Here is a 115,343-nt window from a genome sequence, read left to right as displayed (position 1 = left end):
CAATAAGAAAACGGCGATTAGCCATCGCGTAAATGTAAGTTGGATCGGGGAAAGTTCGGTCACTACGTATTTTCCGAAAATGTAATTACCGGCCCAAAACAAATTTGCCAAGATAAGAAATAAAATAACAATAGATTTTTTCATTCAGACTGCCTCTTCCTTAATTGATGGAATATTCACTAAATATAACAAAACAGAAGTACCTAAGCAATATAGAGCCTAGCAGTCAATTTTTGTACATGGATGAACCACTGAGCAGATAAAAAGGCCGTTCAACTTGAGCTGAACAGCCTTTTCACACATCTATATTAAGCGAAAATGGCACTGATTTCGGCGATTTCATCCATGGTTAGATCGACATCCAATGCTTGTAGGTTGCGTGTGACCTGTTCTGGCTTTTTCGCCCCGGGAATCAGTACATCTATCGAGTGCCTAGTTAAATACCAAGCTAGTACGACATCGGCGACATCGGTATGCTTCCTGTTGGCGATCGCCCGTACTTCTTCCACTTTTTGCAGGTTGCTTACAAAGGCTTGTCCTTGGAAAAGCGGACTTTTATCCCGGCCGTCATTGAATGTTGATTCCTGGTTATATTTGCCGCCGAGCAAACCGGAAGCAAGGGGGAAATAAGGAATGAAGGAAATATTATTTTCGGCTGTATATGGCAGCAGGTCTTGTTCTGCCTCCCGCTTGAATAGATTGTACTCGGATTGCAGGACATCGACATAGCCGTCTTTATTCGCTTCCTTCAATTGTTCGAACGAAAAGTTCGAGACGCCGATTGACTTTATTTTGCCTGCATCCTTCAATTCCTTTAAGGCACCTACTGCTTCATCTTTAGGGGTATCACCATCAGGGAAATGGATATAGAATAAGTCGATGTAGTCTGTTTGGAGCCTTTTTAGACTCGAGTCCACGGCATTTTTAAGAAAAGCGGGAGAGTTATCAAAGACGATGTTGCCATCGACAAATTTGTGTGCCCCTTTAGTGGCAAGGACAATGTCCTCGCGTTTGCGACTCTCTTTAAGGATTTCACCGATAAGTTCTTCTGAGCGTTCAGGACCGTAAATGTAAGCTGTATCCCAAAAATTGATTCCTTCTTCCAATGCCGTTCTCAAAACATCCCTTCCTGTATCCTCACTTAGATTAGGGAAAAGGTTATGTCCGCCAATTGCATTCGTGCCAAGGCCAATCGGATTTACATACAGATCTGTTTTACCAATACGGGTTTGCTTAGACATATTACTTATTATCTCCTTTGACCCCATCATAACAAAAAGTGGATGTCGATTTCCAAAATAAAGCAATGTAGGTGTGTACAAAATAAGCAGGCGATCCGTAAAATCACCTGCTTACTTCATTATTATAGTGTTTCGATTTCCAACTCCTCAGCTGGAGAGGATTCTCCGATTTGACTGAGCAGAAGGCCAAGGGCTGTACCGACGAGAGCAGGGATGATCCACTCCATGCCGTAAGCGGAAAGGGGAAGGACATCAGTCAACTTTTGCACGGGTCCTAATTGTAGGCCGAATGCATTCAGTCCGTCCATCAAGGCGAAAACTCCTGTGAAAGTCATTGCACCGCGATAAACCTTCTTCGGGTTTTTGAAATGACGGCTGAAGAATGTCAGGACAATCAGGACAATCGTTAGCGGATAAGCCATCACAAGGAATGGTACCGATACTTTCAGAATTTGATTCAGACCCATATTTGAAAGGATGAAACCGACAATCGTTACAATCAGAATGACGGTTTTGTAGTTCAGCTTGGGGAAAAGTTTTGAGAAATACTGTCCACAAGCAGTCGTCAACCCGACGACGGTGGTGAAGCATGCCAAAGTGAAAATGATGCCAAGAAGGACCTTCCCGCCGGTTCCTAGTAAAAGGGTGGATGCGACAGTGAGGATATCCGTTCCGTTTTCAAATGACCCATCGGCTGCCATGCGTGCTCCCATTACACCTAAGGAGATATAAACTAAAGAAAGCAAAACTCCAGCGATGAGACCCGCTTTTACTGTATATCTCGTCAATTGTTTTCGTTCGGAAATCCCCCTTTGCTGGATTGAATTAAGGATGACGATCCCAAAAGCCAGGGAAGCTAGAGCATCCATCGTGTTGTAGCCTTCAATGAACCCTTTCGAAAATGCTCCTGCAGCATATGCTTCGGTTGGAGGTTGGAATGGAGCATCAAGCTTCACGAACCCAACGACACAGAGAATGACCATGGACAAAAGAAGAACGGGTGTAATCCAGCGTCCCATGAAGGTTTCCATTTTTGCTGGATTCAATGAAATGGCATAAACGACGATGAAAAATATGGTTGTGAACATGAATAGAAATAGTGATTGATCCATTGAGTCGCCAAGATATGGCTTGAAGCCCATTTCATACGCAACATTCGCATTCCGTGGAATGGCCAGAAACGGCCCGATGCTTAAATAGATGACCACCATGAACAACGTGCTGAATAGAGGATGTACTCGGGCACCGATGGTTTGTGCCCCGCCTTTAACAAGTGAGACAGCAAGAAGCACCAGAATTGGCAGTCCGACTCCGGTGGCGACAAAACCGGCAATGGCTGGCCAGAAGGAAGTTCCTGATGATGCTCCTAAAAATGGAGGGAATATGAGATTCCCCGCTCCGAAAAACATTGAGAAAAGCATAAGGCCAATAAATAATGTGTCTGTTTTTTTCATGTTGATTTCTCCTTTTTTTAAAATGATAACTCCCGCCGACTGGCCTGAAAAAGGCTAATTAAAGTGTTTTGTGCAAATAAAAAACTCGCCCCTGAAAAATCAGGGACGAGTTTGTGCTCGCGTTACCACCCATATTCCGCACTTCAAAGAAGCTGCGGCACTCAGTCAACGTACGAATTCATACGTGATCCATTGTAACGGCGGAAACCCGTCAAAGCCTACTGTATTTTCAGCTTTGCATCTCAGAGATGATTTTCGGATAGGCCTTGGACATCGACTTCCACCATATGTCGACTCTCTGTGGAACAGGGTTCTCATCTTACTCTTTCTCTTCATAGATTTTATAATATAAAGACAATTTAGCAAATTCTGATTATGAAGTCAACATAATTTATCATTAATCCTTTAAAAGGAGCAGGAAATTAGTCCCTCGTTGGCGAAACTTCCTTTATCCAGAGGATTTTTTAAAGAAGAATAGGCTATTACTCCCTATTATCTTTCTAATCGCAACTATATTATAATAGAAGCAGTACACAAAAGGAGACAACAGTATGTCTGAAAATAAAAAATTAAGCCTGGCGGATGCAGTCAAACAAAAACTGGCTCAAAAGCAAGCAGGATCAAGTAAAGATAAACTGGAAACAGGCGTTGTGAAGAAAACGAAACAACTTAAAAGCCAGTTGACCAAAAAGCCGAATAACCAACGTAAGCGTACAGGGGTATAATCCTAATTTGTCAAAGGACAACGACTGTTCGGAGCTTATCAATGAGCAGTTACCTTTTATGAATGAGGGTACTGCTTTTTTTATATGAATACAAAAATGGGGATTAAGTAATGGGACGGGGCAGAGTGATTTTGTTCTTTTACCGTTTATAGGTAAGTTGAAGGGTTGGGCTTCTGGTAATTTAGAGCTAAAAAGAATGGTTCGCTCACTTCTGGCTGATATTTGGTAAAACTAGAAAAACATATTTTTTTCGAATATGGAAATGACATCTTTGTATCGGTTTATTAAAAACATTACAGTTCCATTTGTTTCTGTTTTAAAATTGTAAGAGTGGTGACATGTTGTTACCATATTGTTTTGCTAAAATAATATTTTAAGGTTTTGTAAATGATTTTTTAACTAAAGGAACCTATAAATTGAATGTTAGTTCTACTAGAAGGCTTATAGGACCAGTGATTATCCTTTAATTGAAAATATGAAATATATCGGGGGAATAAAGATGGACGAACGGCTGATCGGAAAAAAATATTATGAAACGATGCTTGAGGATACAAGGAAGCACCCCATTCAAGCTTTGGGTGAAATGTTCCTTGTGGAACAAAAAAAGGAAAGAGCCGATTTAACCGCAATTAGATTTGCTCAAGGTGAGGTATATTTTCAGCACAATGACTATGAAGCAGCCATTTTTAAATGGGAAAACATAGAAGGGGAACTTGGTTCATGGGCGAAGAAAAACATCGCTGATGCTTATTTTGAATTGGAAATGTATTCAACCGCAGAGGATATTTATAAATCCGTCGATACGAATGAATCGGTCTTGAAAACAGAAGTTCTTTTGCAACTGTTTTCCCTGTACATAGTGGAATCGAGAAATGATTTGGCTTCCAAAGTAGTGAAAGAAGCAGTCGAGTTTCAACCTGACTACCCGAATGTCACGGAAATCGCACGCGCCTTTTTTGAAGAACAAAAGGATTGGAACAGTGCGGTGGTATTAGCGGCGAATGAAAGTATCCGTACAGAATCAATGGGTTGGTTCGATGTGCTGAAAACGTATATTCAGCAGGGTGTTGCCCAATCGATGGAGCCGGATTATTTTTCAACTGTCCTTGGTTCGCTATACACACTAGACCAGGAGCGTTTCGAGAAAATGACGGTTGCCCTTTGGAAAAATTATAAATATACGGATTCTTATTTCGAATGGTTAAGAGTGATTAATAACTTGATAGATACCATCGAATTGAACCATGCGGATGTATGGGATGAGCTTTCCATCTATTACAGGGATGCATATGCAGGTCTGTTAGAAGGAACGCACCTAATCAAAGAATTAAGTCCAGTCGTGCCAAGGTTGCTGGAAAACTGGCTCAAAATCGCAGACGGGGAGCTCTCGCTGTTTGCGGCGGCATCCGCGTTGTCCTGGAATGAAATTTTCCCGGATACGATCAATGCGCTGGTCATTCAGGATGCAGAGAGTCTATTGGCGAAATCGCCTAAATTGGGAGGCGGACTGGAAGCGGGAGAGAAACTGTTCAATTCCATTATCCAGTGGGCTGAAGATAATGATTTAAGGGTTGGCAATAAGCTTAAATGGATGGTGGATGGGCTTAAGGATACCAGGAATTTCAATCTGCTTCTTGCAGGAAGTGCAGGGAATGGCAAGACATCCTTTATTCAGTCAATCGTTGGCGAGAGCATTGCCGCTGAAGATCATTCGTCCCTAGTCAGTGTCAAAGACGGGGATGACTTGGAAATCCTTGAAATTACCGATACAGATAGCAAAGTTGTCGAGGAGCTAACTGATTTGGATGAAACACGCCGTCAGCGCGGGACTATTGTCGATGTGACGATCATCAGTGACTATTTAAGAAATAATCAGCTGCGATTATTGGATACACCGGGTTTCAATGGGGAAAAAAGCGTGGAATCCGATTTCCAAGGTTATTTACATGGCAGTGATGGCCTGATGTTCGTTCTTGACGCCCGGGCGCCTTTCACCGGCAGCGAACGGGATCTGTTATTGGAAATTCAAATGATGGCTCCGAAACTGCCGATTCATTTCCTATTAAATAAAATGGATACGATATATAGTGATCAGGTCGCAGTCCGGATGGAAGACGAAACATGGGATAAAGTGAATGCATATTTCCCGAATGCGAAAGTATTCGCTTTCTCCAAACATTATGACAGCAGGCAGCAATTGAAGGACCTTTCAGCCTTCCTTCAATCGAATTATCAAGATGATAATTGGAAGGAAAGAAGATCTGAAAAAATCCTGGCATTCATTCGTAAAACTTTATCTTATCTATTAGAAAAACGGGCAGCCAATGAGCGGAAATGTGAGCATTCCATCTCTTGGAATGAACAGATGGAAGTCAAACTGAATGGAGCGGTCAATCAACTGGCTGATCTGGAAAAAGAAAAAAGCGAAAATATCATACGGTCGTATCGTTCGCTTAAGGACGAAGTGAAAAATCAGCTTTATTCAAAAATTCCTGAATTACTGAGGGATTGCTCGAAATCGTTAACGGAAAGCAGTGATTTCAGTCAGGTCCATGTACAGTTAAACGAGGAAATGAATGAGCGGATTCAAACCTTCATATCTGACAAGATCATGCCTCAATATTACCGTTCTCTTCAAGACTGGATTGCCAGTTCCCAACTGGAGTTCTCACAAAGCCAGCAGTTTATGGATGAGATGAGTTCCGGATTCAATGAATTATATAAAGAAGAACGGATAACACTGGCAGGTGACTTCAGGGTATTGGATGACTGGCGCCGTGATGCCGACCGGATGACAAGCAGTATCCGTATCGACAACGTTAATATCCTTTTGCGCAGGACTCCATCACAATTGCTGCTTAAAGGAGCAGGGAAGCTGTTTGGGGCAATACCGCAAAATAAAGCCAATATGTACAATCGTTATAAGAAATACCTGGAAAGTGAAGATTACTTGGATGTTGCCGAAATGATTACGGAACGTTTCCTCACCCAATTTGGATTGTTTGAGAAATCATTAGATCGGGACATCTCACTTTTCTATCGCAGTTCATTTGCCTTACTTCAAAAAACGATAGAGCAGACACAGACTGAAATAAAAGACTACCAGGCTGCATTGGAGCATATGAAAGAAAATCCGGAAGTTTACCGTGATCCGATCACTTTGTTCGAAGTGAAATTAAGGCAGTTGGAGAGGCTTGAAAAAATCGAGAAAAAGCGTCTAGCCCAGCTTCAAAGAAAATAAAAATAACGGGGAAGATTTCAAATATTCAAAAATCTATTGACTTTACGACTATATCCCTATAAAGTGATAATTACGAAAACGTAACACAATATATCTCTTATCAAGAGTGGCGGAGGGACTGGCCCTAAGATGCCCAGCAACCGTTCCATTAGGAATTGGTGCTAAATCCTGCAAAACAGAAATGTTTTGACAGATAAGAGAGGGACAAGTCTGCAAAACAGCCGATTAAACCTCTCTGTATTAGAGAGGTTTTTATTTTGGGATTTACACCGACTTAACTGATAAGACTAATAAGAAAACATGGAGGGAAACAAGATGAGAAGGTCTATTAAAGGGATATTCATTTCTGCCATCGCTTCGGCTTTGCTTTTAACGGGTTGCTCTACAGGGCAGAGTTCCACGGAATCGAAGAAAGAAGAAAAAGTATCATTTGAAAATGTCCCGGAAAGATTTGCTGACGGGGATGGAGCCAAGATCAAAGTGATCCGTAAAATTGGCGGTGATGATCATACTGCCCAATACTTGGCGGGGGCGAAAGAAGAAGGAGAAGCGCTGGGGTTTCAAGTGGATACGTACACGGCCAATGGTGACACGGCTAAATTCCATGATGCGATAGCGCAGGCTTTGGAGGAAGATTATGACGGCTATATCATTTCACATGGTGATGATGCCGCAACTGTAAATGACGTTCAAAAGTTGGTTGATGCAGGTAAAAGCGTTGTCACATTCGATTCAATAAGCGATCTATCTAAAATAGAGGGCGTGACGTTAACTTCACAAGATGATGAAGCGTTGGCAACACTGGCTTTTGATAAACTGATAAAGGAACAGAAAGGTGAAGCTGCAATTGCCTATCTTTGGGTGGACGGTTTTCCTCCGATGGTAAGAAGAAATGCAGTCTATCAGGAAAAATTAAAAGAAAATCCTGGGATTAAAGAAGTCGAAAGATTCGGAGTGGCATCTGCTGATACTTCGGTCCAGACACAAAATGCTGTGGCCGCAATGCTGAATAAATACCCTAAAGGTAAATTGGATGCCATTTTCGCAACATGGGATGCCTTTGCTATCGGTGCAGCCCGGGCGATTAAAGAAGCGGGCCGCGATGAAGTGAAGATATATGGAATTGATGTTTCGAATGCAGATCTCCAGGAAATCCAATCGGCTGATAGCTCATGGTCCTACACGGCAGCAGTCGATCCCAAGTTGATCGGTGCAGTGAATATGAGGATATTAGCTAAAAAATTAGCGGGCGAAGAAACGCCGCAAACATATGATTTGGAGGCTTCACTTATTTCACAAAAGCAAATCCAAGCTTCAAAAGAAGCGGTAAACATGGCAAACCTGTCTGATATTGTCGATGGTTGGGGTGTATCCACGGAATTTGAAGAAGATTGGATGAAGATTTTGAAAGATCATTACAAAAAATAAAAAGAGACACTCTCTTTCCGGTGAAGGGAGTGTCTGTTCTATAAGGGGGAATGGACATGGGCACTCAACTAGAGATGAAGAAGATTTCGATTGAATTTCCGGGAGTGAAGGCGCTGAGTGAAGTTGATTTTTCAGTACAATCAGGGACAGCCCATGCATTGGTCGGTGCAAACGGAGCAGGGAAATCGACGTTAATGAAAGTTTTATCGGGAGCCCATGTTCATTATTCAGGTGACATTTTTATTGATGGGATGAAGCAGGATATTCGCTCGCCAAAAGCTGCTCAGGAACAAGGCATTCAAATTGTTTATCAGGAAGTGGATACCGCGCTCATCCCATATTTAACAGTTGGGGAAAATGTAATGTTGAATGATATGGTCCAAAACATGGGGAAAAAACAGAGGGTCCAATGGAAAGAGCTGCACAACAAAGCCACTTCTATTCTTGAAGGTATGAAAATTCGTGTCCCTTCGAAAAAGCTGGTTAGAGACCTTACCTTGGCTGAAAAACAGATGGTCCTGATAGCAAGAGCCGTTTCGACAGAATGCAAATTCCTGATTCTCGACGAGCCAACTGCACCGTTAAGTCATACGGAGACGACAGAACTTTTTCGAATTGTAAATGAATTAAAGCAAAAAGGCGTGGCGATCGTTTTCATTTCACATCGTCTGCCTGAGATTTTTAATATCTGTGAGGAAATTACAATCATGAGGAATGGGGAGCGTGTCACTTGTCGAAAAAGCGAGGACATAACCCGTACCGAAGTGGTAGAGAACATGCTCGGGAAAACCATGGATGAACAGTTTCCTGAAGTGAAAGCTTTAATTGGAGACGTAATTCTGGAAGTGAACGGTTTGTCAGATGCAGAGAAAGTCAAGAATGTCAGTCTGAATATTAAAGCAGGTGAGATAATCGGCTTGGCAGGGTTGGTCGGGGCTGGGAAAACGGAGCTGTGTAAAACCCTTTTCGGTCATGCGTCCATCACAGCCGGTGAAGTCATCGTGAATGGTCGAAAGCTTTCTTTGAAATCACCGCATGAAGCAGTAAAAAGCGGGCTGGCACTCGTACCTGAAGAACGCAGGAAAGAAGGGGTCCTTGTAAAGGAATCAGTCTCGGCCAACTTGACTGCAGCCAGTCTCGGCAAATTCTGCAAAACATTCAGTTTCGTGGATCGTAAGGCGGAAAAGGAAAAGGCGAAGGAAATGATCGCAAGTCTCGGCATTAAAACTCCTTCAGGAGAAGTGAAGGTCGAAAACCTTTCCGGTGGTAACCAGCAAAAAATTGCCATTGGAAAGTGGCTTATGGCAGATGCGGATGTATACATATTCGATGAACCAACGAAAGGGGTCGATGTTGGAGCCAAGAAGGATATATTCGAATTGATTGCAAAGCTTGCAAGGAATGGAAAAGCGATCATTTATGCATCATCCGAGCTTTCCGAAATCATTGGCATTACCAACCGGACATATGTGTTATATGACGGGAGCACTGTCATCGAATTAGAAACAAGCAAAACGAATGAAGAAGAACTACTATTCTATTCAACAGGAGGTAAATAGGATGAGCATACCCATTCCTGTTACACAGACAGCGAAAGCGAAGAAAAAGGTGGAACTATTCGACTTTTTCTATAAATACGGCACAATATTGACGATTATCATTCTGATTGGAATTTTCGCCGTGTCCAATCCATCTTTCATTCAGACTTCTAATCTGATAAACATCCTGCGTTCCATTTCAATCGTGACCATCATTGCGATCGGCATTACGATATCACTGACCGTGGATGGCTTCGACCTTTCCGTCGGCTCCGTAGCATCATTGGCCAATGCCATCGTCATATCAATGTTTGTCTGGTTTTCCCAGGATACATTTATCGCCATATTAGCTGCAATCGGTGCCTCACTTTTCGTAGGGGCTTTGAATTCATTCATGATCGTTAAATTGAGAATTCCCGACATGCTGATGACATTGGCTACCATGTTCATTATTCAGGGAATTGCCCTTACTTATACGAAAGGGGCCACGGTTTCGCAAAATATGGTCATGCCCGACGGGACATTCGCAACAGGACTGATCAGCCCGTTTTTCGCCAAAATTGGCCAGGTACCATGGATAATCCTGATCATGGCCGTCATTGTGATAGCGACCCATATCTTTTTGACTTATACGAAGCACGGTCGTTATATGTACATTATTGGGGGAAATAAGGAAGCGGCGAGACTTTCCGGGATATCGGTTAATAAATACAAAATCCTTGCCTATCTGCTTTCAGCTCTATTTGCTGCAATCGGGGGGATAGTCCTTGCTTCAAGGGTCATGACATCGGAAATCAATTCAGGGTCCCCCTATTTAATGGATGCCGTTGCAGCAGCCTTCATTGGTTCCTCCGTTTTAGGAGCGGGAAAACCGAATGCCTTTGGAACCTTCGTCGGTGCAGTCCTGATCGGAATCCTTCAAAATGGACTGATCATGATGTCCGTTCCGTATTATGCGATGGATATCGTCAAAGGAACAGTGCTGGCCCTTGCGCTCGCGGTAACCTATTACAAACAAAAACACTAAAATGAATCCGTTACGTTACTCTACAGAAATCCAAAATCATGAAAAAAATCCTGTTGGATACAACAGGATTTTTCCTTTTTTAAAAAGGGAGGGTTATGGATATTAATTTCTGCAACTTCATCATGTTGTTTAATAATGAAATCTTCTTACTTACGAAAGTGGGGATAGGAGGACTATAGGGGCCTTATTTACCTTTCAATAAGATTGATAATGATCTATTGTAAAGTATGAACATTCATATCCTATACTTATCTAAAGGAGAGTGTAAACTTATGAGTGAAACCTGTGTTCCGACTGGCGTGAAACCAAATGATACTGGCTTTGGTTATACGTTATCCTTAATAGGCGGCAAATATAAAATGATCATAATGTATTGGCTGTCCGAAAATAAGGTTATGCGGCATAATCAACTGAAGCGAAGTATCGGTACCATTTCCTTTAAAACGCTAAGCATCATGTTAAAAGAGTTGGAGGCAGACGGTCTTATCATACGCAAGGAATTTCCCCAAATACCTCCGAAAGTAGAATATTCATTATCTGAACGTGGTCTATCTCTCATTCCATTGTTAAATATGATGTGCGAGTGGGGAGAGAAAAACAGTTTACCAGCTCAGGAGACTGTACAGCCGTAGGTGTAGCTATTTTGATTAAATCAAAAGAAAGAAGTATTTCCCTGACAAGGAAATACTTCTTTAATGAAACTGCCTATTAAAGGTTATCGACAAAATTTAAAAAATCTTGTGCGCTTTTTGCTAATTCGCTTGAGGACGGCTCATTTTCAGCACCATAAAACGCAAAGAATGAACGATAGTCTGCATTGCAGTATAGAAAGGTAGTTTCAAAAGGAGATAATAAATGTTCAAGTGGATAGCGATATCTTCCTTTTTCACTATAATCCTCTTTGTTAATTCCAGCAGATACAGCTAAAGCAGCCTTGCGATTCTTTAATTTATCGCCTCCATTTGAACCATATGCCCAACCATAAGTAAAAACATCGTCAAGCCATTTTTTTAGGAGGGGCGGGCAATTGAACCAATAAAAAGGGAACTGTAAAACAAGATTACTATGCGCTTCAATTAATTGCTGTTCTTTTTCCACATTAATGTTTCCGTCAGGATAAACTGTATTCAATTCGTGTACTGTATACTTTTCCGGATATTTCCTTAGTTCTTCCACCCATCGCTTATTTATGACGGATGTTTCAAGACTTGGGTGTGATACGATAACAAGAGTTTTCAAAGATTTCTCCTCCTGGATTATTATTTATCTTAAGTATAAAGTGCACCCTGCAAGAACGTAAGTATGCACTTTTAGTATAGGTACTTACCTAAAGGAGAGTGTAAAGCAGGCATGAAATATTTTTATGTGTGATACTATACACCACGATTTAATCTTTCCCATTCAAAACATCCAAGATAAGGTCCAGTTGTTGAAATATTTAATCATAGGCCAGATCCGTTAGGTGAGAAACGGGTGACACCAAATAATTCGTAACCCAGCGTTCATAGCCGAAAGTGGGGAAAATAGCTAAAACAAGTTTTCTTTTGAACTTGCTTAAAACAGACCCGGTAGGTTCAATCCCTTAGTGAATTGTGCCATCGTTTGAAAATACCCCTGATGATATCGTTTTTTTTCGTCAGTAAGCACTTTTTGATTATCCCGATGGTAAGGCATTTATTTTTTCGGGGATGCCTTCTGGAATTCCCCGACCATTATCAACAATGGTTTTGGTCATACCATTTCCTCCTTGTTTGACAAACCTTTCGTTGATACTATAATCTATCAATTATGGGAAGGGGTGTAAAAAAATGTAAGAAAAAAGATTGATGGTTGGAACTTTTTATGATTTGCCATTTGTGAAAGCAGTTGCAGCTGCTGCTCATGTTTTACTTCGTGTTAAAAAAGGTATATTCCTCCAGAATATTTACTAATGGTGGGTTGGAGTGGATAACAGTGTTTATAACGGTTTGGATAAGATTTTTTGAATCAACGTAGCTTTATGATTCAAATGTTATTTGTCCTTATTATGACATCCAGCTTATCGGCATTTGGTAAAAGCCCTGACCAATTTACATATTGAAACTATTACTCTTAAAAGAGAACAGGGTCAGTATATACAACTATTTTATGGTATAAATTCTTTTAAAGTTTTAAAGGAATTAAGACCCTTGTAGAGAATTTCAAGTGTTCTTTAATAAAAAAAGTAATAGATGGGGAATTGTTAAAAGTACAGAAAATGAATTTCATCTGAACAATAGGATGCTTGGAGTCTTCAACATAAACGTACAGAAAAAGGTTGCGAGACCATCTGGATTATTGGAGAAAAGGAAATATATCCGAATATCAATTGGAGGTAGAAGAATGGCAAAAATTACTGTAGGAACAGAAAATCAAACACCTATTGAACTATATTATGAGGATCATGGCACTGGGAAGCCAGTTGTATTAATTCACGGTTGGCCATTAAGTGGTCGATCTTGGGAATACCAAGTTCCTGCTCTCGTTGAGGCTGGATACAGAGTCATAACTTATGACCGCCGGGGGTTTGGGAACTCTTCTCAGCCATGGAACGGTTACGATTATGATACATTCGCTACTGATTTACATCTGTTACTAGAGCATTTGGATCTCCAAAATGTGACACTGGTCGGATTTTCAATGGGGGGTGGAGAAGTAGCTCGCTATATCGGAACCTACGAAACAAATAGAGTAGAGAAGGCTGTATTTGCAGGAGCTGTACCACCATTTCTTTATAAGTCAGGATATCATTCTGAGGGAGTATTAGATGATGCAGCAATTCAAGGATTTGAAAATGGAGTAAAAAATGATCGCCTAGCATTTCTTAATGAGTTTACTAGAGGATTTTTTGCTGCTGGAGATCGAACTGACTTAGTCAGTGAACCATTCCGACTTTACAATATAGATATTGCAGCGGGGGCATCGCCCAAAGGGACATTAGATTGTATCGCTGCTTTCAGCAAAACGGATTTCAGGGGAGACTTAGCGAAGATTAATATACCTACCCTTGTTATTCATGGTGATTCAGATGTAATTGTTCCATTTGAAAATAGTGGGAAGCTAACACATGAAGCAATTCCTAATTCTAAAGTAGCTTTAATAAAGGGTGGTCCGCATGGGTTCAATGCAACACATGCCAAAGAATTTAATGAAGCGCTGCTATCATTTTTAAAGGGCTGATTCGGGCATTATTTTACTTTCGCTATACAAGACTGAAATAAAGCATAATTTGTTCTTTCTTTTTTCCTCATAATTAACGTGTCTATGTATTTCTTAATGAACGAACAGAAGAGTTCGTATTATAAGGTTGACCAGTAAAAATTACTGGGTGACCTTTTTTTTAATTTTAATGAAAGGTTTTTCTATATGGCCATCCGATAATGAGTGTGAACCTTTCAAATACTAAATAAGGAGACGTGATTAGGCAGAAAAACTGGAAGTGACGAGTGATACCACAAGAGACGAATATGGAGATAATTCAATTAAAACACATCAGTGCAAAACAATCGAAGTGATTAAAAATGAAAACAACCAGGATGAGTATGTTTTAACAGGATGTTCTGGCTACGATATCCCTTTCCATTAGGAGCAAAATCTTCTTAATACTATCAGTCGCGATCGTTCTTTGACGTTCAGCTCTTTTTCTTACGGGTTTAAAGGTAACGGTTAGTTGCATAAGATTTTTTTTGCTTTATAATTAGTACCAGGTGTTAATATCAAGTTATAAAAATGATGCAATTCATACACACGAGGTGGCTATTCTATGTTCAAATCCAAAGCACGTATTACTGCGATAGGTTCGTATGTTCCTGAAAAAAGGTTAACAAATAAAGACTTAGAAAAAATGGTTGAAACCAATGATGAATGGATTGTTAAACGTACTGGTATTAAAGAACGAAGAATTGCACATGAAGAGGAGTTTACTAGTGATATAGGTTATAAAGCTGTAAAGGATTTAATGGAAAGGTATGATAAATCTGTCGAAGATGTTGATATGATCATTGTTTGTACCTTTACACCTGATTTCAACACTCCAAGTGTAGCATCTTTAGTCCAAGCAAAGCTAGGTATTAAGAATACTGGAGCTATTGATTTAAACGCTGCCTGTGCAGGATTTACTTATGGGTTGCATGTTGCTAATGGATTAGTAACATCTGGGTTAAATAAGAAAATCCTAGTTATTGGAGCTGATACTTTATCGAAACTTATGGACTATGAGGATCGAGCCACTTGTATTTTATTTGGAGATGGCGGAGGAGCAGTTCTTGTAGAATATGATGAAAAACAGCCAAGTTTTATTTCTTCACATTTATATTCGGAGGGTGAAGGCGGTAAACATTTATATAGTACAAACCTTTCGACATGTATAAATGGTGAAGACTTAAATAATAGTGGCAACCTTGTACAGAATGGGCGTGAGGTTTATAAATGGGCTGTCACGACCGTTCCAAAAGGAATGCAAACTGTGATGAAAAATGCTGAATATCAATTGAATGATGTTGATTGGTTCGTACCGCATAGTGCAAATTTAAGAATGATTGAGTCAATATGTGAAAGAAGCGGCTTTCCAATTGAGCGAACTTTATATAGCTTAGTGGAGTATGGAAATACTTCTTCAGCAACAATTCCATTATCTTTAGAAATAGGAATAAAAGAAGGGAAGCTCAGTGGTGGTGAGAAGGTTTTATTATATGGTTTCGGCGGTGGATTAGCTCAAGCTGGATTGCTTATCAATTGGACCTTATAAAGCTATTTTCCACAACTAATAACTGAGTTTGCCCAAGGAAGGAAGCCTTAAGGCATGAACCCGGTAATCTACCGGGCTCATGCCTTTTTATCGTATATTTGGTCAAAAAAACTGCACCTCCAATTTGGGTGCAGTTCATTTTACGGTCCTCTTTTATCTTACTTAACATTCTTCTCTGAAACGGTTGTTTTCTCTAACGAACCAATCTCTTGGTTGTTTATTGCATTTTCAGAGATATTCAACTTTTTTCTCATTGGGAAGTAATACAAAACAGCTGGGACAACTAACCCAATAATCCAAGCGATATCTGCTCCTTCAAAGGCCTTGGCTATCGGTCCAACATAAAATGATGTGTTTATAAAAGGGATTTCCGCCAAGATTGATACAAGAAATGCCATACAAGTAATGCACTTGCTTTGATGAGGCTTGGCAGACAGTCGGCGGAAAGGGAGCGGATTTCTGAACTCAACTGGGACTTTTTGTTTTTTTACTTCTGCAGCAGTTCCATAAAAATTAAAATGATACTCTTGATATATCAAGGTTTTTTTCGGTGTCACTCATAAGTTGCATAGTAATGCGCTTATTACTATCTTTACTTTGCACAATTCATCTCACAATACTAGGAGTAGGAAAGGCGATGAACTCATTATGATTTTTAGCGAACGATTAAAAAAAGAACGGGAAAAAAGAAAATGGTCACAAAATGATCTTGCAGAGAAGATTCATGTGAGTCGCCAATCTGTGTCCAAATGGGAAACGGGAAAAAATTACCCAAGTATTGAAGTACTCATTAATTTAAGTGATTTATTTCAAATTACGGTGGATGAATTATTAAGGAGTGATGAGGAATTGAAAGAAAAAATAATACGGAAAAGTAAGCAGTTAGCATTTCCAAAAAGGAAAATGTTTTTGATATCTTGTTATTGATAGGAGCATTTTTGTTAGTGTCTAAATTAATCATTTTTGGTCTTAATAAATTTGCAGGCACCGAAATTACAATTTTAAAAAGTATGCCAGTTGTATCTAATTTTTTACCATTACCTTTGATGGTTATTGGCGGTATTGGTTCAGATTATTTGAAAGATAAATATGTAGATTGAAAAAACTCTGCCTATAAAACTGTATAGTGAATCACAAAGGGGAATCTTTTTTATTTGGGGCATGATAACCTTTTGGTGAAACTTGATCATAAATGAACAGAACCTTTGAACTTCAGGTTCTGTTCCTATTTCTTATTTGAACTTTTGCACTTCTTCTTGTCCTTCGAATTTGTTATCTTTCAATATGCCAATTTCTTCAATATGATTTCGTGCCGTTTCATCCCCTAATTTATAAATTAGGGCATAAAGCCTTTTCATGGCTGCATCGTATTTATCATTTGCCCGGTCATGATGATAGAGAAGGTAAGGCACATGTGATCGGGCATATGCCTCCAGGTCATCTGTCCGGTGTTCCTCCAAGCATTGTTTCAATTCTGCAAGTTCCTCATCAGTTGCGTGTACAGTGAAGCTCGGATTCTCTTCAAGTTTTTGCCCGAGTACGTCGCCGCTTACCAAATCGACATGATAGGTCTGTTTTTCCTGCATCATTCTGCACATCACCCTTTCAAGTGTTTGTCTATTCAGTACCACTATTTGTAAAAAGTTAATCATGAAAGTAAACATTTCCTTAATGAAAAAGATAGGAAATAGAGGTATCGGATTCCTTATTAAATGGTTTAAGATGGATTTACAGAATAATATGTAAAATTGAGGAGTGATATAGTGAAGAGGTCAATCATGGTCATTTTTTTTGTGTTGATTGCTTCAGGCTGCGTAACAAGGAATTATGATTCCAATATGGATTTAGGGAAAAGTCAGTTGAATGAGGAAAATTATTTAGAAGCCCACGAGGCTTTTCAATTAGCTTATAAAGAAGCAAAAACACCCGAATCAAGGGAATTAATGGATCTTTCAGGTTTGCTGGCGAGTGGAATGAAGAAATACGATGAACAGGATTTTGATTCGGCCAAAAGAGATTTTGAAGAAGCAGCCGCATATAAAGCAAAATACCGGGAAGGTAAACAAATGGTTTCAAAGGCGGTGGAAATGCATCCGGTAACAGACTCCGCCACGATAGAAGCAGTAGTGGGAAATGATGATGTGAAACCGGCGGAGGAAACAACTGAAGACGGATCCAAAGCAGAAGAGGGGGCGGCAACGGATACAAAAAGTAAAGAAGTAAGCAAGGATTCGGATAGTACATTAAGTAAATCTCAGGCGGAGAAGCTTGTGAAGGATTACGTGGATATGGAAAACTTTTCGCATTTGCAAATCGAATATGATCATGATGCCGAAAAGGGAGATTATATTTTTCATGTTTTCGAGGTAGATGAACCTAGTCAGAAAAGCGGCCACAAAACCACTTGGGGCTGGTATGGCGTGAATAAGGAGACCAAAGAAGTTTATGAAGTCATGTAAGGATAACTGAATGGTCGAATTGAAGGCCCCGGTTGTGGCCTTTTTATTTTGTTGCGCGACAAAATGCAGGATTCGATAAAAATTTATAATTTTTTTAAAAAGGTAGCCTATTTCTTTATTTCTTAAGAATTTTTTAATATTTCCTGTTTATGATTGAGCCAAGTAAAGGACAAACATAGGAGGGATAAAGATGGAGAATTATAATGGTGAGGAGCAAGTCAGAGTCAATGCAGAACGGAAAAAGGGTAAGTCTCTTTGGTTAACTAGCCTTGTTTCCGGAACGGTTGCTTCTATGGTTACATCGTCTGTATTTCTATTTGGCGGAGACTTTATAGATCAAGGGAAAAGTTCAGTGAATGAGTCAACCGAAACGGCAGGTGTACAGCAAACGGACAGTGTTGAAAAGGATAAAAGTGTCACGGCGGAAAAGTTATCGACAAGTACGGATTCAAATGATAGGGCAGAGATGGTCGAATCAGCATCCAAATCGATTGTAGGGGTCGTGAATTTACAGGAGATGCAAAACCAGTACCCGTACCAGCGGCAAAGCACGGAGAGCGAAACGGTTGAGAGCGGAACCGGCTCAGGGGTCATTTATAAAAAGGCTGATGGAAAAGCCTATATCATCACGAACAATCATGTTATTGAAGGAGCTAAGGAAGTCGAAATTTCATTGTATGATGGACAAAAGGCAACGGCAGCTGTTGTCGGGGCTGATGCTTTGACGGATTTAGCGGTTTTGACAATTGATGCCTCGAAAGCACCGGAAGGAATTAAATTCGGGAATTCTGATAGCATGCGTCCAGGTGAAGAAGTATTGGCAATTGGCAACCCACTTGGACTTGATTTTTCACGATCGGTTACACAAGGAATCGTCAGTGCGACCGGACGCACCATTTCAGTCGATACCTCGGATGGGGAGTGGGCACTTGATGTCCTTCAAACAGATGCAGCGATCAACCCTGGAAATAGCGGTGGTGCATTGATCAACACCGCTGGGGAAGTGATCGGCATAAACAGTCTGAAGATTTCCGAAAACGGTGTGGAAGGCTTGGGGTTTGCCATACCAAGTAATGATGTGATTCCGATTGTTACGGAACTGATTGAAAATGGAAAGATCGCGCGCCCGTATTTAGGAGTAAGTTTGGCCAGTATAGAAGAACTGCCGCAATATTACATTCAAAATGTTCCAGAAGCTGCAGAATCCGGCGTAATGGTGACGAGTATAGAAGCGGGCTCGGCTGCGGCGAACGGAGGGCTTAAGCAACAGGATATCATTGTTGAGATTGATGGAACGAAAATAAATACTGCCGCGGCATTAAGGAAATACTTATATACTGATAAGAAAATCGGCGATAAAGTAAAAATTAAAGTATATCGAGGTACTGAAGAGAAAACGGTAACGATAACCTTACAAAAACCATGAAAAATGGTAGGCCCCTGATTATTCATCAGGGGCCTAAGTTTGTGGACAAAAAAGGGTTCTATCTAAATTCAAAGTTGATTGAACGGAGGGTACGAGAGTCCTGCGGGAATAGCGAGTGCCTGGAGTGAAAAACAACGCTCAAATTGTACAACCCCCTATTTAATAGTATACAAAAGGGTTACTAGCGGAAAAATAGATAGTGTATTTGCACTGTTCTACAAATTATTCATATAGTCTTGAATACCTAAAAGTGAATGGTGGCGCCTTCTATTTGTCAAGGTTTTCATCGTGGATATGTTAAAAAATAGAAAAGATTTGACAAATTTGTGAAATGTCATAAAATAGAAAGAAAGGGGATGAAATTATGGAAGCTAATCAGAAGATGTTAGATGCAGTGAAATGGGTATCGGGCACAGGTTGTGTAATCGGAATTATTATTTTTGCTTTAAGCTTTTTTGTAAGCGATTACAATAAGGATTATATATTTACCGTTGTTGGAATCGCCATCACACTAAGCGCAGCTGCCATTTTTCTAGTTGGTATATTTTTTGTCCTGACAGAAGAAATGGTAATGAATACACATAAAGGTGAAAGAATTGAACCGGAAACGACTAAAATCATAAAAATGAAATCAAAGACTAAAACTCATACAAAAAGAAGTACGGAATTCAGTAACTAAAACCAGGAATATAGCGTAATAAACTGGCTTACTATCATCAGATTCACCAACATGTTTGAACAAAACCAGCTGTTTTGTTTATCAGGGAGCCAATTTGATTCCAAACATTGAATGCGCTTTCATATCATTTGTATCGATAAATTTTAATTCAATACAATACACGGCACTCGTTATGTATCAAAAAATATTTCAAGCAACCCTTTGTATTAATCGGAATACATAAGATGTGCTTGGATATTCAAACCAAACTGCCCGAATGCAGAAATACCTTTACATTTCGATAACCACGAGAAAAGGACATTTTTAAAAAGTCCTTTTTTTGTGGTTTTTTTATTGCACTTTTACTTGAAGATACAAAAGGGAAGATTTTGGGCTCCAATGGCGGGGTTGATTGAACCACCAAATGTAAGAAACCAATTACACACCCGGTGTTTCCTTATATATATATAATATTTGACCAATGTTGGATCATAAGAGTATTAAAACATGAATACAACATCGTTTCCAATGCGGCTACCAATTATCAACTTCCATGGACAAGTATGAAAAAACCGTTTTAAATCATGTTTTCCAACGATAAATACATACTTGACAGGATAGGTAATATAATTCATATTCTTGAGGGGGGTTGAGGCAATATACACGGTGAATATAATGTGAAATTTTTATTTCATTATATTAGAGTAATATTAAACGGATAGTGGATCGGTAAAAAATACAATCATGTACTGATAAGTGAATTTCCATAGGTATGTTATTAAACAATTATTATATTTCATTTGCTGAAGATTTTCGAACATTTCAGTTCATTTACCATCTTCTTACTGCTCTTTAATGAACTTTATGTGACAGATGTCACTTTGTATTGTCTTTTTTTTGACTTGGGATTAATATTGGTATGTCGGGGTTTGTGAACATGGTAACACTTTGTCCGAATAATTACCAATTGGAATTTTATTATGTAAGAAAGGGGTAGTACTATGAAAATAAAATGGGCTCTATTAACTATACTTTTTACTATTGCCACTGTGCTAACCGGTTGCGATAACCCATTAATGGTCTTGGACCCTAAAGGGCCAGTAGCTGCAACACAAGCAGATGTTATTATGATTTCGATATGGACAATGGCCTTTGTCGTCCTTGTCGTTATGGTACTGTATATCTTCATGATAATGAAATATCGTGCTTCCAAACAACGTGATGATTATGAACCGCCTCATATTGAAGGAAGTAAAGTTCTTGAAATAATTTGGGTTGCGATCCCAATTTTAATCGTCGCTTTCCTATCCGTTGTTACTGTTAAAACTACAAATGAAGTTGAGGCAACACCTAAAGGATACGGAGATCAAGAACCTTTAATCATTTACGCTTCATCTTCCAACTGGAAGTGGCATTTTAGTTATCCGGAAGAAGATATCGAAACAGTCAACTATCTGTTTTTACCTACTAACCGACCAATTGAATTTAAACTTTACTCATTCGGTCCAATCTCAAGTTTCTGGATTCCGCAACTTGGAGGACAAAAATACGCGATGTCGGACATGGTTAATACGTTGCACTTAGCAGCTGATGTACCAGGAGAGTATATGGGTCGAAATTCAAACTTCAGTGGTTCAGGTTTTGCTCAGCAAACGTTCAACGTTAATGTACTGTCTCCAGAAGATTACGATAAGTGGGTAGATGAAATTAAAGCTACTGCTAAACCGATTACTGAGGAAAAATTCAATGAATTATTAAAACCTGGTCATGTGGGACAATCCACTTACACTGGAACTCACTTAGAGTTTTCACCAGCTCCTGAAGGGGAAAATGCTGGTCATGACCACGGATCTTCTGATACTGAAGAAAATGATTCCAAGGATTCACACGAGGAACATTCAGAACACAGCAACATGAATCATGATCACTAAGAATTAATTTCGTTCGATAAAACAACTAGGTTTACAAGATAAGGAATATTTTCCTGAAAGGAGTCACAAAAGTATGGATTACTTTGATCGATTTGCCGTACCTCATCCAAGTCCTGCGATTTATGCATCCATGGTTGCCATTGGTTTAACCATGATCGCGGTTGTTGCCGGAATTACCTATTTTAAAAAATGGGGTTACTTATGGCGTGAGTGGTTAACAACGGTTGACCATAAACGTATTGGTATCATGTACATCTTGGCAGCACTGCTTATGCTCTTCCGTGGTGGCGTCGATGCACTTATGATGCGTGCTCAAACGGCTATTCCAGATAACGGTCTTTTGGATGGACAGCATTATAATGAGGTATTTACAACACACGGGGTCGTCATGATCCTATTCATGGCTATGCCATTCATCATTGGGTTAATGAACATTGTTACACCATTACAAATTGGAGCGCGTGACGTAGCATTCCCACGTCTGAACGCAGTAAGCTTCTGGTTATTCTTCATGGGGGCAATGCTATTTAACATCTCTTTCGTAGTCGGTGGTTCTCCTGATGCAGGTTGGACATCTTACTTCCCGCTGGCAAGTAACGATTTCAGTGAATCAGTAGGTTCGAACTATTACGCGATTGCTATTCAAATAGCTGGTATCGGTACATTACTGACTGGTATCAACTTTATCGTAACAATCTTGAAAATGAGAGCACCTGGCATGAACTTAATGAAAATGCCAATGTTCACATGGTCTATTTTGATCACAAACTTCATCATCGTTTTCGCTTTCCCTGTATTGACAGTGGCACTTGCGTTGATGACAATGGATCGTCTATTCGGAACTCAATTCTTTACGATGGCCAATGGCGGTAGCGATATGCTTTGGGCGAACTTGTTCTGGGTTTGGGGACATCCTGAAGTTTATATAGTAATTCTTCCAGCTTTCGGTATTTACAGTGAAATCATTTCGACATTTGCACGTCGTAACCTGTACGGGTATAATTCGATGGTTATCTCCATGGTAGCTATTTCTACTCTATCTTTCATTGTATGGGCTCACCATTTCTATACAATGGGTCACGGTGCAATGGTTAATGGTATCTTCTCGATTACCACGATGGCAATTGCCGTCCCAACTGGTGTTAAGATTTTCAACTGGTTGTTCACACTTTGGAAAGGTAAAATCGTATTTACCGTTCCAATGCTATACTCTTTAGCTTTCATTCCGATTTTCACGCTCGGTGGGGTAACAGGGGTAATGCTTGCAATGGCAAGTGCTGACTACCAATACCATAATACAATGTTCTTAGTAGCTCACTTCCACTACGTTTTAATCCCTGGTACTGTATTTGCCGTACTTGCTGGTTTCACGTACTGGTGGCCAAAAATGTTCGGTTTCATGTTGAGCGAAAAAATTGGGAAATGGTCGTTCTGGTTCATTACAATCGGCTTTAATGTAACATTCTTCCCGATGTTCATCACTGGTTTAGATGGGCAGGCACGTCGTATGTATACGTACTCTGAATCAACAGGGTATGGTCCATTGAATATGCTCTCTTTCGTTGGAGCGATTGGCTTGGCAATAGGTTTTGCACTTATTGTGTACAATATCTATTGGAGCACACGTTATGCGTCAAGAAATATTTCAAACGATCCATGGGATGCGCGTTCTCTAGAGTGGGCTACACATACACCAATCCCTGAATATAACTTTGCAATTGTGCCAACAGTTGATTCTACAGAAGCATTCTGGGATGCAAAGAAAAAAGGCTTTAAATTATTTGGCGGTAAAGTAGAAAAGATCCATATGCCAAATAACAGTGGTGTGCCGTTTATCATGAGCTGTATCTTCTTCGTTTGGGGCTTTGCGATGGTATTCAGCATGTGGATCATTGCAATCATTGCAACGATCGGTATCTTTGCTTGTATGATTCACCGTTCATTCGAAAAAGATCACGGACGTTATATCTCTGTTGAAGAGATCGAAGAAACTGAAAATAAATTGCGAGGTGCTAAGTAATGAAAATAGATAACTCGCTGCCACTAGAATATAGCACGGAAGAAAATCGCTTAAAGATTTTTGGATTCTGGATTTTCCTAGGAGCAGAAATAGCTCTTTTCGCTACACTGTTCGCAACTTACTTTGTATTAGTTGATGGAACTGGAAATGGTCCAACAGGGGAACATCTTTTTAAACTCCCAACCCTGATGTTTCAAACAATCTTTCTTTTAACCAGTAGTTTTACCATTGGTCTTGGAATCAATGCAATGAGACTTGGAAGGCAGAAAGCAACGATTGGTTTCTTCATCATTACCCTTATTCTTGGTTTAGGCTTCTTGGGAGTCGAAATTTATGAATTCGTGGAGTATGTACATGAAGGGGCAACCATTCAAACAAGTGCTTTCTTATCTAGTTTGTTTACATTACTAGGTACGCATGGAGCTCACGTTACACTTGGTTTATTCTGGGGAACCTTCATCATCATGCAGATCAAAAAGCGCGGTATGACTCCAGAAACAACAAACAAGGCTTTCATCTTTTCACTTTACTGGCATTTCTTAGACGTTGTCTGGATCTTCATCTTCAGTTTCGTCTACCTGAAAGGAATGATGTAATATGAAAGAATTATTCCCACGGGGCCAAGTTATGGGATTTGCCTTTTCACTAGTCCTGACTTTGGTCGCACTATCAGTTATTATGTTTGATCTCTCACTGAAAATGGCTATGATCATCCTTCTTGTTACAGCTTTCATGCAAGCTGCACTTCAATTAGTAATGTTCATGCACGCAGGTGAGTCTGAAGATAAAGCATCGATTTATACAAACGTTTATTACGGATTGTTCGTTGCATTGGTTACAATTTTCGGTACAATGCTAACAATGATTTGGGGATATCAATAATCGATTCCGGAAAAGCTGGGCGTCTTGATGACGCCCAGTTTTTTTGTATTTTAATTCTTATACCGGTCTATCCATTTCATTCATGGAAGTTTGTTAAGTAGGATGTGGCTGAAATCATATTGTTTAGTATAACCATTTCATGAAATTATATTTATAATCGGGAAATTCTCACTTTAGAAGCGTGCCCGTGCATTTAAGTGCAATGTTCTACTAAAGTCTAAACGTTAATAGAACGGACACATCTCTAAGAAAAACTGTCAGCCCTTTTGATATAATGAGCCATGTAAGAATTAATTTATAAATGTAGCGGAGATGATGAATTAACATTGCCGGTTTTGATTTTGACAATTATCTTAAGTTTGTTAAAAATATTGGTTTCCTGTCTTCCAACAGATGCAGTTAATTGGATTATCAGCAAATTTAAAATACACTCAGAAATTATTGATGGGAATGCAATCGTAACCTTTGACGGGAAACATTTGGAAGGTGAAGAAAAAATTCAAGTTATTAATTATTTTAATAACGCTAGATTTTTGAAGAAAAATCATATATTCCCAGGGAACGAGCAATTGTTTTTACATCCAGAGAACAGTGGGACTCCATTAGTCATTGATACTAAAAGAGGCAAAAAGGATGTTAGGTTATTAATTTTTATTTACAACGATCGCGTGGATGTAGTTAAACTGTACAAGAAGAAGGTCATTTCTTATAGTCTGTTTTCCGATAGCCTCCAAGAACGTTCCATGCCATTAATAAGAAATTTAGTTTAAAAGAACATTAAAGAGACGGTCCTTAAAAAGACCGTCTTTTTTTATAAGTCTTTTAATATATAATCCCATTTCAATTAGATATTTTTTTCATTATAAAAATTCTAGTATACAAACTGACATCTTAATTTTAGTGTCTTTTGAAAAAAACAATTAAAAGTGTTTTTTAAGTAGGAGGGAATTGCTGCAAGAGGGTTTTTAATAGTGCATATGAAAAGTATTTTGGATAGTATTTAAGGTAATAAAAAAGCAGGTATCTATTGCGATGCCTGCTTTTTTATGCTTTCCATTGTTTTTCAACTTGATGAAGGGCTTGTTGTAAAATTACTTCATGATCAGTACCCGGTTTAGTAAGGACGTTAGTTTGATAAGATTTTCCTTGGAAATCAACTGTTACTGTAACTTTTACCATTATGCATCTTTCCTTTCCTAATTCAGAATTAAATGAGGGGTTGTACCTATTTCTTTTATACCCATGGCAGAAGGATAATCAAACATTTCAAAAGCAGTAAAATTTGAAAGAATTAATATTCAAAATTATCTGATATTTTTAGGGTGGTGTCAACACTTTTTTTTGACCTACCCTATTTTCCGGTTAAACCAAAAACGACCTGGCTTGTATACTGACAGCCAGGTTGTTTTATTAAACGAACTATATAATCATATTTTAGTTAAAATAATACCGATTAATGCTGCAAGGACACCGGCAATTTGATAGGTTTTTAGTTTTTCCTTGAATATATAACATCCAGCGAATACGACAACCAAACAGTTCAGGCTGACGACAGGGAAAATGATGCTTGCGATCCCGGTGTTCAACGCAAAGAAATAACATCCATAGCCTATCATGCTTAAAAACCCTACTAAGGAACCGATTTTGACTTCCGTTAGCTTTATTTTTTCTTTTTTAAAGGCTAGAGCCGAAAGAAGATAAAGCATTCCGCCTCCATACATTGATACAAGGATATCAAGGGAGTTTAAATGAAGACGTGTTGATGTCGTCATAAGAATGCCGAGCACACCAAAAGATAAGATGGAGAGTAATGTGTGCATCATCCAAGGGGCATATTGATGATTACCTTTTGCGTTAGGTGTATATTGGATGACTAATGTAGCGATAAACATGCAGACGATTCCACTCCACTGCAAGGAAGAAATATGTTCGTGAAAAATTAAAGCTGCACAGAGAATGGGGAATATTGCATTCGCTGCGATTAATGGAGATGTCAAGCTTGCCGGCCCTTTTTCAAAGGCGCTTGCCATCTGGATGTTACCATTAGCGTTCAGTACCCCAATAGCTGCACCAAGCATGATGGATAGCCAGTTCAGCTGCAAACCGTCCGTGAATACTCCATAAAAAATGGACAAAATAAAAGCTGAAAAATAAAAGAAAAATTGGATATGTATCTTGGAATAGCCTTTTCCGCTGCTCCATTTAAAAATGCTGTTATTGATTCCGAAACATAAACTCGTGATGAGTGCTGCAAAAATCCACATTGACTTAATCTCTTCCTTCATGTAGGATAAACTTCTTCTACATTTTAAGCTGAATGCCTTCAGGAATCAAACCAAATTTAAAATGTATGATTGACAGATTAGATTTTTTTTTCTATATTAACTATGACAATTTTAAAATATTTCCCGATAAACGGGAGAGGTTCATAGCATCACCCTCTTAAAAAAACTATGGCTTTGATATTTTTCGCGAATCAACCATATCTTTGAGGAGATATGGTTTTTGTTATATAGAGGCCCATTTTATGAATCTCCCTGAAACGTGGGATTAGGAGGACTTTTCATGTCTGGAAGAAAAGAAGAAGAATTAAAAAAAGATATTACACTGCTTGGGAATCAAGGAACAAAATATACATTCGATTATGCTCCTGAAATCCTTGAGTCATTCGATAACAAGCATCCGAACCGGGATTACTTCGTCAAATTCAATTGCCCGGAATTCACTAGCTTATGTCCGATCACGGGCCAGCCGGACTTTGCTACCATTTACATCAGCTATATTCCCAGTGTGAAAATGGTGGAAAGCAAGTCTTTGAAACTTTATTTATTCAGCTTCCGCAATCATGGTGATTTCCATGAAGATTGCATGAACATCATCATGAATGATTTAATCGAATTGATGGATCCTAAATATATTGAAGTCTGGGGCAAGTTTACACCTAGGGGCGGAATTTCCATCGACCCTTACACGAATTATGGGAAACCAGGTACGAAGTATGAGGAAATGGCGAATTACCGCTTGATGAACCATGACTTATACCCGGAAACCGTGGATAATCGCTAAAGACTGGGAGAGACAATGGGCATATGCCCGTTGTCTTTTTTAAATTTTTAGCTAATCTCGATCAGTGGTTCTGTTGTTTTGTCTTTTTTAAAAAGACAAATGTCCTCCTATAATGGAATTTTCGCTTGATTGTTTCGAGAAAAAGCGTAATAATAGGGAGAGTTAATTTTGACAGAATATTTACGAAAATAGGGGATGTCGAGATGAAAGTTGCAAAGTTTGGTGGAAGTTCACTTGCGTCAGGTGAACAGTTGAGGAAGGTATTCGAAATTGTTGTTTCTGATCCGGAGAGGAAGATTGTGGTCGTTTCGGCTCCGGGAAAACGCAATTCCGATGATATAAAGGTGACGGATTTATTGATTGAAGCTGCGGAACAGCAGCTGCGCGGGGATAACGGTGAGCATTTGATAGAAGATGTCGTATCCCGCTATGCGAGCATTGCTGAAGAGTTGGATATATCCGAGAGTGTCATCACAGGGATTCATGAAAATTTAATGGCACTGCTGCATGCAGACCAAACTAACCCGAAGCGCTATCTGGATGCCTTGAAGGCCAGTGGCGAGGATAATAATGCGAAGCTGGTCGCAGGTTATTTCCAAAGCCTTGGAGTAGAGGCACAGTATATAAATCCAAAGAAGGCCGGCTTGATCGTAACGGATGAAGGTGGATTTACCAAGGTGCTGCCAGAGTCTTATGATCGGTTATATGCTCTGCGAGATGAGCCAGGAATCGTTGTATTCCCAGGGTTCTTCGGATATACGTTAGATGGTGATGTGTTAACCTTCTCGAGAAGCGGTTCCGATATTACGGGTTCGATTCTTGCGAATGGGGTCAAAGCTGATTTGTATGAGAACTTTACGGACGTGGATGCTGTTTATGCGGTGAATCCAAATGTGGTTTCCAATCCGAAGGGAATCCGGGAACTAACCTATCGTGAGATGCGTGAGCTTTCTTATGCAGGTTTCTCGGTATTTCATGATGAGGCGCTGATTCCTGCATTCCGTGCGGGAATACCTGTCCATATCCAGAATACGAACAATCCGGCGGCACAAGGGACTCGCATTGTGAATACACGGGATAATACGAACGGGCCGGTTATTGGGATTGCAAGTGATAAAGGATTTTGCAGTATTTACATTAGCAAATATTTGATGAACCGGGAAGTTGGTTTTGGCCGGAAACTGCTGCACATCCTCGAAGATTATGGAGTTTCATATGAGCATATTCCATCAGGCATCGATGATGTGACGCTTATTCTAAGGCAGGACCAGATGAAAGGGGATGCCGAGGAGAAAATCATTTCCCGAATCAAGATAGAGCTTCATGCCGATGAAGTGAATGTGGAGCATGATCTTGCCTTGATCATGGTTGTAGGGGAAGGAATGCGCCATAATGTCGGTACAACGGCAAGAGCGTCAAAAGCCTTGGCTGAAGCAAAGGTTAATATTGAGATGATCAACCAGGGTTCTTCGGAAGTAAGCATGATGTTCGGTGTAAAAGGGCACAACGAAGAGACGGCGATTCAGGCATTATATCACGAGTTCTTTTGAGTATGAGTGTTTAGGGACCTCCTTTTAGAAGGGGGTTTTTTTGTGATTTATCTTTTAGTCACAATACATATGCTGGATTTTTCATCTGGTTCTTTTTGGTAGTGGCAATGACCGTGTGGGGATAATCATTCCAAGCTAACAGACGCGCTGCAGGGTTCAGAGCGTCTGTTTTAATTTAATACCCATATGTCAAGTGGCTAAAGCAATTGGAGGAGAACGGGGGTGGCGCTCTTAAGACGGATAGAAAGGGGCGTCCAAACCTCTGAATACATATCTTTCACCAAATTATAAATGAAAGAGATGTCAATGGCACATCAAGTTTACGAGCCAAATGATTCACTGGCACCAATTGATTTAAAGTAATTACTTCAAGTTGATCTTGCTGAATAGAATCATGTTTAGAAAAGCATCCTTATCACCTCAAGTTAAATACTTCTATATAATACAAAAAAAGAATGTAATCTAGGGAGACACCGCAGGCGTAAGCCGAGGGCGGACCACCCGCGGAAAGCCAGTGCCTGGAGCGGAAATCAACGTTCAGATTATAAAAGCCATAAAAAAACTGTAGAAAACTCGGTTTTCATCGAGTTTGTCTACAGTCTGAGCCTCCAAATGGAAGATTGGAGGCTTTCCTTTTATGTTAGTCCATAATGGTCAGGAGTTGATCGATCGCGTTCCTTGGACGCGGGGCAGGGATCATATCGGGATAGCCAACGTGAAGGCTGCCGACAATCTTCTCGCCTGGTTTCACGCCTAAAGCTTCACGAAACTCCATGCTGTGTATCATGCCGTATGTTTCCCATATCATCCCGATTCCCTGTTCCCAGGCAAGCAGGCTGAAATTCTGGATCAAGGCACTTGTAGCCGCATAATCTTCTTCACGTGTCATAGGATTCGGATTCTCTTCCATGATCACTGCGACAAACATCGGTACACCTATAAGTTTATTATATCCTCGCTGTCCGGCTGCTTTTTTCTTTTCAGGGTCCTTCTCTTTGCCTTCCATGAATGCACGGGTTGCTTCTGCGAGTTTTAAACGGCTATCACCATGCACCACGATGAAGCGCCATGGTTGGGTCATTTTATGGTTCGGTGCCCATGTTGAAGTTTCCAATAATGATTGGATGGTATCGATAGGAACAGGAATGTCCTTAAATCGTTTGATGCTGCGCCGTTCTTTAATGATATCTTCTAGTTTCATGACATCCTGCTCCTTTAAATCATATATGTAAGTTTAATAGTTGAAAAAAAATAATCCCCGGCTGCCTAATATGCTTCCAATGTGAATAAATTACTTGAATAAAGAGGGGGCAATATTCTAGTGACTTGCATTCGCTAATGAGCATATAATTTTACTAGGCACAGAGAAGCCGGGGCGACATTGTATCTATGTACAATATCAAAAGGGTACGATAAGAGAATATCGTAATTGCTTATCAAATTTCAGAGATCGATAATGAAATTGAAAATCATTATCAATTAGAATTTTCGCTTATTTCCTGTTATTTGTCAAGGGTATTTATAAAAAAAATTCAAGATATTTACCAACCCTTTAAAACAGGTAAAATCTTTTAAAAAATCTGTATAAAAATGTATAATGAGAGGATGAAAAGATGCTATCTACATATGGAGAATCGAAGGTGTCATAGATGAAAAAATTGTCCTCATTTCTTAAGCCGTACTGGCTTTTGATCATTCTTGCTTTATCCTTAATGATTGTCGAGCTCGGGGTAGAGCTGTTACAACCTCTATTTATAGCAAAAATAATTGATGATGGCATTTTACAGAAAGATTTATCGGTAGTGATTAAATGGGGAAGCGTCATGGTTGGACTTTCCATTTTTTCATTTCTTGGCGGGATCGTTAATTCATTTACGGCATCACATGTAAGTCAAAGCTTTGGACATGATGTCAGGAAGAGCCTTTTTGGTAAAATACAGGCGTTTTCTTTTGCGAATTTGAATAATATCCCGACTTCCTCATTGATCACAAGGATGACAAATGATGTGACCCAACTTCAAAATACGATTTTTATGGGCTTGCGTATCATGGCAAGGGCACCATTGATCGTAATCGGTGGAGCGATAATGGCTATTACGGTCGATTTGAAATTATCCCTTGTATTGGTCATTTCAATACCGGTTCTTGTTTTCTTCTTGGGATGGGTTATGAAACGGGCTGCTAAGCTGTTTATGCTCGTGCAGAAAAAACTCGATAATCTCAATGGCGTCATGAGGGAAAACCTGATAGGCATGCGCCTGATCAAAGCTTTTCTTCGTAAGGAGCATGAAATCGGCCGATTTGACCATGCGAATGAAGAGTTGAAAAGAAAGACTGTGTCTTCCCTTCGTTTAATTGAAACGACGATGCCTGTGCTGATGCTTGTCATGAATGTGGCGATTCTGGTCATTCTCTGGCTTGGAAGTGAATTTATAACAACGGGAGAGATACAGGTAGGGGAAGTTGTGGCGATTGTCAACTATGCCACGAGGATTGCCGCATCCCTTTCCGTTTTTTCGTGGCTGATCATGGTCATTTCCCGTGCAAAGGCTTCAGCGGAACGTGTGACGGAAATATTTGAAACCCCGATAGATATTGATGAAGGTAATGCGGAAAGCAAGAGTGGGGACGTAAATGGGGGAGGCATCAAGTTTCTGGATGTATCTTTCCGCTATCCCGGAACCGAAACCCCGGTATTGAAAAACTTGACCTTCTCCATCGATCCGGGAGAATCGCTTGCAATCATAGGAGCGACAGGATCGGGGAAAACATCACTGTTTCAGCTGATTCCGAGATTATACGGAGTTGAAAGCGGCTCCATTCAAATTGATGGCCAGAATCTGAAAGATATTCCCTTGAATTCGCTGCGGAATAGGATCGGCTATGTCCCGCAAGAGGCCCTGCTTTTTTCAGGAACCATAAAAAATAATGTCGCTTGGGGAAAAGAGGGTGCCTCGATGGAGGAAATCATGGCAGCGGCCATGCATGCTCAGGTCCATGAGACAGTAATGAAACTTCCGAAGCAGTATGAAACCCAGTTAGGGCAAAAAGGAGTGAATCTATCGGGAGGGCAAAAACAGCGCTTATCGATCGCGAGAGCATTGGTGCGCAAACCGAAGATTCTCCTTCTGGACGATAGTACAAGTGCGCTGGATTTGAAGACGGAAAGTAAATTGCTTGCCGCTTTAAAGGACTATACATGCACAACGCTCATCATTACCCAAAAAATCAGTACAGCCATGGAGGCTGACAAAATCTTGTTGCTGGAAAGCGGTCAAGTCCTTGCGCTGGGGAAACATGAGGATTTGATGCAAACAAGCGATCTTTATCGAAAAATCGTTCACTCACAGTTTGGGGAGGAGGGGATTTCGCTTGAGTCGAAGAATATCTCCCGATAAGGCAAAGTCTAAACCGGTCAACTCCTGGAAAACGATAAAAAGGATCGTTCCCTACTTAGCAACGAATAAAAGCCTGCTATTTTGCGTCCTTTTCATGGTACTGATGAGCTCGGTCTTGGGATTGCTTGGCCCCTTTCTTGTTGGGGTGGCCATTGATGATTATATTGTCACAAGAGATAGCGGGGGGCTGATCCGCCTTCTTTTAGGGCTTCTCGGAGTCTATATATTTTATTCCCTATCCATGTGGCTTCAGAATTATTGGATGATCGGAATCGCACAGGATACGGTTTATGCGATGCGCAATCAACTATTCAAAAAGCTTCACCAGTTGTCCATTCCCTTTTTTGACCGGCGTCAGCATGGGGAATTGATGAGCAGGGTCACGAATGATATAGAAAATGTCAGTTCCACTTTGAATAGTTCCGTCATCCAGATTTTTTCAAGTGTGCTGACACTGGTCGGGACGATCGGAGTCATGCTTTATTTGAGCCCTTTATTAACTGTTTTAACCTTATTCATCGTTCCCCTCATGTTCTTCGGTCTGAGGTGGATAACGAACAGGACGGGAAAGCTGTTTAAACAACAGCAGAAGAACCTGGGAGAACTGAATGGGTTTATAGAAGAAACGATTTCCGGACAACGGATCGTAAAGGCTTTTTCACAGGAAGATAAAGTGATCCGTGATTTTATCATCCGGAGTGAAAACTTGAAGAAAGCCGGATTTCTATCACAATCATACTCAGGGCTGATTCCAAAACTGATGAATTTACTGAACAACCTAAGTTTCACGGTAATAGCAGCTGTCGGCGGATTTTTGGCGCTGAGTGGCATAGGTACGGTTTCCATCGGGGTCATTGTCATCTTTACCGAGTATTCAAGGCAATTCACCCGTCCGCTCAATGACCTGGCTAACCAATTCAATACACTGCTCTCAGCTGTTGCCGGTGCTGAGCGGGTTTTTTCCATACTTGATGAAAAAGAAGAGGAATTGGATGAGAAACAGGCTGCTGAACTTCGTGATGTCAGCGGTGACGTGGGCTTTGAGGGTGTGTCCTTTTCGTATAATGATGAAGAGCAAACGATATATGATGTTAGTTTCCATGCAAAAAAGGGCGAGACCATCGCGCTTGTAGGTCCCACGGGGGCAGGTAAGACCACGATCATTAATCTTCTTGCCCGTTTTTACGAGCCGAATAGCGGCCGGATATTGATTGATGGCCAGGATATCAAACAGGTGACAAGGTCCAGTCTCCGTAAGCATATGGGCTTCGTTTTACAGGATTCCTTTTTGTTTCAGGGTACGATTCGTGAAAATATCCGCTACGGCCGGCTGGAGGCTGGAGATGAAGAAGTGGTGAATGCAGCCAAGCTTGCCAATGCCCATTCCTTTATCATGAAATTGCCAGATCGATATGATACCATCTTGAGTCAAGATGGCAGTGGAATAAGTCAGGGGCAGCGCCAGCTGTTATCGATTGCCAGGGCTATTTTGGCCGATCCCGTTTTATTGATTTTGGATGAAGCGACAAGTAGCATAGATACGATTACCGAGCTTAAAATCCAGGAAGCATTACACCGCTTGATGGAGGGCAGGACAAGTTTTGTCATTGCCCACAGATTGAATACAATTCAGCAGAGTGATCAAATCCTCGTACTTGATGAAGGAAGGATCATTGAAAGGGGATCCCATGATGAATTGTTGCGGCAGAGGGGTTTTTATTACGATCTAAATCGCGGTTCATTAAGGGAAAATCAGATAGGATGAAGAAAAAAATGTGTGCCACTAGGCGCACATTTTTTTTGTTGGTCCTAAAATAAGGATCTTAAACTTGGATTGCCGTTCATTTAATGCTCCTGGATTTTTCACACAATATGGTTTTTATAAAACGTGAAATCACCAATTCCATTATGGTGGGAAAAGAGGTAATTATCGACAAAATAATGGGAAATACTTTACAAATTGACCAAATTGCTATTGCTAAAAAACCTAATGGTAACATATAATTCAGAATATATATAAAATTCTTTAAATTTAATGGGCGTGGGGAGTGATACAGCCCAGGCCCCTTATAAATGAAGGTTTTTTATAGTTGCACACAAGATCAATAGAGAGGAGATGGAAAAAAATGAAAGCGCTTAAGTCGGTTATTCTTTGGGGGATCATATCTGCATTGGGTGCAGTTAGTTTTGGTTTCGTCGCGCTAAACCGGGGGGAAAGCATCAATGCCATGTGGATTGTTACTGCAGCACTCTGTGTTTATTCAATTGCATACCGCTTTTATAGTAAATTCATTGCACGGAAAGTGTTTGAGCTAGATGACAATCGCCAGACTCCATCGGAAGCGAATAATGATGGGAAAGATTATGTACCTACAAACAAATGGGTGTTGTTTGGCCACCATTTTGCAGCAATTGCCGGAGCTGGACCTCTCGTAGGCCCCATCCTTGCAGCGCAGATGGGATATTTGCCAGGAACACTATGGCTTGTAGTCGGAGTTGTATTGGCTGGTGCCGTACAGGATTTCATCATTCTCTTCGGTTCGATGCGCCGTAACGGCAAATCTTTGGGTGAGATGATCAAAGAGGAGATTGGACCGGTTACTGGCTTGATAGCGATGATCGGTATCCTTGGTATCATGATCATTTTATTAGCGGTACTTGCCCTGGTTGTCGTAAAAGCGCTGGTGGGCAGTCCGTGGGGGATGTTCACGATTGCTTCGACCATACCGATTGCAGTCCTTATGGGCATTTACATGCGTTATATAAGACCGGGACGGGTTGGTGAAGGATCGATTATCGGAATCATACTTTTGATGCTCGCTTTATATTTCGGCCGCTTTGTAGCCGAGAGCGAAACATGGGCGCCAATGTTCACTTTCAGCGGGGAAACGATTGCCATCATGTTGATCGTATATGGTTTCGTTGCCTCCGTATTGCCTGTATGGATGTTATTGGCACCGCGTGATTACTTAAGCACATTCTTGAAAATCGGGACGATCATCGGACTTGCACTTGGCATCTTTATTGTCATGCCGAGCCTTGAAATGCCTGCCGTCACTCAATTCATCGATGGAACAGGACCTGTATTTTCCGGAAATTTATTCCCGTTCCTATTCATTACGATCGCTTGTGGAGCGGTATCGGGATTCCATGCACTCGTTTCATCAGGTACAACCCCTAAAATGATTGAACGCGAATCTCATTCACGTCCAATCGGATACGGAGCGATGTTGACTGAATCCTTTGTAGCCATCATGGCGATGATAGCAGCCTGTGTATTGACGCCAGGTATCTATTTTGCCATTAACAGCCCGGGGGCCGTTGTGGGAACGGAACCTGCGCAAGTGGCCGCTACGATATCAGATTGGGGTTTCCTTTTGACACCTGAGATGATTACCGGCCTTGCAGACGATGTTGGGGAAGAGACCATTATATCCCGTACTGGAGGAGCTCCAACCTTTGCTATCGGCATGGCCCATATCTTCTCGCAAGTGATTGGCGGAGCGTCCCTGATGGCGTTCTGGTATCATTTCGCGATCCTGTTCGAGGCATTGTTCATATTGACCACCATTGATGCGGGAACCAGGGTAGGGCGTTTTATGATACAGGATATCATCGGCACCTTTTACAAACCATTTGCCGAAACGAATAAATGGCTGCCTAATATAATTGCGACTGCCATTTGTGTCATCGGTTGGGGGTACTTCCTTTATCAAGGTGTCATTGATCCTCTTGGAGGAATCAATACCCTTTGGCCATTGTTTGGAATTGCGAATCAGATGCTTTCCGCCATTGCGTTGCTGCTTGGGACGACGGTCCTTTTCAAAATGGGTAAAAAAGCGTACACATGGGTCACCCTTGTGCCCACTACATTCTTGTTGATAGTGACCATGACGGCAGGGTGGCAAAAGCTGTTCCATGAAAACCCGGCGATTGGCTTTTTAGCACATAAAGATAAGTTTAAAGCAGCCTATGACAGTGGGGAAGTTCTTGCTCCGGCAGCTAACCTGGCCGAGATGAAGCGGGTTATCGTCAATGATTATGTGGATGCTGCCCTATGTGCCATCTTCATGATCGTGGTGATCACGGTCCTGATTTCTGCCATAAGGTTATGGATAAAAGTCTTGAAGAACCAGAAAATAGATTTACATGAAACACCTTATGTATCCAGGTCGTCATAAGGGAGGGAAGGCAATGTTGAAAAGAATAATTAAAGTTCTCAGCTACAGAAAGCAATTCGTCAGTTTGCTTGTCGGTGTGCCAAGTTATGATACGTATGTGGCACATATGAGAATGCATCATCCTGAAGATCCTGTGAAAACCAGGAAAGAATTCTTCTGCGAAGCTCAGGATGAACGGTATAACGCAAAGGGTGGGAAAGTGTCCCGTTGCTGTTAAAAAATATTTATTGAAGGGTCCTCAATAGGGGGGCCCTTTTTTTCGTGGTTTTTTCGAAATGTAACAGCTGTGGAGTAGTGAAAATGTGGAAAAGTAAATATAAAACAAAAAATCACATTTTCTGGTACTTTTATTCTTAATGATGTTATATAATCTAACATTTTTTTTGAAAATTCAAAAATTAAGTTGAATAATTAGAAAATTAAGTATATGATAAAAAATATAACATAATAGTGTAAATAAACATAACATAAACAAAAAACAAGGGGGAAAAAACAGTATGCAAATGACAGATTCGGTATTCATGTTTTTGGCAACGATGATGGTTTGGTTAATGACACCAGGGATTGCCCTATTTTATGGAGGGATGGTAAAAAGTAAAAATGTCCTGAATACGGCAATGCATAGTTATATGCCTTTGGCTGTCATTTCGATTCTTTGGGTGTTGATCGGGTATTCATTATCATTTTCACCTGGTAATACACTTCTGGGCGGTCTGGATTGGGTTGGCTTAAAGGATGTAGGCTTTGCAGCTGGACCATACAGCGAAACAATTCCTCATAGTTTGTTCATGTTATTTCAAATGACTTTTGCCGTTTTAACTGTCTCGATCATTGCAGGTGGCATTGCCGAGCGGATGAAGTTTTCAGCATTCCTGATTTTTACGATCCTTTGGTCTTTATTCGTATATGCTCCCGTTGCACACTGGGTATGGGGAGGCGGCTGGTTAGCGGAACTGGGTACACTTGACTTTGCAGGTGGCAACGTTGTTCATATTTCTTCAGGGGTTGCAGGTCTGGTTTTAGCGATCATGTTAGGTAAAAGGAAAGAGTCAGGGGACAGTGCACCGCATAATCTTCCTTTAACATTCCTTGGCGGATCATTAATTTGGTTCGGTTGGTACGGCTTCAACGTCGGAAGCGCACTGACAATCAATGAAGTGGCGATGAATGTATTCGTCAATACAGCTGTTGCAGCGGCTGCCGGTATCATAGGCTGGCTGATCGTTGAGTATATGGCTAATAAAAAGGCAACATTGCTGGGTGCGGTATCCGGAGCCATTTCTGGATTGGTGGCCATTACGCCTGCTTGCGGATTCGTAACCCCTGCCTCTTCCATCATCATCGGGGTCATCGGCGGTGCCGTATGTTTCTGGGGTGTATTCTTCCTGAAGAATAAACTGGGTTACGATGATGCACTTGATGCTTTCGGATTGCATGGAATCGGTGGGACATGGGGGGGCATCGCTACAGGGTTGTTCGCGACAACTTCCGTAAACGAAAACGGTGCAAATGGTTTATTCTATGGTGATTTCAACTTGTTGTGGAAGCAGCTTGTAGCGATCATTGCGACATATATCTTCGTTGCCGTTGTCACCTATATCGTTGCTAAAGTCATTAACCTTTTCGTGCCGTTGCGTGTCAGTGAAGAAGATGAGTCAATGGGGCTTGATCTTACACTTCATGGAGAAAAAGCTTATCACGAATCCATTTAAAAAGGGGTTGCTCATATGTCCGAGGTTTTAACGAAAATAGAAATCATTACACGTCCCATCAAGTTTGAACAATTCAAAGCGGAACTTGCAAAAATAGGGGTAAGCGGAATGACTGTATCGGAAGTAAAAGGAACGGGTCTTCAGAAAAGTTATGTGGAAACCTATAGAGGCAGAAATCGTGAAATGTCATTACATGACCGAATGAAAATCGAAATCGTCGTATGTGAAGTGCCAGTTCAGGATGTTGTGGATGTAGCAAGGAAATTCTTGAGTACAGGTAAACCGGGTGACGGAAAAATCTTCATTTATGAATTGGCGAATGTTGTGAATATCCGTACCGGAAAAGAAGGCCATGATGCGTTAAAGAATGACCTCTGATTTGGGATCCGCCGAATGTGCCGGATACATTAGATGTAAAGAAAGGGAGCCTGAAAATGGGGAGACTGGTCCGAATTGTTAATGCAAAAAAACAGAAGATCGTTAATACGCTCATTTCAGAGGATGTATATCAACCTGATGACCGACCCTTTTTATTGGAATTGCCATTGAAAAATTTAGAAGAAATACTATCCCTCCGTATGAAATCCTCGTTTCAAAATCCCCGTTTTAAAAAATGACCTTTCAGCCGTTATCCTATATGGGATTAGCGGCTTTTTTATGGTTTGATTACCACTCTCCGCTTTAATGTATTAAGGTAACTTTTTTCTAGAATCCCCCATGGAAATCGGGGAGCTTTCCAACTATAATGAATAAGGATATTAAATTTAAATACAATTTTCTTGCCTTTTTTGACGCTTTTCGCTTAGTTACTTCAATTTTTCTTACGAAAAGTTAATTCAAAAAAATGTAAGTTTCCCAAAGAAATGATGAATTATTTCGTGAATGCCCTATTTAACAATAGGGAAAAATTATTAATATGTTCTATTAAGAGGTGAAAGGAAATGGATCAATTTACGGTCGAATCCGTTTTAAATATCATTAGGGAATTTGTACCGAAGGATGCTTCAATTTCTGTGGCTGATTCCGAAAAATACATTTATTATCAACCAAGCAAACAAGTTGACTTAAGAATAAAACCGGGTGATTTAATCAGTGAAAACACGGCGACATATAAAGCGCTGAGTGTCCGTAAAAAAATAGGGGTGCAGGTTGAAAGCAATGTATTTGGCGTACCTTACTATGGGCTTAGTGTTCCTATCATGGACGAGGGAAATCCTTTAGGGGCGGTAACGGCCATCTTGCCTTCAAAGCCATTAATTTTACCGACATCATTCTTGACCATTAAAACGGATGACCGCTGGATACCGCTTCCATATGATGAAATTATGTATTTGGAAGCTCAAAATAGGAAAACTAAAATACAGTCCGAACGTGTGAGTGGATTTCATAAAATGAACTTGAGTGAATTGGAATTCATTTTACCTGGTGATTCATTCATTCGGGTGCATCGTTCGTACATCGTCAATATTAACTATATTCAAGAGATCCTTCCTGATTTCCATTCTACATTTTTATTGATAATGAAAGACAACTCCAAAATCCAGGTCAGTCAAACATATGCAAGTCAATTCAGGAGGGCTTTGGGGTTTTAGTGAATTCTCCTTTGTGTGAAAAAAATGCTGGTTTATGCCCAATTTAAGGCTTTTCATTCGAAAATGAATGTGACGATTACACAGGATTGGTAAAATTAAGTGTAAGAAAAGCGAAAAATGGGGGTCTTTTGTATGAACGAAAGCGTTTTCAAAAAAATTCGCAACGAACAATTTAAGGGGAAAGTAGTTACAGCGGAAGAAGCAGCTTCATGGATTAAAGATGGGATGAAACTCGGTATGAGTGGATTTACCCGTGCTGGTGATGCTAAAGTTATTCCGATGGCTCTAGTTGAAAGAGCTAAAACTGAAAAATTCAAAGTTGACGTTTATACTGGTGCCTCATTAGGGCCGGAAGTCGACCAACATATGGCGGAAGCAGGTATCATAAATAAACGTTTGCCGTTCCAAGCGGATAAAGGCATTCGCAATAAAATCAATGCTGATGAAGTAACTTATGTGGATCAGCATTTATCTCATACAGCTGAACAAGTTCGTCAAGGCATTGTCGGACCAATAGATTTTGCAATCATCGAAGCTTTGGCGATTACGGAAGATGGATTGATCATCCCGACAACTTCTGTAGGTAACTCAGCCATATTCGTTCAAGAAGCTAAACATGTGATCATTGAATTGAACGTATCCCATCCTGAAGGGTTGGAAGGGATGCATGATATTTATACACCAGCTAAACAAGGGGAACGCGAACCGATTCCTATGACTAAAGCAAGTGATCGCCTTGGATCGATCGGTATTGCGGTTGATCCTGAAAAAGTAATGGGAATCGTCGTTTCTACAGATCTTGATGCACCTTCTACAATTGTGCCGCCGGATGAAGAAACTGCAACAATCGCCAACCACCTCATTAACTTCCTTCGTGAAGAAATCAAGGCTGGCCGTTTAACTGAAAGCCTTGCTCCGCTTCAGTCGGGTGTAGGTTCAGTGGCAAATGCAGTATTCGCTGGCTTCCTTGATTCTGAATTTAAAGATTTGGAAGTTTATTCAGAAGTGCTGCAAGATGCAGTATTTGATTTAATCGATGCTGGCAAGGTTAAATTCGCTTCAGGGTGTTCGATTACATTAGCTGAAGAAAAAGGAAAACAAGTCTACGGTGAGCTTGAAAAATACCGTGATAAACTAGTTCTTCGTCCACAAGAAATATCTAACCATCCTGAAATCATCCGTCGTTTGGGCTTGATTTCAATCAATACAGCGTTAGAGTGTGATATCTATGGTAACGTAAACTCTACACATGTTTCTGGGACAAGAATGATGAACGGAATCGGTGGATCAGGAGATTTTGCCCGTAACTCACGCCTAGGCATTTTCGTAACGAAATCATATGCAAAAGGCGGCAAAATTTCCAGTATCGTTCCTTTCGTTTCTCATGTGGATCATACTGAACATGATGTGGATGTATTAGTGACAGAGCAAGGGATCGCAGATTTACGTGGCTTGGCACCAAAAGAGCGCGTAGAGTTAATCATAGAAAACTGTGCTCATCCTGACTACCGTCCGCAGCTTCGTGCATACTTCACTGAAGCTGTTGCGCAAACGGGCGGGCATCAAACTCCGCACATTCTTGAAAAAGCATTTTCATGGCATACGAACCTAGCTAAAAACGGTACGATGCTTGAAGCGGTTCTTCAAGATCAAAAATAAGACTCAAAACCCCGCCAATAAACAGCGGGGTTTTTTTATTTGGGTCGTGTCCGTATAGGTTAAACCCCACGAATCTTTCAATATTGAAAGGTAAATAAATTATTTCCCCTAAGTAATTTGTATGATGTTTCCTATTGATTCTTTTTCCTGCGACATATAACGGATTTAAAGTTTAAAATGATGCTTAACCATCAAAAAGATAGGGAACTGTATCTTTAGGCTTTTTTCATTTATTTTTGTATATAATTATTCATTCAAGTTATAGAAATATGGTAAACTGCTAACAATGAAAGATTATCATACATAGAATTTTTCGCATTCATGATGTTGTTTCCATAGAAATAGGGAGTTAAATAGAATTGCTTATAGTGGAGGAGATAATTTGTTCAAGACAAAATTACATTTTTGGACGTTAGAGTTATTACTATTGTCTTTACTTTTTTATGTTGGTACAAAGATTTCTTTTCTTTTTGAACCAATAGTCATTTTTACATCTACATTGTTCTTTCCAATCTTGATTTCGGGCTTTCTCTACTTTTTGTTCAACCCTACCGTTGATTTCCTCGTTAAAAGGAGAATGCCAAGGGGATTGGCGATTTTATTGCTTTACGTATTTTTCCTTGGGTTGATTAGTTTATTGGTCGGTCTGGTTGGTCCATCACTTTCCAAACAGGTTACGGACTTAATCAATAACCTTCCGGATTATTTCAATCAAACAAGGAAGTTCATTGAAGATTCAGCTGAGTCAAAATGGTTTTTGTGGACGGTGGAACAAGATTATGTACCTCTGCAAGAAGTAGGTGACTCGCTTCAGAAATATTTGACTGATTTACCTAGTAATATAACGAACAGTTTAACTTCGGTTTTCAGTGTGGTCACGAATATTACTTTAGTGGTCGTAACGGTTCCTTTCATCCTGTTTTATATGTTGAAGGATGGGGATAAGCTTCCGGCCGCCATTATGAAATTCGTACCGGTTCGCTATAGAAAACCAGCTTTAACAGTACTTCAGGAAACTGGCGGGACGCTTACTACATACATACAAGGGCAGATGCTTGTTTGCATGTTTGTCGGGATCGGAACGTTCATCGGGTATTTGATCATTGGTTTGCCTTACGCGTTCTTATTCGCGCTGATTGGTGCCGTAACCAATATCATTCCATATGTAGGCCCGTTTATCGGAGCCGCTCCTGCTGTCATTGTGGCGCTGATTCATTCGCCGACCGAGGCGTTATTGGTCATTCTGGTTGTAACGGTCATTCAGCAATTGGATGGTAATTTCATTTCACCGTTAGTCATCGGGAAAAAATTGAACACACATCCGCTTACCATCATCATCCTATTGCTCGTGGCCGGAAACATTGCCGGTATCATCGGCATGATTTTGGCTGTTCCGACCTACTCCGTTGTTAAAACGATTGTATTGAATATCGTAAAATTCATCAGGATCCGTAAAGAGGAAAAGCTTGAAGAAGATATATTGGAATGAAAAAACGGGCCCGGCTCAATTGAGTCGGCCCGTTTTATAGTGTGCTAAAAAGGTTACAAACCTAAGGAAATATATTTTACTTCCAGGAATTCCTCGATGCCCTGGTGTCCGCCTTCACGGCCGAGCCCACTTTGCTTGAATCCGCCAAATGGAGCTTGCGGAACGGAAGGAAGTCCATCGTTCAAGCCTACAATACCGAATTCAAGTACCTCGGTGAACTTGATGCCCTTGGTGATGTTTTCAGTGAAGACGTAAGCTGCCAAACCGAAGATGGAGTCATTTGCCCTCTTGATTGCCTCTTCATCAGTCTTAAAGGAGGCAATGGGAGCTAGAGGGCCAAATGTTTCTTCTTTCATGCAGAGCATGCTGTCATTAATGTTGGAAAGTACGGTTGGTTCAAGAAAAAGACCGCTTATTGATTTACCGCCAGCTTCGAGCTTAGCGCCGCTGCTGATTGCTTCATCAATTTGTTTTTGAACCTTATCCACTGCATTTTGATCGATAAGAGGACCGATATCGACGCCATCTTCCAGTCCATTTCCTACCTTTAGTTCTTTGACCTTGGCAACGAGCTTTTCGATAAAGGCATCTTGAATTGCTTCGTGGACATAAATGCGGTTTGAACAGACGCATGTTTGTCCAGCGTTACGGAATTTTGAACTGATGATGCCATCAACCGCTTTATTAAGGTCGGCATCCTCAAGAACGATTGCGGGTGCGTGACCTCCGAGTTCAAGCGAGATTTTCTTTACCGTGTCAGCTGAGCCTCTCATAAGGGTTTTACCGACTTCTGTAGAACCGGTAAACGTCAATTTACGAACCCTCGTATCTTGAAGCCAAGTTTCGCCGATTTCTGATGATTTTCCTGTCACGACGTTGATGACTCCTTTTGGAATGCCAGCTTCTTCAGCTAATTCAGCCATTTTTAAAGCTGTTATGGGAGTCAGGTTTGCCGGTTTAATGACGACTGTGCAGCCAACGGCAAGCGCTGGTGCAACTTTTCTTGTAATCATGGCTGCAGGAAAGTTCCACGGCGTAATGACAGCTACAACTCCGACAGGCTGTTTAGTCACGAAAAGCCGCTTATTGGACACGGAAGCAGGGATCGTTTCGCCGTACACCCGTTTTCCTTCTTCGGCAAACCAAGATAAAAAGCCATTGGCATATGTCATTTCACCAAGAGCTTCTTTAAGGGGCTTGCCTTGCTCTTCAGTCATGATTTTGGCCAGTTCTTCTTTATGATCATCAATCAATCGATGCCATTTCCAAATTAGTTCAGCACGTTCGTAGACTGATAGCGCGGCCCATCCCGTAAAGGCTTCATATGCGGCATCTGCAGCCTTCGCCGCTTCAGTTGCACCGCCTTTAGGAACGGTGGCAACTACTTCATCCGTTGCCGGGTTTCTCACTTCAATTTTATCCAATCCAAAATCCGACCACTCACCGTTAATAAATAATCCGTAATCCTTCATGATAAAACCTCCTAATTTGGTTAAATCCATCAAACTACTAAAACTTTTAACTTTATACTTTTACCTGTTACATAAAAGTATAAACACTTTTCCGTGATTCTGAAATTAATTTGATTGGCTATTTATAGAAGATCGGCTGTTCGGTTGATAGAAAGGGAACAATAAAAAAAGAGGTGCAAGTTGCACACCTCTTCATTCAGGGTTCGATTATTTTTCCGATGAGACGGCCACTTCATCCATATCACCTGAGATGGCTTGATTTGGATTGAATTCACCTTCTGATTTAGAAATGACCACTGTAGCGACACTGTTACCGATTAGATTAGTGATGGCACGTGCTTCAGACATGAAGCGGTCGACTCCAAGCAGTAATGCCATTCCTTCAACTGGTATCATTGGGAAGGCAGCTAATGTTGCAGCAAGTGTAATGAAACCGGATCCCGTTACACCGGCAGCACCTTTGGATGTTAACATCAAGATTCCTAGAAGGGTCAATTCCTGCCAGATGCTTAAATCGACACCGTAGGCTTGGGCGATGAAAATCGCAGCCATGGATAAGTAGATGGATGTACCATCAAGGTTGAAAGAATAACCGGTTGGGACAACCAACCCGACTACCGATTTTGAGCAACCGTATTTTTCGAGTTTTTTCATCACGCTTGGCAGGGCGGATTCCGACGAAGATGTTCCTAAAACTAAGAGGATCTCTTCTTTTATATAGGCAATGAACTTGAAAATATTAAATCCGTACATTTTTGCGATCGAGCCAAGGATGAGAATGATGAAAAGTGCCATTGTGATGTATACGCTACCCATTAATTGTCCTAACGAGGTTAAAGAACCAAGGCCAAACTTACCGATTGTATAAGCCATTGCTCCGAAAGCCGCCAATGGAGATACTTTCATGATCATACCGACGATGCCGAAGAAAATGTCGGCAATATGCTGAAAGAAAGAAACGACTGGCTGCACTTTCGGTCCCATTGCCGCCATTGATAATCCGAATAACACGGCAAAGAATAGAATAGGGAGTAAGTCTCCGCCAGCCAGTGCGGCAACGGCATTATCAGGAATGATATTAGAAATGAAAGCAACGGCTCCATGTTCCGTTTCGGAAGCGGCTGTTGTATATTGTGATACATCTCCGCCCTCGACTGAATCGATGTTAAAGCCTTTACCAGGCCCCAGCAGATTGACCACGATGATTCCGATGGCAAGTGCGAAAGTGGTAACGATTTCAAAATAGAGCAGGGCCTTTCCGCCGATACGGCCAACCTTTTTCATATCACCCATACCGCCAATTCCGATTACGACGGTTAAGAAGATGATTGGTGCAATGACCATTTTAATCATTTTAATAAATAAATCTGCTAATATCTTCAGCTGTTCACCGAAAGCAGGGAAGAAGAAACCGACTGTAATACCCAGAATGATACCGATGATGACCTGAACTGTTAGATTTTTTAATATTTTCAAGGTGCATTCTCCTTTGTCATATGATAGCGCTTTCTTAACTTGATAATAGTGTAACAGAAGAAAGAATCAGAATATTCTTTTGGTGATATTGTTTTCTTTTTGTTCTTTTTGGTCTTGAGGATTTTTAATAACTGAAGGAAGAAAGGGAATTAAAAGTGACGATTAGGATATAGATAGATTACTAAACTGCAATAAAAAATACCGGCGGAGAGCCGGTATTGGGGAAAGTCAATTTTCAAATGGTTTTATGAGTGCATATAGGGTTCCAATCACAGGTAGTTTCAAACCGGCCTTGTCGGCTAGGCGCAGTGCACCGCCCTGTAAATGTTCCACTTCGAGGGTCAGGCCCTTCCGGCGGTCCTGGTGCATCGAAGAGGTGGATTCATCAGGTAAGCCTGCCATGTTTTCCAACGCTTGAGCAATATTCTCCGCAGTAATCCCGACGTCATAAGCATTTGCAAGCTCCTTCATTTCAACAAGGACCTTTTCTATCAATCCATTGGTTTCCGGAAATCTCCGTATCGTGCCGATAGGAAGGTTGGAGGCAGTTGTCACACCGGAGAACGCGGTGATGAACATGTATTTGATCCACATCCTGATCAATATGTTTTCCGTTCTGCTTGCCTTCATGATAGCTGAGCCGGCCGCCTGTTCGAATTCATCACAAATCTTTTTTTGTGACGGATGAAGCGGGCCATAGATTAAATCGTGATTTTCATTGGAGTGTATGACATGCCCTTTTTCATCAAGGGTGGCGATGATGAAGGCGCTTCCTCCCAAGACGGCTTCTTCGCCCAGTTCGTCCTGTAAAATGGATACATGTTCCAACCCGTTCAAAAGCGGGAGGACCTTTGCGCCCTTTTCGACAAGCACCTTTAAATCTGAAAGGGTGCCTTGCAGATGCTGGCCTTTTACGGCGAGAATCACGAGATCGACCTTTTCTATATCCTTTACATTCTCTGTGATATGAAGGTCGTTGAAGTGGTAATTTCCATGTGGGCTGGTTATGCTGATCCCGTTTTCCTTCAATTGTTTGGCGCGGTTTTTTCGGACAAGGTATTGAACATCCTGCCCGGCCTGCTGCAACCTGCCCCCAAAGTAGGAGCCGAGTGCCCCGGCCCCTATAATGACAATATTCAAAGCGCACACCTCTCTTTTGATTAAGATGTACTAATCATAACATTGACTGAATTTTCGGTAAATGTTTCCGTTTGAAGGTCAACTGGTTGTTTACATGTTTATAAGAATGGGAAAAACAAAAGACCAGCCTGAAAGGTTTCAGGCTGGTGCTTATCATTATTTATAGATTTTTACTTTAACTGTTTTTCTGCCCCAATTGATAGCTTTTGAGTGAGAAGAGTAGAAGACGTCAATTTTATTCCCTTTGATTGCGCCGCCTTTATCTGCCGCAATGGCATCCCCGTATCCTTCTACATGAACTTTTGTTCCTAGTGGAATGACCTTAGGGTCGACTGAGATGGCTTTTACGTTAGGGTTTTTCTTTAAGTTAAGACCAGATGCTGTAATACCGCTGCAACCTTTGCAGTTCGCAGTGTAAGCTGTTGCCTTCACCGTGATCGTTTTATATTTCTTGGATGATGATGAGGTTTTAGCTTTAGCTTTAGCTTTAGGTTTAGGTTTAGCAGAGGTCGAAGTTTTCTTGATCTTTAAAACTTGTTTTGGATGGATGTTATCTTTTTTCAGGTTGTTCCAACTTTTGAGTTGATTGACTGTTATATTATGTTTATTGGCGATACCCCATAGTGTGTCGCCGCTTTTAACTTTGTATGTAGTAGTAGCAGCCGATGAAACTCCGGAAAAACTAAATACCAAAAAGAAAGCAGTGAATAGTGGAAGTAGTATTTTTTTCAAAATGAATAGTCTCCTTTGTTTTAAATCGTAGACTTAGAATAACAGGTCTTTATGACAACAATGTTTCGGTGGAATAGTAATTGTGTTACAAAAAGGTTTCCTTTGATAAATAAATGTAATATAAACTAGGACAAAAGGACTTATCTGTTAAATGTAAATATATTATTTATTATGTCAGTATAAGCGTATTTTTGTTAAATAGTGCTGCTATAATGGCGTATCCTGTTTAATTAGGTAAAATGTGGATGTGTATTCCCTGGTTTTAAAGTCCTGTATATTTTGTAAAAAAGCAACGTAATAATAGAGGGTTGAATGCTGTTTATTTTTGTGGGAGAGATATTCGGAAAATGGAAAAATCCGGCATCTATGTGATGCCGGATTAAACTATAGACAAACTCGATTAAAATCGGTTTGTCTATAGTTTTTTTGAGAGTTTGTAAAAATTCGAACGTTGATTTCCACTCCAGGCACTCGCTTCCCGTCGGCTCCCATCGACGCGCTTTTCCCGCAGGAGTCTCGCACCTTCCGTTCCAATCAACTTTGTTTTGAAATTTAAATAAAACCCCTTTCCACAAACTCAGCTGGTATCTATGAGATGCTAGCTTTTTTCACGATTTTGATTAATTTAAAACGAATTCAGAAGCGAAATCGACTAGCATTTTTTGATAGACTGCTACCGATTTAAGATTGACGCATTCCCTATCTCCATGCCAGTTCTCGCCTTTTGGTCCGAATTCAATGGCTGGGATATCATATGCCGCAAAAAAGACGGTATCTGCGGAGCCGTGTTGTCCAAAAATGACAGCGTCTTGCTTGGTGTTTCTTTCGATAATCGGGCGAAGCAGAGTGATGAATGGGTCTGACTCTTCGGTTTTTACAGGTTTACTGTACATATTAAGGTGAACATTATTTCCTGTTACACTTTCGATCTGAGCGATGATATCTTCCATTGTTTGCGTAGGAAGATAGCGAATATCAAGACTTAGCAAACAGGCATCCGGTACCTTATTGTAGACCTCCCCGCCTTTTATTTTTGCTAGGTTAAGTGAAGGGGAAGAGTAAAGGGGAGTATGATCCCGGGTGAAAGGAAGCTCCTTTATTTTTAAATAGAGATCATAGGCCTTTTCAATTGCATTCACGCCTTCCCATGGACGGCTTCCGTGTGCAGACTTGCCGGATACTTCAATATCGAGACGAAGGGCACCCTTTGCCTGGAGCCCGATTCCCAATTGCGTAGGTTCAGCACAGATTACAAAGTCCCCTCTATAACCATGTTTCGCTAAATATCCGGAACAGTTCAACCCGCCAATCTCTTCATCCGATACGATCTGAAGCTGGATTTTCAAACCTAAGTCCTTATCTTTCAGTTCGGTAAATGCACACATCATCCCTGCAACTCCTGCTTTCATATCGGCTGTCCCGCGTCCATATAAATTTCCTTCATGAACCTCAGGGAAAAATTGATCCGGCGTACCGCTGACAACATCGACATGGCCATTCCAAATTAGGGTTTTATCTCCGCTGCCAATCTCGCTAACAAGCATTTTATAACCGTTATTTACAATCAAATTCACGGTAAGTCCTTGTTTTTTTAGCCAATCCGCACAGTAATCAACCGCTTGGTTGGCTCCTTCTTTCGATGAACTGTCGATAGATACTAAATCTTTAAGTAACTCGATGAGCAAAAAGAAAACCTCCTAAAAATATGCATACTAATATTATATATACCCTTTCTGAGTAAGGGTTAACTCAAAAATATTTTCCTGTTAAATAACGTTTAGCACTTTCATCCCCTGGGGTATGTAAAGGGGGAGCGACAATACATTCTTTAAGGAGGATGATAGATATGGATAAACGTATAATTGGTGTATATGAAACTGGAGAAGAAGCCATAAAGGCTGTTGAGTCATTACAGGCCCAAGGGTATAATCGTGAAGATATTTCAGTGGTAGCTAAAGATAAAGAAGAATTAAATGCAGTGAATGAAGAAACGGGTACAAAAGTTGAAGAGGGGCTCGCAGCTGGTGCGGCAACTGGAGGTATTTTGGGAGGTGCTGCCGGATTATTAGCAGGTGTGGGTGCGTTGGCAATTCCGGGAATCGGGCCGGTACTGGCTGCTGGACCGCTTGCTGCAACATTAGCCGGAGCGGCTGTAGGCGCTGGTACAGGAGGATTGGCTGGTACATTAATCGGAATGGGCATACCTGAAGACGAAGCCAATCGTTATGAAGCGGATGTAAAGAGTGGCAAGCTGCTTGTGTTAGTAGATTCGGATGCGAGAAAATCCAGTTCTTCTTACTCGGGAATAACTGAAACCGATGAAACGCTAACGAATGGCAGAAGAACTCTATAAGTCGTAAGTTAAAAAAGGACGGATCCCTTAGGACCCGTCCTTTTTTGATTAGAATGTGAATTTCTTTATTTCTTTGTGCATTTCCTGGGATAGGGCATCCAATTCACTAGCCAGGGCATTTAATTGTTCCATGGAGGCATTCGTTTCTTCTACAGAAGCTGATACTTCTTCAGTTCCTGCTGCAGTTTCCTGACTGATTGAATTTAATTTTTCTGCATTGGTCGCCATTCGTGTGACCTCGTTTACCATATCATTCATCATCTTTTTCATTTCGTCAAAATTGCTGAATGTGTTCGCGATGATGGATGCAATGTGACTGAAAGCATTTTCCGTATCCGTTACAGAAGTATCCTGAAGATGGATTTTTTGATTGACTTGATCAATCAAATGAACGGTATTGGTTGTATCGGTTTGCATGGCTTGAATGATTTCAGAGATTTCTTTCAGTGAGTTTTCCGTCTGCTCGGCCAATTTCTTCACTTCATCGGCAACAACTGCAAATCCTTTTCCATGCTCACCGGCCCTGGCTGCTTCGATGGCAGCATTCAGGGCGAGTAAATTCGTTTGTCCGGCAATCCCACTTATGGTCTTTACGATCGCACTAATATCATTGGACCGTGCATCCAATGATTTGACTGCCGTACTCATCTTATTGGATATCTGGGACGTTTCATTGAATTGTTGTTTTAGGCTTTGCACTTGAGTGATTCCGTTTTCGGAAGCTTTGAACATATTTTCGGATTCCGTGGCCATTTTGCCCGTTTGCGCTTCAAGGTCATTGATTTTGTCAGCCAGCAGCTTTACGGCTATTTCGTTATTCTGCCCAACTTCGATTTGGTCTATGGCCCCGGCCGCTATTTGTTCCATCGTCATGGCCACCTCGTTAGCAGCCGCTGAATTCTCATCGGCACTAGCCACTAGCGTCATGGAGGAATCCGATACTTTATCGGAAAGGTTGTTGACAACCCCAAACATATGACCCATATTCCTGGTCATTAAGCTGGTGTCTTCTGCAAGTTGGCCTATTTCATCTTTCCTGAAAATGGAATTCTTGGAGGTGAAATCGCCATCAGCCATTTTCCTTATGGATTCCTGCAGTTTTTTAATGGGATTCGTTAAAGAACGGGTGATGAAGATGGCAGATAGTGCAGTGACGGTAAAGACAATCAACAGTGTGATGATATTATCGATTATCATCGAGTTTGCCCGGACTTTCACTTCATTTTCGTCCATTACACCTGCTATTCTCCATCCGGTGGTAGGGTTGGTGGCGTATCCGACGATCCGGCTTTGCCCTTCATATTCCTCGATCATTGATCCGGATGCACTTTTCATTTTTTTGAAAATATTTTCCTTTGATATGTCCTGTTGAATTTTTTCCTTGTCTGGATGTGTAACGAATGACCCTTTCTTATCCAACAAAACCGTATAGCCCGTTTTGCCGAATTTCGTTTGATTGACCATCGTGATCAATGTATCGATCGAGATGTCGACACCGAGCACGCCTATTAATTTATCACGATCATCATATATGGCTTTTGCTGCCGTAATGACAAGTTCATTCGTCGCCTGATCCGTATAAGGTTCCGTCCAAATGGTCTTGTTTTTTTGTCTCAATGCGGATTGATACCAATCCCTTTGTCTCGGATCGAAGTCAGCCGGCAATTCCGCTTTAGGGAATATTAATGTTTTTCCATCTTTCTCCGTGCCGAGGTATAAACCATTTATTTCAGAACTGCTTGACTGTGTATGGGAAAACTCATCCATTATGGATTCGGGGTTCTTATCATAAGTACTCATGATAGGATACATACCGATCCTATCCAATTGATTTTCCGTTTTTTGAAAGAAGATTTCGAAAGAATCGTTCATTGACTTGACTTGCTCTTCCGTCGTTCCGGTAAGTTCCTTGGTCGTCAAATCGATACTATTTTTATAGCTCATGTAAGAGATGGCCATTCCGCTTATCATGATCAAAGCTAAAAAAGGAATCAATATTTGTTTTTTTAGCGAATTAAAATACCAGTCTGTCAGTCTTTTCATCTGTGCAATTCTCCTTATATACCTCAAATTAATTTAGGCTTCTATAGATATTTCGGTCTGCTTTGACTTTTTTTGAAGTTTCAAGTTAGAAAATTCCCAATATTAATTTTGCTGTGAGTGGAAGACATGCATTCAAGGTATAGTGGATAAAAAAAAGAGCTGACAGCCAGGGTCAACTCTTTCATTCATTGATTGCTATTCGACTTGGATATTTTTTGTCCTGTCCATATACCATGTGTAAAACTCGTCTGCATAATTAACGGATACATCTTGGAGCTTTGTATGGTGTACAGGCTTGGAGCGGTTGATCGTTTCAATTGTGGCAAGCCCGAAAAACTTTTGCAGCCTCGAACGCTCCACCTCAATTTGGATGACCTTGCTTCTTTTAGTAATGAATAGAGATGTTTCCAAACTTCCGGATTTGAACTGAATGAACTCATCATTTAACAAGTAACGGCTATTTTTGTAATCCATTATTCTCAATGTATAAATGAGGACGAATAGAATCAGCGAGATATACCATAGGGAGGGTTTGAAATAATAGATCGCCAATGTTGTGAGAATCCAAAAAAAGCTGGGCCGCAGCATTCGGATTTTGAAGGCCTGTTTCGATAGTGACTTCATTGACCGTTCCACTTTATAAGCGGGTAAAATCTCTTCTACCATCCCATATGCCCGTTCAATTGATAAAAAAGGATAGAGGGTGTTCGTTTCCAGATCTTCATCACCGGTGCTTCCTGCACTGATCAGTTTTACTTCTGCCAATCCTAGCAATCTTTTAATGATTGATTGGGTGATTTCGACTGCTTGTACTTTTTCTTTCTGAATGGAAAAAGCGGATTCATCCAGAACGCCTTTCTTGATATATATACGCTCGTGATCGGATGAAATTTCATATTTTCCATATTTAACGAATGTTGAAACGATTCCGAATGCAACGGCGACACAAATGAGGCCCGCAATAACGACGGTTATGATCCACCAAGTATCCAATAGCCTGGCAAGGAAGCCTTCGGCGTTCTCCAAATCGAAAAAATCATCAAGTGTATTATATAACGTGGCCAATATTGGGATTAGGGCCAGAAAACTGAGTGATGTAAAGGAAGCTTTCAGCACATCTTGTTTGCTTGGCGTGAAATGGATTGTTTTTTCACTGGTTGGTTCTATATCCTCAGCTATTCGTTCTTCAGGACTATCCACTTCGATAACCGGAAGTTCCTGTTTTGAAGCATATTCCCCCTCAAGCCGTTCGGCCTCTTTTCGGGAAATCATCTCGAAAGGTACGGTACCCTGATCGCCAGTCATCCCCGTTTCGAATGTTAAAGAGGTCAATCTGAAAATTTTATGAAATAAAGTCGTGCGTTGCTGGACATTCTGGACCTTATGAAGCGGGACAGTTCGATACGATTTCGAGATAAGCCCTGAAGTAATATGTATGGCACTTTCTTTGATTTGGTATTTATACGTATACCATTTAAGGATGACAGAAATGACTTTCCAAATCAGATAAACTAGAAAACCGATTTGGAGTACCTTCATATACATCTTTTCAGAACCGAAATTCAGGACATAAAGCATGATTATGAAAAACACATTCCCTTTCAGCAATTTCCAAAATTCGAAAGGGATTTTGAAAGGGTGTAATCGTTTTGCTTGTTCTTCCATCGTTAATCCACTTCCTTAATTTTTGCGAAATGGGCAATTTTATCTCGTAATTCATACGCCTCTTTCTCGGGGATGGCAGGTATGTCATAAGAGTCGCCCATTGTTCCGACGCTTAGGGAATAAAGGTTATATTTTCGCAAAAAAGGTCCTTGGTTCAATTTGACGGATTGAACCTTCGTCATTGGAATGAGTTCATGCTTTTCACTCCAGGCTCCCCGTTTTGTTTGAATGAATTCTTCGTTCACATCGTAACGCCAATACTTTTGCAAAAGTATCGGTTCAATGAAGATGGACCAGATTGCATTGAAAAAAGATAATACGATAAGTCCGTTTAAAATCCATCCAATCCATTCTTTCCAAGTGAAATAATCATCAACAAATAATAGGATGCCAAGTACGGCGAGGATAATAAGATTGGTAATGGCTTCAGTCATCCGCCAAACCTTCACTGATTCTTTGGAAATTTTCTTCGTTGGTGGCTCTATCTTGGAATACATATATTCACTCCTTACTATGTCTTTATACTTATACGGATTATCTTACAAAAAAGTTCCCTATCATAAGAACTTGTTTCCATGGGGTGCCGGCCGAATAATCCTGCAGTTTCCCGAGTATATATAAATAAGGAACTTTCTAGTGGCTCTTTTCTTTTTATAAGACAGTAAAATGGACAAGATAGAAGATGTAAGTTTTTAGAGTGGGAGTGATAGGTTTGACATATAAAAGGAAGTTGAGTTTTATATTCTTCCTGTTTTTGATTTGTTTTTTTGATGGAGAATCGAAGCAGGCTGCAAATGATGATGGAAACCTAGAGAAGGAAATTCAACAAATATTAGAGTATTCGCCGGGACTGGCTGGGGCTTTGACGGGAATTTCCATCCGTTCAGCTGAAACGGGGGAAATGATTTATGAATGGGGAGCGCAAACGAGATTGCGGCCTGCTTCAAACCTTAAGCTATTGACTGCAGCAGCTGCGCTGGAAACTTTAGGGGAAGATCATGTTTTTCAAACAGAACTATACATAAAAGGAGTGCAGGTTGGCCATGTTCTGCAGGGAGATGTATATCTGAAGGGAAAAGGAGATCCCACATTATTGGAAAAGGATTTTGATGAGCTGGCAGCTTCATTGAAGCGCAGGCAAGTTAAGCTGGTTCATGGGGACCTTATAGCGGACGATTCTTGGTATGATGATATTCGCTATTCCCAAGACTTGGTTTGGAGCGATGAACAGGAATATTACGGAGCAGCCGTTTCGGCTTTAACCGCATCCCCTAATGAAGATTACGATACCGGTACCGTCATCGTGGAGATAACGCCTGGGGAAAAGGCTGGTAAAAGGGCAACGGTGAAGCTGGAGCCGGAAACGGATTACGTGAAGGTCATCAACAAAACGAAAACTGAATCGGCAGACAGCAATAAGAAAATTGAAGTCGAACGGTCTCATGGCACACAAGTCATTACGGTGTCCGGGACCATTCCGGAGCGTTCTGGGGTGACCAAAGAGTGGATCTCGGTGGAAGATCCCACGGAATATGCCCTGAGCCTATTTGAAAAATCAATGAAGAAACATGGAATTAAAGTGTTGGGAAAAAGGGAAAAAGGGAAAACGCCAGTAGAAGCGGACTTGATTGCCACTCATCAGTCCATGCCGCTTTCACAGCTGCTTATTCCTTTCATGAAATTGAGCAATAACAGCCATGCCGAGGTTTTGGTAAAGGAAATGGGCAAAGAGGCAGAAGGGGAGGGAAGCTGGAAGGATGGTTTAAAGGTTACTCGAAATCAGCTCAAGAGTATGGGTCTCGATATGCAAACGATCATGATGCGTGATGGATCTGGCATTTCCCAAGTCAATATGATTCCAGCGAATGAAATAACGAAGCTTCTGTATGCCGTACAGGAAAAAACGTGGTTTCCTGCTTACTTGAATGCTTTGCCGATTGCAGGCAACGAAAATCGGATGGTGGGGGGTACGCTAAGAAAGAGGATGAAAGGGACACTTGCAGCCGGGAATGTTCGCGCTAAAACAGGGACGATTTCAGGAACGAGCTCCTTATCAGGTTATGTGACGACCAAAAGAGGGGAAAAAATTATATTTTCAATCATCTTGAATAATTTTGTAGAAGAAAAAGGCATTACGGCAATCCAGGATAAGATAGCCGTAATGCTCGCGGAACAGGAAAACCTATTGGGAAGTGGCCATTAGTATCCATGGAAAGCAAGGTATGTAGTTCAGGGTCTGTGATAAGCTGCTCGTCATCTGCCAATTTATTTTCTTCGGCAAAATAAAGCCGATAAGCCATTTTTTATTTGCTGACTCGATGTCGGGTTTCAATTGGAGATTCGAATGGCGTTTCAAATCGATGGTCATTATATAACATTGCATCAAGCCGGCTTTTGAACCATCGAAGACCTTTCTCCGATATATATGTCTATAACAAGAAGTGCTTTTCAAGACCGTCACTAGTAATCAAAATGGAAAGGCCAAGCTGTTTGATCGCAGACAGGGTCTCCATGAAGTGAGGGAAAAGCGAACCTTTTCCTTCTCTCCTCTTATTTTTTTCATTTATCCGCTCAAGGAAGGATTTTAAGGGAGGATTAATAGAAATAAGTAGTATAGGGGGGAATGCTTATGAACTTTCCAACACTCAATGGACAGTATACGATTAGCAGTCTTATAGCTGAAATTCACGAAATTTCAAAAAAACGCTCACTCTATATATTGGCCATAGATGGTCGGGGCGGGTCTGGAAAAAGTACACTCGCTTCCTGTATCCAAGCAGAATTTCCAGGTAGCTTGGTCGTTCATATGGATGATTTTTATTTGCCGTCATCGGATAGGGTTAAACTGCCTCCATCCCAAAAGCAGATTGGAGCGGATTATGATTGGGAACGGGTTTGTAACCAAATCCTGAAACCGCTTACGAAGGGGGAAGAAGGAAGGTATCAAAGGTATGATTGGGAAACGGACACGATGGCCGAATGGCATGTCGTTCCTGCTGGAGGCCTTGTCATTATAGAAGGAACATATTCTATCCGTAAAGAATTGGCAGGGTACCATGATTTCACGATTTGGGTGGAATGTCCCCGTGATCAGCGATTGAAACGTGGCCTTGAGCGGGATGGTGAAAATGCGCGTCAGATGTGGGAGGATAATTGGATGGTTTATGAAGATCTTTATGTGGGTGCACAAAGGCCTCAAGAAAGAGCGAATCTTGTTGTGGACGGAACGAGCTGAATCCGGGATTTCTGGAGCTCGCTTTTAATTGTAAGGGTTTACCTATAAAATATATTATATGTTTAGATAAATTTCTGGGGAGCCGGAAACATGGGGGGAAACGATGTTTACTAATGAAGAACAAGCTGCCGTATATAAAGCCATTTATAACCGAAGGGATATCAGGAGTTTTTTGCCTAAGCCCATTTCAAAGGATATACTCCGCAGAATTTTGGATGCTGCACATCATGCGCCGTCTGTAGGATTCATGCAACCTTGGAGTTTCATCGTGATTTCATCTCAGGAAACCAAGGACAGTTTGGCATGGGCAGCGGATAAAGAAAGAAGGGCCCTCGCTATTCATTATGAAGGAGGTAAAGAAAATAAGTTTCTTGGTTTGAAAGTGGAAGGGTTAAAAGAAGCACCATACACCATTTGTGTTACATGCGACCCGACACGGGGCGGCTCCCATGTTTTAGGGAGGAACTCCATTCCGGAAACCGATATCCTATCCACGGCCTGTGCGATTCAAAATATGTGGCTGGCAGCCTGTGCGGAAGGATTGGCAATGGGATGGGTAAGCTTTTATAAGAAAAATGATATTCGTGATATTTTGGAGATTCCGCCGCATATAGAACCCGTCGCACTCCTGTCGATTGGCTATACGGATCAATATCCGGATAAACCCATTCTTGAACTTGCTAAGTGGGAAAAAAGAAGGCCGATGGACGAACTTATTTTCAAGGATAAATGGGGGAATAAATAAAACGATATATTAAGTTTCTAAAACTTGTTTATTAAGCCCCTGGTTCAGGGGTTTTTTGTTGAGGAAAATATAGAAGACTCTTACGAAAGATACATCTTTTGAAAGAGTCTTTTTAAAAATTTGGTTTGATTTTAAAATCTGCGCCGTTTTGAAGATCCCGGTATACCGAGATCTTCACGGTATTTTGCAATAGTCCGGCGGGAGATCTTCGTCCCTTCATTTTCGAATATTTGACAAAGTTTCTGATCTGAAAAAGGCTTTATTTTATCTTCATCGGCAATCAAGACCTTTATTTTTTCCTTGATGGTGGTCGTTGATTCGGTTGCTTGGCTGTTCACGCGGTTTAACCCTCTAGTAAAGAAGTTCCTTAGTTTGAAGAGGCCATGCGGCGTCTGGATATATTTATTGCTCGTCGCCCTGCTGATCGTTGATTCATGAAGCTGAAGTTTTTCCGAAATGTCCTTCAGTGTCATAGGTTTTAATCCTGTAATTCCCTTCATGAAAAACTCATGCTGCTCATCCACGATTGACGCTGTCACTTTGTAAAGTGTCATTTGCCTTTGTTCGAGCCCTTTTAAAAGTAATTGGGCATCATTTATGTGCCCTTTTATATAATCTTTAGCTGGATTAACAGAATTCATGGCGACGTGATTCTTGTAGTAAGGATTGATGGAAAGTTTAGGTGTGCAGCTATCGTTGACCGTTATCAGGAAACCTTCTTTTTCTTTTTCCACGTAAACGTCCGGAACGATGTAATGAGTCATATCATTGGAAAAGTGACTGACTGGACGCGGGTTTAACGTACGGATGAAATCCGAGGCCTCTTGTACTTCTTGAACGGTCACTTGGTGAAGGGCGGCAATTTTCCTGTAGCGTTTTTCTGCTAAATCCGCTAAATGCTTTTTAACGATCTTATACGCCAATTCATTGTGATTCTCATGCTCACGCAGCTGAATGAGTAAACAATCGGTCAGATCTTTAGCCCCGACTCCAATTGGGTCAAGGGATTGCAATACTTGAATCATATTTTCGATTTCTTCCACGGGTACGGAAAAATGCGAGGCAGCCCAATGGGCATCCAATTCAAGAAATCCATAATCATTTAAGTTTCCAATCAAAAATTGGAGAATCTTCTTTTCAAATGCTTTCAACGAACTTAGTAAACTCAATTGTTCCAGTAAATGGCTTTCCAGTGTTTCTGCGTTAACTGAATAATTGTTGATAGGGTTGTAATCATTGTCTCCGGTGAAACTTTTACTTTTAGAGGAGGATCCACGTATCTGAGAATTTATTTTATGTGTACGAATATTAAGTGATGCGAGGGGTTCTTTAAAGCTAATTTCGAGAACGGGATTTTCGTAAGCCTGTCGGTTCAGGAAATCTATCAGTTCATGGGTGGAATATTGAAGGATATTGATCGATTGCTGTAATTCAGGGGTTAATGATAACTTCAAGGTTTGTTTTTGGTACAGTTCAAATCCTACCTGCATATATATCAACTTCTTTCTTTAAGATTAACATAGCGGCTTAAAAGGAATGAAAAAATATTAACATGATAATAATACAAATCTTCCGAAAATTCAACGTTGTGTGTCAGGTTTTATAACATCAATTAGAAAATAATGAGGGGGATTCAAAAAAATGCTTGTATTTCAGTATTTAATCTAATGAATTGTTGATTCGAATGTGAATCAAACGATTTATATGTGAATCAACACGTACTACTATTGATTTGAATATGAATCGTTTTAACTTGAATACCCTTAATATAAGGCTCATATAATTTGGCATGCATCTTGCTACATCTATAAATATAAAAATAAACTAGCTTGAAAAAATCCATTACAGAGAAGGGTGTTTTTTACATGATTAAAGAGACTACGGGTATTCAGGAATTAATCGATTTGGATAAAAAGCATTTTATTCATCCGACTACGGCAATCGAACAACAGCAGGCAGATGGTCCAAGTTTCATCTTTAAGGAAGGGAAGGGGATATATCTTACGGATGTCACGGGCAGGACTGTCATTGATGGCATGGCTTCACTTTGGAATGTGAATATTGGACATGGACAAGAAGAGATGGCTGATGTCGCGAAGGAACAAATGGCGAAATTAGCTTTCACCTCAAGTTTCGCCACTTTCAGCAATGAGCCGGCAATCCGTTTGGCGGCCAAAATCGCTTCCATCGCGCCAGGGGATTTGAATGCAGTTTTCTTCACTTCAGGTGGATCGGAGTCGAATGATACGGCGATCAAACTTGCTCGTCATTACTGGCTTTTGAAAGGGCAGCCTAATCGTCAAAAAATCATTTCCCGCTCGAAATCCTATCATGGAGTGGCAATGGGAGCTACAAGTGCGACTGGCCTGAAGCCGTTCCGAGATTTCACGAATTCAATCGCACCTGATTTTTACCATGTGGACGGTTCCTCCATTGAGGAGTTGCGTAAGGTCATAGAACAGGAAGGACCGGAAACGATCGCGGCATTTATCGCTGAACCGATTCAAGGGGCCGGTGGCGTGAACCTTCCTCCTGAAGGCTATTTTAAGGAAGTAAGGGAAATTTGTAATGAATACGGGATTTTGATGGTGACGGATGAAGTCATTACAGGTTTCGGAAGAACAGGGACTTATTTTGGGATTGAACACTTTGGTGTTGTACCTGATATGATGTGCTTTGCAAAAGGTGTAACGAGCGGATATGCACAGTTAGGCGGGGTCGTCCTGAATGATAAGATGCATCAGGATTTCATTGCCCTTTCAAAAGGCACGCTTTTACATGGCTACACTTACAGCGGGCATCCGATGGCATGTGCGGTTGCTTTAAAAAATATTGAAATAATTGAACGTGAAAACCTGATAGAAAACTCGAAACAGCGTGGTGAAGAGTTGCTTGCCGGCTTTAAGAAGCTTCAAAGCAAACATCCGATTATTGGTGATGTCAGGGCACTTGGACTAATTGGAGGCATCTCCATCGTAAAGGACAAACAAACAGGTGAAGGCTTTGAGTCACAGCTTGCTCCAAGACTTGTTGCTGAAGCGGCGAAGAATGGTTTGATTTGCCGCTCTGTTACGTTTGATCAAGATACACTCGTATTCGCACCGCCTTTAATCATTACAAAAGCAGAAGTCGAAAGAATGATTGAAATCCTTGATGTGACATTTACTGCTGTCGAAAAAGAAATTTTATAAGAGGTGAAAGTGATGGTCATGACGGAAACGCTGAAAAAGAAATTATACATTAATGGTAAATGGCAAGAAGCTGAAAAGTACACGACACTAAAGTCTCCTTATAGCGGGGAAGTTCTAGCGGAGATTCCTTCGGCGAGCCTAGAAGACGTCGAGTTGGCAATAGAATCAGCCTATCAAGCTAGAAAAACAATGGCAGCTTTACCTAGTCATAAACGCGCTGCCATACTTGAAAAGCTTGCGAGCCTTTTGGAAAGCCGCAAAGATGAGGCAGCTGAAATTATTGCAAAAGAGGCAGCGAAACCGATTAAAACGGCAATGGTTGAAGTATCCCGGACGATTGCCACATATAAATTTGCAGCAGAGGAAGCAAAAAGGATTCATGGAGAAACATTGACGATGGATGCAACAGCTGACGGAGAAGGAAGGATAGGGTACACCGTCCGTGAGCCTCTAGGCGTTGTGGGTGCGATTACTCCTTTTAATTTTCCGATGAACCTTGTTGCCCATAAAGTAGGCCCGGCCATTGCTGCCGGAAATACACTTGTCCTGAAACCTGCGAGCCAAACACCGCTATCTTCACTATTTCTTGCCGAACTATTAGCAGAAACGGATTTGCCGGCAGGTGCGTTTAATTTAGTCACCGGAAGCGGTTCGGTAATCGGTGATAAATTAGTCACCGATTCACGGGTGAAGAGCATTTCATTTACCGGAAGTCCGGCTGTCGGAATCGGGATCCGTAATAAGGCCGGGTTAAAGAAAGTGAGTCTTGAACTAGGTTCGAATGCGGCTGTCATCGTCGATAAAGGGATCAATATCGATAAAATCATCCAGCGCTGTGTATCGGCAGCATTCGCTTTTCAAGGGCAGGTCTGCATTTCCTTACAACGCGCTTATGTTCATGAAGAGGTGTATGATGAGTTCGTCAAAAAATTCACGGAAGCAACGAATGGCTTGAAACTAGGGGATTCTTTGGACCCGTCTGTGGATATTTCGGCATTGATCAGCGCTGGGGATGTACAGCGAAGCCTGGATTGGATCGGTGAAGCTAAACAACACGGTGCGATTGTTGCAGCAGGAGGTAAATCTGAAGGAAATATCCTGCATCCCACTGTGTTGCTGGAAGTGGATGCAATGCTTAAGGTATCTTGTCAGGAAGTCTTCGCTCCAATTGTTTTGATCAATAAGGTTTCTTCCGTTGAGGAAGCGATTGACTTGGTCAATGATTCCGAATTCGGATTGCAGGCCGGGATTTACACAGAAAATATCAATCTGGCTCTTTCTGCCGCAGAAAAATTGGAAGTCGGCGGTGTTATCATTAATGATATCCCAACTTACCGTGTTGACAACATGCCATATGGCGGAGTCAAAAAAAGCGGGACGGGTCGCGAAGGACTGAAATATGCCATTGAAGAAATGACGGAAATGAAATTAATCATTATTAACCGGAATTAATCAGAAAAGAGGTGGGCAGCTGCTCATCTCTTTTTTTCTATGAATCTTGTAAGAGATTGGCCCATGAGTTATGCAAAAATGAATAGGTAATTCACGACTGAATTTAAATAAGACAGGAAAGGGCAAAAAAACGTGAGTTACCTAATATTTCAAACTGGCATGAATCTTGCTCATATTTTATATAGGTAGATATCTTAAAACCGAGGAGGAAATTACATGCAGGAAACTTTGCAAAATAATACGAAAAAAGAAGGAACGGGAGCACTGGACTTAAAGATGTTCATCAATGGGGAATGGGTGAATTCGACTTCTGGTGAGAAGAGGGATGTATTGAATCCGGCCACGGGGGAAGTTATTGCCAAAGCAGCGGAAGGGACACAGGAAGATGTGGATGCAGCGGTCGAGGCAGCAAAATATGCTTTCTATGAAGGTGGTTGGTGGGGAACTCCGGCCGTCGAAAGAGCTCGCATTTTATTCAAAATAGCCGACAAAATAGAAGAAAAAGCTGAAGAACTAGCTGCGTTGGAGACATTGGATAATGGGAAACCATTGCGTGAGGCTCGTTATGATATAGCTGATTCGGCAGCCTGTTTTAGATATTATGCAGGATTGGCTACAAAACCGACAGGTCAGACTTTTGAAGTTCCTGACGGCCAGCAAGCGATGGTCGTAAGGGAACCGATCGGTGTCTGCGGGCAGATCGTTCCATGGAATTTCCCACTGATGATGTCCGCCTGGAAACTGGCTCCGGCTCTTGCTGCAGGAAATTCCGTTGTGTTCAAACCATCTGAGATCACTCCGGTGACGGCGGTCAAACTATTTGAAATCATGGATGAGGTAGGATTGCCAAAGGGTGTCGCAAATCTTGTGTTGGGAGCGGGGCCAGTTGTCGGACAAGCCATTGCAGAGCATGAGGAAATCGATAAAGTAGCCTTTACAGGAGGAACGGCAACAGGACGTAAGATCATGGAGGCTTCACTGGGTAACCTAAAGAAAGTGACATTGGAGCTCGGCGGTAAATCGCCTAATATCGTATTTGCGGACTCAGACTTTGAGACTGCCGTTGACTATGCTCTATACGGGATTTTCTGTAATCAAGGACAAGTGTGTTCAGCTGGCTCCCGTTTACTGTTGGAAGAGTCAATTTACGATCAATTCATTGCAAGTCTTACTGCGAAGGCGAAAAAGATCAAAGTAGGTTCAGGTTCTGATGAAAACAGCCAGATGGGACCTATCGTTTCAGAAGCCCATATGAACAAAATTTTATCGTATATTCAAATCGGAAAAGAAGAAGGTGCCAAATTAATCGTCGGTGGAAATCGAATTAAAGAAGAAGGCATGGATAAAGGTTACTTTGTCGAACCTACTATTTTTGTTGATACAACACCGGACATGAGGATTGTTCAGGAAGAAATTTTTGGACCGGTGCTTGTCGTTCAAAAATTCAAGGATGAAGCGGAAGCTCTTCGACTTGCCAATGATACGAAATATGGTTTAGCCGGAGCGGTGTTCACGAATGATATCGCAAAAGCATACCGTGTCATTAAAAAAGTGCGTGCCGGCATCACGTGGATAAACTCATATCATCCGACTTATAACGAAGCTCCTTGGGGAGGGTTCAAGCAAAGCGGAAATGGACGCGAACTGGGAACCTTCGGTTACGAAGCTTACACCGAAGTGAAGCAAATCAATAACAACTTGGATATTCAGCCAACAGGCTGGTTTGATGAAGAGTAAATAGCTTGACGAAAAAAGGCTGTTCCTTGGGGAACAGCCTTTTTTCGTGGAATCGGAAATATAATGTCGAAATCGCAGATAAAATGCCGAAATCGGAGATAAAATCTGAGAAACGTAGATAAAATGTCGAAATCGGAGATAAAATGCCTGAATCGCAGATAAAATCCGAAAAACGCAAATAAAATGTAGAAATCGCAGATATATTTAAAGAATGCTAAATATTGTTTTACTTTTGTCGGACTTTTTCAAGATCAACCCGTCCTGAAAAGAAAACGGCGCCATTACCCATATCTGCGAGGCGATCTGGGGTAAGGGAATTGATGTGTTGTTTTGTTTCAGGTGCATTTTGCCACAAGCCTTGGCTGACAAGAACGCCGGGTAACACATTTTCACCGGGAGCAGCGGTAAGCAAACATTCACCGCGATCATTCCAGATTCTAACCATATCTCCGGCGGCTATCCCCATTGTTTTGGCATCAGCGGCATTCATGTGCAGTTTCGGTTCCTTTTCCATGGAGATATGTTTGGCATTATTTGAAAAGGTTGAATTCAAGAAATTGTGATTAGGTGCCGGAATGAATAAAAATGGCAGGTCGCTGTCTTTTATGATTGGCGTATATGTTGGCAAAGGCTCGTATCCATCCTGCTTCATCCGTTCGGAATAAAGTTCGATTTTACCGCTTGGTGTCGGGAGTTTTCCTGGGAACAGCGGCTGCATTTTGGCTTTGACAAATTGATTCTTTGAGAGGGAGTCATAGGTAATGCCTTCCAAATGCGGGTTATCGGGAAAATTCAGCGCCTGCCGTATCATATCTTCCTCTGAATCTCTAAATGCTTGTTCCACAAATCCCATTCCAGTAGCTAACAGTTTGAACAATTCAACATTCGATTTCGATTGGCCATATTTTTCGACTACAGGTTTTTGTATTTGCACGTAATTATGCCAGTATGAATTATAAAAATCCTCCGTTTCATAAGATGATGTGGCAGGAAGGACGAGGTCGGCAAACATGGCCGTTTCGGTTAAGAATAGATCATGGACAACTGTGAATAGATCTTCCCGCATTAGACCTTCCTGCACCTTATTTGCATTCGGAGCGACAAGTGCTGGGTTTGATCCGTATACAAACATGGAGCGAATCGGGTTTTCTTTTTCCAGAAGAGCTTGACCGATTTGGTTCATATTAATGGTCCGGGTAGCTTTATTTTGCAATAAGTCAGGACGTCTTAAGGCATTTATATTAAAGGCCAGATATCCTGAATTACCTTTGATGGCTCCGCCGCCTTCCGCCATCCATTGGCCGGTAAGTGCAGGCAGGCAGGCAATGGTACGTACCGCCATGCCTCCATTGTCATGGTGCTGCAGGCCATTGCCTATCCGAACGAATGAGGGACTTGTAGTGCCGTACATCCTGGCTAGTTCATATAAGTCATCAATTGGAACGCCAGTTATCGCGGAGACGGTCGCAGGGTCATATTGGCGGACGTGTTCGCGCAATTCAGCAGCACCCACTGTGTATTCATCGAGAAAGGGCTGGTCGACTAGATTCTCGGCATATAGAATATGCATTAATCCGAGGGCGAGTGCACTATCGGTGCCAGGCAGAATCGGAATGAACCAATCTGCCCACTTGCCGGTTTGGTTTTTATGTACGTCAATGACAACTACTTTGGCCCCGTTTTTTCGGGCTTGCTGGGCAAGCGTCACTTGGTGCATATTTGTGCTCACAGCGTTAATGCCCCACATGATGAAAAGCTTTGTATGAATCGTTTCTTCTGGATCGATGCCGTATGAACCACCCATTGTATAGCTGTATCCGACTGAGCCAGCCGCATTACAAATGGAACGCTCGAGTATGCTTGCACCGAGTTTGTTGAAAAAGCGGCGATCCATCCCCTCGGCGCTGAGGTTCCCCATGTTTCCGTAAAAGCTGTAGGGAAGTATGCTTTCCGGTCCGTGCAATTCGATCAGGTCTTTCCATTTGGAAGTGATTATATCAATGGCCTCTTCCCAGCTGATTGGAGCGAAAATCCCTTCCCCTTTCGGACCTATGCGCTTTAATGGCTGTTTTAAGCGATTGGGGTCATATAGGCGAGCAGTCATGTTTCGGACTTTGTTGCAAATATTACCTTTGGTGACTGGATGATCAGGGTCTCCTTGAACTTTAATGATTTTCCCGTCTTTTTTGTGCAGCAGTAAACCGCATTGATCAGGACAGTCAAGAGAGCAAACAGAGGGAAAGACTCCATCTGGCTGATTGATATGGGATTGCATGGCGTATTCCTCCAAAATGATTTACTCTAATAAAATGAATTTTCTTATTTATATTGAAAGTGAAATCGTTGAAAGGTGCAAGAACTTCTTAACATATGTTTTTTTTTCTGATAAGCTTACAAGATGAAAATTAACCTATAAATAGGAGGATTCATTTTGGAGTATGGAATTATAATATCAATTGGAATATACATGGTAGGTATGCTGCTAATTGGCTATTTGGCGTATCGGAAAACGGCTAACCTAACCGATTACATGCTTGGCGGCCGGAACTTGGGCCCGGCTGTGACTGCATTGAGTGCAGGGGCTTCCGATATGAGTGGCTGGCTGTTGATGGGTCTCCCTGGTGCGATGTACATAAGCGGGTTGAGTGCTGGCTGGATTGTCATCGGCTTGTGTGCAGGCTCCTATTTAAACTGGTTATTCGTGGCACCAAGACTTCGGACATATACGGAAATTGCCGGCAATTCGATTACGATTCCCGACTTTTTGGGAAATCGGTTTAAAGATGGCTCCCGGGTCTTAAAAGTGGTATCAGCATCGGTCATTTTAATTTTCTTCACCTTTTACACTTCTTCGGGCATGGTAGCGGGCGGTGAGCTTTTCCGTACTGCTTTCCATTTAGATTACCGGTGGGGCATCTGGCTGACGGCGAGCGTCGTTATTCTTTATACATTATTTGGCGGATTCCTGGCTGTCAGCTGGACGGACTTCGTACAAGGTACAATCATGTTCATTGCCTTAATTCTAGTACCAGTTGTCACGATTATAAATATTGGGGGCTGGGATCCTGCCTTTAATGAAATAAAATCGATTAACCCGAATTTATTGCATGTTTTTGAAGGAACATCAACCATTGGCATCATATCTCTTCTGGCATGGGGGCTTGGTTATTTCGGGCAGCCTCATATAATCGTTCGATTCATGGCGGTTTCATCTGTTAAAGAATTGAAAAGTGCACGGCGAATCGGTATGGGATGGATGATTTTTGCTATCGTCGGAGCGATGTTCACCGGATTGGTGGGGATAGCTTATTTTAACCTGACAAACAGTCCTTTAGGGGAAAGGAATGCGGAGTCCGTCTTCATCATTTTAGCTAAAGAACTGTTTCCATCTTTAATTACAGGCTTCTTGTTGGCTGCGATTTTAGCGGCGGTCATGAGTACGATTGCATCACAGCTGTTAGTATCGGCAAGTGCTCTGACAGATGATTTCTATAAGCAGTTCATTCGGCCGAATGCATCTGATAAGGAGTTAGTGCTGGTGGGTCGGTTTGGTGTATTGGCGATATCTGCCATTGCCCTATTATTGGCTTTTAATCCAAGCGGTACGATCCTTAAATTGGTTGGTTATGCATGGGCTGGTTTTGGGGCGGCATTCGGTCCTGTCATTCTGTTAAGCCTGTATTGGAAACGGATGACGAAATGGGGAGCCCTGGCGGGAATGATTGTCGGTACGGCAACCGTGATTGTCTGGGATATGATCGATAAGTTCGCTGGAGTATACGAAATCATTCCTGGTTTCATCGCTGGTTCAATAGCGGTGGTCGTTTTCAGCTTATTATCGGCCAAGCCTACAAAAGATATAGAAGAAGAATTCAATCAAGCCATTAAAAACCTCTCTTGATTTATTGAAGGTCCAGTTAAAATGCCGTTGATTTTTATACGATATAAAACAATGAATGAAATATATATGGTACAATATCCATAGAGTCCTTATGTTGAAAACATGAGGGCTTTTTTTGAGTGATTTGGGAATAATAAACCAAAAAACAATACAAAGGAAAAAATATGAACCAATCTCATAAAATTGCATGTAAAGTGGCTTTTATATATATATTCATTGGGGTCTTATGGATTATCGTTACGGATTACATCTCTATGTCGCGGGCAAGGGCAGATGTTCAGATATATGCAATGTTTCAACATTCCAAAGGGTGGATGTTCATATTCATAACCGGGCTTTTCCTATACTTCATAATCAGGTATTGGACGGGGAAAATGTTGAGGTCCCAACAGGAATTCATTCTGAAGGATGAACAGTATCGGTCGCTATTCAAGCATAACCCGGATTGTGTCCTTGAGCTGAATCTCGAAGGAAATGTTGTTTCGATAAACCCGGAAGCTGAAAAACTGTTAGGTCATCATAGTGACAATTTGAAAGGCAAGAATGCGAATCATCTCATCAACTGGAATGAAAGTGATAAAGTATCTGAGTTCTTTATACAGTCCCTTCAAGGGGAGGCTGTAAAATTCGAAACGACCATTCAGAATAGCAGTGATGAACAACGGATAATCCGTGTAACTTTTTTACCGATCATCGTTCACTCGGAAATGCTTGGAGTATATGCAATCGTTAGGGATATTACTGAATTGCGGCGCGAAGAGGAATTGATGATCATGTCTGAAAAGCTATCTGTTATCGGACATCTGGCTGCGGCCGTCGCACATGAGATAAGGAATCCGCTGACATCGTTAAAAGGATTTGTACAGTTAATGGATATGACCAAGGAAGTGAACCCGCTGCATTCTGATATCATGTTGAAGGAAATTGACCGAATCAATATTATCTCAAGTGAACTTTTGGTTCTTGGGAAGAAACAGGATGTCGCATTCTGCAGGATCGATCTTGCCGACAGTTTACAACAGGTATTCACTTTGATGAAGGCAGAAACGAATTTGAAAAATATCGAAATGGGGCTAAGGGTTAAAACCGCCGAACCGATTTATATTATGGCTGATTCAATTGAACTTAAACAGTTGATAATCAATATCGTCAAGAACAGCATTGAAGCGATTGAGGATAATGGAGAAATTGATATATCGCTGCAAACCATCGATGGACAAGCTGTAGTCAGCGTGAGTGATAATGGCATGGGAATGGTGCCAGAGCGTCTTGAACGGATCGGTGAGCCTTTTTATTCGACGAAGGAAAAGGGAACAGGGATCGGGCTTGCAATTTGCCGGAAGATCGTTCATCGCCTTCAGGGGGAAATGAATTTTGAAAGTGAAATAAACAAAGGGACGACGGTTACAATTCGTATTCCGTTGGCTACAGGACAAGAATAAATGGTACTATGAAAGATAGGAAAAGTTTTATATTAAAGGAGAACGATATGAGCGAATTACCTGCAATAGTGAACGATAGAAAACCATATATACAAGAGGTCTGGAAAAAGTCCGGATTCGGACAGCTTACTCCGATTCAAACGAAAGCGATTCCCGTGATTGTCGAGGGAAAGGATATCATGGCCGAATCACCGACTGGTACGGGAAAAACATTAGCATATTTACTGCCATTGCTGGAAAAGATAGATCCTGAAAAAAAGTCGCCCCAAGCTTTGATTCTGGCATCATCACGAGAACTGGTCATGCAAATCAATGAAGAAATTCGCATTTGGTCAGAGGGAAGCGGCATTACGGGTGCAGCATTCATCGGCGGTGCTAATGTGAAAAGGCAGTTGGACAAACTGAAGAAGCGTCCACAAGTGATTGCTGGAACACCGGGGCGGATTTACGAATTGATTGCCCAAAAGAAATTGAAGATGCATGAAGTTAAGACGATAGTGCTTGATGAAGGTGACCAATTGATCACTCCAGAGCATATGGGAACAATCAATAATATCATCAAAACAACGCTAAAGGACCGGCAAATCATGGTGTTTTCAGCAACCCTGCCAGAAGAAACGGAAAAAGCGGCCCGGGGGTTCATGAATGAACCCGTAATGATCAAGATCGATAAGCATGAAAAAATGGAATCAAAGGTGGACCATCTTTACTTTGTTGTTGAGAGACGGGAAAAGTCCAAGATTCTCGAGAAAATCACAAGACTTAAAGATGTGAAGGCACTTGCCTTCCTGAATGATATAGCGGAGCTGAGCGTCTTACATGAAAAGCTGAGTTATAAAGGTATTGAAATGGGCGTGCTTCACAGTGAATCCAATAAAGTCGACAGGGAGAAAGCGCTGCGCAAGCTTCGTTCCGGAAAATCCCCGATGCTGATAGCAACGGATGTAGCGGCAAGGGGGCTTGATATTAAAGGTCTTACTGCGGTCGTTCATATTGATATGGCTGACAACATCGAACAATATATCCATAGATCCGGTAGAACTGGGCGTGCAGGTGCAGATGGCACGGTCATTTCAATCGTAACGGAAAGAGAAGAGCGGGAGCTGAAAAAAATGGCTCGTGAACTGGAGATTCCATTAACGAGAGTAACCTTCTATGGTGGAAACATCGTAGTCGATGAATGATTCGGAAAAAGGGACGGCCATGGCGGCTGTCCCTTTTTTTACATTCCCGTTAGGATTAAAATTAAAAGAGTTGCTCAATTTGCAGAATCCAACTGAACAGAAAACCAGATAATATTTCCTGAATTCATGGTCCACTTATATGAATGAAAACGCTTCCTTTATATGTTTTTTTGACATATGATAGAAATAGACATAGGTTAGGAGGAGACGGTATGACAAGAAAGTATAAACAATTTGAAACGGCAGTCATCCATGAAGGATATGACTCGAAGAAGCATTTGGGAAGCTTGGCAGCACCTTTATTCCAAACCTCAACATTCACTTTCGAAAATGCCGAGCAAGGGGAGAGGCGTTTTGCCGGTATGGAAGATGGATATATTTATTCCCGCCTTGGAAATCCAACGGTACAAGTGCTAGAAGAAAAGATTGCCGCACTGGAAGGCGGGGAAGCTGGTCTTGCTTTCGGTTCAGGCATGGCTGCCGTCTCAGCGGTACTTTTTGCGTTAACTAAAACAGATGATCACATCCTCTGCTCACAGGGGGTATATGGTTGTACATTTGGCCTTCTGCAGCTAATGAAAAATAAATACCGGATAACTCATGATTTTTGTGAAATGGATACAGAAGAACAGGTTAGGAAAATGATCCGGCCAGAAACGACCTGCATCTATGTAGAAACCCCGATCAATCCGACGATGAAAATGATCGACTTACAGATGGTGGTGAGGGTTGCGAAGGAATATAATGTGACGGTCGTGGTCGATAATACGTTTTCGACGCCCTACCTACAGAGACCGCTTGAATATGGCTGTGATATCGTCCTTCATAGCGCTACTAAATATCTTTGCGGGCATGGGGATGTCGTTGCGGGACTTGTGGTGGGTAAAAAGGAATTCATGAATCATATAGCTGGGACTACACAGAAAGATATCGGTGGAATCATTTCACCATTCGATGCCTGGCTACTATTACGGGGGTTAAAGACCTTGCCTGTCAGGATGGACCGTCATTCGGCCAATGCAACGGCAATCTTTCATGAACTTAAGAAACATCCAAAGGTGAAAAAGGTATATTATCCAGGTGATGATGCTTCACCGGATCACTATATAATGCAAAAACAGATGAAACATGGCGGCGGCCTTATCTCTTTCGAATTGCATGGCACAAAACAGGATGCACAGGTATTCCTCAATAAATTGAAACTTATCAAAATTGCCGTAAGTCTAGGGGATGCCGAAACATTGATCCAGCATCCCGCTACCATGACGCACTCTGCCGTTCCTGAAGATTCACGGGAACAAATGGGCATCAGTGACCAGCTGGTCCGTCTCTCAGTTGGCCTTGAAGCTTGGCAGGATGTATGGCAAGATCTTCAGCAAGCATTTTAGGGTACCATATCCCTCATTTAGTTCCTTCTATTTTTAATGAAGATGGTGATGGATACGATAAAAGTGATGGCAGCCAGGATATAAGAAATGTCTGTGATTATCGGATAGGCGCCGCTATTTCGTATCCCGATGCCTATGAACGCCCAAACGAATACGAGAGGATAGCACCAATCCCGGTTTTTACCTGCAAAGACAAAGGCAAGGGTCGTTGCTGCAATCTGCAGGAAGATCGTCCAGTTTAATCTGGAAACCCCAAAACCGTCCCATTTGATATAGGTGAGGTAATAAGAAATGTTAGCTATGGTTGCAACACTTACCCAGCCTGTATAAACGGAAAACGGAAATAGGTCGAAAGTCGTGTGTCCTACTTTTTTTATGCTTGTATAAATGATCATTAAAGTAACCAACAAAGCAATGATAATGAATACGGATAACAAAAGGTGTTCATAGTGCCAAGCCAAAAGCCAAGCAACATTCAGGACACAGCTTAAAGCGAACCAAGGGAAGGATGCCTTATAAGCAGGGCTGTTTTGATATTTACTTAAAAACTGCCTGAAGACCCAGATGGCGAGCAGGAAATAGATCAAGCCCCAAATGGAAAATACATAACCGGCAGGAGTGAAAAGGACATCCAGTTTATCGGAAATCTTTCCTGATGTCTGGCCGTTCAATGGCAGGAAATTGGCTAAAAAATTCATCGTGACGACGAATAGATAGAATATCAAGTTAATGATGGAAATAAGCATGGTTTTCCTCCTTATTTGAATTGTGATCCTCTAACCCTATTCCACATATTTACCTTGGTTAACCTTTTTGGAGCACATCGGGGACTTGGGGGTCGATATTTCATAAAGGGAGGAAGTTTCTGTAACAATTGAACCATTTAAGGTTAGAAATTTTACATCTTCACATTATGGTGATAAAATATTCAAAGATTCATATTAATTTAGTCCTTCGGGGTCGGGTGAAAATCCCAACCGGCGGTGATGAAGAAATTCTAAGCCCGCGAGCCTGTTAAAGGCAGGATTTGGTGAGATTCCAAAGCCGACAGTACAGTCTGGATGGGAGAAGGACGTGTGGAACCCAAGTGTATACGTACGCCTAATTTTTCGAAAATGAAAATATTAGGCTTTTTAAGTATACAATTTTTTTCACTCATTTCTCCTGTTAACTCCTTAGGTCATCCTAAGGGGTTTTTTATATTTTATAAAAGGGGGAAAAACATGTTTACGGGAATCATTGAGGATATCGGTACCGTCCATTCCTTGAAAAAAGGAAAAAGCAGTATGGAGTTATCGATTCGTTCTGAAAAAATCCTTGAAGATGTGCATCTGGGGGATAGTATTTCAGTCAACGGGGTCTGCTTAACGGTAACGTCCTTCACGAAAAGTTTATTTACGGTCGACGTGATGCCGGAAACGGTCAAAGCTTCCTCGATCCGGACGTTAAAATTGGGATCACCTGTTAATCTCGAACGAGCCATGAGTGCACAGGGAAGGTTTGGAGGTCATTTTGTTTCAGGTCATATCGACGGAACCGGAACAATCATAAAAAAAGAACGGAAAGAAAATGCCGTATATTATGTAATCCAATTGGAAGAAGGGCTTAGTACCTTTTGCATTCCAAAAGGTTCCGTGGCCATCGACGGAACGAGCTTGACGATATTTGGGATCGAAAGGAACCTTTTGACAGTATCATTGATTCCATTGACTCATCAGGACACCGTATTGGGACAAAAAGCGGCTGGAGATATCGTTAACATCGAAAACGACATGATAGGGAAATATATAATACATCAAATGAAAAATGGCAATCCAAAACCAGGACTGAATTTAGAGTTTTTGGCAGAGCATGGATTCTAATAAAAGGGCGGTGTAATGATGTTCCATACAATAGAAGAAGCAATAGAAGATTTGAAGGCTGGCAAGGTAGTAATCGTATCCGATGATGAAGACCGTGAAAATGAAGGGGATTTTGTAGTGTTGGCCGAAAAGGCGACACCGGAAGCGATTAATTTCATGGCGACTCATGGACGTGGTTTGATTTGTACAACCATCACTGAACAACTGGCAGCAAAATTGAAACTGCATCCTATGGTAGGAGAAAATACCGATCATCATGGCACTGCTTTTACGGTAAGTGTCGATCATAAAAGCACCTCTACAGGAATCAGTGCTTTTGAACGGTCCTTGACCATCCTTGAGCTTCTTAATGAAGATTCGGTCGCTGAAGATTTCCAAAGGCCTGGTCACACTTTTCCGATAGTCGCTAAAGAAGGCGGCGTATTAAGAAGGGCAGGACATACGGAAGCATCGGTGGACTTGGCGAAGTTATGCGGTGCCGCTCCAGCCGGTGTCATTTGTGAGATCATGAATGAAGATGGATCAATGGCCCGCGTATCTGATTTAGAAGTCATCGCTGATAAATTCAACCTGAAATTCATTACGATAGCCGATTTGATTCGGTATCTTCAACACAATGATAAAATCGGGAAACAGGAACTTGAACTGAACATCCCGAAAGCTTGAAGGATTTTTAAGGAATTAAATCTTAACATGAAAAAAATAATATTGTTTTTAAAAATTAGGAGGAATTGGACATGGGGAAAACTATTGAAGCACAATTAATCGGATCAGGATTGAAAGTCGGAATCGTGGTAGGAAGATTTAATGAGTTTATCACAAGCAAGCTTTTAGGAGGGGCATTGGATGGCCTTAAGCGTCATGGCGTTGATGAGAATGATGTTGACATCGCTTGGGTCCCGGGTGCTTTTGAACTTCCGTTAATTGCTAAGAAACTTGTGAATACAGGTAAATATGATGCGGTAATCGGTCTTGGAACGGTAATCAGGGGTGCTACTTCACATTATGATTATGTCTGCAATGAAGCAGCTAAAGGGATGGCTTCCGTTTCTTTGGAAACAGGTGTACCGGTTATATTCGGTTTGCTGACAACTGAGAATATTGAACAAGCCATTGAACGTGCTGGAACAAAATCAGGTAACAAAGGCTATGAAGCTGCAGTAAGTGCCATTGAAATGGCTAACCTTGGAAAATTGATAGAGCAGTGATTTCACATAAGGAAGCCGCAGGGAATAATATTCCTGCGGCTTTTTTTGATGTGCTGGATCTTGGTCTGATTGAGTCAACTTTTCATAAACCATTCAGCAATTTTTCAAAGTTCGTAAAGTTCCTTGCCATTGATCGATTAGCTAGTGCTGATCTTCGACACCCGCCTCAACCTCTTCAATGGAAATACCTCGATTTCAAAGTAATGGGTTTTCAAAACTTTTTGGTATAAATTATGGAAAATAAAGAATCATTAGGGAATTCCTTTAAAAAAAACCGAACAAAAGCATCACGTAATGGAAGCATAATAAAATATGCGGATATGATTATGCTACAATTGTAAAGATTGCAATTGAAATTCATGTCTTTAGGGAAAAGTAAATTTATTAGTTATTAGGAGGGGTTTGTGTGTACCATCTCTTTACACATAATGATTTAGATGGAGTCGGCTGCGGCATTGTAGCCAAGCTGGCATTCGGAGAAGAAGTAGTGGTTAGTTATAATTCAATTGGCCGCCTTAATCAGAATGTAGGAGCATTTCTTGAGCAGGCCAAGATTGAAGATACATTGATCGTTACTGATCTATCGGTTGATGAAGATAACGAAAAAATGATTACTCAGTTTGTGGAAGATGGAGGCAAGGCGCTGTTGATTGATCATCATAAGTCAGCACTGCATTTGAACGAACATGATTGGGCATCTGTAACTGTCGAACAGGAAGATGGTAAACAGACGGCAGCCACGTCATTATTCTATCAGTATGCAGTTGAAAATAAATTGCTGGAACCTTCAAGCATTGTCGCTGAATTCGTTGAATTGGTCCGTCAATACGATACTTGGGAATGGGAAGTCAATAAAAATACAACGGCAAAGCGATTGAATGACCTGTTTTTCATGATTCCGATAGAGGAATTCGAAATGAAAATCGCAAATAAGCTGTCCACGGCTGAAAGTTTTTCTTTTGACGAAGTGGAGCAAACGCTTCTGAATGTTGAAGAGAGTCGAGTAGATCGGTACATAAACAGGAAAAAAAGAGAAGTTTATCAGGCCACGGTCGGTCCCCATACAGCTGGTGTAGTCCATGCAGAGTCATACCACTCAGAATTGGGTAATGAACTATCGAAAGAGTTCTCGCATCTGGATTATATAGCCATCCTGATGGTAGGAGGTAAAAGAATCAGCTTCCGGACAATCCACGATGATATAGATGTTTCTGAGGTTGCTGGCAAGTATGATGGTGGCGGCCACCAAAAAGCTGCCGGTTGTACGATGTCCGAAAAGGCATATAGCCAATATGTCGAAAAGACCTTCTATTCCGAGCCGCTTAAACGAGATGCACATAAAAATCAATTGAATGTAAAAGAATCCCCAGAGGGTAGCCTATATTCAACGAGAGACAAACAGGACATATTCATCTATGAAGATGAAGAAGAGGAATGGATTGTAGAAATCAACGGAAAACAACAGAAAAAAACATTCGATACTTTTGCAGAAGCGGAAAAATACATTAAGCGGAAATACGCTGCATGGCTGGCCCATGATGAAAGATATGAAGAGTTTGTCAATAAGGGATAAATAGGAAAGCGGCTGTCCGAATGGGACAGCCGCTTTTCAATCTTCATTGTCATTCATTGATTTACCTTTTAAGCGGGACAGGATGAACGATGGTGCGTGACGGTTTTTTTGGAATGGAATTTTGGCGATGAAGAATTGCATTGATCTCTCCGCCGATCACAAAAATCAGACCACTCAAATACAGCCAAAGCATCAAGATGATGACGCCCCCTAAACTGCCGTAAGTAGAAGAGTAGTTGGCAAAGTTACTGACATAGAATGAAAATCCAAGTGATATTCCCAGCCAAAGTACAGTTGCGGTCACTGCCCCAGGGATGACATGTTTAATGGGAAAACTTTTATTCGGTGCAAAGCGATATAAAAAGGCAAGGACAAGTGAGATGACCACAACCGCGATGACCCACCGTAATAAACTGAATAATATTTGCGTTTCTTCAGGGATCGGAATGACTTGCTGTAATAATTCGATGATGACTTTTCCGAAGACGGGGAGACCCAACATGACGATGAATGCTACAACCAGACCTAATGTCAATATAATGGAAATGAAGCGGGCTTTAATGAAATTCCTTGTTTCTTCCACATCATAGGCGATATTCATGGAATGGATGAACGCATTCATTCCGTTGGAAGCGGACCATATGGTTCCAAGGAAACCAAAAGTCAGTAAGCCGCCGTTCCGTTCAGATAATATGTTGATGATATTTTTCTCGATGACTTCCATCGTTTCCGCAGGCATGAAGGTTTTTATCGTGTCAAGTGCTGTCTGAATATCGATATTCAGATAAGGTAATATGGACAGCAGTAAAATGAGCAAAGGGAATAGTGCCAGTAAATAGTAATAAGCTTGTTCTGCTGCCAGCCCGGTCACACGATCTTCCTTTATTTCTTTAATAAGTTTCTTTGAAAATTGGATCGACTTATTCATCTGGGCATCACTCCTGAATAGTTACTTAGGCTATCTGCTTCTATTCCCTCTGTTACTATAAGTTAATCCTCAAAAGAAAAGAAATGGAAACCTCTAATCCGTGCGCTTGTAGAAGTTTGTGACAATGACATAACCTACAGCTACTCCCGTGTGATTGATCCGAACTCCGTAATTACGAAAAACAAATTTGGAGAGAGAGGCAAGTCAATTTTAAATGCTTAAAGTCAATTAATATCCCAAATTCTCGAAAGTTTCTCCATAACTGTGAATAGGTGCTGATGAACTTCAAGGACGGCACCAATACTACTACTAGGTATGATTTTATGCCCACTGTATAACAAGTATAATCATGTAAGTGAGTTATAAAAGGTAAACGGAAAAAAGGCCAGACAGCAATTTCTGGCCTTTTTCTCTATTGGACTTCTTTTTCCTGCTCCTTTTGAACCTTCGGAGGGGTCCATTTGAATACTTTATTTAGGATATTATAGATGTGTTTGGATTCTTTTGTAAGGATCGGCCCAAGAATCGCTAAGGTTAAAACATAAAGTGCCGCAAACGGGGTTAGTATAGGCATTAAACCTCCGGCAATGCCTAAGTTGGCTAAAATGATGGAGAATTCGCCGCGCGAAACGATCGTTAAACCGATGTTTGCGGAAGCTCTGTGAGATAAACCGGATTTGCGTCCGGCAATCATGCCAGCTGCAAAGTTACCGATTATGGTGATGATGACAGCTCCAAGAACCATCCAGACAGCTCCGCCAAGGGTCGTCGGATCGATACTCAAGCCAAAGCTGAAGAAAAATATGGCTCCGAAGAAGTCTCTGAAGGGAATGACAAGTTTCTCAATCCTGTCGCTATGTTCCGTTTCAGAAAAGACCAGGCCGAGCAGTAATGCACCAATGGCTTCCGCAACATGAATCGTTTCCGAGAAACCGGCGATGAAGAATAGTAATGCGAACACGACGATGATAAAAATCTCATCGGAGGTAATATTGAATAATTTGTTAAGGACACCAGATGCTTTCCGGGCGATAACGAAAAATATCAGCATATACCCAATCGCGATAAATGTAGAAAGTAATGTTCCCCAAACGGAACCAGAAGAGCTTAATACCAATCCGGATACGACTGATAAATAAACAGCGAGGAAGATATCTTCAAACATGATAATGCCAAGGATTAGCTCCGTTTCATTGTTCCCGGTCCTTTTAAGGTCCACAAGTACCTTTGCCACAATGGCACTTGAAGAAAAACTGATGATCCCGGTTAATATCAGGACCTCTTTTAACGGAAGACCGAGCAGGAAACCATACAGCAAGGCCATTCCCACGTTGATTAAAATGTAATAGGTTCCGCCTGTCACGATATTTTTCCCTGACTTCATAAGCTTTTTGACGGAAAATTCAAGCCCTAGGTAAAACAGAAGGAATAAAATACCGACACGACCGAGGAATGCTATGATTTCATCACTTTCAATGAAACGCAGGTCAATTAATCCGAAGTGCGGGGCATGGGGACCAACGAGCATCCCGATGATAATTAATAGTGGAACATTTGATATTTTGAATTTACCTGCAACGAGAGCGGCTAATGCCACTAGAAGTAGGGCAGTTCCCACTTCAAAGACTAAATGGTCCATATGAGCTTAGTCACTCCTTTCGTCGGTCAATAATTCTTTTATCAGGTTACGGATATCTTTTCTTTCACCGGATATTACAAGGGTGTCGCCTGTTTCGATGATGGAGTCAGGACCAGGATTATTCAGTTGTTTTTTGCCTTTTTTAGAATGGGCGATGACGGTCACGTTATAATTGCTCCTGATATCAATCGAACCGATCGTTTGATTGATGGCCTTTGAACCGGGTTCGACTTTGAACCATTCTATCACCAAGTCACCCAATGACATTTCAATTGTTTCAAGTGCTTGTGGTTTATAGACCATGCCGCCTATGATGGAAGCCATTTGCCGGGATTCCTGATCATTAAGGGTGATGCTCGATATGACGTCCTCATGTTCATTATCAAAATGGTATAATTCCCGACGGCCATCATCGTGAATGACGATTACTAACTTTTCATCATTTCTCGTTATGATTTCGAATTTTTGGCCAATACCAGGAAGTTCACTTTCTCTAATTTTCACTGGAATTCCTCCTTAAAATGTTGGTTAGAGTTAATAGAAGATAGCAGAATGTTTATAAGTTAACGTCAATATTCGTCTTGAATTTCTTCTCCTTGGATATACCGATGTATTTTAATGTCTCCGATGGACTGGAATGATGGTAATGTTTCTGTATCAAGGCCAGTGACACTCCTTGTTTATAGGCATGGTAGCCAAAAGTTTTACGCATCGAACTTGCTCCGAATTTGCCTGTCAGCCCTGCACCTTCCACAGCATCATGAATGATTCGGTGCGCCTGTTGACGTGTAATCGGCTTTTTTGTCTTAGGGGAAAGAAATAAAAATTGACCTTCGATAACCTTCGAGCCTTTAAGGTATTCTTGTAAGGCGGTACGGACTTTCAGGTTCAAATAAATTTGGTTGACTTCGTCATTTTCCGTCCGTTGCTCATAGAACTCCTTGATTTTACCCGTTTCATCCAGAACGCTGGCGACGGTGATTTCGAGCATTTCATTTATCTTCATACCTGTATTGATGCCGAGTACAAATAATAAATAATCTCGACTGGAGTGAGCGCGTAAGTAGGTTTTCATTTTGCTGATTTGATTGATATCCTTAAAGGCTTCTACATATTCCATAGATCTTCTCCTCTTGCTAATGTAACATAATTACATTGTAACACATATTATGTAACATTGCATGCATTTAGTCCGACAGGTGATTCCTATCCAAACAGAAATGCATGCTTTCGAACGTAAAAAAAACTATTCCTTATTCTCTACTTAAACGAGGTAAAATATTTCAGGGAAGTTATTTAATGTGGAGATTGCTGTTTGCATCATGGGGGGACATCAGCCTGGAATGATAAAAAAAGAAACCCCAAGTTGGGGTTTCCTATCTTTTTAGTACACGGCTTTTTGTAATTTGTGAATGACCTCAAGTGAAAGCCCGGTTCCGATGGCAACTGATTCAAGCGGGTTATCCGCAAGTTGGACAGGGACGACGATTTCATTCGTTAGCCATTCCTGTACCCCGTTGAGAAGTGCACCCCCGCCGGATAAGATGACTCCTTGATCGACGATATCCCCGCTCAATTCAGGAGGACAATCTTCCAAAGTGGCCCTTATTGCTTCCAGTATATGAAGAAGCGATTCCTGGATGGCTTCCTGGATATCAGTGGATGATATTGTAATCGGTTTTGGAAGACCCGTTACAAGATCGCGGCCCCTGACTTCCATGGTAATCACGGAATGTTCAACGAGTGCGTAGCCGATTTCTTTTTTTATTTCCTCGGCTGTTCTTTCCCCAATCAGCACATTATGTTTTTTCCTGACATATTGGCTGATATCTTCATCCAATTGATCTCCGCCAATTCTGATTGAATTGCAAGAAACGACGCCGCCATAAGAAATGATAGCGACCTCAGTCGTTCCGCCGCCGATATCAACGATGACATTGGCAACGGGCTCTTCGACAGGCAGGCCCGCACCTATTGCTGCTGCTACCGGTTCCTCGATAAGGTGGACCTGTTTCGCTCCGCAGCTTTTGACTGCATCCTGAATGGCCCTTCTCTCAACTGAAGTGGAACCTGATGGTGTACAGACCACTACACTAGGTTTGCGAATCGATAAACCTAGAGCCTTACTAGCTTTTTTCATGATTTCCCTAAGCATTTGCGCGGTCACATCAAAATCCGCAATGACACCATCCTTAAGCGGACGGATTGCCACGATATTTCCAGGTGTTTTCCCGATCATGTTTTTTGCATCAACACCGACTGCCAATACTTTATTAGTCTCTATATCAATGGCCACCACAGATGGCTCATTAAATACGATTCCTTTATTTTTACTGTAAACTAGCGTATTTGCAGTTCCTAAGTCAATGCCTATTTCTGTATTTGATAACATCTAGTCACCCCTCCATAAGAGTTTGACCCCCTATATATATCATTCTACCTTTTCTTGCGAGTTTGTGGGGGTGGGAAATCTAGTAAATGGTGGAAGTGCCATGCTGTTTCTTTTCATGGAGCGAAAACATGATGAAATATAAAAGTGCATTGACGATGGCGAGCGCGCCAAGAACGGCAAATGTCCCAATTGTAACCAATCCACTGACATCGGAATGGCTGATGGGGCCAACATTCTGCCTATTGTAAAACGTAAGCTGGAGGCTGCAAATATATCATCTCATATGAGCCGGTTTAGTATATATCACTACTGCGCTACTCGCTTCAGTCGAAAACAAGCGTGGATGACAGCTTTGAACCGACATATTTTATGTTAAGATATAGATGGAAAACCGCTTAGATAAAGAAGGTAATTTTTTTGAATGCAAATTTAATCGAGAGTAAGAGTTTTAAAGTCATTTTTACAGCTTTTTTGGCATTCCTGGGTGGTTATGCGTTTGATAGCCTAGGAATATACCTGCCATGGATGCTTGGACCATTATTCGTCGTGATGATTGCGAAAGTGAAGTTAAGGAAGTACTTGTTTTGGTCTAAAACATTTAGAAGTACTGGATTGGTCATTCTAGGTTTACAACTGGGCAGTTCATTCACGAAACAATCGTTAAATGAGATGATTGAATATCTGCCCGTTATGCTTTTTACGACAATCGCAATCATTTCATTTACAGTGTTGACTGGCTGGTTTGTCGGAAAACGAATGAACTTATCCTTGGGAACATCCATGCTGGGCAGTTTTCCGGGAGGTCTTTCCCAGATGGTGGTCTTAAGTGAGGAAATGAAGGATAGTGATGAAACGGTTGTAGGTTTCATGCAAACACTGCGGGTCATCCTGGTGATTTCCATTGTTCCTTGGATTGTGACTCATGTAATGTCAGTTGAATCAGGTGCGATAATGGCCGTAACGGAGCGGCCGTTTTTCTTATTTGAATATGATGGGAAATTAGCCATCATGATGTTGCTAACCTTGCTTTTATCCATCTTCATCACAAAGAAAGCCAATTTTCCGCTGCCTTTTTTGCTAGGACCTCTCATGGCCGCAGCACTATTCAATTTAGCAGGCCCAGGTGCCCCGCAGATTCCTGACTTTTGGTTGAACTTGTCGCAATTGTTGATCGGCGCACATTTAGGCTACACACTGAAAATTGATAATCCACGACTTTTCAGAAAGATGTTCGGGGCCGTATTCGTCAGTAATGTCCTATTGATTGGATTTTGCTATTATCTTTCCATTCAGTTTGCCCCGATCCTATCTTTACAGGCGAACGAACTATTTTTGAGCATGGCGCCAGGCGGCGTCGCCGAAATGGCAGTCACAGCCATGTCTGTGCATGTAGATTTATCCGTTGTCACAAGCTTTCATTTATTCAGGATCTTATTCATTTTATTTTTTCTTTCACCAATCATAAAATGGCTGGCCGGAAGAAGCCCCGGGAAACAAGAACAGGGACAAAGCTGACAGGCTTTGTCCTTTTGGCGTTTTACGGAATTCACGAGTAAATGAGCAAAATTCACGAGTAAATGAGCAAAATTCACGAGTAAAAGTTTAAAACTCACGAGTAAAAGTGCAAAACTCACGAGTAAACCCCAAAAACTCACGAGTAAATGCGGCATATTCCAGACGTTATGAGAAAAGTACGAACGGAACAGGCTGATAATTCCATTTTCGAAATGATAAAGTGCCAGAACCATTGAAATGCTGTTGATTAAGCTCATGTAGGCAATAAAGTTGGTGGATTTTGTGATGATTTAATGAAAATTGAAATCGAATAGTAAAATAATCCTCACTTTTTTTGAACTTCATCCGATATAAGGAGGAGACGAGACTTTAAATGAATGGGTGAGTATTATGGATATAACATCAGTTTTGGGCGTAGTTCTGGGTATTGTGGCCATCTTAGTCGGAATGGTGTTGAAAGGTGTTAGTGTAACGGCGCTGATTAACCCGGCGGCTATTTTGATCATCATTGTAGGGACGATAGCTGCTGTCGTAACGGCTTTCCCTTTGTCGGAATTAAAAAGACTACCAAAAATATTCAAGATTTTATTCTTTGAACAAAAATTGACAAGGCCGGAAGATTTAATAAAAACCTTTTCGGAATGGGCCGTCATTGCCAGGAAAGAAGGCTTATTAGCATTGGAAAGCATTTCGGATCAAGTGGATAATACCTTTTTGAAAAATGGCTTGAATCTTGCAGTCGAAGGTCAGAGTGCCGATTATATCCGTGATATTTTAGCAGAGGAAATAGACGCGATGGAAGAACGTCATCTAAGCGCGGCAGCGATTTTCAGTCAAGCCGGTACATACGCACCGACGCTTGGCGTACTGGGTGCGGTAATCGGGCTGATTGCTGCATTGGGTAATATGGCTGACACGGAGGCATTGGGACATGCCATATCTGCCGCGTTCGTCGCGACCTTGATGGGGATTTACACGGGGTATGTGCTATGGCATCCATTTGCCAATAAGCTCAAACGGAAATCGCAGCAGGAAGTCAGAATCAAAGAAATGATGATAGAAGGTATTTTATCGATCATCGAAGGGGAAGCTCCGAGAACGATTGAACAGAAATTAACATCATATTTGCCTGCTGGAGATCGTAAAAAGTGGTTGGAAGGCGATGTGAGAGAAGATGGCTAGGCGGAAAAAGAAACAAAGGCATGAAGAGCATATCGATGAATCATGGCTGGTTCCCTATGCCGATATCTTAACATTGCTTCTCGCGCTTTTTATCGTCTTGTTCGCTTCAAGTTCGGTTGATGCAGTAAGGTTCCAGCAGTTGTCCAATGTATTTAATCAGGTTTTTACAAGCGGAACGGGTTTTATGGATTATCCAAGTGATTCCCCCAGCAATGAGCCGACGTCACCAGAACAAAAAACAGGTGCAGAAGATCTTGAAAAGCTAGGGAAAAACGAGCAGGAAGAACTTACGGAAGTTCAGGAGCGTGTTGATGCCTACATCGAAAAGAATGATTTAACGGATAAATTGGGAACGAACCTTACGGATGAAGGCATGTTGATTTCAATTAGGGAAAACGTGCTGTTCGAATCGGGTGTGGCCGAGGTGAGAAGTGAAAACCGTAAAATCGCTAAAGAAATCTCGGATTTATTGGTCATGGACTTACCTAGAAATATTATCGTAAGTGGACATACTGATAATATTCCTATTAAAAATTACCAGTATGGATCCAATTGGGACCTGAGCGTGATGCGTTCCGTGAATTTTATGAAACTTCTCCTCGAAAATAAGGATTTGGATCCCGAAATGTTCAGTGCTAAAGGACATGGGGAATTCAAGCCGGTTGCTTCCAATGAAACGAAAAAAGGAAGGGCGAAAAACAGGAGAGTTGAAATCCTAATTGTTCCACGGACAGCGATAAATGAGTGAAAACCTGTCAGGAATGGACGGGTTTTTCTTTTTGAAGGAGAATATATGGAAAGAGAATACACAAATGTGATGGAAGAAATCGTAGTGACATGGGTGCAGGTTTTAATGTCAGGTATGGAATACCAAACATTTTGTTCGTGCAGGAAATGTAAAAATGACATCATCACATTATCATTGAATAACCTGCCTAATTACTATGTAACCACGGAAGAAGGGCGGAAAAGGATATTTGGAAATTTGAATACAAAAGAAAACAGGAAATGGATCAATAAAAGAATCATCAATGCGATACACGTTGTTGGCTTGTATCCTAAACATTGATTTGCATTGGGTAAAGGAAAAAGTGGACAGCCGGAAACTTAGGGATTTACTCATAAACAAAAGGGACAACTATTAATTATGTGTTTTATTTATAGTGGCAGAGGGAACATAAATAAAGTGCAAATAGGTTCATTCAATCAAAAACTGAGGAGATGAATTATTATGGGTAAAAATATCGCATGTGTAGTAACGAATATGTTTGAGGATTCGGAGTATAGTGAACCGGCAAAAGCATTCGAAGAAGCCGGCCATAAGGTAACGACGATTGAAATGGTGAAAGGGAAAACTGTTAAAGGGAAACAAGGGGAGGTAGAAGTCGAGATTGATGAAAGCATCGACTCGGTGAAACCAGAAAGTTTCGATGCATTATTCATCCCCGGTGGGTTCTCGCCTGATCAACTGCGTGCTGACGAACGTTTCGTATCTTTCGCAAAATCGTTCATGGATGATAAAAAACCTGTATTTGCGATCTGTCATGGACCGCAGTTGCTGATTACGGCCAAAACACTTGAAGGACGCCACGCAACAGGTTATACATCCATTAAAGTCGATATGGAGTATGCAGGTGCCACATATTTGGACAAAGAGGTTGTGGTTTGCGGCAACCAGCTTGTAACCAGCAGGACACCTGAGGATCTTCCGGCATTTAACCGGGAATCGCTCAATCTATTGGAATAATGAAAAATCCCGGCAGCTGCCGGGATTTTTCATTTTAAAGGATTCATATACTTCAATCTTTGCAGTAAAATAAAAGGAGAGACGAATAAAAAAGGAAGTGTCACGATTGATCGTATTAAAATCTGCACGTGAAATTCAAGCGATGCATGAATCGGGTAAAATTTTGGCAGCTTGTCATAGGGAGATTGCAAAGTTGATTGTTCCTGGTGTGACAACATGGGAAATAGAGGAATTTGTTGAAGGATTCTTAAAAAAACATGGTGCGAAGCCGGAACAAAAGGGTTACAAAGGGTATGAATATGCGACATGTGCCAGCATAAATGAAGAAATCTGTCATGGTTTCCCTCGTAAGACCCCTTTGAAAAATGGAGATATCGTAACGATTGATATGGTCGTCAATTATAATGGGGCCCTTGCTGACTCTGCTTGGACGTATACGGTCGGTAAGGTTTCAAAGGAAACCGAACATTTAGTGAAAGTGACGAAGGAATCTTTATATAAGGCGATTGAAGTATGTGTGGAAGGCAATCGGATTGGAGATATAGGTCATGCCATACAAACATATGTCGAAGCGGAAGGCTTCTCTGTCGTTCGTGATTTCATCGGACACGGGATAGGGAATGTCATTCATGAAGAGCCGCAAGTTCCGCATTATGGACTGCCGAATAAAGGTCCGCGTCTTAAGGAAGGAATGGTATTCACCATCGAGCCAATGGTAAACGTAGGTACATATAAAGCGAGCCGCGATCCGAATGGATGGACGGCAGCCACTGCAGATGGGAAATACTCGGCTCAATATGAGCATACGATTGCCATAACGAAAAACGGCCCGCTTATTCTAACCGAACAATGAACTTAAAAAAAACAGCATCGATTATGATGCTGTTTTTCATTTTAATCGATTGGACGTTCCAATGAATACAAATCTTCTTCGATATTTCCTAATCTGTCCTCAATGACTTTTTTAGCATCTTTGATACCTTCATTGTAAATAAAGGGAGCGATATTTTCGAAAATGAACTGCAAGTGATTTTCAGCAGCGATTTCACCGATTTCCTTCCCATGTTCCTGATACACATAATCTTGGATACTTTCGATCATCTTGCGGCGTTTTTCCATGGGGAATTGAATGAACATTGTCCGCCTCCTCCTTCATATTTGTTCTAAAAACCATGTAATGAATTCATCCGAATCCAAAGGGAAGACTGGTACTGAAGCATGATTCCTGGTTTGTTCCAGACATTCGGGCCAAGCCACTGCCGCATTGACATTGGTAAGCCGTTCCAATAACAGGAGGTCACTTACTTCCTTGATTAAAATGATCTTAGGAAAGTCCTCTTGCTTATAACCTTCAATTAAGATCACATCAGGGAGAAATAGACACAGTAATTGAATTAGCTCAGTGATAGGGGCTCTCCCCTTGAAATTGCCGAGCAGCTCGATTGTTCCATCTCCTTCAACAAGTGAAGCGGCCGCCCCAGCAAGAAAGTGTTTATTGGAATCCTTCGTGCCTGTAACATCCGGTTTTCCGCCATGTCCATGATGTTTTAAAACGGCTGTCTCCAATTTGGCTTCGCCAAGCTTTTTGATTAAATTCGTTATGAAGGTCGTTTTTCCTCTATTTTGGTAGCCAACCACCTGAAAAATAAAGGGCTTCACCAAGGCCATTTGCATCCTTCCTGGTCATCGAGGAGCAGGATGTCCACGAAATCCCCCGTTTGGAAACCACGTGTCCCTCCAGGTAAGACGGTCAGTGAATTGGCACCTGCCAAACTTGTTGTAATATTGGATTTATCCACACCGCTTGGAATTACCTTCAACTGGCCGGATTCGTAAAATAATCGGGTACGAAGCAGCCGTGAGAATGGATTGGGTTTTAAGAAGTCCTCTGCCAATTGGGCCGTCTCTTTTCTTAAATGCGGATGTTCCGAAAACAGCATGGTGCGGATGATCGGTCTTGCAAATAGTTCAAAGCCGACATAACTGGCGGATGGATTGCCGGATAAACCGAATAAAAATTTGTCATTATATACCGCTACGGTCGTAACGCTGCCGGGGCGCATGGCCACTTTGTTGAATAAGACATCAGCGCCAATCTTTTGATAAATATCCGGGAGAAGGTCAAAATCACCGACAGAAACTCCTCCTGTTGTAATGAGCAGATCCACTTCCTCCAAGGCAGTCGAAATGGCATCGTAGCTTAATTCGAATTCGTCCTTAAGCTTTCCATAAAAACGGACTTCTCCCCCGGCCCTCCGAATTTGGGCGGAGATGGCATGTGAATTGCTGTTGCGTATTTTCCCGGGCTGCAACGGTTCATTAACATCAAGCAGTTCCGATCCCGTAGCGAATAATCCGACGACAGGCTTCTTGGCAACTGGCACTTCGGCATAACCGAATGTTGCCAGCAAGCCGATGATCCCTGGATTAATCGCTGTTCCTTTTTTTACAAGAACATCTCCTTTCTTTGCATCCTCGCCTTGAAAAGAAACGTTTTCGCCTTCCTTAAGTGAGCGTTTAAATGATATGTACTTCTTTCCGTCCTTTTCGAATTCCTTCGTAAGTTCGAGCATGATTACGGCATCACACTCAGCTGGCATCTGAGCTCCAGTCATGATTCTAGCCACTTGATTTTTTTGTACAGGAATAGTCGACACCATACCCGCAGCCAACTCTTCCACCACCTCGAACTCGAGAGGGTTATTTATGGAACCTTCAGAAGTATCCTTGGACCTGAGGGCGAATCCATCATATGGGGAGCGGTTAAAATGCGGAACATCATTTGTAGCTACAATATCTTGAGCCAAAAAACGGTCTTGGCTGTCCTCGAGAGGAATCAGTTCCACTTGTCCTATTAATTTATGCTTCATCACTTTTTCCACTGCTTCTGCAATGCTGATGGGCGTTCTTCTTTCTACCATGCTTACAACTCCTGTCCGTTTTCAAATTTCTATATCAAATGTAGCAGAATTTTTTTTAAAATGAAAAAAATCCTCACCGGTATGGGAGGATTTGAATATTACTTATTACGCAGTCTTCCAAGTTCTTCAGCGATCGCTTCCATTTCACGGACACTGAAATTCGTTTTTTTCATCACCATTGTATAAATATCGTGCAGCTCTTCGTACATTTCGATATCAAAATGAGTTGATTTGATTGCTCCGAAGTTCATCACCTTTAATTTATCCTTGATTGCTTCGATCATAAACTCGACACTTTCGGCTGTGTTTTGCGTTAAATCCATTTTCCTTCATCCTTTCATACGTTCCTAAATTATTTTCATCTTTGCATGATTACCGCTGGAAGTCAATGAATATTCGGGTGGGATGCGAAGCATGACCCCCGATATACTTGGTCATCTTCGCGTTTTAAAGTTAGAGAGTTTGGGAAAAGATAGGAAAAAACTTTTTTAAACATTGTATAATGGAGATAGCTACCATTATCCATCAACTAATATATGACGAGGAGGAGAATATATGAGCAACATTCGAGAAGAATATAAGTGTGCCAAGAAAAGTAAATTTATGCAAGCGGTCTTTATTGGGGCGTTAGCTGGGGCGGCAATAAGCCTTTTTGACAAGCAAACGCGTTATTCTGTATTGGAAAACAGCAAAAGCTGCATGAGTAATATGAAGGAATTCGTGAAGAATCCCAATGGGGTGCTTACACAAGTACGTGAAACATCATCCAAGGTCCGTTCCACTGTTGAAAAAATTTCCGAAGATGTATCCTTCATTTCCCAAAAGGTTGAGGAAATGAAAGATATTCCATCACAAGTGGCCCAAGTGGTGATGGAGACGAAGGAAGTTTTTGCTGCAGAGGAAGAAGAGCCATCTTCTAGAAATCACGATCAAATTTCCTTAAATTAGAAAATGGGGTGGAGGTATGGCCAATAAAAAAGAATGGCTGAAAGGCTCATTCTTCAAGACTTTGGTAAAACGGTTACAGGTCGATGATGTGTCTGGGCTTGCCGCACAGCTGTCTTATTTCTTCCTACTTTCCCTGTTTCCATTACTTATTTTTTTATTCACTTTATTGGCCTATCTGCCATTTTCACAAGAAGATATATTAAATACCGTCCGTACATATGCACCTGACGATTCGATGAACATCATTGAGGCTAACCTATCGGAAGTGATGGAAGCGAATGGGACTTTATTGTCGTTTGGTGTCATCGGAACGATATGGTCGGCATCGAATGGGATGAATGCAATCATTAAAGCATTTAACCATGCATATGGTGTAAAAGAAAGTCGAACTTTCTTTATTTCCCGGGGAATGTCGATTCTTCTAACTTTAGCGATGATTTTTGTTTTTATTGTCGTTTTATTGCTGCCGGTATTCGGAAAACAAATCGGAGTGTTCCTATTTGCCGAAATTGGACAATCCGATGAGTTTCTTACGATTTGGAACCAAATTCGCTGGGTGATCAGTACGCTTGTATTTTTAATTGTGTTTACCATCCTTTATTGGATTGCGCCCAACATTAAGCTGAAGTGCATAACCGTACTGCCTGGTGCAATCTTTGCAACGGCAGGATGGAGTCTCGCTTCTTTTTTGTTTTCATTTTATGTGGAGAACTTCGCTAATTATTCCGCAACATATGGAAGTCTTGGAGGGATAATCGTGTTAATGGTCTGGTTTTATTTATCGGGGCTCATCATCATACTGGGCGGGGAAATAAATGCGCTCATAAGTGAAAAGAAAAAGCCAGAATGTGAATGAACTTCCTGGAGTTTCCGTAATAGCGGACTATCATGCTGCGGATACTATTCAAGAAATGACAACTTTTAAAGAGGAGGAGTTCTTTCATGAGTAAAAAGGATGGCAGCACAAAGCAAAAAGGGAAAAATAAAGGTTCGAACCATAAAACATCAGGTTCTGCAAACGGTAAGAACGGATATCACTAAATGAACATAAAAAAAGGGAGCCTTGTATGGCTCCTTTTTCATGTTTAGTTTCTCAATAGTCTTAAGCTGTTCAGTATAACGAGGATTGTGCTTCCTTCATGGCCAATGACTCCATATGGTAGGTCAAGGAATTGAAGGAAATTGGATGCTATCAGGATCATGATGACCGAAATTGAAAAGATGACGTTTTGTTTGATGATCCGATTCATTTTCTTGGATAATTTGACTGCTTCCGCGATGCGCGGCAGGTCATTCTTCATCAGAACGACATCTGCTGTCTCCAAGGCAACATCCGTTCCTTCACCCATTGCAATTCCAACAGAAGCTGTTGCTAGTGCAGGTGCATCATTGATGCCATCCCCAACCATTGCTACAGTGCCAAAATGTTCTTTCAGCTTTTTCACTTCAGTCACTTTCGTTTCTGGCAGGCATTCGGCAATATATGCATCAATATGGCTCTCCGAGGCAATCGCTTTAGCCGTTTTTTCACCATCGCCTGTCAGCATGACCGTATGGATGCCCTCATTTCTCAAAGCTTCGATGGCTGTAACGGTTTCTTCACGCACGACATCTTTCAAAGTGAGTATACCGGCAATTCCTTGATTATCTTTTGCATACACGATTGTCTTACCTTGTTCAGCTAATGTCAGCGCAATGCCATTTTGGAATCGTTCTGCTTCACTGCGACCGACGAAATCAGCTTTTCCGACTTGCCAAAGCACGCCATTGATGTATGCTTGAACACCATTACCTGAGATATCTTCCATATTATCCGGTTTAATGATGTCTCTTTGCAATTTCGTTTTGGCATAACGTACGATTGATGTTGCCAAAGGATGGTTCGAATAATTTTCAACAGATGCAATATGAAATAAGAAATCTTCTTCGTTTAAATCATTACGGATAATGACATCTGTTACCTCTGGTTTTCCTTTTGTCAATGTACCGGTTTTATCTAAAGCAATTGCCTGCAGGTTACCTAGATTCTCAAGATGGATGCCGCCTTTAAATAAAATGCCATGACGAGCACCATTTGAAATGGCAGAAAGTGTAGCTGGCATAATAGAGGCCACAAGGGCGCAAGGCGAAGCGACAACGAGCAGGATCATCGCTCTGTAGAATGTCTCGGTCCAGCTCCACTCCAATAGGAAATGGGGTACGAACATCATCAAACCGACAACCGTCAATACCACTTTTACATAAGTCCCTTCAAACCGTTCAATGAACAGCTGGGAAGGGGACTTTTCACTTTGTGCGGATTGAACGAGAGTGATTATTTTTTGAAATAATGTTTCACTTGCTGGTTTGGTGATTTCCACGGTAATCGTACCACGGAGATTAACCGTTCCAGCAAAAACTTCATCATCCAATGATTTACTGACTGGTATGGATTCGCCAGTAATGGCCGCTTCATCGATATTGGTACGTCCATCCGTGATTTTTCCATCTGAAGGAACTCTCTCTCCTGGTTTTACTAAAATCAGATCCCCGATATGAAGCTGGGAAACGGACACGGTTTCCTCATATCCGTTAGTGATGCGCAGTGCTTCTTCAGGCTGTAAGTCCATAAGTGCCGAAATTTCTTTATGGCTTTTATTCATCGTGTAAGTCTCAAGGGCGCCGCTTAAAGCGAAGATGAAAATCAATATGGCACCTTCCGTCCAGTATCCGATGACCGCAGAACCGATGGCCGCAAAAATCATCAGCATCTCAACATTCAATTCCCGGTCGGCAATCGTATCTTCTATGCCTTCTTTTGCCTTGGCATATCCGCCAATCAAGAAAGAGGCTAAGTATATGACTATGGAAGCGGACTCCATTCCGTTCTTTGAAAGGGCCCAGCCCAAAACTATTAATAAACCGCTGAATAATGCGGCAATAAGTTCTAAATGAGGTTTTGCTTTTTCCAACCAAGTGGTTTTGCATGTAGCCGGTTGGGTTAAATGTTTAGTATCTGTAGTCATAAGATTCCCTCCCACATTCTTCTCTATTTTGTGTAAATGATATAGATTATCATTTACTTTATATATAATTGAGAAAGATAATCAACGTCATTTCTCTGGATAAAATATGAAAGCTGCCACCGTAATTGCGATGACAGCAATGTTTTCAAAGGTTTATTAAGGTGATGTCCCTTTTGTTAATATTATATTACCACATATCCTATTCAGAAATAAAGAAGAATGATTCTAATCTAGGAAAAAATATAAAGTATCGAATACAGGCACTCTTGATAAATACCGTTCAAATTGAATAATAAAAGAAGTAGTCCAGATAATAAACTATATTACATAACTGAAGCAGGCATTTTCTCCTTAAACAAGGCCAATGAAATGAAGACAAGGAAAAGCATGATGCTGATCATGTAGAAAAAATTCCCGCCTTGTATATGTTCAATGACCAGGCCGCCAAAAAATGGACCGCCAATGCTGCCGAGACTAAAGAAAATACTGCATAATAAATTTCCTGCAGGTAATAGGTTTCGAGGCAAAAGATCTGCCATATAACTGATCCCCAGCGAAAAGGTCGAACCAACCATCATTCCGCCAAACATAAAGCAGATGAATAGACCAATCACTGAATAGGAATAAATCCCTGCAAGCGTGAATATGGCAAACCCTGAAAAAAGGATTGTCAGCAAGGTCTTTCGCCGGCCAAAACGGTCACTGATCATCCCCAAGGGAATCTGGGTGAGCAGAGTCCCTGCGGAAAATGCCGGAATGATGATGGAAACGGCGGTTAAATCGATTCCGGAGCGCAGGGCGAATACAGGAAAATTGCTATTCAATGATGCTTCGAGCACGCCAAATGTGAACGGAAGTAAAAAAGCGACCCAAGCTATGCGGCTCACTTTCGTAAACCTTTTGAGTGTGCCCACGAATGATGTGCTTTCGGAATCATCCTGTTCAGGAAGTTCATTTCTAATAAGGAAAACAGCGGACCAAGCCAGAAGGCTAAGCATGGATGTGATAATGAAAGGCAAAGACTGATTAATCTCGAGAAGCTTCGTCATCAGCGGGCCCACCATGAAGCCAAGACTGAAGAAAAGTCCATAAATGGCAAGATTCCTTCCGCGCTTCATTTTTGGTGAAATGGCAGTGATCCATGTCTGGGTAGCGAAGTGAAGTGTATGATCGCCGATTCCAATGAAGAAACGCAGGACGAACCAAAACCAGAATGATTTCCAAACAGGAAATAATGCAAGCGATAGAATGACCGTTATCCCGCCAAATAATATCAATGGCTTATAGCCGTATTTACGGAGCGGGGCTTCCATAAAAGGAGAAATCAACAGAATTCCGATATAAAGCGAGGCTGCATGAAACCCGTTCAGGGATGAGCTAATTCCGTCATTTTCAAAAATGATGGCAATGACCGGCAGAAGCATTCCCTGTGAAAACCCCGATATGCCGACAATTAAGATTAAAACGCTAAAAAGCAATTTATTATTCATGAAATCAAGTCTCCTAAGAAATGTATACCTTCTTGATGTTACATCTTAGGAAGAGGATTAAGCAATAGAAATTTGGGTAAATATTGACAAGAAAGGAGAAGATGATAAAATTTTCCTTTGTCATCGCACAAAGATTTTGTATGATAGTTTTTGTTACATAAAAAGAACTATAGGATTGTGAGGAGAAGTATCGTGAATAAAATATTTTTTGGGCTTGTCCTGTTAGGCGTCCCCATATCAGTCATCGGGTCATTATTGCACTGGCCGAGTGTGATCATGTTCATCGTATATTGCTTAACCATCGTCGCGCTAGCAGGCTTCATGGGCCGGGCGACTGAAAGCTTAGCAATCGTCATGGGACCAAGGATTGGCGGTCTTTTGAATGCAACCTTTGGTAATGCAGTGGAATTGATCATATCCATCTTTTCATTAAAGGCGGGGCTTGTTGGGGTCGTGTTGGCGTCTTTAACTGGTTCCGTTTTAGGAAACTTATTGTTGGTGGCAGGACTTTCATTCTTTGTCGGAGGGACTAAATACAAACGGCAGAAGTTTAATGTATTCGATGCGAGGCATAATGCCGGTCTATTGATTTTTGCAGTTATTGTGGCCTTCGTCATACCGGAAGTATTCACACAAGACATGAGTGAATCAAGCACGATGTCGTTAAGTGTAGGAATTTCCATTATATTGATCTTATTATACCTTGCTGCATTATTCTTTAAATTGGTTACTCACCGCGGGGTATATCAGCATACGGAGAAACCCGCGGAACATGAAGAGGAAGTACCGGAGTGGAGCAGGAAAAAGGCAATTATAATACTTGCTGCCGCTACATTGGCCGTTGCGTACGTATCGGAAAAACTTGTCCATACGTTCAGTGAAGTGGGGGAAACCTTCGGATGGTCTGAGTTATTCATCGGTGTCATTATCGTTGCAATCGTGGGTAACGCGGCAGAGCATGCGTCCGCAGTCATAATGGCCTATAAAAACAAAATGGATGTCGCAGTGGAGATAGCCGTCGGTTCCACGCTTCAAGTTGCGATGTTCGTAGCTCCTGTACTCGTACTTATTTCGTTAATGTATCCAACGCATATGCCGCTTGTCTTCACAATGCCAGAACTGATCTCAATGGTTACAGCAGTCTTTCTGATGATCATGATTTCTAATGACGGGGAAACGAACTGGTTTGAAGGCCTTACCTTATTGGCCGCTTACTTCATTATGGGAATTGGATTTTACTTATTATAAGAATGCAGGCCTTCCGATACGGAAGGTCTTTCTTTTTATAAAATAAAAATGACTCTGCTCAGGTTAGATTTAGCAGAGTCATTTCTATATTAGTAAATTACCATTCATAAGTTATTCCAAAAATTTTCATCATGCTTTGTAAAAGTTGAGAAAATATTCTAGAGTGTCACACCATCCTTTTACATCAGATTTAAGTATTGGCGAATTCGTTTTCTGTCATCCTTTAAAAGGGTTTCATGGATTGTTCGATAAGCATACCTCCTAAGGTTTAATAGGTATGAACGATTTCGCCTCCTTTTTATAATGTAAATTAATTATAACCGATTCCAAAAGAAAAGTAAATATTCAGAACTTTACAAATTCATTACAAAGTTGAAATCGGAATGAAATGTATAGAATGTTGGCTAAAAACAAAATCTATAAACAAAATGATTGAACCCCTCAAAAGGAGTGCGACAGCATGAGAAGAACAATTCTTATTACGATGATTGCCCTAATTGCCTTCATACAGGCGAATGTAAGTTTTGCAGCAGATATACCAGTAGACAAAGCAAGTCCGAAAAAGGTGAATATCCCTCCTTCCGTATTGAATATTGCAAAGGAGAATACGTACCCGAACCCGACCCAGGATCTTCCGATGCTTCAGCCAAGTACGTTTGCGAAACAATTGATCGATTCGTCGGATATCAAGATTGAAAATCCAGAACTCATCCATATGTTGAATGAATCGGCAGTTGCAAAGGCGCCGCTTGCTTTTGGTTACAGGGCGACCATTTACCTTGGCCATTGGGCATTGAATTATGAGTCTTTGGAAACGGCACCAAACTGGGAATACCAAAAAATCAATACGAATTACTATGATAATCGCGGCGGTGAAGTTCCATACAAGATCCGTTATGTCCAGGAAAGTCAGAAGGCAGTGAGTGGCGGTCTGACAGCGAAAATCCCTAAGACAGAGGATGTTCAAAAAATGATGCTGTTAAAAGCCACTGAGAAAACGAATTTGCCATTGGCTTTTGAAACGATCATCGGAGCTGGTACGAAAAAAGATGAAGTATACAATGTTGCTTCAAATAGGATTGGTTACTTATCCAGCTATGCTTCCGCCGTAAATGAAAAAGGCAAGGTCACATATGGGGAAGTGTATTTGAACCTAAAAGGAAATAAAAGAACCATTACGATAAAGAACATCACTTCCCAAGGCATCGGTGCATGGATACCGGTTCAGGACCATGTTTCCTTCAGTTTTACAGTCTCGCAGCAACCCAGGTAAATTGAAAAACTCGCCGGATTGGCGAGTTTTTCTTCATATGGTTGACTTCTTGATCCTGAAGTCCTCTTTCGGGTAATATGCATTTTTGACGAGAACATTCGGGCCTAGGCATTTGACTGCAGGGCAGTGGCAATTCAATTCATTGGCCAGTTTCGAATTCATCCATGTTTCATAGGATTCGGTCAATGGCTGCTCTTTGATATTCCCTAATGTAGGCGCATCCCCGAAATCGGTCACGATCACTTCCCCGGTGAAAATATTGATGTTCAACCGGGAACGTCCATCAGGGTCATTACGCACAGTCACTTTATGTGAACCGTAAAGGCGTTGAAGCAGGTTAATATCCTCTTTACTGTCATTACATGGATAAAATGGCAGGGTACCGAAAAGCATCCAAACATTTTCATCACGGATATCAAGTAAATGATGAATCGCTTCACGTATTTTGTCCAGTGATAAAGTTTCAAGTGCCGAAGCGAAATCGCTTGGATACATCGGATGAATTTCATGCCTTTGACATCCCATTTCATCGACGATCTGCCTGTGAATATGCTCAAGATGAGGCAATGTCCGTTTATTAAGCATCGTTTCTGCAGATACCAGCACACCAGCTTTTGTCAGGGCACGGGAATTTTCGATCATTTTATCAAATAATTTCTTTCGCTGTTCCCGGGATGGTTTTCGGTCCATCATGGCAAAGCCGATATCAATGAATTCATCGATCGTTCCCCAGTTATGGGAAATGTGGAGAACATCCAAATAGGGAATGATTTCCTCATACCGTTCCAAGTCAAGGGTCAAATTGGAATTGATTTGTGTCCGGACCCCGCGACTGCGGGCATATTTCAATAGAGGCAAAACATAATTCTTCACTTGTTTTCTTGAAAGCATCGGTTCCCCGCCAGTGATGCTGAGCGAGCGAAGCAAAGGGATCTCATCAAGGCGCTGGATCAGTAATTCCAGAGGCAGTGCATCCGGGTCCTTGGGCTGGAGTGTGTAACCGACGGCACAATGCTCACAACGCATATTGCAAAGGGTGGTGGTGGTGAACTCCACATTGGTAAGGCTGAGTTTTCCATATTGTTCAACGTCCATATATGCTTCCCAAGGATCATACTTGGGTGTAATTGGTGTTAAAAGATCTTGCTTGATTATTGACATATTTAAAACTCCTTACGTAATAATGCACTAACCCATTATGAACAATGGGGACAAAAATTGTCAAATGGCGGAGAGCTGCATTTATAGCTTGCCATTGCACTTTCAAGCAGATTTCGTTACGATGAAAGAAGAACGGAAGGAGAGTGCCTCATGGGAAAATCCATTACAGGTAAAAACGAACAATTAACATATTTAAAAGAACGCCTCACGATGTTCATGGAAGTTCTTGATCATATCGAACCGGAAAATACGGAGTTGGAAGATATAGACCGTTTAATCGGCATGATAGATGATTTGGAAGGCAAAGTGGAACAATTCAAAACCCGCGAAGACTAATATCTGTTTCGATAGTATGATTTTTTCAATGTTAATATTCATGAAGGGATGACGGGAAAATGCGTCATCCTTTTTTGATGGAAATGTTTGGTGACGAAATTTCACACATGGGCTATTTCTGGCGCTTTGCTCATTTCTCTCCCAATTGCTGTTCATTAAGAAAAATAATTACTTGTTTTCGAAAGATTATGTTAGATGTATAATAAAACGGGTGTTGAATCATTCACTATTTATAGAGAAGCAGGGAAATGATTAAATCTAATCTAGGGGAAATAAGAGGGGGAAGAGAAATTTGGATATTCAAAAATTCCAAGAAAGTATGTACAGTCTTATCGTTGAAACTTCAACGAATCTTCCAAAGGATGTTCGTCGTGCGGTCAAAAGTGCAAAACAACGTGAAAATGCAGGTACTCGTTCTGCATTGAGCCTGACCACCATCACGAATAATATTACAATGGCTGACGACAATGTATCACCGATTTGTCAGGATACTGGTCTGCCGACTTTCAAAATAAAAACTCCAGTTGGCGTGAACCAACTTGAAATAAAAAAAGCAATTCGGAATGCAATCATTTTAGCGACAAAAGGCGGAAAACTTCGTCCAAACGCAGTTGATTCTTTATCGGGTGAAAATAGCGGGGATAACCTTGGGGAAGGTCTTCCTGTCATTAAATTCGATCAATGGGAAAAAGACTATATTGATGTTCGTCTCATCTTAAAAGGCGGCGGCTGTGAAAATAAAAACATCCAATACAGTCTGCCTATGGAACTTGAAGGATTGGGAAAAGCGGGTCGCGATTTGGATGGAATCCGTAAATGTGTCCTTCACTCTGTCTATCAAGCACAAGGACAAGGCTGTAGTGCAGGCTTCATCGGCGTAGGGATCGGAGGGGACCGTTCATCCGGATATGATCTGGCTAAGGCTCAACTTTTCCGCAGTAATGAAGATGTGAATCCAAATGAAGATCTTCGTAAACTTGAAGATTACATCATGAAGACAGCTAATGAATTGGGTATCGGCACGATGGGCTTTGGCGGCGAAACTACACTGCTTGGATGTAAAATCGGTGTCATGCACCGTATTCCGGCAAGCTTTTTCGTTTCCGTTGCTTATAACTGCTGGGCGTTCCGCCGTTTAGGGGTGAAAGTCAATCCTGTAACAGGCGAAATCAGTGAGTGGTTATATCAAGAAGGCGAGAAAATCGACTTTGCCCGGGAAGCAGAAAAAGCGGCGAAGGATGAAGTGGCAGCCGCTGCAGAATCGGACGTTGAAGCTTCCCGTGAAATCACCTTGCAAGCACCAATCACGGAAGAACAAATCCGTGAATTAAAAGTTGGTGACGTAGTTCATATTAACGGCAGAATGTATACAGGCCGTGACGCCATCCACAAGCACTTATCTGAAAATCCTGCACCAATCGACCTGGATGGACAAATCATCTATCACTGTGGACCAGTAATGCTGAAGGATGAAGAGGGCAAATGGCATGTCAAGGCTGCCGGACCGACAACAAGTATTCGTGAAGAACCATACCAAGGCGATATCATGAAACGATTCGGTATCCGTGCAGTTATCGGTAAAGGCGGAATGGGACCAAAAACACTAGAAGCATTAAGTGAACACGGCGGCGTTTATCTAAATGCAATCGGCGGAGCTGCTCAATATTATGCAGACTGCATCAAATCCGTCGAAGGTGTGAACTTCACTGAATTTGGTATTCCAGAAGCAATGTGGCATCTGAATGTTGAAGGATTCACTGCAGTGGTTACCATGGATTCACATGGAAACAGCCTGCATAAAGATGTTCAGCAATCTTCATTGGAAAAATTGGCACAATTCAAAGAACCAGTATTTAAATAAATGTATGGTAAAAGACGCTCACCAAAAGGTTGAGCGTCTTTTGCATATCTTACTCTTCGACTTCCGGCAGTGGATCGATCCTTGACGAATCCTCTAGATTCAATCCGCTTTTCACAAAATGAACAAACACTCCACCACTTAAACCAAGACAACCAACAAATCCTAAAGTGATAACCCATTCCAGCATTTCATTCCCCCCTTGGTAAATGTATATGAAAAAAAAGGCGAAAATTACCTCAGAAAAGTACAATCTTTTGGAACGGTCGCACATACATTAGAAGAGAAAGGAGGGATTTTCATGCAGAATAGCTACATCTTATTCTTTTTAGCCATGTTAACCGGTTTTGCTTTCATCCAACTTCCTGTGGCAAACACGATTTTCTCCGGTCTTGAAACATTCCTTGACGTAGTTGGAATTGTAACCGTTCTCATTTTTGCTATCTCCATTATTTGGAGGGCGGCACAAGCGTTATTTAAAGGATAACAAAACAAAGAGGCCTATCCCTTTCGGGGGAAAGGCCTTTTTTTTTCGTGGGATATGGTTTTGCTGAAGGAATTCGACCCATAGCCGTTAATTCCACCTTCACAATATCATGCATATAAATCTCCATGTTCCAAACAATAAGAAAAAAGGACATGGGGGATATTCCAATGAAAAAAATGGTGATTTTATCCGCTTTTATATGCTTGATGTGCTCTTTGGCTAGCCCAGCTTTTGCAGAATCCTATAACTGGGGTTTCAATAAAGGTAAAAATGGGACACCTGCCGATGCCGGCAAAAAATTCAATGAAATGCTGCCTGAATATGAAGCGATTTATAAGGGGGATACAAAGAAAAAAGTCGTTTATTTAACCTTTGATAACGGTTATGAAAATGGCTATACGGCCCAGATTTTAGACGTTCTGAAGAAACATGGTGCTCCTGGAACTTTTTTTGTCACGGGTCATTATTTAAAAACGGCACCTGAGCTTGTCGTCCGTATGGCTAATGAGGGGCATATCGTAGGAAACCATTCATGGAACCATCCGGATATGACCAGCGTGACGGACGATGTGATCCGTACCGAGCTTGAGCGGGTAAAAGAAGCAACGGAAAAATTAACGGGACAAAAGGGAATGAACTACTTAAGGCCGCCTCGTGGAATATTTAATGAGAGAACTATGAGGATCGCAAAAAAAGAAGGGTATTACCACATCTTTTGGTCACTGGCATATAGAGACTGGATTGTAGATCAACAAAAGGGTGCCGCGTTCGCACATGATGAAGTGCTTAAGCAGATTCATCCCGGCGCGATTTTATTATTGCATACCGTATCAAAGGATAATGCGGAAGCATTGGACTCGATTCTGACGGATCTTGAAAAGCAGGGGTACACCTTTGGTAGCCTTGATGAATTAATGATTGCGAAACAGTTGCCGAACCGAATGCTTTATTAAAATGAGAAGCGGGTCCTGTAGTGATAATTCAGGTCCCGCTTTTATCCATTCTTCTCAATTTCAAGTAATATTTCAGGAAACATGCTATAATACGTGGAAAACTGCTAAAGGATGGATCGCTTGTGTGGACAGAAAAATTACAGGTTCAAGGACCCTATAATTTCGATCTTGTTCTCGAACGATTATCGTTAGACCCACTTCAGGTAGTTGATTTCACTAACAGGACGGTAAAAGTTCCGCTATATATAGAAAAAGAACCAATCGTTTTGCAGGTTCAGGCAATAGGAAATATCGATGACCCATCTTTTATCATCAAAGGTCAATCAGAGGTGTACAAGTCAAAAGCAATCGAACGGTTAAAAAAGGTTTTTCATTGGCATCAGCCATTAGAAGGCGTTTCCCGGCACTTCCGGGAATCCGATTTGCGGGAAATCTTCGAAGAGCACCGCGGTACTGCCATAGTCTTGGACTTCGATTACTACAGTTGCCTCGTCAAATGCATCATACATCAGCAATTGAATTTATCTTTTGCCCATACGCTCACGGAACGATTCGTTAAAACTTTCGGCTTTCAGATGGAAGGTGCCTGGTTTTATCCGACACCGGAAACAACCGCCCAACTTCAAATCGAGCAATTAAGAGCCATTCAATTCAGTGGCCGGAAAGCGGAATACGTCATCGGACTTTCCGAGCAGATCATTCAGGGCCATCTCAACCTTGATATAATGGATAAGCTATCCGATCAAGAGGTTATGGATACACTAATAAAAATACGCGGTATCGGTAGATGGACGGCTGAAAACTTCCTGCTTTTTGGACTTGGCCGGCCGAACCTATTTCCTAAAGCCGACATTGGCATTCAAAATGCCTTGAAAATATTATATGGCTTACCGCATAAGCCAACCCAAGAAGAAATGGAGTCCTATAGTGTGAAATGGGCTCCATATCTAAGCTACGCTTCCCTCTATTTGTGGAGAAGCATTGAAAAACGGAGTGAAAAGAAATGACAAACATTCAAGATACAAAACTAGAAGTGAATCAAACCCTTCCCCTTACGATTAAACGACTTGGCATAAACGGAGAGGGAGTCGGTTATTTCAAAAAGAAAGTCGTCTTCGTCCCAGGAGCATTGCCAGGTGAAGAAATTGTAGCTTTGGTTACAAAGGTTCAGCCAAACTTCACCGAGGCGAAAATAAAAACCATCCGTAAAGAATCACCGCATCGCATTGCAGCGCCATGTCCGGTTTACGCTGAATGCGGCGGATGTCAGTTGCAGCATTTAAGCTATTCCCAGCAACTTATTGAAAAACGAGATATCGTCATTCAAGCGATGGAACGTCATTCGAAATTCCCAGTTTCTTCATTAAATGTAAAAGAAACGATCGGCATGGAAGATCCTTGGAATTACCGCAATAAAAGTCAGTACCAAGTCGGCCAAAAAGATGGCAAGTTGATTGCTGGCCTTTACGGCTTGAATTCCCATACACTGATCGATATCCCGAATTGCCTCGTACAGCATAAAGCAACAAATAAGGTAACACGTACAGTGAAAAAGATACTAAAGAACCTGAACATCTCGATTTATAACGAAAGAAAAAGAAAAGGTGTTATCCGGACGGTCATTACACGTGTAGGGTTTGAAACAGGTGAGGTGCAGGTTGTCCTTGTTACAGGAGCGGAGGAAATTCCACAAAAAGATCAGTTGCTAAAACAAATTCGTGACCAATTGCCTGAAGTGAAATCGGTTGTACAAAACATCAACAACCGGGACACATCACTGATCTTTGGCGAAAAAACGATTCACCTGGCAGGCGAAAAAGTCATCAACGAAACATTGGGTGACCTATCATATGAACTATCAGCCCGTACATTCTTCCAGCTTAACCCTGTCCAAACTGTTCGCTTATATGATGAAGTGAAAAAAGCAGCAGCCTTAACCGGCACGGAAAAAGTGGTTGACGCTTATTGCGGTGTTGGAACCATTGGGCTGTGGCTGTCTGAAAATGCCAAGGAAGTCAGAGGAATGGACGTCATTAAAGAATCCATTGAGGACGCCAAGAAAAATGCCAAAAAGCATAAACGCAACAATGTATACTATGAAACAGGCAAAGCAGAGAATATCCTTCCACGCTGGACCAAAGAAGGCTGGAAACCGGATGTACTGGTCGTCGACCCGCCAAGATCCGGCTGTGATCAATCTTTACTGCAGACAATCTTGAAAGTTAAACCGAAAACCATAGTGTACGTATCATGCAACCCGTCCACATTGGCGAAGGACTTACAAGAACTGGGCTCTTCTTATCGCGTGGAGGCCATGCAACCAGTGGATATGTTCCCGCAGACGAGCCATGTGGAAGTAGTAACCTCGTTGAAGCTGATTAAAGAATAAGCAGAGTGATCCGGGAATCTGTAAAAGGTTCTCGGATTTTAATCTGCGTTTATTTCCATCCATTTGTGAAATAATGAAAGTACTGTGAAAATCGAGAAATACATAGGAGGGTTTTGGATGCATAATCATGATATATTAATTCGATTAAGATATGCGCTGGATATTAAAAATAAAGATATGGTTGAGATATTTAAACTCGGGGAGATTGAAGTGACAAGAGAAGAAGTCATGCAGATGCTCACAAAACCAAAAGATGATTATTATGATGAATATGATGATGATATGGATGAAGCTGAAGATGGGGTAAACTGCAATAACATGATGCTAGAGTCCTTCTTAAATGGTTTGATCATTTTTAAACGAGGGAGACAAGAGCCAAAACCTGGTCAGCCCCAAAGTCAGGCACCTGCTGTAAAGAATAAGGAAAGTGTGAATAATATCCTTTTGAAGAAACTGAAAATAGCATTGACATTAACTAGTGAGGATATGATTGATATTTTGGAAGATGCAGGAGTCATGATAACCAAAGGGGAATTAAGCGCTATATTAAGAAAAGTGGGTCATAGGAATTATAAAGAGTGTGGGGATCGATACGCCAGGAATTTCTTAAAAGGATTAGCTTTGAAATATAGGGGATAAGGGTTCTGTAACCTCATGATTTTTAGGCCTTGATTTCGTGAAAAGCACTTTTCCGATTTCAGGGTCTTTTTCTATTCGAAGTTAAAAAAGAAGGCATCCCTAAGACACCTTCACATTCATACAAGTTCATTAACCTTTTAAAAAGTCTGGTTTTGCGAAATTGGGGTTGGGATATTTATAGAAGCCTTCTCCTGCTTCTCTTCCGATTTTCCCTTTATCGATATACTCTGTTTTCAATAAGTTAGCCAACTTTTCAACTTCTGGATCACCTGTCGCTTTTGCTTTTGCAAGTGAAATATTATAAGCGGTATTGATTCCTACCACATCTAAAATGGCGAAAGGTCCAAGGGGTGCCCCTGTTGCGACCATCCACGTTTTATCGATGGTTTCCGTATCAGCCACTCCTTTTAATAAGAGCATTTGGGCAGCATCCAAAAGAGGAACCAATAAGGAATTCAAAATATAGCCTGGCTGCTCTTTATGTAAAGGCAGAGGAACCATTCCAATCGCTTTTGCAAATTCAATCACTTCATCGAACACTTCATTATCCGTTCCTGGATGTTTCATGATTTCTGCTGTATTGTTTTTCCAGATTTCATTAGCGAAGTGTAAAGCCAGGAATTTTTTGGGGCGGCCTGTCGCTTCGGCAAATTGGCTTGGTAATAATGTAGAAGAGTTCGTAGCGAAAATTGTTTTTTCAGGTGCAACTTTTCCTAACTCTGTATAAAAATCCGTTTTGATTTGAACCACTTCTGGAATCGCTTCAATCACTAGGTCAGCTTCGGCAACTGCCTCAGATAAATCACTGTGGAAAGATATGCGGGCATAAGCAGTATTAAGAGCTTCCTCTGCAGCGCCAATGTCTTCTTTATAGTATGGCTTCAAATTAGTGATCCTATCTTTTGCACGTTCCAATGCTTCATCATTGATGTCATATACTGACACGTTGAACCCTTTGAATGCAGTTTGAAATGCGATCTGACTTCCCAAAACGCCGCTGCCGGCAATCGTGATATTTTTATAAGGCATAGCCATTGCTCCTTTATTTCTTTGAATTTCTCTTCTTGTTAATTATTTCACTTATCTTGAATATAGATGCAGGAATAAACTTGATATAGTTTTTTTCCTTTAAAAGAGCGGATAAACACGCATATAGACAGTCCGTTTTTAATGGTTTATATCATTCGTTTATGGGAAGAAGAAACAAAGAGAAGCTTGATAGGAGGAATGGAAGATGGCCTTAAACAATTTTCATTACTGGAGCGGGCAGCGGGCATGGAGGAGGAGCTGCACTCGGGAATTAGCAAAGCAGGGGCACCGTGTAATTGCCACAACGGAAATCACTTACCAGAAAACGGATCTTATGGATATTACAAATGAACGTGATCGAGCAAGAATTGATAATCATGACTTTGATGTATTTGTTGCAAATGCCGCGATCAATAAAGGAGGACCGCTCGGAATATTTCCGACCGATTCAGGGCAATCTTCGAAGTGTTTTCACTACACTTGAATCCGTTCAGTTTACTGCAAGAAAGCTGGTCAAAAAAGGAAAAGGGAAAATCGTGTTCTTAAGTTCAATGGCTGGGATCATAACGACACCATACATCGGTCCGTATGCAGCAACCAAACATGCCATCGAGGGAATGGCTTTAACCTTGAAAGATGAGCTGAAGGAGTATGGGGTGCAGGTTGCAACCATCAATCCGGGTGCCTACAATACCGGTTTTAACGACAGGGCAGCTGAGGAAAAATGGGAATGGTTCGATGAAGAAAAGAATTTTACAAGAGCAGAGGGTATGAAAAAGCAAGAAAAGGGATTAAAGAACCAATTCGATCCGGAAGACATGATAGAGAGATGATCGAAATCATTCCGGCTCACCACCATAAATTCAGTACTGTCCATCCCGAGAAAACGGAAAAACGGATGAAGGAGATCGAAGAGGAACGGTGGGACATGGAAACCTGATTTAGCCTGAGCAGCTGGGCACTACTTTCCTAGGAGAAGTGCGGGGGATAATTTGTAAGTTGTGCATGAATTCTGGACGAAGGAAAAGAAATAGGGTAAATCCTTATTCTTATTCCCTTTCTCCTATTCTTTTGCATGACTTTTTTGTACGTGAGATTTAATTCAATATCCGAGCTGATCAGCAGCTCTTTTTTTATTGTTGTAATGGACTTAAGCGTCCATTAGTACAATGTATAACAGACAAAAAAGAGGATGATTATTCCCCTTTCAGATTATCGGCAAATTTGAAAAAATCGGGATTGACTGCAGTTTTTTCTTAAAAAAACAATCCAGTTGATTGGTGCAGGTGTTCGAGACTCCTGCTTAGAAAAGAGTGTCCAAGAAAAGACCCCACAGGCGCAAAGACCGCCCGCGGAAAGGGATTGCTGGAGGGGAAATTAAGCCCCCAAAAAAAGATTCATGATTAGGAATGAACCATTCTGAACTTCCTTTTGTCAACAAACGGAAAGAGGATGATCCCCTTGTTTTACTTGTCTTCATTTGTTTGTTCATCAGGTTTTTGGACGATTTCTTTTAATTCCCCAATGTCACCTTTGGCATTGATAACCTCAAAAATTTCATTTAGGCCTTCTGATGTTTTTTCATCTTCCGTTTTCACTATACCCCTCCTTAATTAGGTTAATGGTTAAGGTCTCCAAAAAACCTGTAGATAAACATCGGTTACCTTGGAAAATTGATGAAATTCTCTTCGTATTTCCATTGATATAAGCGCATTTTAGGCGGATGTTAATTGTAAAACTACAAAAATTCAAATTTTTTTGTCCGCACAATATGGACAACGTTAAAATTATCTATTATTATGATTGTTATAACTCTTAGTATAAAGGGGTTTGTGGTGCTTCTTAATGTATTTTTGGAGAGGACACATGTATTTTTAGAAAAAAGGGAAAAAATACAATATTTCTGAAATAGGGGTAAAACATATAAAGATCCTGCATTTATTCCAACCATCAATGAGGGGGTATATTAAATGTCAAGTGAAATATTAAATGAATTCTTGAAAGAAAATTTGGAAGATTTAAAAGAAAAGGGACTTTACAACGTTATTGATCCAGTGGAAGGTCCTAATGGTCCGGTAATTACCATTGCAGGCAGGGAGCTAATTAATTTATCATCCAATAATTATTTAGGTTTAGCGACAGATAGACGATTAATAGAGGCTTGCATAGAAGCGACGAAAACATATGGTGTCGGTGCCGGTGCCGTTCGTACGATCAACGGAACGCTAGATATTCATGTCAAATTAGAAGAAAAGCTTGCTGAGTTTAAACATACGGAAGCAGCAATTGCTTATCAATCTGGATTTAACTGTAATATGGCAGCGATTTCAGGAGTGATGGATAAACACGATGCCATTCTTTCAGATGAACTTAATCATGCTTCAATCATTGATGGATGCCGATTGTCCAAGGCGAAAATTATTCCCTTTATCCATTCCGACATGGACGATTTACGGACAAAAGCTCGTCAAGCAAAGGAGTCCGGATTGTATAACAAAATCATGATTATTACCGACGGAGTGTTCTCGATGGATGGCGATATTGCCAAGCTTCCTGAAATCGTGAAGATTGCCGAAGAGTTCGATTTAATCACGTATGTTGATGATGCGCATGGTTCGGGTGTATTAGGTAACGGTGCAGGAACGGTAAAACATTTTGGGTTATCGGATAAAGTGGATTTCCAAATTGGGACATTATCCAAAGCCATTGGTGTTGTTGGAGGCTATGTAGCAGGAAAGAAAGATTTGATTGATTGGTTAAAAGTGAGAAGCCGCCCATTTTTATTTTCAACGGCTGCCACACCGGGAGCAGTTGCAGCTAGCATAGAAGCCATCGATATTTTGATGAATAGCTCAGAACTTCAAAATAAGCTTTGGGAAAACAGCGATTACTTGAAACAGGGCCTAAAAGAATTAGGGTTTGATATCGGTGAGAGCGAAACACCGATTACACCTTGCATTGTAGGTGATGAAACAAAAACGCAGCAATTCAGCAAGAGGCTGAATGAAGAAGGTGTGTATGCTAAATCCATCGTATTCCCTACCGTTCCAAAAGGAACAGGAAGAGTGAGGAATATGCCTACTGCTGCTCATACAAAAGAGATGCTGGATCGTGCAATTGCCATTTATGAAAAAGTAGGAAAAGAGATGTCGATCATATAAGTAGATTGCTTGTTTCAGAGTTTAAAACTTGGGGAGGGATTTTTGATGAAAAAGGTCTTGGTAACGGGGGCTTTAGGTCAAATTGGTTCAGAACTGACGCTGAAAATGAGAGAGGTTTATGGAGCTGACAATATCATTGCGACAGATATTCGAAAAACGGACAGCGATGTTGCTCAATCAGGTCCATTCGAAATTTTGGATGTTACGGATGAAAAAGCGATGTATAACATGGCAAAAAAACATGAAGTGGATACGATTATACATCTAGCCGCTTTATTGTCAGCAACAGCTGAAAAGAAGCCGCTTTTAGCTTGGCATTTAAACATGGGCGGATTGGTCAATGCTTTGGAATCGGCACGAGAACTCGATTGCCAATTATTCACTCCTAGTTCCATTGGTGCGTTTGGTCCAACCACTCCTAAAGATTGGACACCGCAAGACATCATTCAACGGCCGAATACGATGTACGGCGTGAATAAAGTATCCGGAGAGTTATTATGTGATTATTATCATCATAAATTTGGGGTTGATACGAGGGGGCTTCGATTCCCGGGACTGATTTCATATGTCACACCTCCTGGCGGTGGAACTACCGACTATGCAGTTGAAATTTACTATGAAGCGATTAAAAACAAGCGATATACTTCTTACATTGATAAGGGAACGTATATGGATATGATGTATATGCCGGATGCTTTAGCAGCCATCATTAAATTAATGGAGGCAGATGCTTCAAAATTGAAACATCGGAATTCTTTCAATGTTTCTGCCATGAGCTTTGATCCTGAGCAAATTGCAGCCGAAATTAAAAAGCATATTCCGGAATTTGTCATGAATTATGAAGTCGATCCTGTAAGACAGTCCATTGCAGACAGTTGGCCAAATACAATTGATTCAACTTGTGCAAAGGAAGAGTGGGGATTCAAGGCGGAATATGATTTGGAGAAAATGACCAATGATATGTTGTTGAAGCTGAGATTAAAGTCCCTTTTAGTAACAGCATAATAAACCTGCCAGCCGAATAAAAGAGTTGCAAAACTCTTTTATTCGAGTTATTTTATACAGGGGAATTTTTACGTTTAAGGGGTGAGCTTTTATAAGCGATAAAAAGTAAGCGCTTTCTAAGAAACCTTGAACAGAATCAAGAAATAACATGAAATTTGATAGTAATCTTTCTGACTGTCAGGAATGCTTAAAAGTGAAGAATGATTTTAATGGGCGGCTTTAAAATAAAGTGCCTGCTATATCATTTCTATACTAAATAGGGAGTGTATTAAGTATCTCGCATTAAATTTCGACTATTAGTAGTGTAGGGGGAAATGGAATGGCAAACAAAGATTTGAATAGGGACCTGAAAGGTCGTCATATTCAGATGATCGCTTTGGGCGGAACGATTGGTGTCGGTTTATTTATGGGTTCAGCCAGCACGATTCAATGGACAGGTCCGTCTGTAATGTTAGCTTATGCGATCTCTGGTTTATTTATATTCTTGATCATGCGCGCAATGGGGGAAATGTTGTATTTAGAGCCAAGTACAGGTTCATTTGCAACATTTGGTTATAAATACATTCATCCATTGGCAGGATATATGACAGCTTGGAGTAACTGGTTCCAGTGGGTTATCGTCGGGATGGCAGAAATTATTGCAGTGGGGACGTACATGCAGTATTGGTACCCTGATCTCCCTGCTTGGATTCCAGGTTTAATTGCAATGGTGATTCTTGGAGCAGCGAACTTAATTTCCGTTAAATCATTTGGGGAAATTGAATTTTGGTTTGCACTGATTAAAATCGTAACGATTATTTTAATGATCGTTGCAGGTTTTGGACTAATTTTCTTTGGAATCGGTAACGGAGGGGAAGCCTTAGGGTTATCGAATCTTTGGGAACATGGCGGTTTATTTACAGGTGGCTGGAAGGGCTTCTTCTTTGCTCTCTCACTGGTGGTTGCCGCTTATCAAGGTGTAGAATTAATTGGGATTACGGCTGGTGAAGCAAAAGATCCGCAAGAAACGATAACCAAAGCGATTCAAAGTACCATTTGGCGTATTTTAATCTTCTATATCGGTGCGATCTTCATTATTGTAACCGTTTACCCTTGGGATCAATTAAGTTCGATCGGCAGTCCATTTGTTGCGACCTTTGCGAAGGTTGGTATCACGGCAGCAGCTGGAATCATTAATTTTGTCGTAATCACGGCTGCAATGTCTGGCTGCAATAGTGGAATTTACAGTGCAGGACGAATGCTTTACACATTAGGGATGAATGGACAAGCGCCAAAATTCTTTGCAAAAGTATCTAATAGCGGTGTCCCTTTATTCGGTACGTTTGGAGTGATAGTCGGTTTAGCAATTGGGGTTGTTTTAAGTTATATTGCACCAGAAAATTTATTTGTGCATGTATACAGTGCGAGTGTACTTCCTGGAATGATTCCATGGTTTGTCATTCTGATCAGTCAAATTAAATTCAGGAAAGTCAAAAAAGCAGAAATGCATAATCATCCATTCAAGATGCCGTTTGCACCTGTTACAAACTACCTGACCATCGCTTTCTTGCTCATGGTATTAATCGGTATGTGGTTTAATGATGACACACGTATATCTCTTATGGTTGGAATAGGTTTTCTGGCTATCGTTGCAATTAGTTATTTCGCTTTTGGAATAGACAAGCGTGTACAAGCCAATGCTCAGACAGAGGCTCAGAAGGAAGATAAAGTGGGTTAATCCATCATTCACTATGGGTTATGCAAAGGGTTGCTGCGGCAGCCCTTTTCCAATGAAATTAAAAGGGCAGATTAGTTTTAATAAGAGATGATAAAATGGATTAAATTGATTGCTTGCTTCATTGTGAAGGGTGAACTAACGATGTTCGGACTTAAAAATGACAATCCTAAAATGTATACGAATCCATCCAATATCATCAAGGACCACAGAAATGCACTTAAAGAACTGATTGGTAAAATCTCCTAGAAATATGGGGGGCCTGGGAACAAAATGAAGAAGAATGGTTTAATGATTGTCCCGGCGTTATCCATTTTGGAAATCGCCAATTAGAATTATTTGCAAACAAAGCTGATGATTACGCTGTTACCTTTGACAAAATCCTTGTTACCCAAGACCTTTGTTGGTATGGGACGGATTTAAGACTTAAATGGGAAAAGAACAAGTTACTGAATTCAGCTACTTGTAAACAGCTGGTTGGGATTGAGATTGTTGAAAGATGTGAAACAAACGCACCGGATTATTTTTATTTATATGTCCTTGGGCTTCACTTGAACGATGGCTATCTCACCATATGTAATGGATCTGATGAAAATTCAATAATCATTAAAAGGGAGAAGATCCAATTTACAGGCACACGCTTATCTGACAAATATCAATTTTTTATGATCTATGATGAATGGAAAACGATCTGGGCAGTCTAGTTAATGACATCAGGATACGTTTCCGCCAAAGTTAATATAGAATGCTAAATATCATAGAAAAGGAGAAGTTGACAATGACAACTTCAAAGAAGAATTTGAGGACTTGCGAAAAGGGACACAAATACTACAAATCCAGCGACTGTCCGACCTGTCCTGTATGTGAGCAGGAACGAAAACCTGATACAGGATTTCTTTCAGTGCTCTCGGCACCTGCCAGACGTGCATTGGAAAACAATGGGGTAACCTCTTTACAACAGCTATCAACATATAGTGAAAAAGAGATTTTGAAATTTCACGGTATGGGACCAGCTTCTTTACCTAAACTTAGGGAAGCTTTGGAGACTGGTGGGTTATCATTCAAAGATTAATCACTTTACGTGAATAAGGGATCAGGAACATCTTTTTTATGGACATCATCCTTGTTAAACTGATAGTAACTCTAAAAAGTGAGGTAACGAAAAATCATGAGTTCCTATACTCCCTATTTTGAATTCAATCGAAAAAAGTGGGCATCTTTGCGAAACCATACCCCACTTCCTTTAACTGAAGAAGAATTGGATAACTTAAAAGGAATAAATGAAGAAATATCCATTCAGGAAGTAGAAGAGGTTTATTTGCCCTTGACTCGTTTGATCAATTTACATGTTGAAGCATCTCAGCAGCTTAACACAACCGCTTCTTCATTTCTAAAAACTGATGCTAAAAAAGTACCTTATATCATTGGGATTGCAGGGAGTGTTGCTGTAGGAAAGAGTACGACTGCAAGGTTACTTCAGACTTTATTATCCAGATGGGATAATCACAGAAACGTAGGTCTTGTCACTACCGACGGTTTTTTGTATCCAAATCATCTTTTAGAAGAAAAAGGACTGATGAAAAGAAAAGGGTTTCCTGAAAGTTATGATACTCAAAAATTAATCAACCTTATCGGAGATGTAAAAGCGGGAAAAAATAAAGTGGAAGTTCCAATCTACTCACATTTGAAGTATGACATTTTGCCAAATGAAGTGCAGACTATCTGTAATCCGGATATTTTAATAGTGGAAGGAGTTAATGTACTTCAAGTTGACAAGGAAAATCAAGTATTCGTCAGTGACTTTTTTGATTTCTCAATCTATGTAGATGCAGACATAAATGACATAGAACGATGGTATGTTGAAAGGTTCCTTTTACTTCAGAAAACCGCATTTCAAAGTCCCGAATCCTATTTTCATCGTTATATTGATTTGTCTAAAGAACAGTCCATTAAACAAGCGACTCAAATTTGGGAAGAAATTAATTTGAAAAATTTACATGAAAATATATTGCCGACAAAAGGAAGGGCGAAACTCGTCTTGAAAAAAGGATCAGAACACAAAGTTGAAAATATCTTTTTGCGAAAATAATAAATTAGAAATAATGTTTTTTTGTAATAGCAATAAAGCAAGGAATTTCATTTATAAGGAACTATGCGATAAGTCTTAAAATTAGGAATATTTTCAATGATAATACCTTATATTGGTTTAATTTTCATTAATTATTGGTATTGTTATAATATCTAATAATTGGGTGGAATTTATGATTCAAGTTAAAAAGATAGGAGTTTGGGAATTTCAGGAGGTCCCTTATTTTTTAGGGAAATGGTTACAAAAACTTCTAATTTCACTTCTGTTTTTGTCAATAAATGTGTATTTTCATGACTTTTTCGAATCTGTCAATATTATTTCACTAACAGTTTCTTCCTTCAATAATGGGAAGTTACTGAAGAAATCTTTTAATGTGACTATCGGGGCGGATAAGTTTAAGCCAATTTCTTCGTAAAATCAACATTTTAACAAAAAAAGTAATAGTAGAATATTTTAATCTATGAAATAATAATAATAGATTATGATATAGTTATAAGGAGACAGAAAAGGTGTGTTCCTAGTTCGTGCCGGGCTTTTTTGTGACACCTAAGCAGGAGCGCCTACATCTTTTTTGCAAATATAGGGGATAAGGAAGGTTATAATGAGCAACATACAGAAACAAACAGACGTTATCTTAATTGGCGGCGGAGTCATGAGCGCGACTTTGGGATCATTACTGAAAGAGTTAGCACCGGAATGGGAAATCAAAGTATTTGAGAAGCTTGCAAACGCAGGAGAAGAAAGCTCTAACGAATGGAATAATGCGGGTACGGGACATTCTGCGCTTTGCGAGCTTAACTATACATCCGAAAAAGCTGACGGATCTATAGATATTAGCAAAGCAATTAAAATAAATGAACAGTTCCAAGTTTCATTGCAGTTTTGGTCGTATCTTGTAAACTGTAAGCTGATTGATAATCCGCAAGACTTTATCATGCCATTGCCTCATATGAGTATGGTACAAGGGGATAAAAATGTAGCGTTCTTAAAGAA

Annotated in this window: 100 protein-coding genes, 3 pseudogenes, 3 riboswitches and 1 other annotated feature (2 of these 107 running past the window's edge); of the genes and pseudogenes, 68 read left to right on the top strand and 35 right to left on the bottom strand. The window is 41.1% G+C overall.

Annotated features, from left to right (window positions below):
• The 3 genes from ACIQ0C_RS11275 to brnQ form a co-directional block, all read right to left on the bottom strand.
• Positions 1 to 144 carry the 5' end (the start) of a DMT family transporter gene (locus tag ACIQ0C_RS11275; protein ID WP_403059820.1) on the bottom strand. The gene continues 759 nt to the left of window position 1, outside the view, so 144 of the gene's 903 nt are visible here — the first part of the coding sequence; its start codon is at positions 142 to 144; its stop codon lies off the left edge, out of view.
• A 164-nt stretch (positions 145 to 308) separates the two neighbouring features.
• Entirely contained in the window at positions 309 to 1,241 is a 933-nt protein-coding gene (locus tag ACIQ0C_RS11270) for an aldo/keto reductase (protein WP_403059817.1), read from the bottom strand.
• A 122-nt stretch (positions 1,242 to 1,363) separates the two neighbouring features.
• Positions 1,364 to 2,695: a branched-chain amino acid transport system II carrier protein gene (gene brnQ / locus ACIQ0C_RS11265; RefSeq protein ID WP_402838648.1), complete on the bottom strand. Its 1,332-nt coding sequence runs from the start codon at positions 2,693 to 2,695 to the stop codon at positions 1,364 to 1,366.
• Positions 2,696 to 2,793: 98 nt separating this feature from the next.
• Positions 2,794 to 3,040 (bottom strand) — a binding site (T-box leader).
• Positions 3,041 to 3,246: 206 nt separating this feature from the next.
• On the opposite strand from brnQ, the gene ACIQ0C_RS11260 reads away from it, so the two are divergent.
• From ACIQ0C_RS11260 to ACIQ0C_RS11235, 6 genes are all read left to right on the top strand, one after another.
• Entirely contained in the window at positions 3,247 to 3,420 is a 174-nt protein-coding gene (locus ACIQ0C_RS11260; protein ID WP_164468807.1) for a hypothetical protein, read from the top strand.
• A 499-nt stretch (positions 3,421 to 3,919) separates the two neighbouring features.
• A complete protein-coding gene (locus ACIQ0C_RS11255; RefSeq protein ID WP_403059814.1) occupies positions 3,920 to 6,661 on the top strand; it encodes a GTPase domain-containing protein in 2,742 nt (913 codons plus the stop codon).
• A 94-nt stretch (positions 6,662 to 6,755) separates the two neighbouring features.
• Positions 6,756 to 6,861: riboswitch (SAM riboswitch) on the top strand.
• A 115-nt stretch (positions 6,862 to 6,976) separates the two neighbouring features.
• Positions 6,977 to 8,089, top strand: coding sequence for a sugar ABC transporter substrate-binding protein (locus ACIQ0C_RS11250; RefSeq protein ID WP_403059811.1), 1,113 nt, complete (start codon positions 6,977 to 6,979; stop codon positions 8,087 to 8,089).
• Positions 8,090 to 8,145: 56 nt separating this feature from the next.
• Entirely contained in the window at positions 8,146 to 9,648 is a 1,503-nt protein-coding gene (locus ACIQ0C_RS11245) for a sugar ABC transporter ATP-binding protein (RefSeq protein WP_403059808.1), read from the top strand.
• A gap of 1 nt (position 9,649) precedes the next feature.
• On the top strand, positions 9,650 to 10,654 hold the full coding sequence (locus ACIQ0C_RS11240) for an ABC transporter permease (RefSeq protein WP_403059805.1): 1,005 nt from the start codon (positions 9,650 to 9,652) through the stop codon (positions 10,652 to 10,654).
• A gap of 272 nt (positions 10,655 to 10,926) precedes the next feature.
• Positions 10,927 to 11,286, top strand: a complete 360-nt coding sequence (locus ACIQ0C_RS11235) for a winged helix-turn-helix transcriptional regulator (RefSeq protein WP_402838654.1) — start codon at positions 10,927 to 10,929, stop codon at positions 11,284 to 11,286.
• Between the two features lie 76 nt (positions 11,287 to 11,362).
• Here ACIQ0C_RS11235 and ACIQ0C_RS11230 read toward each other — a convergent pair whose 3' ends face one another.
• The gene (locus ACIQ0C_RS11230; RefSeq protein WP_402838655.1) at positions 11,363 to 11,893 is read right to left on the bottom strand and encodes an NAD(P)H-dependent oxidoreductase; all 531 of its coding nucleotides are present in this window, start codon (positions 11,891 to 11,893) and stop codon (positions 11,363 to 11,365) included.
• A 1,122-nt stretch (positions 11,894 to 13,015) separates the two neighbouring features.
• Between ACIQ0C_RS11230 and ACIQ0C_RS11225 the strand changes: the two genes are divergently transcribed.
• A complete protein-coding gene (locus ACIQ0C_RS11225) occupies positions 13,016 to 13,852 on the top strand; it encodes an alpha/beta fold hydrolase (protein ID WP_403059802.1) in 837 nt (278 codons plus the stop codon).
• Between the two features lie 583 nt (positions 13,853 to 14,435).
• Positions 14,436 to 15,419: a ketoacyl-ACP synthase III gene (locus ACIQ0C_RS11220; protein WP_403059799.1), complete on the top strand. Its 984-nt coding sequence runs from the start codon at positions 14,436 to 14,438 to the stop codon at positions 15,417 to 15,419.
• A gap of 158 nt (positions 15,420 to 15,577) precedes the next feature.
• On the opposite strand, the pseudogene ACIQ0C_RS11215 reads toward ACIQ0C_RS11220, so the two are convergent.
• Positions 15,578 to 15,826, bottom strand: a pseudogene (locus ACIQ0C_RS11215) (hypothetical protein); the annotation flags it as partial.
• 241 nt (positions 15,827 to 16,067) lie between these two features.
• On the opposite strand from ACIQ0C_RS11215, the pseudogene ACIQ0C_RS11210 reads away from it, so the two are divergent.
• A pseudogene (locus ACIQ0C_RS11210) lies at positions 16,068 to 16,519 on the top strand (helix-turn-helix domain-containing protein).
• 132 nt (positions 16,520 to 16,651) lie between these two features.
• Here ACIQ0C_RS11210 and ACIQ0C_RS11205 read toward each other — a convergent pair.
• Positions 16,652 to 17,008 carry a hydrolase gene (locus ACIQ0C_RS11205; RefSeq protein WP_230177889.1) on the bottom strand — a complete coding sequence of 119 codons (357 nt, stop codon included), beginning with the start codon at positions 17,006 to 17,008 and terminating at the stop codon, positions 16,652 to 16,654.
• A gap of 174 nt (positions 17,009 to 17,182) precedes the next feature.
• Between ACIQ0C_RS11205 and ACIQ0C_RS11200 the strand changes: the two genes are divergently transcribed.
• The 8 genes from ACIQ0C_RS11200 to ACIQ0C_RS11165 all read left to right on the top strand — a co-directional run bounded on the left by ACIQ0C_RS11200 (position 17,183) and on the right by ACIQ0C_RS11165 (position 25,565).
• The gene (locus ACIQ0C_RS11200; protein ID WP_403059796.1) at positions 17,183 to 17,878 is read left to right on the top strand and encodes a hypothetical protein; all 696 of its coding nucleotides are present in this window, start codon (positions 17,183 to 17,185) and stop codon (positions 17,876 to 17,878) included.
• A gap of 190 nt (positions 17,879 to 18,068) precedes the next feature.
• Positions 18,069 to 19,304 (top strand): S1C family serine protease, encoded by a 1,236-nt coding sequence (locus ACIQ0C_RS11195; RefSeq protein WP_403059793.1) that lies wholly within the window; start codon positions 18,069 to 18,071, stop codon positions 19,302 to 19,304.
• A gap of 364 nt (positions 19,305 to 19,668) precedes the next feature.
• The gene (locus ACIQ0C_RS11190) at positions 19,669 to 19,983 is read left to right on the top strand and encodes a hypothetical protein (RefSeq protein WP_402838667.1); all 315 of its coding nucleotides are present in this window, start codon (positions 19,669 to 19,671) and stop codon (positions 19,981 to 19,983) included.
• Between the two features lie 980 nt (positions 19,984 to 20,963).
• Positions 20,964 to 21,893 carry a cytochrome aa3 quinol oxidase subunit II gene (gene qoxA / locus ACIQ0C_RS11185; RefSeq protein WP_402838669.1) on the top strand — a complete coding sequence of 310 codons (930 nt, stop codon included), beginning with the start codon at positions 20,964 to 20,966 and terminating at the stop codon, positions 21,891 to 21,893.
• Positions 21,894 to 21,966: 73 nt separating this feature from the next.
• Positions 21,967 to 23,913, top strand: a complete 1,947-nt coding sequence (gene qoxB, locus ACIQ0C_RS11180) for a cytochrome aa3 quinol oxidase subunit I (protein ID WP_402838671.1) — start codon at positions 21,967 to 21,969, stop codon at positions 23,911 to 23,913.
• Complete coding sequence (gene qoxC / locus ACIQ0C_RS11175) at positions 23,913 to 24,509, top strand: cytochrome aa3 quinol oxidase subunit III (protein WP_048684979.1); 597 nt, start codon at positions 23,913 to 23,915, stop codon at positions 24,507 to 24,509. The genes qoxB and qoxC overlap by 1 nt, the downstream gene beginning before the upstream one ends.
• 1 nt (position 24,510) lies before the next feature.
• On the top strand, positions 24,511 to 24,795 hold the full coding sequence (gene qoxD, locus ACIQ0C_RS11170) for a cytochrome aa3 quinol oxidase subunit IV (protein ID WP_048684982.1): 285 nt from the start codon (positions 24,511 to 24,513) through the stop codon (positions 24,793 to 24,795).
• 326 nt (positions 24,796 to 25,121) lie between these two features.
• A complete protein-coding gene (locus ACIQ0C_RS11165; protein WP_403059790.1) occupies positions 25,122 to 25,565 on the top strand; it encodes a YfmQ family protein in 444 nt (147 codons plus the stop codon).
• Positions 25,566 to 25,839: 274 nt separating this feature from the next.
• On the opposite strand, the gene ACIQ0C_RS11160 is transcribed toward ACIQ0C_RS11165, so the two are convergent.
• Both ACIQ0C_RS11160 and ACIQ0C_RS11155 read right to left on the bottom strand, forming a co-directional pair.
• The gene (locus ACIQ0C_RS11160; protein WP_095390432.1) at positions 25,840 to 25,974 is read right to left on the bottom strand and encodes a BA3454 family stress response protein; all 135 of its coding nucleotides are present in this window, start codon (positions 25,972 to 25,974) and stop codon (positions 25,840 to 25,842) included.
• Between the two features lie 248 nt (positions 25,975 to 26,222).
• The gene (locus ACIQ0C_RS11155) at positions 26,223 to 27,080 is read right to left on the bottom strand and encodes a DMT family transporter (RefSeq protein WP_403059787.1); all 858 of its coding nucleotides are present in this window, start codon (positions 27,078 to 27,080) and stop codon (positions 26,223 to 26,225) included.
• 130 nt (positions 27,081 to 27,210) lie between these two features.
• Positions 27,211 to 27,256: riboswitch (PreQ1 riboswitch) on the top strand.
• Between the two features lie 104 nt (positions 27,257 to 27,360).
• Here ACIQ0C_RS11155 and queF point away from each other — a divergent pair.
• Both queF and ACIQ0C_RS11145 read left to right on the top strand, forming a co-directional pair.
• Positions 27,361 to 27,861 carry a preQ(1) synthase gene (gene queF / locus ACIQ0C_RS11150; RefSeq protein ID WP_034305880.1) on the top strand — a complete coding sequence of 167 codons (501 nt, stop codon included), beginning with the start codon at positions 27,361 to 27,363 and terminating at the stop codon, positions 27,859 to 27,861.
• Between the two features lie 203 nt (positions 27,862 to 28,064).
• Complete coding sequence (locus ACIQ0C_RS11145) at positions 28,065 to 29,411, top strand: aspartate kinase (RefSeq protein ID WP_403059785.1); 1,347 nt, start codon at positions 28,065 to 28,067, stop codon at positions 29,409 to 29,411.
• Between the two features lie 640 nt (positions 29,412 to 30,051).
• Here ACIQ0C_RS11145 and ACIQ0C_RS11140 read toward each other — a convergent pair.
• Positions 30,052 to 30,612, bottom strand: coding sequence for a nitroreductase family protein (locus ACIQ0C_RS11140; RefSeq protein ID WP_403059782.1), 561 nt, complete (start codon positions 30,610 to 30,612; stop codon positions 30,052 to 30,054).
• A 448-nt stretch (positions 30,613 to 31,060) separates the two neighbouring features.
• Here ACIQ0C_RS11140 and ACIQ0C_RS11135 point away from each other — a divergent pair, with 448 nt between their 5' ends.
• From ACIQ0C_RS11135 to ACIQ0C_RS11095, 9 genes are all read left to right on the top strand, one after another.
• On the top strand, positions 31,061 to 32,809 hold the full coding sequence (locus tag ACIQ0C_RS11135) for an ABC transporter ATP-binding protein (protein ID WP_403059779.1): 1,749 nt from the start codon (positions 31,061 to 31,063) through the stop codon (positions 32,807 to 32,809).
• On the top strand, positions 32,784 to 34,574 hold the full coding sequence (locus tag ACIQ0C_RS11130; RefSeq protein ID WP_403059776.1) for an ABC transporter ATP-binding protein: 1,791 nt from the start codon (positions 32,784 to 32,786) through the stop codon (positions 34,572 to 34,574). Before ACIQ0C_RS11135 ends, ACIQ0C_RS11130 begins: the two co-directional genes overlap by 26 nt.
• Before the next feature lie 361 nt (positions 34,575 to 34,935).
• Positions 34,936 to 36,990 carry a carbon starvation CstA family protein gene (locus tag ACIQ0C_RS11125; RefSeq protein WP_403059773.1) on the top strand — a complete coding sequence of 685 codons (2,055 nt, stop codon included), beginning with the start codon at positions 34,936 to 34,938 and terminating at the stop codon, positions 36,988 to 36,990.
• Positions 36,991 to 37,003: 13 nt separating this feature from the next.
• Positions 37,004 to 37,207: a YbdD/YjiX family protein gene (locus ACIQ0C_RS11120; RefSeq protein WP_403059770.1), complete on the top strand. Its 204-nt coding sequence runs from the start codon at positions 37,004 to 37,006 to the stop codon at positions 37,205 to 37,207.
• Between the two features lie 280 nt (positions 37,208 to 37,487).
• Positions 37,488 to 38,702, top strand: coding sequence for an ammonium transporter (locus ACIQ0C_RS11115; protein WP_403059767.1), 1,215 nt, complete (start codon positions 37,488 to 37,490; stop codon positions 38,700 to 38,702).
• A 15-nt stretch (positions 38,703 to 38,717) separates the two neighbouring features.
• Entirely contained in the window at positions 38,718 to 39,080 is a 363-nt protein-coding gene (locus tag ACIQ0C_RS11110) for a P-II family nitrogen regulator (RefSeq protein WP_230160576.1), read from the top strand.
• Between the two features lie 563 nt (positions 39,081 to 39,643).
• A complete protein-coding gene (locus ACIQ0C_RS11105) occupies positions 39,644 to 40,294 on the top strand; it encodes a LytTR family DNA-binding domain-containing protein (RefSeq protein ID WP_402838704.1) in 651 nt (216 codons plus the stop codon).
• A 132-nt stretch (positions 40,295 to 40,426) separates the two neighbouring features.
• Positions 40,427 to 41,953, top strand: coding sequence for a succinyl-CoA:acetate CoA-transferase ScpC (gene scpC, locus ACIQ0C_RS11100; RefSeq protein ID WP_283900532.1), 1,527 nt, complete (start codon positions 40,427 to 40,429; stop codon positions 41,951 to 41,953).
• Between the two features lie 382 nt (positions 41,954 to 42,335).
• The gene (locus ACIQ0C_RS11095; RefSeq protein ID WP_402838708.1) at positions 42,336 to 43,442 is read left to right on the top strand and encodes an AI-2E family transporter; all 1,107 of its coding nucleotides are present in this window, start codon (positions 42,336 to 42,338) and stop codon (positions 43,440 to 43,442) included.
• 53 nt (positions 43,443 to 43,495) lie between these two features.
• Here the strand turns inward: ACIQ0C_RS11095 and ACIQ0C_RS11090 are convergent, their stop codons facing one another.
• The 5 genes from ACIQ0C_RS11090 to ACIQ0C_RS11070 form a co-directional block, all read right to left on the bottom strand.
• Complete coding sequence (locus tag ACIQ0C_RS11090) at positions 43,496 to 44,914, bottom strand: NAD-dependent succinate-semialdehyde dehydrogenase (protein ID WP_403059762.1); 1,419 nt, start codon at positions 44,912 to 44,914, stop codon at positions 43,496 to 43,498.
• 207 nt (positions 44,915 to 45,121) lie between these two features.
• On the bottom strand, positions 45,122 to 46,390 hold the full coding sequence (locus ACIQ0C_RS11085; RefSeq protein WP_402838712.1) for a dicarboxylate/amino acid:cation symporter: 1,269 nt from the start codon (positions 46,388 to 46,390) through the stop codon (positions 45,122 to 45,124).
• A gap of 228 nt (positions 46,391 to 46,618) precedes the next feature.
• The gene (locus ACIQ0C_RS11080) at positions 46,619 to 47,530 is read right to left on the bottom strand and encodes a ketopantoate reductase family protein (protein ID WP_403059759.1); all 912 of its coding nucleotides are present in this window, start codon (positions 47,528 to 47,530) and stop codon (positions 46,619 to 46,621) included.
• Between the two features lie 156 nt (positions 47,531 to 47,686).
• On the bottom strand, positions 47,687 to 48,262 hold the full coding sequence (locus ACIQ0C_RS11075) for a 3D domain-containing protein (protein WP_403059756.1): 576 nt from the start codon (positions 48,260 to 48,262) through the stop codon (positions 47,687 to 47,689).
• A 620-nt stretch (positions 48,263 to 48,882) separates the two neighbouring features.
• Positions 48,883 to 49,947, bottom strand: coding sequence for a M20 family metallopeptidase (locus ACIQ0C_RS11070; RefSeq protein WP_403059753.1), 1,065 nt, complete (start codon positions 49,945 to 49,947; stop codon positions 48,883 to 48,885).
• Between the two features lie 161 nt (positions 49,948 to 50,108).
• On the opposite strand from ACIQ0C_RS11070, the gene ACIQ0C_RS11065 reads away from it, so the two are divergent.
• A complete protein-coding gene (locus tag ACIQ0C_RS11065; RefSeq protein ID WP_048685038.1) occupies positions 50,109 to 50,615 on the top strand; it encodes a general stress protein in 507 nt (168 codons plus the stop codon).
• A 48-nt stretch (positions 50,616 to 50,663) separates the two neighbouring features.
• Here the strand turns inward: ACIQ0C_RS11065 and ACIQ0C_RS11060 are convergent, their stop codons facing one another.
• The 3 genes from ACIQ0C_RS11060 to ACIQ0C_RS11050 form a co-directional block, all read right to left on the bottom strand.
• Positions 50,664 to 52,658 carry a methyl-accepting chemotaxis protein gene (locus tag ACIQ0C_RS11060; RefSeq protein WP_403059750.1) on the bottom strand — a complete coding sequence of 665 codons (1,995 nt, stop codon included), beginning with the start codon at positions 52,656 to 52,658 and terminating at the stop codon, positions 50,664 to 50,666.
• Between the two features lie 195 nt (positions 52,659 to 52,853).
• On the bottom strand, positions 52,854 to 54,323 hold the full coding sequence (locus ACIQ0C_RS11055) for a PH domain-containing protein (RefSeq protein ID WP_403059747.1): 1,470 nt from the start codon (positions 54,321 to 54,323) through the stop codon (positions 52,854 to 52,856).
• Between the two features lie 2 nt (positions 54,324 to 54,325).
• Entirely contained in the window at positions 54,326 to 54,820 is a 495-nt protein-coding gene (locus ACIQ0C_RS11050) for a PH domain-containing protein (RefSeq protein ID WP_403059744.1), read from the bottom strand.
• A gap of 215 nt (positions 54,821 to 55,035) precedes the next feature.
• Between ACIQ0C_RS11050 and dacB the strand changes: the two genes are divergently transcribed.
• From dacB to bluB, 3 genes are all read left to right on the top strand, one after another.
• Positions 55,036 to 56,526, top strand: coding sequence for a D-alanyl-D-alanine carboxypeptidase/D-alanyl-D-alanine endopeptidase (dacB, locus tag ACIQ0C_RS11045; RefSeq protein ID WP_403059741.1), 1,491 nt, complete (start codon positions 55,036 to 55,038; stop codon positions 56,524 to 56,526).
• A 426-nt stretch (positions 56,527 to 56,952) separates the two neighbouring features.
• Positions 56,953 to 57,558 (top strand): uridine kinase family protein, encoded by a 606-nt coding sequence (locus tag ACIQ0C_RS11040; protein ID WP_403059738.1) that lies wholly within the window; start codon positions 56,953 to 56,955, stop codon positions 57,556 to 57,558.
• A gap of 103 nt (positions 57,559 to 57,661) precedes the next feature.
• Positions 57,662 to 58,303, top strand: a complete 642-nt coding sequence (gene bluB / locus ACIQ0C_RS11035; protein ID WP_402838729.1) for a 5,6-dimethylbenzimidazole synthase — start codon at positions 57,662 to 57,664, stop codon at positions 58,301 to 58,303.
• Positions 58,304 to 58,434: 131 nt separating this feature from the next.
• On the opposite strand, the gene rpoN is transcribed toward bluB, so the two are convergent.
• Positions 58,435 to 59,793 (bottom strand): RNA polymerase factor sigma-54, encoded by a 1,359-nt coding sequence (rpoN, locus tag ACIQ0C_RS11030; RefSeq protein ID WP_403059735.1) that lies wholly within the window; start codon positions 59,791 to 59,793, stop codon positions 58,435 to 58,437.
• Positions 59,794 to 60,168: 375 nt separating this feature from the next.
• Between rpoN and ACIQ0C_RS11025 the strand changes: the two genes are divergently transcribed.
• From ACIQ0C_RS11025 to ACIQ0C_RS11015, 3 genes are all read left to right on the top strand, one after another.
• Positions 60,169 to 61,494 (top strand): aminotransferase family protein, encoded by a 1,326-nt coding sequence (locus tag ACIQ0C_RS11025; protein ID WP_403059732.1) that lies wholly within the window; start codon positions 60,169 to 60,171, stop codon positions 61,492 to 61,494.
• An 18-nt stretch (positions 61,495 to 61,512) separates the two neighbouring features.
• A complete protein-coding gene (locus ACIQ0C_RS11020) occupies positions 61,513 to 62,946 on the top strand; it encodes an aldehyde dehydrogenase family protein (protein WP_403059996.1) in 1,434 nt (477 codons plus the stop codon).
• Between the two features lie 216 nt (positions 62,947 to 63,162).
• A complete protein-coding gene (locus tag ACIQ0C_RS11015; RefSeq protein ID WP_403059729.1) occupies positions 63,163 to 64,683 on the top strand; it encodes an aldehyde dehydrogenase family protein in 1,521 nt (506 codons plus the stop codon).
• Between the two features lie 226 nt (positions 64,684 to 64,909).
• Here the strand turns inward: ACIQ0C_RS11015 and ACIQ0C_RS11010 are convergent, their stop codons facing one another.
• Positions 64,910 to 66,958 carry a molybdopterin oxidoreductase family protein gene (locus ACIQ0C_RS11010; protein WP_403059726.1) on the bottom strand — a complete coding sequence of 683 codons (2,049 nt, stop codon included), beginning with the start codon at positions 66,956 to 66,958 and terminating at the stop codon, positions 64,910 to 64,912.
• Positions 66,959 to 67,114: 156 nt separating this feature from the next.
• Between ACIQ0C_RS11010 and putP the strand changes: the two genes are divergently transcribed.
• From putP to megL, 4 genes are all read left to right on the top strand, one after another.
• Positions 67,115 to 68,584 carry a sodium/proline symporter PutP gene (gene putP, locus ACIQ0C_RS11005; protein ID WP_403059723.1) on the top strand — a complete coding sequence of 490 codons (1,470 nt, stop codon included), beginning with the start codon at positions 67,115 to 67,117 and terminating at the stop codon, positions 68,582 to 68,584.
• Positions 68,585 to 68,958: 374 nt separating this feature from the next.
• Positions 68,959 to 70,026, top strand: coding sequence for an ATP-binding protein (locus ACIQ0C_RS11000; protein ID WP_403059720.1), 1,068 nt, complete (start codon positions 68,959 to 68,961; stop codon positions 70,024 to 70,026).
• Positions 70,027 to 70,073: 47 nt separating this feature from the next.
• On the top strand, positions 70,074 to 71,210 hold the full coding sequence (locus ACIQ0C_RS10995; protein WP_402838744.1) for a DEAD/DEAH box helicase: 1,137 nt from the start codon (positions 70,074 to 70,076) through the stop codon (positions 71,208 to 71,210).
• Between the two features lie 212 nt (positions 71,211 to 71,422).
• Positions 71,423 to 72,598 carry a methionine gamma-lyase gene (gene megL, locus ACIQ0C_RS10990; RefSeq protein ID WP_403059717.1) on the top strand — a complete coding sequence of 392 codons (1,176 nt, stop codon included), beginning with the start codon at positions 71,423 to 71,425 and terminating at the stop codon, positions 72,596 to 72,598.
• A 17-nt stretch (positions 72,599 to 72,615) separates the two neighbouring features.
• On the opposite strand, the gene ACIQ0C_RS10985 is transcribed toward megL, so the two are convergent.
• Positions 72,616 to 73,344: a TspO/MBR family protein gene (locus tag ACIQ0C_RS10985; protein WP_403059714.1), complete on the bottom strand. Its 729-nt coding sequence runs from the start codon at positions 73,342 to 73,344 to the stop codon at positions 72,616 to 72,618.
• 200 nt (positions 73,345 to 73,544) lie between these two features.
• Positions 73,545 to 73,675: riboswitch (FMN riboswitch) on the top strand.
• 146 nt (positions 73,676 to 73,821) lie between these two features.
• Here ACIQ0C_RS10985 and ribE point away from each other — a divergent pair.
• From ribE to ACIQ0C_RS10965, 4 genes and pseudogenes are all read left to right on the top strand, one after another.
• Complete coding sequence (gene ribE, locus ACIQ0C_RS10980) at positions 73,822 to 74,460, top strand: riboflavin synthase (RefSeq protein ID WP_402838750.1); 639 nt, start codon at positions 73,822 to 73,824, stop codon at positions 74,458 to 74,460.
• Between the two features lie 18 nt (positions 74,461 to 74,478).
• A pseudogene (gene ribB / locus ACIQ0C_RS10975) lies at positions 74,479 to 75,117 on the top strand (3,4-dihydroxy-2-butanone-4-phosphate synthase); the annotation flags it as partial.
• Between the two features lie 80 nt (positions 75,118 to 75,197).
• On the top strand, positions 75,198 to 75,668 hold the full coding sequence (ribH, locus tag ACIQ0C_RS10970) for a 6,7-dimethyl-8-ribityllumazine synthase (RefSeq protein WP_048685088.1): 471 nt from the start codon (positions 75,198 to 75,200) through the stop codon (positions 75,666 to 75,668).
• 406 nt (positions 75,669 to 76,074) lie between these two features.
• The gene (locus tag ACIQ0C_RS10965; protein ID WP_403059711.1) at positions 76,075 to 77,241 is read left to right on the top strand and encodes a DHH family phosphoesterase; all 1,167 of its coding nucleotides are present in this window, start codon (positions 76,075 to 76,077) and stop codon (positions 77,239 to 77,241) included.
• A 61-nt stretch (positions 77,242 to 77,302) separates the two neighbouring features.
• Here the strand turns inward: ACIQ0C_RS10965 and ACIQ0C_RS10960 are convergent, their stop codons facing one another.
• The 5 genes from ACIQ0C_RS10960 to mreBH all read right to left on the bottom strand — a co-directional run bounded on the left by ACIQ0C_RS10960 (position 77,303) and on the right by mreBH (position 82,200).
• On the bottom strand, positions 77,303 to 78,169 hold the full coding sequence (locus ACIQ0C_RS10960) for a YihY/virulence factor BrkB family protein (RefSeq protein ID WP_402838753.1): 867 nt from the start codon (positions 78,167 to 78,169) through the stop codon (positions 77,303 to 77,305).
• A gap of 412 nt (positions 78,170 to 78,581) precedes the next feature.
• Positions 78,582 to 79,808 carry a cation:proton antiporter gene (locus ACIQ0C_RS10955; RefSeq protein ID WP_402838755.1) on the bottom strand — a complete coding sequence of 409 codons (1,227 nt, stop codon included), beginning with the start codon at positions 79,806 to 79,808 and terminating at the stop codon, positions 78,582 to 78,584.
• A gap of 6 nt (positions 79,809 to 79,814) precedes the next feature.
• A complete protein-coding gene (locus tag ACIQ0C_RS10950; RefSeq protein WP_403059708.1) occupies positions 79,815 to 80,312 on the bottom strand; it encodes a cation:proton antiporter regulatory subunit in 498 nt (165 codons plus the stop codon).
• 52 nt (positions 80,313 to 80,364) lie between these two features.
• Positions 80,365 to 80,928: a tyrosine-type recombinase/integrase gene (locus ACIQ0C_RS10945; protein ID WP_402838758.1), complete on the bottom strand. Its 564-nt coding sequence runs from the start codon at positions 80,926 to 80,928 to the stop codon at positions 80,365 to 80,367.
• A gap of 264 nt (positions 80,929 to 81,192) precedes the next feature.
• Positions 81,193 to 82,200, bottom strand: a complete 1,008-nt coding sequence (gene mreBH / locus ACIQ0C_RS10940; protein WP_402838760.1) for a rod-share determining protein MreBH — start codon at positions 82,198 to 82,200, stop codon at positions 81,193 to 81,195.
• 417 nt (positions 82,201 to 82,617) lie between these two features.
• On the opposite strand from mreBH, the gene ACIQ0C_RS10935 reads away from it, so the two are divergent.
• The 6 genes from ACIQ0C_RS10935 to map all read left to right on the top strand — a co-directional run bounded on the left by ACIQ0C_RS10935 (position 82,618) and on the right by map (position 87,497).
• A complete protein-coding gene (locus ACIQ0C_RS10935) occupies positions 82,618 to 83,715 on the top strand; it encodes an AbrB family transcriptional regulator (RefSeq protein ID WP_403059705.1) in 1,098 nt (365 codons plus the stop codon).
• 390 nt (positions 83,716 to 84,105) lie between these two features.
• Positions 84,106 to 84,897: a flagellar motor stator protein MotA gene (gene motA, locus ACIQ0C_RS10930; protein ID WP_402838765.1), complete on the top strand. Its 792-nt coding sequence runs from the start codon at positions 84,106 to 84,108 to the stop codon at positions 84,895 to 84,897.
• On the top strand, positions 84,890 to 85,645 hold the full coding sequence (gene motB, locus ACIQ0C_RS10925) for a flagellar motor protein MotB (RefSeq protein WP_403059702.1): 756 nt from the start codon (positions 84,890 to 84,892) through the stop codon (positions 85,643 to 85,645). Before motA ends, motB begins: the two co-directional genes overlap by 8 nt.
• Before the next feature lie 45 nt (positions 85,646 to 85,690).
• A complete protein-coding gene (locus ACIQ0C_RS10920; RefSeq protein WP_403059699.1) occupies positions 85,691 to 85,966 on the top strand; it encodes a late competence development ComFB family protein in 276 nt (91 codons plus the stop codon).
• Between the two features lie 162 nt (positions 85,967 to 86,128).
• On the top strand, positions 86,129 to 86,644 hold the full coding sequence (locus ACIQ0C_RS10915; protein ID WP_403059696.1) for a type 1 glutamine amidotransferase domain-containing protein: 516 nt from the start codon (positions 86,129 to 86,131) through the stop codon (positions 86,642 to 86,644).
• A 106-nt stretch (positions 86,645 to 86,750) separates the two neighbouring features.
• Entirely contained in the window at positions 86,751 to 87,497 is a 747-nt protein-coding gene (gene map, locus ACIQ0C_RS10910; protein ID WP_403059693.1) for a type I methionyl aminopeptidase, read from the top strand.
• Positions 87,498 to 87,538: 41 nt separating this feature from the next.
• Here map and ACIQ0C_RS10905 read toward each other — a convergent pair whose 3' ends face one another.
• The 4 genes from ACIQ0C_RS10905 to ACIQ0C_RS10890 all read right to left on the bottom strand — a co-directional run bounded on the left by ACIQ0C_RS10905 (position 87,539) and on the right by ACIQ0C_RS10890 (position 89,888).
• Positions 87,539 to 87,781, bottom strand: coding sequence for a DUF2164 domain-containing protein (locus tag ACIQ0C_RS10905; protein ID WP_403059690.1), 243 nt, complete (start codon positions 87,779 to 87,781; stop codon positions 87,539 to 87,541).
• A 15-nt stretch (positions 87,782 to 87,796) separates the two neighbouring features.
• Positions 87,797 to 88,312: a molybdopterin-guanine dinucleotide biosynthesis protein B gene (gene mobB, locus ACIQ0C_RS10900; protein ID WP_402838777.1), complete on the bottom strand. Its 516-nt coding sequence runs from the start codon at positions 88,310 to 88,312 to the stop codon at positions 87,797 to 87,799.
• On the bottom strand, positions 88,300 to 89,565 hold the full coding sequence (locus tag ACIQ0C_RS10895; RefSeq protein ID WP_402838778.1) for a molybdopterin molybdotransferase MoeA: 1,266 nt from the start codon (positions 89,563 to 89,565) through the stop codon (positions 88,300 to 88,302). The genes mobB and ACIQ0C_RS10895 overlap by 13 nt, the downstream gene beginning before the upstream one ends.
• 98 nt (positions 89,566 to 89,663) lie before the next feature.
• A complete protein-coding gene (locus ACIQ0C_RS10890) occupies positions 89,664 to 89,888 on the bottom strand; it encodes a DUF1128 domain-containing protein (RefSeq protein WP_034305672.1) in 225 nt (74 codons plus the stop codon).
• Positions 89,889 to 90,120: 232 nt separating this feature from the next.
• On the opposite strand from ACIQ0C_RS10890, the gene ACIQ0C_RS10885 reads away from it, so the two are divergent.
• Both ACIQ0C_RS10885 and ACIQ0C_RS10880 read left to right on the top strand, forming a co-directional pair.
• On the top strand, positions 90,121 to 90,513 hold the full coding sequence (locus ACIQ0C_RS10885; protein ID WP_402838780.1) for a YtxH domain-containing protein: 393 nt from the start codon (positions 90,121 to 90,123) through the stop codon (positions 90,511 to 90,513).
• A 16-nt stretch (positions 90,514 to 90,529) separates the two neighbouring features.
• Positions 90,530 to 91,369: a YihY/virulence factor BrkB family protein gene (locus tag ACIQ0C_RS10880; RefSeq protein ID WP_402838783.1), complete on the top strand. Its 840-nt coding sequence runs from the start codon at positions 90,530 to 90,532 to the stop codon at positions 91,367 to 91,369.
• A gap of 229 nt (positions 91,370 to 91,598) precedes the next feature.
• Here ACIQ0C_RS10880 and ACIQ0C_RS10875 read toward each other — a convergent pair whose 3' ends face one another.
• Both ACIQ0C_RS10875 and ACIQ0C_RS10870 read right to left on the bottom strand, forming a co-directional pair.
• The gene (locus ACIQ0C_RS10875) at positions 91,599 to 93,518 is read right to left on the bottom strand and encodes a heavy metal translocating P-type ATPase (protein ID WP_403059688.1); all 1,920 of its coding nucleotides are present in this window, start codon (positions 93,516 to 93,518) and stop codon (positions 91,599 to 91,601) included.
• Positions 93,519 to 93,841: 323 nt separating this feature from the next.
• Positions 93,842 to 95,008: an MFS transporter gene (locus ACIQ0C_RS10870; RefSeq protein WP_402838786.1), complete on the bottom strand. Its 1,167-nt coding sequence runs from the start codon at positions 95,006 to 95,008 to the stop codon at positions 93,842 to 93,844.
• Positions 95,009 to 95,197: 189 nt separating this feature from the next.
• Between ACIQ0C_RS10870 and cax the strand changes: the two genes are divergently transcribed.
• Positions 95,198 to 96,256 (top strand): calcium/proton exchanger, encoded by a 1,059-nt coding sequence (gene cax / locus ACIQ0C_RS10865; RefSeq protein ID WP_402838930.1) that lies wholly within the window; start codon positions 95,198 to 95,200, stop codon positions 96,254 to 96,256.
• Positions 96,257 to 96,716: 460 nt separating this feature from the next.
• On the top strand, positions 96,717 to 97,529 hold the full coding sequence (locus tag ACIQ0C_RS10860) for a YfkD famly protein (protein ID WP_402838788.1): 813 nt from the start codon (positions 96,717 to 96,719) through the stop codon (positions 97,527 to 97,529).
• Between the two features lie 33 nt (positions 97,530 to 97,562).
• Here the strand turns inward: ACIQ0C_RS10860 and yfkAB are convergent, their stop codons facing one another.
• On the bottom strand, positions 97,563 to 98,684 hold the full coding sequence (gene yfkAB, locus ACIQ0C_RS10855) for a radical SAM/CxCxxxxC motif protein YfkAB (protein WP_403059993.1): 1,122 nt from the start codon (positions 98,682 to 98,684) through the stop codon (positions 97,563 to 97,565).
• Positions 98,685 to 98,840: 156 nt separating this feature from the next.
• Here yfkAB and ACIQ0C_RS10850 point away from each other — a divergent pair, with 156 nt between their 5' ends.
• A complete protein-coding gene (locus ACIQ0C_RS10850; protein WP_034305661.1) occupies positions 98,841 to 99,026 on the top strand; it encodes an SE1561 family protein in 186 nt (61 codons plus the stop codon).
• Positions 99,027 to 99,318: 292 nt separating this feature from the next.
• On the top strand, positions 99,319 to 100,887 hold the full coding sequence (locus ACIQ0C_RS10845) for a fumarate hydratase (RefSeq protein ID WP_402838790.1): 1,569 nt from the start codon (positions 99,319 to 99,321) through the stop codon (positions 100,885 to 100,887).
• Positions 100,888 to 100,936: 49 nt separating this feature from the next.
• Here the strand turns inward: ACIQ0C_RS10845 and ACIQ0C_RS10840 are convergent, their stop codons facing one another.
• Positions 100,937 to 101,074 carry a hypothetical protein gene (locus ACIQ0C_RS10840; protein ID WP_402838791.1) on the bottom strand — a complete coding sequence of 46 codons (138 nt, stop codon included), beginning with the start codon at positions 101,072 to 101,074 and terminating at the stop codon, positions 100,937 to 100,939.
• A gap of 111 nt (positions 101,075 to 101,185) precedes the next feature.
• On the opposite strand from ACIQ0C_RS10840, the gene ACIQ0C_RS10835 reads away from it, so the two are divergent.
• The 5 genes from ACIQ0C_RS10835 (at position 101,186) to ACIQ0C_RS10815 (ending at position 105,352) form a co-directional block, all read left to right on the top strand.
• Entirely contained in the window at positions 101,186 to 101,371 is a 186-nt protein-coding gene (locus ACIQ0C_RS10835) for a hypothetical protein (protein ID WP_403059685.1), read from the top strand.
• Between the two features lie 167 nt (positions 101,372 to 101,538).
• On the top strand, positions 101,539 to 102,324 hold the full coding sequence (pdaA, locus tag ACIQ0C_RS10830) for a delta-lactam-biosynthetic de-N-acetylase (protein ID WP_403059682.1): 786 nt from the start codon (positions 101,539 to 101,541) through the stop codon (positions 102,322 to 102,324).
• Positions 102,325 to 102,446: 122 nt separating this feature from the next.
• The gene (locus ACIQ0C_RS10825) at positions 102,447 to 103,331 is read left to right on the top strand and encodes a DNA-3-methyladenine glycosylase family protein (protein WP_403059679.1); all 885 of its coding nucleotides are present in this window, start codon (positions 102,447 to 102,449) and stop codon (positions 103,329 to 103,331) included.
• Positions 103,328 to 104,713 carry a 23S rRNA (uracil(1939)-C(5))-methyltransferase RlmD gene (gene rlmD / locus ACIQ0C_RS10820; protein ID WP_402838795.1) on the top strand — a complete coding sequence of 462 codons (1,386 nt, stop codon included), beginning with the start codon at positions 103,328 to 103,330 and terminating at the stop codon, positions 104,711 to 104,713. The genes ACIQ0C_RS10825 and rlmD overlap by 4 nt, the downstream gene beginning before the upstream one ends.
• A 117-nt stretch (positions 104,714 to 104,830) precedes the next feature.
• Positions 104,831 to 105,352, top strand: coding sequence for a YehS family protein (locus ACIQ0C_RS10815; RefSeq protein ID WP_403059677.1), 522 nt, complete (start codon positions 104,831 to 104,833; stop codon positions 105,350 to 105,352).
• Between the two features lie 129 nt (positions 105,353 to 105,481).
• Here the strand turns inward: ACIQ0C_RS10815 and ACIQ0C_RS10810 are convergent, their stop codons facing one another.
• Positions 105,482 to 106,381, bottom strand: coding sequence for a 3-hydroxyacyl-CoA dehydrogenase (locus tag ACIQ0C_RS10810; RefSeq protein ID WP_403059674.1), 900 nt, complete (start codon positions 106,379 to 106,381; stop codon positions 105,482 to 105,484).
• A 198-nt stretch (positions 106,382 to 106,579) separates the two neighbouring features.
• Between ACIQ0C_RS10810 and ACIQ0C_RS10805 the strand changes: the two genes are divergently transcribed.
• Both ACIQ0C_RS10805 and ACIQ0C_RS10800 read left to right on the top strand, forming a co-directional pair.
• Positions 106,580 to 106,732, top strand: coding sequence for a hypothetical protein (locus ACIQ0C_RS10805; RefSeq protein WP_403059671.1), 153 nt, complete (start codon positions 106,580 to 106,582; stop codon positions 106,730 to 106,732).
• Entirely contained in the window at positions 106,729 to 107,214 is a 486-nt protein-coding gene (locus ACIQ0C_RS10800) for an SDR family NAD(P)-dependent oxidoreductase (RefSeq protein WP_403059668.1), read from the top strand. Before ACIQ0C_RS10805 ends, ACIQ0C_RS10800 begins: the two co-directional genes overlap by 4 nt.
• A 633-nt stretch (positions 107,215 to 107,847) precedes the next feature.
• Here ACIQ0C_RS10800 and ACIQ0C_RS10795 read toward each other — a convergent pair.
• Positions 107,848 to 107,979, bottom strand: coding sequence for a hypothetical protein (locus tag ACIQ0C_RS10795; RefSeq protein ID WP_402838800.1), 132 nt, complete (start codon positions 107,977 to 107,979; stop codon positions 107,848 to 107,850).
• A 372-nt stretch (positions 107,980 to 108,351) separates the two neighbouring features.
• Between ACIQ0C_RS10795 and ACIQ0C_RS10790 the strand changes: the two genes are divergently transcribed.
• The 6 genes from ACIQ0C_RS10790 to ACIQ0C_RS10765 form a co-directional block, all read left to right on the top strand.
• Positions 108,352 to 109,542 (top strand): glycine C-acetyltransferase, encoded by a 1,191-nt coding sequence (locus ACIQ0C_RS10790; protein WP_402838802.1) that lies wholly within the window; start codon positions 108,352 to 108,354, stop codon positions 109,540 to 109,542.
• Between the two features lie 45 nt (positions 109,543 to 109,587).
• Complete coding sequence (locus ACIQ0C_RS10785; protein ID WP_403059665.1) at positions 109,588 to 110,547, top strand: L-threonine 3-dehydrogenase; 960 nt, start codon at positions 109,588 to 109,590, stop codon at positions 110,545 to 110,547.
• 319 nt (positions 110,548 to 110,866) lie between these two features.
• The gene (locus ACIQ0C_RS10780; RefSeq protein WP_402838806.1) at positions 110,867 to 112,264 is read left to right on the top strand and encodes an amino acid permease; all 1,398 of its coding nucleotides are present in this window, start codon (positions 110,867 to 110,869) and stop codon (positions 112,262 to 112,264) included.
• A gap of 775 nt (positions 112,265 to 113,039) precedes the next feature.
• Positions 113,040 to 113,333: an RNA polymerase alpha subunit C-terminal domain-containing protein gene (locus ACIQ0C_RS10775; RefSeq protein ID WP_402838808.1), complete on the top strand. Its 294-nt coding sequence runs from the start codon at positions 113,040 to 113,042 to the stop codon at positions 113,331 to 113,333.
• 96 nt (positions 113,334 to 113,429) lie between these two features.
• Positions 113,430 to 114,350, top strand: coding sequence for a type I pantothenate kinase (coaA, locus tag ACIQ0C_RS10770; RefSeq protein ID WP_403059662.1), 921 nt, complete (start codon positions 113,430 to 113,432; stop codon positions 114,348 to 114,350).
• A gap of 601 nt (positions 114,351 to 114,951) precedes the next feature.
• A protein-coding gene (locus ACIQ0C_RS10765) for a malate:quinone oxidoreductase (protein WP_403059659.1) crosses the window boundary here: on the top strand, positions 114,952 to 115,343 show its 5' end (the start). Its footprint extends 1,114 nt past the window's final position; only the first 392 of its 1,506 coding nucleotides appear in the window; it begins with the start codon at positions 114,952 to 114,954; the stop codon falls past the right edge of the window.

The organism is Peribacillus sp. NPDC096448 (assembly GCF_044762675.1).
In the GTDB taxonomy this organism is placed as follows: Bacteria; Bacillota; Bacilli; order Bacillales; family DSM-1321; genus Peribacillus; species Peribacillus frigoritolerans_B.
This window is presented reverse-complemented; position numbering and strand designations above follow the sequence as displayed.

Bases quoted from the DNA above. Each gene is read 5' to 3' on its own strand.
- ACIQ0C_RS10895 (WP_402838778.1), bottom strand. From the start codon at position 89,565: ATGGTAGAAAGAAGAACGCCCATCAGCATTGCAGAAGCAGTGGAAAAA.
- ACIQ0C_RS10800 (WP_403059668.1), top strand. From the start codon at position 106,729: ATGAACGTGATCGAGCAAGAATTGATAATCATGACTTTGATGTATTTG.
- ACIQ0C_RS11020 (WP_403059996.1), top strand. From the start codon at position 61,513: ATGACGGAAACGCTGAAAAAGAAATTATACATTAATGGTAAATGGCAA.
- pdaA (WP_403059682.1), top strand. From the start codon at position 101,539: ATGAAAAAAATGGTGATTTTATCCGCTTTTATATGCTTGATGTGCTCT.
- ACIQ0C_RS11000 (WP_403059720.1), top strand. From the start codon at position 68,959: ATGTTGAGGTCCCAACAGGAATTCATTCTGAAGGATGAACAGTATCGG.
- ACIQ0C_RS11195 (WP_403059793.1), top strand. From the start codon at position 18,069: ATGGAGAATTATAATGGTGAGGAGCAAGTCAGAGTCAATGCAGAACGG.
- ACIQ0C_RS11260 (WP_164468807.1), top strand. From the start codon at position 3,247: ATGTCTGAAAATAAAAAATTAAGCCTGGCGGATGCAGTCAAACAAAAA.
- ACIQ0C_RS11205 (WP_230177889.1), bottom strand. From the start codon at position 17,008: ATGATGCAGGAAAAACAGACCTATCATGTCGATTTGGTAAGCGGCGAC.
- ribE (WP_402838750.1), top strand. From the start codon at position 73,822: ATGTTTACGGGAATCATTGAGGATATCGGTACCGTCCATTCCTTGAAA.
- ACIQ0C_RS10960 (WP_402838753.1), bottom strand. From the start codon at position 78,169: ATGAATAAGTCGATCCAATTTTCAAAGAAACTTATTAAAGAAATAAAG.
- ACIQ0C_RS11110 (WP_230160576.1), top strand. From the start codon at position 38,718: ATGTCCGAGGTTTTAACGAAAATAGAAATCATTACACGTCCCATCAAG.
- motA (WP_402838765.1), top strand. From the start codon at position 84,106: ATGGATATAACATCAGTTTTGGGCGTAGTTCTGGGTATTGTGGCCATC.
- ACIQ0C_RS11105 (WP_402838704.1), top strand. From the start codon at position 39,644: ATGGATCAATTTACGGTCGAATCCGTTTTAAATATCATTAGGGAATTT.
- ACIQ0C_RS11160 (WP_095390432.1), bottom strand. From the start codon at position 25,974: ATGGTAAAAGTTACAGTAACAGTTGATTTCCAAGGAAAATCTTATCAA.
- rpoN (WP_403059735.1), bottom strand. From the start codon at position 59,793: ATGCAGGTAGGATTTGAACTGTACCAAAAACAAACCTTGAAGTTATCA.
- ACIQ0C_RS11115 (WP_403059767.1), top strand. From the start codon at position 37,488: ATGCAAATGACAGATTCGGTATTCATGTTTTTGGCAACGATGATGGTT.
- ACIQ0C_RS10775 (WP_402838808.1), top strand. From the start codon at position 113,040: ATGACAACTTCAAAGAAGAATTTGAGGACTTGCGAAAAGGGACACAAA.
- ACIQ0C_RS10955 (WP_402838755.1), bottom strand. From the start codon at position 79,808: ATGGACCATTTAGTCTTTGAAGTGGGAACTGCCCTACTTCTAGTGGCA.
- ACIQ0C_RS11225 (WP_403059802.1), top strand. From the start codon at position 13,016: ATGGCAAAAATTACTGTAGGAACAGAAAATCAAACACCTATTGAACTA.
- rlmD (WP_402838795.1), top strand. From the start codon at position 103,328: ATGACAAACATTCAAGATACAAAACTAGAAGTGAATCAAACCCTTCCC.
- coaA (WP_403059662.1), top strand. From the start codon at position 113,430: ATGAGTTCCTATACTCCCTATTTTGAATTCAATCGAAAAAAGTGGGCA.
- ACIQ0C_RS11220 (WP_403059799.1), top strand. From the start codon at position 14,436: ATGTTCAAATCCAAAGCACGTATTACTGCGATAGGTTCGTATGTTCCT.
- ACIQ0C_RS10860 (WP_402838788.1), top strand. From the start codon at position 96,717: ATGAGAAGAACAATTCTTATTACGATGATTGCCCTAATTGCCTTCATA.
- ACIQ0C_RS11040 (WP_403059738.1), top strand. From the start codon at position 56,953: ATGAACTTTCCAACACTCAATGGACAGTATACGATTAGCAGTCTTATA.
- ACIQ0C_RS11120 (WP_403059770.1), top strand. From the start codon at position 37,004: ATGTTGAAAAGAATAATTAAAGTTCTCAGCTACAGAAAGCAATTCGTC.
- ACIQ0C_RS10875 (WP_403059688.1), bottom strand. From the start codon at position 93,518: ATGACTACAGATACTAAACATTTAACCCAACCGGCTACATGCAAAACC.
- ACIQ0C_RS10835 (WP_403059685.1), top strand. From the start codon at position 101,186: ATGCAGAATAGCTACATCTTATTCTTTTTAGCCATGTTAACCGGTTTT.
- ACIQ0C_RS11125 (WP_403059773.1), top strand. From the start codon at position 34,936: ATGAAAGCGCTTAAGTCGGTTATTCTTTGGGGGATCATATCTGCATTG.
- ACIQ0C_RS11240 (WP_403059805.1), top strand. From the start codon at position 9,650: ATGAGCATACCCATTCCTGTTACACAGACAGCGAAAGCGAAGAAAAAG.
- ACIQ0C_RS10810 (WP_403059674.1), bottom strand. From the start codon at position 106,381: ATGCCTTATAAAAATATCACGATTGCCGGCAGCGGCGTTTTGGGAAGT.
- ACIQ0C_RS10945 (WP_402838758.1), bottom strand. From the start codon at position 80,928: ATGGAATATGTAGAAGCCTTTAAGGATATCAATCAAATCAGCAAAATG.
- ACIQ0C_RS10850 (WP_034305661.1), top strand. From the start codon at position 98,841: ATGGGAAAATCCATTACAGGTAAAAACGAACAATTAACATATTTAAAA.
- qoxB (WP_402838671.1), top strand. From the start codon at position 21,967: ATGGATTACTTTGATCGATTTGCCGTACCTCATCCAAGTCCTGCGATT.
- ACIQ0C_RS10785 (WP_403059665.1), top strand. From the start codon at position 109,588: ATGAAAAAGGTCTTGGTAACGGGGGCTTTAGGTCAAATTGGTTCAGAA.
- queF (WP_034305880.1), top strand. From the start codon at position 27,361: ATGTCTGGAAGAAAAGAAGAAGAATTAAAAAAAGATATTACACTGCTT.
- ACIQ0C_RS11145 (WP_403059785.1), top strand. From the start codon at position 28,065: ATGAAAGTTGCAAAGTTTGGTGGAAGTTCACTTGCGTCAGGTGAACAG.
- qoxC (WP_048684979.1), top strand. From the start codon at position 23,913: ATGAAAATAGATAACTCGCTGCCACTAGAATATAGCACGGAAGAAAAT.
- motB (WP_403059702.1), top strand. From the start codon at position 84,890: ATGGCTAGGCGGAAAAAGAAACAAAGGCATGAAGAGCATATCGATGAA.
- ACIQ0C_RS11065 (WP_048685038.1), top strand. From the start codon at position 50,109: ATGGATAAACGTATAATTGGTGTATATGAAACTGGAGAAGAAGCCATA.
- ACIQ0C_RS11010 (WP_403059726.1), bottom strand. From the start codon at position 66,958: ATGCAATCCCATATCAATCAGCCAGATGGAGTCTTTCCCTCTGTTTGC.
- scpC (WP_283900532.1), top strand. From the start codon at position 40,427: ATGAACGAAAGCGTTTTCAAAAAAATTCGCAACGAACAATTTAAGGGG.
- ACIQ0C_RS10885 (WP_402838780.1), top strand. From the start codon at position 90,121: ATGAGCAACATTCGAGAAGAATATAAGTGTGCCAAGAAAAGTAAATTT.
- ACIQ0C_RS11245 (WP_403059808.1), top strand. From the start codon at position 8,146: ATGGGCACTCAACTAGAGATGAAGAAGATTTCGATTGAATTTCCGGGA.
- ACIQ0C_RS10890 (WP_034305672.1), bottom strand. From the start codon at position 89,888: ATGGATTTAACGCAAAACACAGCCGAAAGTGTCGAGTTTATGATCGAA.
- ACIQ0C_RS10995 (WP_402838744.1), top strand. From the start codon at position 70,074: ATGAGCGAATTACCTGCAATAGTGAACGATAGAAAACCATATATACAA.
- ACIQ0C_RS11060 (WP_403059750.1), bottom strand. From the start codon at position 52,658: ATGAAAAGACTGACAGACTGGTATTTTAATTCGCTAAAAAAACAAATA.
- ACIQ0C_RS10915 (WP_403059696.1), top strand. From the start codon at position 86,129: ATGGGTAAAAATATCGCATGTGTAGTAACGAATATGTTTGAGGATTCG.
- ACIQ0C_RS11155 (WP_403059787.1), bottom strand. From the start codon at position 27,080: ATGAAGGAAGAGATTAAGTCAATGTGGATTTTTGCAGCACTCATCACG.
- ACIQ0C_RS11270 (WP_403059817.1), bottom strand. From the start codon at position 1,241: ATGTCTAAGCAAACCCGTATTGGTAAAACAGATCTGTATGTAAATCCG.
- ACIQ0C_RS11135 (WP_403059779.1), top strand. From the start codon at position 31,061: ATGAAAAAATTGTCCTCATTTCTTAAGCCGTACTGGCTTTTGATCATT.
- ACIQ0C_RS10790 (WP_402838802.1), top strand. From the start codon at position 108,352: ATGTCAAGTGAAATATTAAATGAATTCTTGAAAGAAAATTTGGAAGAT.
- ACIQ0C_RS11090 (WP_403059762.1), bottom strand. From the start codon at position 44,914: ATGAAGGATTACGGATTATTTATTAACGGTGAGTGGTCGGATTTTGGA.
- ACIQ0C_RS10840 (WP_402838791.1), bottom strand. From the start codon at position 101,074: ATGCTGGAATGGGTTATCACTTTAGGATTTGTTGGTTGTCTTGGTTTA.
- ACIQ0C_RS10985 (WP_403059714.1), bottom strand. From the start codon at position 73,344: ATGCTTATTTCCATCATTAACTTGATATTCTATCTATTCGTCGTCACG.
- ACIQ0C_RS11140 (WP_403059782.1), bottom strand. From the start codon at position 30,612: ATGAAACTAGAAGATATCATTAAAGAACGGCGCAGCATCAAACGATTT.
- qoxD (WP_048684982.1), top strand. From the start codon at position 24,511: ATGAAAGAATTATTCCCACGGGGCCAAGTTATGGGATTTGCCTTTTCA.
- mreBH (WP_402838760.1), bottom strand. From the start codon at position 82,200: ATGTTATCAAATACAGAAATAGGCATTGACTTAGGAACTGCAAATACG.
- ribH (WP_048685088.1), top strand. From the start codon at position 75,198: ATGGGGAAAACTATTGAAGCACAATTAATCGGATCAGGATTGAAAGTC.
- ACIQ0C_RS10815 (WP_403059677.1), top strand. From the start codon at position 104,831: ATGCATAATCATGATATATTAATTCGATTAAGATATGCGCTGGATATT.
- mobB (WP_402838777.1), bottom strand. From the start codon at position 88,312: ATGGCCTTGGTGAAGCCCTTTATTTTTCAGGTGGTTGGCTACCAAAAT.
- ACIQ0C_RS10870 (WP_402838786.1), bottom strand. From the start codon at position 95,008: ATGAATAATAAATTGCTTTTTAGCGTTTTAATCTTAATTGTCGGCATA.
- ACIQ0C_RS10780 (WP_402838806.1), top strand. From the start codon at position 110,867: ATGGCAAACAAAGATTTGAATAGGGACCTGAAAGGTCGTCATATTCAG.
- ACIQ0C_RS11050 (WP_403059744.1), bottom strand. From the start codon at position 54,820: ATGTATTCCAAGATAGAGCCACCAACGAAGAAAATTTCCAAAGAATCA.
- ACIQ0C_RS11015 (WP_403059729.1), top strand. From the start codon at position 63,163: ATGCAGGAAACTTTGCAAAATAATACGAAAAAAGAAGGAACGGGAGCA.
- ACIQ0C_RS11235 (WP_402838654.1), top strand. From the start codon at position 10,927: ATGAGTGAAACCTGTGTTCCGACTGGCGTGAAACCAAATGATACTGGC.
- ACIQ0C_RS11255 (WP_403059814.1), top strand. From the start codon at position 3,920: ATGGACGAACGGCTGATCGGAAAAAAATATTATGAAACGATGCTTGAG.
- ACIQ0C_RS10880 (WP_402838783.1), top strand. From the start codon at position 90,530: ATGGCCAATAAAAAAGAATGGCTGAAAGGCTCATTCTTCAAGACTTTG.
- qoxA (WP_402838669.1), top strand. From the start codon at position 20,964: ATGAAAATAAAATGGGCTCTATTAACTATACTTTTTACTATTGCCACT.
- ACIQ0C_RS10905 (WP_403059690.1), bottom strand. From the start codon at position 87,781: ATGTTCATTCAATTCCCCATGGAAAAACGCCGCAAGATGATCGAAAGT.
- bluB (WP_402838729.1), top strand. From the start codon at position 57,662: ATGTTTACTAATGAAGAACAAGCTGCCGTATATAAAGCCATTTATAAC.
- brnQ (WP_402838648.1), bottom strand. From the start codon at position 2,695: ATGAAAAAAACAGACACATTATTTATTGGCCTTATGCTTTTCTCAATG.
- megL (WP_403059717.1), top strand. From the start codon at position 71,423: ATGACAAGAAAGTATAAACAATTTGAAACGGCAGTCATCCATGAAGGA.
- ACIQ0C_RS11190 (WP_402838667.1), top strand. From the start codon at position 19,669: ATGGAAGCTAATCAGAAGATGTTAGATGCAGTGAAATGGGTATCGGGC.
- ACIQ0C_RS11250 (WP_403059811.1), top strand. From the start codon at position 6,977: ATGAGAAGGTCTATTAAAGGGATATTCATTTCTGCCATCGCTTCGGCT.
- ACIQ0C_RS10805 (WP_403059671.1), top strand. From the start codon at position 106,580: ATGGAAGATGGCCTTAAACAATTTTCATTACTGGAGCGGGCAGCGGGC.
- ACIQ0C_RS11025 (WP_403059732.1), top strand. From the start codon at position 60,169: ATGATTAAAGAGACTACGGGTATTCAGGAATTAATCGATTTGGATAAA.
- ACIQ0C_RS11055 (WP_403059747.1), bottom strand. From the start codon at position 54,323: ATGGAAGAACAAGCAAAACGATTACACCCTTTCAAAATCCCTTTCGAA.
- ACIQ0C_RS10920 (WP_403059699.1), top strand. From the start codon at position 85,691: ATGGAAAGAGAATACACAAATGTGATGGAAGAAATCGTAGTGACATGG.